Here is a 115343-nt window from a genome sequence, read left to right on the forward strand (position 1 = left end):
CGTCACGCCACTGCTACGCAGTGACCAGAACGCCATCCGAACCTGATGAGAGAAACCCGGGTGAACCATCGCAAACATCCCTAATGATCAGGCACGTTGCAACCACCGCTCGAATCCGCCCGTAGCCCACTACGAACTTCCGCTCACATGCGCGTAGCGCTCTCGCACCGCCGGGGTGGGGTCGGCCTCGTATGTTTGCGACGGTGCCTGCGCCCAGGTCGGCGGCTCGCTGGTCCCGGTCAGTGTCCACGCCGCCTGGCGCGCTGCGCCGTCGGCCACATACTCCCCCGGCTCGGGCACGATCACGGGAACTCCGAGAATGGCCGGGGCAAGCTCGCGCACCGCAGCAGACTTCGCACCGCCACCGATCAGCAGCACCCGCTTCGTCTCCACACCCTGCGCTCGCAGGTGGTCGATACCGTCGGCCAAGCCGCACAGCAAACCCTCGATTGCCGCGCGGGCCAGGTGGCCCGGCGTCGAATTGTGCAGTCGCAGGCCATGAATTGCACCTGACGCATCGGGACGGTTGGGGGTGCGCTCGCCTTCGAAGTACGGCACCAACACCAGGCCCTCGCTTGCCGTCGACAGCGCCAACCGGGACAGTTCGTCATGGTCGACGCCCAGCAGACGCGCCGTGGCATCGAGCACGCGAGCAGCGTTGAGCGTGCACACCAGCGGCAGTTGACGGCCGGTGGCGTCGGCGAATCCGGCGACCAGGCCCGAACCGTCCGCTGCGGCAACCGAGGTCACGGCCGAGACGACACCGGATGTACCGATCGAGACGACCACATCACCGGGCTGAGCATCGAGGGCGAGCGCCGCCGCGGCATTGTCCCCGGTTCCCGGCCCGATCAGCGCACCGCCCGATGTGCGGCCGATCGCCTCGCTCGGCGCAGCAACTCGGGGCAGCTGCGGGTTGCGCCCCCGAAAGCCCAACTGCAACAAGTCGGTTCGGTACTCGTTCGAGGCGGCGGAGAAGTACCCGGTGCCGCTGGCGTCGCCTCGATCGGTGGCCAGGGCGTCCAGTCCGGCTGCGCCGCCGAGCTGCCAGCTCAGCCAATCATGCGGAAGACACACGGCCGCAGTGCGATCGGCGTTGTCGGGCTCGTGGTCGGCAAGCCACCGCAATTTGGCGACGGTGATCGACGCCAACGGAACCACACCGACGGCGTCGGCCCAGGCCTGTCCGCCGTCGACGCCGGTCTGCTCACCCAACTCGGCAACCAGATCCGTTGCGGCCTGCGCCGATCGAGTGTCGTTCCACAGCAACGCCTTGCGCACCACGGCGCCGGCGTCGTCGAGGCAGACCATGCCGTGCTGCTGCGCACCGACCGACACCGCGTCCACGTCGTCGAGTCCGCCTGCTGCCGACACCGCCTCGTCGAGCGCATCCTTCCAGCGCTGCGGATCGATCTCGGTGCCGTCGGGATGAGCAGCTCGCCCCTGGCGCACCAGCTCTCCCGATTCGGCGTCACGAACGAAGACTTTGCACGATTGAGTGGAAGAGTCGATTCCGGCAACGAGAGCCACGATGAGCTGGTCCTTTCCTACGCAAGTGTGACCTACGACCCTACCCGCGGTGTGTGGTCGCCTCGGTCACCAGCGTGCGTGCGTAAGCAATGGCCTGCGGCGTCGTGTCGAAGACGCGTCGCGCATCGTCGTCCTTGGTGGTGAACACGCCCAGAGCCTCGAGCGGACGCAGGTGTTCAGGTTTCGCTGCGGAGATGAGGACGGTGATGCGGCGGTGTTCGAGTTCGGTGATCGTGTCCTTGAGCACGCTCGCCCCGGTCGCATCGATCGTGGTGACTCGGGACATGCGCAGAATCACCACTTTCACGTCCGAGACGTCGGCGAGTTCGAGGAGAAAGCTGTGCGCAGCTCCGAAGAACAATGCCCCGTCGATTCGGTAGGCGACGATGTGTTCGCGCAGCAAGCTTTCTTCTTCCGTCGACACCGCGTCGAGTGCGTCCAGAGGAACCTGCTCGACCCTGGCCGATCGCGCAACAGCCCGCAGTGCCAGCACCGCAGCGAACCCGACGCCGACCGCCACCGCCGTCACCAGATCGAAGACGACCGTGACGAGGAAGGTCGCCACCATCACCACGGCGTCGCCGCGGCCTGCACGAGTGATCGCTCGAATCGACGCGGTTTCGACCATGCGCACCGTGGTCGCCAATAGGACTCCGGCGAGGGCGGCGAGTGGGATGTCGGCCACCAGCCCGGCGGCCGAGTACATGATCGCCGCGAGGATCACGGCATGGGTGAGCGCCGCGAGCCTGGTCCGCGCCCCTGATCGAACGTTGACGGCAGTGCGGGCGATGGCACCGGTGGCGGGGATCCCGCCGAACAAGGGAGCTGCGATGTTCGCCAGTCCCTGCCCGAACAGCTCCCGATCGGGGTTGTGCCGCGCGCCGACGCCCATCGAGTCCGCCGCGGTCGCGGACAGCAACGATTCCAGGGCGGCCAGCGCAGCGACGGCGAACGCCGGTGCCACCAGCGCGGTCACGTCGCCGAGGTGGAAGAAGCTCAGGCTCGGGGCGGACAGCGACGACGGAATCGTGCCGATGCGGGCGATGTCGAAATCGAACAGTTGGGCAGCCACCGTCGCTGCAACAACAGCGACCAGGGAGAACGGAACCTTCGGTGCCAGGCGGCCGCCGACGAGCATGAGAACCGCGACTGCGACTGCGACAGCGGGAGTCAGGACACTGGCCTGCGAGACGAACGAGCGCACCGCGTCGAACGCGGATTGCCACACTTTCTCCCCCTCGGCGTCGGTGATGCCCAAAGCTGCCGGAAACTGTTGCAGCGCAATGACGACGGCGATGCCTGCCGTGAATCCTTCGATGACGGGTGCCGGCATGTATCGCACGGCCCTACCGATGCCTGCTACGGCGAGCGCCAGCAGGATGACCCCGGCCATCAACCCGACCGCGAGCACTCCCGTCGGCCCGTATTCGGCAACGATCGGGACCAGCACCACCGTCATGGCACCGGTGGGACCCGACACCTGGAACCGTGATCCACCGAATATCGCGGCGACGACTCCCGCGATGATGGCGGTGGTCAGTCCCGCCGCTGCACCCAGCCCGGTGCTGACGCCGAAGCCGAGCGCCAGAGGCAACGCGACCAGGGCCACGATCAGGCCGGACAACAGATCCGCACCGGGCGCGCGGAAGGCGGGCTTCCACTCGCTCCACCTGGGCAGGAGTGCGGACAGTGCCGTGAGTGTCTCGCTGGTACGTGTCGGGTTCGCAGGTTCGGCCATGCGCTGCTCTTTCGGACTGCTCGATTGCTGATTCAACTGATTGCTAAGTTTAGCAATCAGTGAATCAGGGGAGCAATGGACCAAAGTCCTCTGTATCGGACGATCAGCTGCGCGCTCCGGATTCGCCTTCCAACAGCTCGGCCTGATTGGCCACCACTCCCGTGAGAATTTCCCGCGCGACGAGCAACAGGTCGGCCACCTTCGGCGACGTCAATGTGTAGGAGACCGACAAACCGTCGCGAGTTCCCTCGATGAGGCCCGCGCGTCGCAGGATGGACAACTGCTGCGACAGATTCGCCGGCTCGATACCGATCTCGGGGAGCATCTCGGAGACGGCATGCTCGCGCTCGCTCAACAACTCCAGCACGCGAATACGAGCGGGGTGAGCCAATGTCTTGAAGAAGTCGGCCTTCATTCTGTAGAGCGGCCGACTCGAATCCGTGGCCATGACGTCCTTCCGTGGCACCCACCACCGCTCAGCAGGCTACTTGCGAACACTAGCAATCAATCGCCGGAAGGGACGACCTCCCTGTCCTTCCCGAAACTCGGCTACCTTCACTCTCATGCGCGGAGACCCCGAAGAATCGACCGACTTCAGGCTCACCGTGGCCACGGCCGCACTCGACCTGTTCTCCGTCAAGGGCTACGAGGCGACGACGGTGGACGACATCGCAGTCGCCGCCGGAATCTCGCGTCGGACATTCTTTCGGCAGTTCCGCGCCAAGGAAGACGTCATCTTCGCCGATCACGAAATACTGCTCGAGCAAGCCGGCGCGTTCCTCGATTCCAACGAGGGCGACCCGTGGCAGGCAGTGTGCGACGCTGCGCAGTTGGTCTACGAGCGCTTCTCGGACTGGATCGAGATGTCACGCCTGCGCTACCAGGTGGTGCACCGAATCCCGGCCCTGCGCGACCGAGAAATCGTCACCGTATTCCGGTACGACCGACTGTTCGTCGAGTACTTGCAAAACGCACTGCCCGACCATTCGCACCTGGAAATACTGCAGTTCTCCGCATCGGTGACCGCGACGCACAACTACATCCTTCGACGCATGATTCGCGACGGCATGCCGACGTCCGTCGCCGATCTGCGATCGGCCCTCTCCCAGGTCCGAGCCCAGTTCCTCGGTGAGATCGTCGTTGCGTCGTTCCCGCGCGGCACGTCCGTCAGCAAGGTCGTCGACGCATTGGCCGAGCACACACACGACTGAGACCTTGGCACTGAGTGCCGCCTGCACGAGACCCGGTCTTGAATCGGTCCGAATACGGACGTACACTGGGGCAATCCTTGGCACTGAGTGCCCTACGTGGGCAGTGCTACCCCGACATACCGAGGAGCGTGGCCGACATGGCCGGAAATCCCGACTTCGATCTGTATCAATCACCCGAAGAGCACGACGAACTGCGCGCGGCCATTCGGGCGCTCTCGGAGAAGGAGATCGCTCCGTACGCCAAAGAGGTGGACGAGGACTCCCGCTTCCCGGAAGAGGCATTGAAGGCACTCAACGCCTCCGGCTTCAACGCCATCCACGTTCCCGAGGAATACGACGGACAGGGTGCCGATTCGGTTGCAGCCTGCATCGTCATCGAAGAGGTCGCCCGGGTGTGCGGCTCGTCCTCGCTGATCCCCGCCGTCAACAAGCTCGGCACGATGGGCCTGATCCTCAAGGGCTCCGAGGAGCTCAAGAAGCAGGTTCTGCCCTCCCTCGCCGGCGGTGCAATGGCCTCGTACGCCCTGTCCGAGCGCGAAGCAGGGTCCGACGCCGCCGCCATGCGAACCCGCGCCAAGGCGGACGGTGACGACTGGATCCTCAACGGTGCCAAGTGTTGGATCACCAACGGCGGCAAGTCCGAGTGGTACACCGTCATGGCCGTGACCGATCCCGACAAGGGCGCCAACGGCATCAGCTCGTTCATCGTGCACATCGACGACGAGGGCTTCAGCATCGGCCCGAAGGAGAAGAAGCTCGGCATCAAGGGCTCGCCCACCACCGAGCTGTACTTCGAGAACTGCAAGATCCCCGGCGATCGCATCATCGGCGATCCCGGCACCGGCTTCAAGACTGCGCTGGAAACGCTCGACCACACCCGCCCCACCATCGGCGCACAGGCCGTCGGTCTGGCACAGGGTGCCCTCGACGCGGCCATCGCATACACCAAGGACCGCAAGCAGTTCGGCAACGCGATCTCGAGCTTCCAGGCAGTGCAGTTCATGCTCGCCGACATGGCGATGAAGGTCGAAGCCGCACGTCTGATGGTCTACAGCTCCGCAGCCCGCGCCGAGCGCGGCGAGAAGAACCTCGGGTTCATCTCCGCGGCAGCGAAGTGCTTCGCCTCCGACGTGGCCATGGAGGTCACCACCGACGCCGTGCAGCTCTTCGGCGGTGCCGGCTACACCACCGACTTCCCGGTCGAGCGCATGATGCGCGACGCCAAGATCACCCAGATCTACGAGGGCACCAACCAGATCCAGCGTGTCGTCATGTCGCGGGCGCTGCTCAAATGAGCGACATCAACCTCGTAGGCGTCATCGGCGGCGGCACCATGGGAGCAGGCATCGCCGAGATGTGTGCTCGCTCCGGCAGTTCGGTGCTGATCCTCGAAACCAGCCAGGCCACAGCCGATGCTGCAGAGGCACGCCTCGACAAGTCGTTCGCCCGCGCCGTCAAGTCCGGCCGCATCGAAGCCGACGCGGCCGAGAAGTCCAGGGCGGCAATCACGTTGACGCTCGACATCAACGACTTCGCGGACCGCGACCTGGTCGTGGAGGCGGCGCCGGAGATCGAATCCCTGAAGCTGGATCTGTTCGGCAAGCTCGATTCCATCGTCAAGCCCGAGGGAATTCTGGCGACCAACACCTCGTCGATCCCCGTCATCAAAATGGCCAACGCGACGAAGCGTCCCGACAAGGTAGTCGGAGTGCACTTCTTCAACCCGGTGCCGGTGCTGCCGTTGGTGGAGATCGTCGTCAGCCTGCTCACCAGCGAAGAAACCGTTGCAGCGGTGACGGACTACGCCGGAAACACGCTGGGCAAGAAGACGATCCGCGCCGGCGATCGCGCCGGATTCATCGTCAACGCCTTGCTCATCCCGTACATGGTCTCGGCTATCCGCATGCTCGAGTCCGGCTTCGCCAGCGCGGAGGACATCGACGAGGGCATGGTCAACGGCTGCGCACACCCCATGGGACCGCTGCGTCTGACCGACACCGTCGGCCTCGACGTCACCCTCGCGGTGGCGGAGTCCCTCTACGCCGAGTTCCGCGAGCCGCACTACGCCCCGCCGCCGCTGCTGCAGCGCATGGTGGACGCCGGAATGCTGGGTCGCAAAACTGGTAAGGGCTTCTACTCGTATTCGTAGTAGTCCCCCCGGAGTCCGCGTGAATGGTCCATTCACCCCCGTCAGGGCCGGTGAATGGACCATTCACGTCTTCGAAAGGCGCACACTGGAGTCGTTCCACAACACTGGGAGGCTTCATGAACATCGATCTCGACGGCCGAACTGCATTGATCTCCGGCTCCAGTCAGGGCATCGGATTGGCCATCGCCACCGAATTGGCCCGTGCCGGTGCGCGCGTCGTACTCAACGGTCGGAGCGCATCCGCGCTGGATTCGGCCGAGGAACAACTGCTCACCGAAGTACCCGGCGCACGAGTGATCGTCGTGGCGGCGGATCTCGCGACGGCCGAAGGGGTCGAGACGCTGCTCGCCACGGTCCCGGTGGTCGACATTCTGGTCAACAATCTCGGCATCTTCGGAGCCAAAGCCGCCCTCGACATCGACGACGACGAATGGCGACGCTATTTCGAGGTGAACGTCCTGTCCGCAATCCGGCTGATCCGCACGTATCTGCCGGCGATGACCGAAGCGGGTTGGGGCCGAATCCAGAATATCTGCAGCGATTCCGCAGTCGTGATTCCCGAAGAGATGATCCACTACGGAATGACGAAGACCGCACTGCTCGCGGTGACCCGTGGATTCGCGAAAGCTGCTGCAGGAACCGGTGTTACGGTCAATTCTGTGATCGTCGGCCCCACCCACACAGAGGGCGTCGAGAAGTTCGTCGCCGAGCTCGTCGGCGACGAACTGCCCTGGGACGAGGCTCAGGCGAAGTTCATGAAGGAACACCGGCCACAATCGCTCATCGGGCGCCTGATCGAGCCGAAGGAAATCGGCAACATGATCGTGTACCTGAGCTCGGAGCAGGCCTCGGCGACAACCGGCGGCGCACTACGCGTCGACGGCGGTTACGTCGACGCGATTCTGCCCTGACTGTGCACTTCTCTGCGGTGGCAGTAGCCCGTCCGGTCGATCACAGTTTGTGGCCGCCCGGATCGGGGCATGCGCTGAACACACGGAATCAAGCAGAGGTTCTTCACGCATTTCACCGCATTCGGAGACGATTCGACAGTGAGCGATCAGTACACCTTCACCAACCCCGTCACGCAGTACCGCCAGGACGGCTTCCCGGAGCAGCACCAGGATCCGCCCGGTCTGGCAGCAGACCTGCAGCCGCTCGCCGATCACGGTGAGAACACCTATCGCGGATCCGGTCGCCTGACCGGCCGCAAGGCGCTCGTCACCGGAGCGGACTCCGGAATCGGTCGCGCAGCAGCGATTGCCATCGCCCGCGAGGGTGCCGACGTAGTACTCAACTACCTTCCGTCGGAGGAAAAAGACGCTCAGGAAGTTGCTCAGCTGGTACGCGACGCCGGACGCACCGCAGTCCTGGCACCGGCAGATCTCACCGACGAGCAGGCCGCGCGCGGCATCGTGCGCACCGCCGTCGACGAACTCGGTGGCTTGGACCTGCTGATCAACGTGGCCGGCAAACAGCAATTCGTCGAAGACCTGTCCGATCTGACATCCGAGCAATTCGACCAGACGTTCAAAACCAACGTCTACGCACTGTTCTGGATCATTCAGGAAGCGGTGCCGCACATGCCCGCCGGTTCGACGATCGTGAACACCAGCTCCATCCAGGCATACACACCCTCGCCCGGTCTGGTGGACTACGCGACGACGAAGATGGCCATCAACACCATCAGCAAGGCCCTCGCGCAGCAGCTGGCACCCAAGGGTATTCGCGTCAATGTCGTTGCACCGGGACCGTTCTGGACGCCACTGCAGGCAGCAGGCGGACAGCCGACATCGGCACTGCCGGAATTCGGCAAGGAAACACCGCTCGGACGCGCCGGGCAGCCCGCCGAGATCGCCGGCGCTTACGTCTACCTGTCGTCGGCCGAATCGGGTTACGTCACCGGCGACACATTGAACGTCAACGGCGGCATGCCGACGCCGTAGGCGTCACCCGCGTTGAGTGAATGGACCATTCACACCCGTCTGGGCTCGTGAATGGTCCATTCACGCATTCGCGAGAGGTCAGTCCTTCGGCCCACCAGCGGCGTAGACGACCTGACCCGAGATGAAGCCGGCACCCTCGCTGACGAAGAACGACGCCAGGTGCGCGATGTCATCCGGGTGTCCGACGCGATTGACCGGAATCTGCGATGCCGCAGCGGCTTTGAAGTCCTCGAACGGCATGCCGACACGTTCGGCGGTGGCCGCCGTCATCTCCGTCTCGATGAACCCGGGGGCAATGGCGTTCGCGGTGACGCCGAACTTGCCTAGCTCGATGGCGAGGGTCTTGGTGAATCCCTGCATACCGGCCTTGGCGGCGGAGTAGTTGGCCTGGCCGCGGTTGCCCAGGGCCGAGGTGCTCGACAGGTTGACGATGCGACCCCACTTGGCGTCGATCATGTGCTTCTGGACCGCGCGGGTCATCAGGAACGATCCGCGCAGGTGCACGCCGAGAACGGAATCCCAGTCCTGCACCGTCATCTTGAACAGCAGGTTGTCGCGAGTGATGCCGGCGTTGTTGATCAGTACGGTGGGCGCACCGAACTCGCTCGCGATGCGATCGACCGCAGTCTGGACCGATTCCTCGTCGGCGACGTTGGCTCCGATGGCCACTGCCTGCCCACCTGCGGCCTGAATGGCGCCGACGGTGTCGCTGCACGCGGCCTCGTCGAGGTCAACCACAGCGACGCCGAAACCGTCCTTGGCCAGCCGCTTCGCTACCGCAGCGCCGATTCCACGCGCACTGCCGGTGACAATGGCCGTCTTGATCTGATCACTCACGAATATCTCCTGACAAACTCCGAATCGAATTACCTGTCATCTGTTTGTATCAGGCCGAGCCCACGGCCGACGAGCAACTGCCCGGCCGCGGTCACTCTGCGGTACTTTCGCCTCACAACTACCCTGCGCACCCGCAGGTCGTGCGAACGCCTCGACACGGAGAGCAGTAGATGACAATCGCCGCGGGCATCGTCACGTTCAATCCCGACGTGACCAAGCTCCAGGAGAACCTCGACGCGATAGTCGATCAAGTCGATATCGTCCGAGTCGTCGACAACAATTCCAGCAATATCGATGAGATCCGTCGATTGACGGACCGCTATCGGACCGTCGTTGTGATGGAATGCTCCGAGAATCGCGGCATACAGCGGCCCTGAACATCATCGTCGAGAACGCCGACGCCGATGAGGCACAGTGGGTTCTGCTACTCGATCAGGATTCGGTGTGCAGCACGAACATGATCGACGTACTGATGAGCCGAACCGGCGACCGAGTCGGGATCGTGTGCTCGAACATTCTCGATCCCAATGTCCGGTCCGGCTCGGACCCCACGGGTCCCACTGTCTAGGAGGTGGACGCCTGCATCACCTCTGGGTCCCTGTGCAACGTGAAGGCGTGGTCCGTTGTCGACGGTTACGACGAACGCATGTTTGTCGACTACGTCGACTTCGACTTCTGCCTACGCCTGAGAATGGCCGGGTATACGATCGTGCGCGATACCGCCGCGAGCATCCAGCACGAATTCGGTGCGGGCCGAGTGCACTGGCGGTTCACAACCTACAACTACTCGAGCCGTCGGCTGTACACCATGGCTCGCGACATCGTGTACTACGCGATCAAACACCGCCGCTCGCCGAAATCGCTCAAAGCCTACGGCCACGGGCTATTCGGGCACCTGCTCGCTCTCGCCGAACGAGCCGCGACGATCACCGTGTTCGAGCAACAGAAGGGCCGCAAGGGCACAGCCATCATCTCTGGAGTCTTCGACGCGCTGACCCACCGCCCCGCCAGGCGGTCACGCTAGCCGCGTCAGTACGCCGCCACCGCTCCGTCGAGTGCCTTCTGCATTCCCTCTGCCACCACTCGGGTGATGTCGATCGGCTTATCGGGCAGTTCGGTGATGGGAGTGTCGATGTACACGCTCGCCTGTCTCACTTTCGGCGTGCCGGGACCGTAGCTCAGACCGATACAGATCAGCACCGGTTCCACCCCCAGCTTGCGCGCCCGCATCGCGATGTGGCCGATACCGCTGCCGACGTGCTGCACCGTCGTCGGATCTTCGAGGTTGCAGGTGCCCTCGGGAAACACCGCGAGGTCGTCGCCCCGCTTCATGCGCTCGGCGCTGACATCCATCATCCGGTTGCCCGCAGCGCTGACCGCACGCATTCCATGATTCTTGCCACGGAAGACAGGAATGCCACCCATCATGTCGATTCGCCTGCGCTGCTTGGGTTCCTGGAACAGCTCGTCCTTGGCCAGTACCCGGGTGCGGCCGATGACCGGACGCAGCGGCGACGACCATGCCGCCGCTGCGAGCGTGTACGGATCGTTCTCGGTCAGATGATTGACCGCGATGAGCAGACGCGTGTTGTCGTAGACGAGACGACGCAACTCCTCACGGGCTCCGTCGGGGTACGACACCCGCGGGCGGAAACGTCGGGCGAGGGCGGCATACGCCAGCCTCGCGACCTGACGATTCTGCTGGTGACGCAGGTAGAAGTCGTACACGGTCACATCGTTTTCGAGAATTACCGCAGGCCGATCCATGACGCGAGCTTAGCCTCACACTCGCGCGGAACCCATAGCCCGGATCCCGACGGCAAGTCCGACCGCTGCGGTGGCCACCGCTGCAACGACACCTGCCGTCACCGTCGAACTCGCGAAGTCACCGGTGAACAGTGCACGTTCGGCGTCGACGAGATATCCGAGAGGGTTGATGTTCACCAGGAACTGCATCCAACCCGGGGCGGTGGTCAGCGGCAGCATCGTGCCCGAGAGAATCAGCAACGGAAACATCAGCGTCTGCTGGATGGACCAGAACACCCAATCCTGTCCGCGCACAGACAAAGCCAATGCATAGGACAAGGCACCGAGCCCGACTCCGAACACCCCGAGCAGCACGATTCCTATGGCTGCACCGATCGGATTCACGGACAGGCCGAGCGGCAATGCCACCAGGATGATCAGCACGCCCTGGGCGGCCAGCGGCACCATTTCCTTGAACGCGCGCCCGACGAGCAGCGCCGCTCGCGGCAACGGTGTCACCGACATTCGTTCGTGCGAACCCTGCTGCAACTCGGCCAACAGATTCGAGCCCGTCATCGACGTTCCGAAGATGGTGATCATCGCGAGTACCCCGGGAACGAACCAGTCCCACACACTTCCGCTGCCCAGACCGGGGACCTCGGTGAGCAGGGGGCCGAACAGCGCCAGGAGAATCAGCGGTTGGATGAGACTGAAGATGACGGTGAACGGATCGCGGACCATCGGCCGCAGCTCCCGACCCATCACCAATGTGCTGCCCGAGAGAACGTTCATCGGAGTTTTCCTGCCGTGCCCGCGGTTTCGAGGGACACGTTGGCGCTCTCACGAAGACTTCGCCCGGTGAGGCCGAGGAACACATCGTCGAGGGTCGGTCGCGTCATATCGGCAGTCAGCACGTCGATTCCGTGGGATTGACTGAGGCGCAGCAATTCCGGAAGGACCACCTCGGCACGCTCGACCCGAATGTTCAGCCGCGAACCCGCGACCGTCACGTCTCTGATCCCAGCAACACCGTCGAGCAACGGCAGGAGCGCCGACGCGTCGGAGACGGCGAGGACCACGAGGTCGCCTGCCAGTTCCGACTTGAGCGCCGCGGCGGTGTCATCGGCGATGACGGTGCCGCGATCGACGACGATCACTCGCTCGGCCATCGAATCGGCCTCGTCGAGATAGTGCGTGGTGAGCACGATGGTGGTGCCCATTTCGCGCCTGAGCCGCAGAATGTGGTCCCACAGGTTCGCTCGGCTCTGCGGATCCATTCCGGTGGTCGGCTCGTCGAGAAACAACAGGGGCGGACGGTGTACCAGCCCCAGCGCGATGTCGAGTCGTCGCCGCTGCCCACCGGAGAGAGTCGAGACGGTGCGCTCGGCAAGCTCGCCGAGTTCGAGAGCGGCGATCAATTCGTCTGCGCGACTGCGTGATCGCCGACGCGTCGTGCCGTAGCACTGGCCTTGCACAACAAGCTCGTCACGGACGCGTTGATTGTGGCCCGCGCCGTTGCCCTGCCCCACGTAGCCGAGGCTCCGACGAACCCCGTCCCGATCTTTCGCTACGTCGAATCCGGCGATCCGAGCCGAGCCGGACGTCGGTGCCAGCAGGGTGGTCAGCATCCTCAAGGTGGTCGACTTACCGGCCCCGTTGGGGCCGAGCAAAGCCACGAGCTCACCCTCACCGATCGTCAGATCGATGTCCCGCACCGCCTCCACGGTCTTCTTGCCCTGTCGGAAAGTCTTGGTCAATCCGGATGTTTCGATCATCTGTTCACGCCCCTCGTCGCACTGAGTGAATCCGTACGACGAGGACGCTAGAAATGATCGCGGTCAGCTTCGGTCCGCGTTGTCAGGACAGCTGCGAATCAGCCGAAGACGGGGAACTTTCGCTTACTGGCGAGAGCGTCCATTCCGGACTGGATGCTGGCACGCACCTCGTCGTACTTGGCGTCGACGTACACCTCGTCCTCGCACCGAGCCGGGTCGTGGTCCAGTTCGACCGGCGGCATGAAACGGGTACGGATCTTGGCAGGCAACGGAATCTGAGGCAACGCGGCGGGCGCGATGATCCAGGGAAGCGAGATCGCGATCGGAAACACCTTCAACCGTGCAATCTTGTCCAGCTTCAGCGCTTTCGACAGCTTGTCACCGCGAATGAGCACCGGCATCGCGTCGGCCCCACCCACTGTCGCCACCGGCACGATGGGGACACCCATGCGGATGGCGAGCTTGATGAAGCCGGTTCGACCACCGAGGGTGGCCTCGTCTCGCTTGCTCCAGGGCCGCAACGAATCGACCTCACCGCCCGGCCACACGATCACGTCGCGCCCCTCGGCCAGCGCCGTCGACATCGAGTCCGGTGCCGCGGGAAGTACACCCATGGATCGAAAGACTTTGCCGATCAACGGGAACGCCATCAATGCGTCGTGTGCTGTTCCGTGCAGAATTCGCTTCTCGCCGAAGTGTCGCCACCATTGTGCACCGACGGTCCACGCGTCCCACACGAACGGCGCACCCGAGTGCACCCCCACGACCAGCACCGGCGACTCGGGGATGGTCTCCCAACCGTCGATCTCCATCCGGAAGTACCGGTCCATCACCCCGTTCCACAGCCGCTGCTGACGATCCATCGCCACGGTGTTCTGGTCGTCGAGGTCCCAGCCGCCCGCGCGTTCGGCGACAACCGCTCCGAGACCACCGGACGCGTTTGCGCGGCGCTCCTTCATCTTCAGGCGCGCAGCCGCAGCGTAGCGCTGAGCCTGCTCGCGCAATTGCTCCTTCGCCTGAACTTTGGAGCCGTCCCCACCCATTACGTGATCCCCATCACTCATACCCGCACCGTACTCCACCCGACCGAAGTCGACCGACAACCGGCGCTCGTTACCCCGCGCGACGTCCGGCCTGTCCGTTATGGTCAAAATTCGAGCCGAGCGAACGAGGTACACCGATGGATCCGATCGAACCGGCATACGGAACGACAGCACTGCTGCTGATCGCCGCCGCAGCCGTCGCAATTCTGCTGTTCCTCATCATGAAGGTGAAACTGCACGCCTTCGTCTCACTGGTCCTGGTCAGCGCGGTTACCGCCGTCGCGGCCGGAATCCCCCTGGCAGACGTGCCGTCGGCCCTGCTCTCGGGCTTCAGTTCCACACTCGGATCTGTCGCCCTACTCGTCGCCCTGGGCGTGATGGTGGGCAGACTGCTTGAGATCACCGGCGGGGCACAAGTGTTGGCCGACACCCTGATCAACCGATTCGGTGCCAAACGCGCACCGCTCGCCCTGGGTGTCGCCGCACTCATCTTCGGCTTCCCCATCTTCTTCGACGCCGGACTCGTCGTGTTCCTGCCGATCATCTTCACCGTCGCCAAGCGCTTCGGTGGTTCGGTGCTGCTGTACGCACTCCCCACTGCGGGCGCGTTCGCAGCGATGCACGCGATCGTTCCCCCGCACCCCGGCCCGGTTGCCGCCACCGACCTCCTCGGCGGAGACATCGGATCGGTACTGCTGGTCGGAGTTCCCGTCGCAGTCGTCTCCTGGTTCGTCGGCTCGTATCTCGTTGGTACGCAGCTCGGCAAGCGGTTCCACACACTGCCCGCCGACCTCTTCTCCGACGGCGCAGCCAACTCCGAAGCACACGACAAGGAGATGGCCGGCCTCCGCGACCCTGCGCCGAAGTTCGGTGCGGTGCTGTTCATCCTGCTGACGCCGCTCGTACTGATCTCCCTCAACACCGTCGTCAACACTCTGACCACGTCGGGTGTGCTGACCGGAGACGAGACCTGGGCAGCAGCGCTGACACTCATCGGTCAAACTCCCATTGCACTGCTCATCACCCTGCTCCTGGCTCTGTTCATCCTCGCGCCGGGGCGCTTCCCTGTGGCCGACGGTGCCAAGTACATGGATCAGGCGCTCGGGCCCATCTGCTCGATCATCCTGATCACCGGTGCAGGCGGCATGTTCGGTGGAGTGCTGCGGGCCAGCGGCATCGGGCAGTCGCTCACCTCCTCGTTGTCCGATATCGGGCTGCCGATTCTGCTGCAGGCCTTCCTGATCGCCACCGCGCTACGCGTCGCGCAGGGTTCGGCCACCGTCGCTCTCACCACCACCGCCGGGCTGATCTCGGTGCAGGTGGCGGAGCTGGATCTGAGCAACTTCAAGATCGCGCTGCTGGTGTTCGCACTGGCTGCCGGAGCCACCGTGCTGTCGCACGTCAACGATTCCGGCTTCTGGCTCGTCAGCCGCTTCTTCGGCATGGACGAGAAGACCACCCTCAAGACCTGGACCGTCATGGAAACCACACTGGGACTGGCGATCTTCGCCGTCGCATCACTGCTGTGGGTGGTGTTCTAGCGCAGTTCTCACTGGTCGACCTCGAAGACGCGTGAGTCTGGATCGGCAAGGGGTTCGACGCGAGTCTTCGTTCCGCAGTCAATCGCTCAATTATGCTGCGATTATGGGCGAAATTCCCTTCTCTCGTATCGATTATGCGAGGCACTCGTGAGTGACCGCTTTCGATTCGACGCAGTGCTGGAACCGTTGACGTGGGGCAAGAACACGTACACGATCATCCGTGTTCCGGCTCGTTTGGTCGAGGCAGCGGAGCGCTGGCCGACTCGCCGGATCGACGGTTCGATCGAGGGGCTGAGTCTCAATCTCGGTCTCAACAAAGCAGATTCGAGTGTGATGCCCGGGTCGTTCGTCTACATCGGCGCAGGACTTCAGCGCCGGTTGGGCGTCCGTCCCGGTGATCTGGTGTCGTGCGAATTCGAACCGGCCGACCCCGATCTGGTACCTGTCCCGCAGGATGTCGCCGAGGCGATGGAGGCGGCGCACTGCACATCCGCGTGGGAACGGAAGCGGCCGAGCGAGCGCCGTCAATTGTTGATGCCCATCGACAACGCTGCGCGAGAGCAGACCCGAGCAGAGCGCATCACGCGACTGGTGAGGTCGTTGACGGACAGTGGGCAGACGGACGGCTGACACCGAGGCCGGTCGTCACTGCACCGGAACGAGAATGCGCCACGCCCCCAACGCCAATGAGCCGACGGTGACGAGCAGGAACAGGCCGACCCAGACGATGCCCGGCAGGAAGGTCAATCGGGCCAGCTGATCGGCGTCGGAGTCCCGAGCCCGTCCTGCGCTGCGGGATTTCTGCAGTTCGAGAACGGGGCGCGGACCGGCGATCAGCAGGAAGAACGTGATGAAGTACGCCGCAGCGACCTGCTGCTCTCCGGTGCCCCACCAGGACACGACGAACAGGGCAGCGCCGACAGTTACGAGAGACAGCAAGCCGTAGATGTTGCGAATCATCAACAGCATCAACGCAATCGAGATGACGCCGATCCACAGCACCGCGACCGCATGCTGCGTCCCGAGCACCAGGGCAGCACCGAGCCCCAACAGCGACGGCCCCACGTAGCCGGCGAACGTCATCGCGATGACGCCGAGGCCGGTGGGCTTTCCCTTGGAGATCGCGACGCCGGAGGTGTCGGAGTGCAGTCGCAGCCCCATCAGTTGTCGGCCGGTGATCAGTGCGACGAACAGATGCGCGCCCTCGTGCGCGATGGTTACGACATTGCGGGCGATGCGCCAGGTCTGCGGCAGTACCACGATGACAAGAGCGGCCAGCGCGGCAACTTGGACGATCCACACCGGTGGATCAGGACTCACCGCGGAAATGCGGTCCCAGAATTCGTTCACACCCCAGTATGCGGCTTCGCCGCAGTGGCGCAGGACCACAAAGAACTTTGTGATCATTGGTTACCTATGGGTGACGGCGGTCACGACCGTGGGTCAAGATGAAAGCACGATGACGAATCCACCGAGCTCGATGACACGACGGCGCGCGCTGGCGTGCCTGGCGACCTTGCCGATGGCCTTCTCGGCCGGGTGTACCGGTCTCGGTCGGTCCACGACTCCGTCGGATCTACGGATGCTCATTCCCAACACTCCGGGTGGCGGTTACGACGTGACGGCCAGAACCGCGTCGCGCATTCTCGAGAAGCACGGCTTGACCGGGCCCATCGAGAAGTTCAACGTCATCGGCGGTGGCGGTTCTGTCGCGTTGGCCAGGCTCGTTCGTGAGGCCGGCAACAGCGCTTTGATCGGCATGGTCGGTGTCGGGGTTGTCGGAGTCGCGCAGGTCGCGAAGGCGCCCTGGGGACTGTCGGACGCCACCGCACTTGCCCGGCTGGTGGACGAACCGGAAGCTCTCGTCGTTCGATCGGGCTCACCGACACCATCGTTGGATGGCTTCCTCGACGCCTGGCGTCGAGCACCGCAGCAGGTGGTCGTCGGCGTGGGCTCTGCGTTGGGCGGGCCCGATCACCTGTTCACCGTGGAGTTGGCCCGTGCAATCGACATCGACACCGAGGTCCTGAACGTCGTGACGTTCGACGGTGCCGGTGACCTTCTCGCAGCAGTACTCAACGGCACTGTAGACGTGGGCGTGGCAGGCGCGGGTGAGTACATCGATCAAGTCGACAGTGGTTCGCTTCGCATCCTCGCAGTATCGAAGCCGCCCGACGCGCAGTCCCGCGGTGCCACCGCCGCCTACGATGCCCCGACACTCAACGACTCCGGGATCCCGCTCGAATTCACCAATTGGCGCGGATTCGTAGCTCCACCGGGCATTTCGGACTCGGCCCGGAACGACTTCGTCGACGCGCTGACCCATATGCGCAACACGGACGAATGGCAGGCCGCGATGCCTCTGCGCGGTTGGACCGACTCATTCCTCGCCGGGGATGACTTCTCGGATTTCATTGCGACAGAAGATATTCGAGTACGAACAACCTTGGCCGAATTCGGCATCACCCGGTAACAACCACCCCGAACTGCCGACCGAGGTCGGCGTCCAACAGTGCACTGCGAGGCTTCGCCGTGCGCTGATCGAATCACGGAAGGACATCTCGTGGACGAATGGGTCCAAACCCTTTCCACAACGGCGCTGCTGTCGATCGCCGGCATTGCCATCGCGGTACTACTGCTGATGATCATCAAGCTGAAGGTACATCCACTTCTGGCACTCGTGATCGTTTCTCTCGGAACGGCTTTCGCTGCGCGCATTCCGATCTCGGAGATCCAGGACGTACTGATCGACGGATTCGGCACCACCCTCGGTGAAGTTGCACTTCTCGTGGGATTGGGTGCCATGTTCGGCCGGCTCGCCGAGATCAGCGGTGGAGCACAGGCGCTGTCCAGTGCGCTCGTGCGGAAGTTCGGCGACAAGCGCGCCCCGTTCGCGCTGGGGGTCGCGTCGCTCCTGTTCGGGTTCCCGATCTTCTTCGACGCCGCGTTCATGGTGATGCTCCCCATCATCTTCGGCGTGGCTCGGCGGCTCGGCGGAAGCGTCCTGCTGTACGCCCTGCCCGCTGCAGCGGCACTGTCGACCATGCACGTCTTTCTGCCGCCGCACCCAGGTGCCGTCGCATCGACCATCCTGTTGGGCGGCGACGTCGGACTGACGATCCTGATCGGCATCGTCGTGGCTGTGCCCACCTGGTTCATCGCCGGGCATCTGTACGGCACCTTCATCGGCAAGCGGATCCATCTCCCGGTACCGGATCTGCTGAGCGGTGGCCCGCAGGTGGAGACGGTGGAGAACCCTCCCAAGCCGGGTGTGATCATCGCGCTGCTCATGCTTCCGCTGCTGCTCATCTTCGCCAACACGGCGCTCACAACGGCGGCCAGGACCGGCAGCCTCGACGAGAATTCGCCGCTGGTCACCGTCCCGCAGGTCATCGGATCCACACCCGTCGCCCTGCTCATCACGGTCATGGTCTCGATCTATGTGCTCGCACTTCGTCGCGGCCGCACGGCCACGTTCGTGGAAGATCTACTCGACAACGCACTCAAGCCGATTGCTCCCGTCGTGCTCATCACCGGGGCCGGCGGCATGTTCGGCGCGGTGTTGCTCGCCAGCGGCATCGGTGACGCCCTCGCCGAGACACTTCGCGACCTGGGCCTTCCGCTCATCGTCTCCACCTTCGCCGTCGCTGCCATCCTGCGCATCGCCCTCGGCACTGCCACCGTGGCCATCACCACGTCGGCCGGGCTCCTCGGTGCTTCGATCATGGCAGCGGGGCTGAACCCGGTACAGACGGTCGCAATGATCCTCGCCCTCGCTGCAGGGTCGTCGATTTTCCCCCACGTCAACGACGCCAGCTTCTGGCTCATCGGCAAGCTCCTGGGTATGGACGTCCCGACGACATTCAAGACCTGGAGCGTTATCAAGACGTTGATCTCGGTCGTCGGCTTCGCCTTGTCGTCGGTCGTGTACGTCCTGGCGTCGATCTGACTCCGTACTCGACACGGTCGGACGGGGTTGCAGGCATCATGAGGCACATGCGACGACGACCGGCACCGCGCAGTCTGGCAGGCCAGGTTCTGCTGTTGCAGTTGGTCGTCGTCGCCGTGGTCCTGGTCGCGGTGGCAGGAGTCTCGGTGCACCAGGCCGGTGTCGAATTCCGCGACACCCAAGGCGGACGCCTCCTCGCCGTTGCCGAGAACCTCGCCTCGACTCCCGTCGTCCGCGAACAGGTTGCATCCGTCGAAGCGGACAAGGTCTTGGCACCGGAGGTGGACCGGGCCGTCGACCTGTCCGGGGCATCCGTCGCCGACGTCGTCGTGTTGGACGCGACCGACGTGGGCAGATCCGTGATCGTCGCTTCCTCCGTTCCGGATCGCGTCGGGCTCGCCGGGGAACTCGGTGCGGGTGATGCCGAGGATGGACGGGCCTGGACCGGCGATGTCCTGGTCGACGGGCAAGAATCGATCTCCGGTCACGTCCCGGTTCTCTCGCCGACAGGCGAGGTTCTGGCCGTGGTTGCCGCCAGCTCGACGTACCCGTCCACCTGGCGTCTGGTCGCCGATGCCGGCGCACCGCTGCTGTTGTATCTCGGACTCGGAGCAATCCTCGGGCTCATCGGTTCCTTGCTGCTCTCTCGGCGTATCAAGACCCACACACGCGGGTTGGAGGTCGAGGAAATCGCCAGTCTCGCCGATCACCGAGAAGCGTTGCTGCACAGCATCGGTGAGGGGGTGATTGCAGTCAACACTGAGGGTGTGATCACGGTCCTCAACGACAGCGCCGCCGAACTCCTCGGCCTGACCGTGCATGATTCCAGTGCAGCCACGGTGATCGGCCACAGTATTCACGAGGTTCCTTTGGATCCAGTGGTCTGCCGGTACCTGATCGATGCTCGAGACAGCGGCGATGTGGTACTCCCGACGGCGACGAGAGTGCTGGTCCTCAGTCGGCGGTCGGCCTCGAGCAGGGGCCGACGTATCGGTACGGTCACCACCATGCGTGACAGCACCGAGCTGGCTCGGCTGCAGAGTCAGCTGTCCTCCCACAAGTCGGTCACCGACACTTTGCGTGCGCAGACTCACGAATTCGCCAACCAGCTGCACACCATTTCGGGACTGACTCAACTCGGCGACCACGACGCGGTGACGGACTTCGTCGGTGCGCTGACCCGCCGTCGAGCGGAAATCAGTGACGCCGTCACCCGAAGGATCTCCGACCCGGCCGTCGCGGCTTTGTTGATCGCAAAGACATCGCTGGCTGCCGAGACCGGTGTTGCGCTGGAACTGAATCCGACCTCTCGGCTGCAGACCTTGGATCCCATGCTCGCCACCGACATCATCACCGTGCTCGGCAACCTGATCGACAACGCAGTGGATGCGTCGACCGGTAGCACGAGTGCCCGAGTCGTGGTCGACATCGATGATTCCGACGGCATCGAGATGCAGGTCGCCGATTCCGGACCAGGTGTTCCCGACAGCATGCGCACCGAAATCTTCTCTCGCGGCGTCACATCGAAGACGGAGACACCGGGAGGGCGAGGCATCGGACTCGCACTCGTCCGGATCGTCAGCACCCAACATGGTGGCACCGCCGAGGTCGACGATGCTCCGGGAACCGGCGGTGCACGATTCACCGTGCGCATTCCGTACGACCACGAACTACCGCGACACTGGAACGCGCCCGTGGCAGGCGTCGGAGGTGACGGGACAGATGGGTGAATCGGAGCGCCCCTACGACGTTCTCGTCGTCGACGACGATTTCATGGTTGCAGACATACACCGACGATTCGTCGATGCCACCCCTGGTTTTCGCACGGTCGGTGTTGTTCACACCGCGGCAGATGCGGTCGCTGCAGTCCACACGCTTGCACCCGATCTGGTGCTGCTCGACGTCCATCTCCCGGATCGCTCGGGGCTCGACGCGCTGCAACACCTGCGCAGCGAAGGTAATGGCGTGGCAGTCGTCGTCGTGACCGCGGCCCGAGAACTGGACACCGTGCGCCGTGCCCTCCACGGTGGAGCCGCCGACTATCTGGTGAAGCCGTTCGAGTACCCACAACTACTGGACAAACTCGGAAACTTCCGTCGACGAGCTCTCGCGCTGTCGAGCTCGAAAGGCATCGACCAGTCGGGGATCGACTCGTTGTTCGGGGCACCGAGTTCGGCCGCGGGCCCGAGCCTGCCGAAGGGGCTGAGCCAGGAAACCGGGTCGTTGGTTCTACGGACAGTCGATGAGGGCGGCGAGGTATCGGCCAGTGAATGCGCCGACCTGGCGGGTCTGTCGCGGGTGAGCGCACGGCGATACCTGGAGCACTATGCCTCGACGGGAGTCCTCACGGTCCGACTCGAATACGGCCGTGCCGGAAGGCCGGTACACCGATACCGCACAACCGACTGAACCTGACCAGCGGCTTCGCTGCAGTGGCGTGCTCGAGTGCCGTTGGGGGCACCTGGGGAGTGGAGCCTGCGGAACGACCCGCAGGCTCCAGCCGCACCACTGCCGCAGGCACTAGGACGCGCGCGACTCGGCCTTCGCACGTTCGCGGGCGAGGGAGCGATCACGCATCTCCTCGAACTTGGTGGCCTGACGCTCGAGGTCTTCGAGGAACGCGGCGAGTTCTTCACGCTTGTTCTCACCGCGGGCGGTGAAGTCGTTGCGCTCGAACACGCTCCACTTGCGCAGCACCGGCCAGACGACGTCCTCTAGATGCTGACGCAGGTCGTAGATGCCGTGCTTGGCCATCAGCACACCGTTGCGGCGGAAGTTCGGCATCCCCGCACCTGGCATGACGAAGTTCATCACGATGTCGGAGACCGCGTCGAGGGTCTGGTCGGGAGCGATGTCCATCGCCGCACCGGTGATGTTGCGGTAGAAGATCATGTGCAGGTTCTCGTCGGCGGCGATGCGCTGGAGCATGCGGTCGGCGATCGGATCGTCGCAGACCTTGCCGGTGTTGCGGTGCGAGACGCGGGTGGCGAGTTCCTGGAAGGTCACGTAGGCGACCGAGTGCAGCAGACCGACCCCCGCACCGGCGGGCGAGACGTACCCGTTGGTCATGTGGATCATGCGGGCTTCTTCGAGGGCGACGGGATCGACGCCGCGGGTGACGACGAGGTAGTCGCGCATGACGATGCCGTGGCGGTTCTCCTCGGCGGTCCAGCGGCCGACCCAGGTTCCCCAGGCACCGTCCTGGGAGAAGTTCTCGGCGATCTCACGGTGGTAGGACGGCAGGTTGTCCTCGGTGAGCAGGTTGGTGATCATCGCGGCCTGTGCGACGTCGGAGAGCTTGGACTGCTCCGGGTCGTAGTCCTTGCCGCCGAGTGCGGCGAAGTTACGGCCCTCGTCCCACGGAACGTAATCGTGAGGGTGCCACTCCCGCGCCATCGAAATGTGCCGGTTCACATTGTCCTCGGCAGTGGGCACCAGCTCTTGCAGAAGCTCGAGCTGTGTCAGATCCCTGGCCATCGAGATGCCTCCTCGCGTTGACGTCAGCTCGCAAGCCTAGGGCGATACATGCGTGACGTGTGGAGCCTTGCCCGGATTCTGTTAGAGGTAGCAATCGACGTCCGCACCGAATGGTGCGACGTCACAGCTCAGCGAGCATCGAGAGCGGAATCCGAGGACGCGAGCGTCGCCGGACGGAAGACCCAGCCACGGAGAGCGAGGAACCGAGCGGCTCCGAAGATGCCACCCACAGCGATGACGACCAGAACCTGGACGTATGTCGGCGCTGCCGGATACAGGACGTGCACTGCGGCCAGTGAGGCGGTACTCAGACCAAGCCCGATCAGGGCCAGCCCCCCGGCTTCCCACTGCGTCTGGAACCAGCCCACATGACCTGCCGCATGAAAGGTGTGGCGGCGGTGCAGCTCGTTGGCAAGGACGGTACTCGAGGCCACACCTGCGAGGTTGGCCGTGAACGATCCGAGGGAAGCGAGGGCGACGAACAACAGGGCGTACACACCGTTGCTCCACACCCCGACGATCACGAAACGTGTGAACTGAGCGAGCACCGACTCCCCGAGCACCCGCGACCTGATGCGAGGCGCACAGCCCACCGGCCCGGACGCGGCCGGGACTTTGAGGGAAGTGCTCACGAGGTCTCCAGTTGTTGAACCGGAAGCGTCGGTCGGCGCTTCGACTCGATACAACTCTGCCCGCGACCGAATCGGTCTCGGGCGTGACGGAGATCTCAGGCCTTGGTGGAACTTTCTTCCCGAGCGCGCTTCTTGCGATCCAGGTCGATGTTGAGACTGTCGGGCTTGATCGATGCGACGAACAACACCGCGACGAGCACGACCACTACGACGATGGTGATGACGACCACCGCGATGCCGAAAATTGCCAAGATACCGTTCATGTCCTGCCTCCCGTGTCAGGCAATACGGTACTTGTCGTAGACGCGCCGGTCGACCACGACCCCTGGGTCGTTACTGCAGGCTCCACTCCCGCCCCCCAAGGTCGTTACTGCAGGCTCCACTCCCGCCCCCCAGCTCACCGCTCAGCTCACCAGGCGCGCCACGGCGCGCATCGGCAACGACAGCCAGGTAGGCCGGTTGCGCGCCTCGTACAGAACCTCGTACACGGCCTTGTCCAGCTCGTATGCGCGCAACAGGTCGGCCTCCTCGCGGGGATCGTGCCCGGCCACCGAGGCGTATCCGTCGAAGAATGCTGCAATGCTGCGGGCCGCCCACTTCTCGGCTCGTTCTCGTGCCGACGAGTCCTCGGGAAGGTCGACCAGCAGGTGATTGGCTGCATAGTCGAACGAGCGCAGCATTCCCGCCACGTCACGCAGAGCGCTGTCCATCTGTCTACGCTCGGCCAAGGTCTTCGCCGGCTCACCCTCGAAATCGATGAGCAGCCACCGCTCGGGAGTACCCAACACCTGTCCCAGATGCAGATCGCCGTGGATGCGCTGCACCGTGGTGCTGTTCGACGCCTCCGCCCGCGAGATCAGAGCGGTCGCCGCCGGGATGTACTCCGCAATCTCCGGCACCACCCGCGCCACGCCCGAGATGCGGGCAAGAATCTCCTCGACGGCGGTCGATTCCACCGACCGTTCGGCGGTGCCCAGCACCGACGCCAGGTCGTGGTGCACCTGCGCCACGGCCGCTCCGATTCGACGCGCGTCCGGGGCGAAGTCGGCCGGCAGGTCTTCGATCGGTGTCTGCGGGGAATCGAACACCTCTTGCACGCTGGCCAGCGCCGCAGTCCAGCCCTCGGCGGAGTTCGCGGCGAAATCCTGAGCCATGCCGAGCGTCGTGGGCTCACCACCGACCTCGGCTTCGAGCCAGCCGCGAAGCGGCGCGACGTTGACACTGCCGGCCTCCGCCAGCGCGCGATGCAGCTCCACATCCGGACTGATCCCCGGCGGTACCTGGCGAAACAGCTTGAGCAGCAGCAGATCACCGAGTATCACCGAAGTGTTGGACTGCTCCGCCCCCAGAACCCGACCGCGCAGACCGCTCGGCACACTCGAACCGTCCACGATCTTGAATTCGATGCTACCCGTGGCATTTCCGACAGCGAGCGCGTCACCGTACAGGCCGATGATCTCGGGGTCCCGCAAACCGTCGAACACGGCCACCTCGCCCGTCACGGGCAGTACCCACGGCCGAAGGTCGTCGGTCAGTTCGGTCCTGAAGCCCAGGGGCACCTGGTAGGTCTGCGTCACCGCCGCGCCGTCCTGCGTCAGCTGCACCTCCACCAGCAGATGCTCGGCCGCGAAATGCGGCTCGTCCGCCAGCACGTCACGCGCGACGATCCGCACCGCACTCACCGTCGAACCCTTTGCGCCGAACCACCGTTGACCTGGCAACCAGGTTGCCAGAGCATCCTCGAGCTGGGGTTCGACCGTGCGTGCCACACTCGAGCTGGAACCGACCATGAGAATCTCTCGCCGCCTTCGTGGGAGTTTGCGGAGCTTGTGACCGTACGCAGCGAAACCTACCCACTCGCGGCGGCACCCACACACCGACAGCAAAGACACCCGAACGTTATGCAGGTCGTACGCCGATGCACAGACATGCTCGTAGAGTGGAAACATGTCCGCTCCACTGACCGCCCACATCGACGTGCACCGCGCCGGTGATCGATCGAAAACCCGTGTGTCCTGGCTGGACTCGAAACATTCGTTCTCGTTCGGTCAGCACTACGACCCGGACAACACCCATCACGGACTGTTGCTGGTCAACAACGACGACATCGTCACTGCCGGTCAAGGTTTCGAGACGCATCCGCATCGCGACATGGAGATCGTCACGTGGGTGGTGCAGGGTTCGCTGGTGCATCAGGATTCCATCGGACACTCCGGAATCATCTATCCCGGCCTGGCGCAACGGATGACCGCAGGCAAGGGCATCATGCACTCCGAGAAGAACGATTCCTGGAGCATCGACGGCAACAGACACACCGAACCCGTTCGCTTCGTACAGATGTGGGTGCTGCCGGACAGCCCCGGTACACAACCCGGTTACGAACAGCTCGAGATCGGTGACGAACTACTGCGGGGCGGGCTGGTCACCGTCGCGTCGGGAATGGACAAGCACCGTGGCCGGGCAGCAATCACCATCGGCCAGAAGTCGGCAGCGCTACACGCGGCAAGGCTGCTGCCCGGTACCTCGGTGACAGTTCCCGATGCCCCGTTCGTGCACCTGTTCGTCGCGCGCGGCACCGTCACGCTCGAGGGTGTGGGCGAGCTCTGGGAGGGCGACGCCGTCCGCATGAGTTCGACTGGCGGACAACGTATCACCGCCGCAGAGCCGGCCGAGGTACTGATCTGGGAGATGCATTCGCGACTCGGCGGTTGACATGCGTGTTCGATGACAAGTTGATCACGGCAACATGTGGGGCCTGGGCCCACAGCAGACACCCGCATACACTCCCAGCGTTCACGATCGCCGATTTCGGAGGTACTCAACGTGTCGAATCAGAATCCGCCGCCCGGAAACTATCCCCCTCCCGGAAACTACCCTTCACCTGGTGAGTACCCCCAGCAGGGCGGGTATCAACAACAGCCGGTAGCGCCGAAGAACACCATGGGCACGGTGGCTCTGGTCCTGGCGATTCTGGGTGTGTTGTTCTCGTGGACCATCGTCGGCGGAATTGTTCTCGGCCTGATCGCCATCGTCCTCGGCTTCATCGGACGGTCCAGGTACAAGAAACGCACCGCCACCAACGGCACCGTGTCGCTCATCGCGATCATTCTCGGTTTCGTGGCCGCAGCGCTGTCCATCGTTCTCGTCGTCGTCGGCGTCGGCCTGTTCAACGCAGGCGGTGGCCAGGACTTCACCGAGTGCCTGAACAACGCAGGCAGCGACACGACAGCGCAACAGCAATGCGCCGACGAATTTCAGCAGAACCTCGAGAACAGGTTCGACGAGTCCACGCCCAATTGAGTCGCGACCGAGGCGACTCGGCCGCCTCAGGCGGTCCGGTCGCCTCGGGGTGACGTGCCCGCTACGACCACCTGGTTACCGCCCTGACGCTTGGCTTCGTACATCGCCGCGTCGGCTCGACGCAGCAGTAGCCTGGTGAGTTCGACGACGTCGGCACCGGCCTCCGAGCTCACGGCGCTGCAGTGCGCGACGCCGATGCTCACCGTCAGGGGCGCGGGGTCCCCTGCGGAATGCGCGGCACAGCGATATTTCTCGGCCAGTGCGAGGGCCTCGTCCTCGGCCGATTTGGTCACCACCGCGAATTCCTCACCGCCCACCCGCGCAACGAGCACCCCGTCCGTCGTCAACCGACGTGCGACGAGTTGCAGGGCCGCATCCCCCTGGTGGTGACCGAATCTGTCGTTGATCGACTTGAACCTGTCCACGTCGACCACCATCACCGACACATCGGTCGCACCGAGGGAATACACCGGTATGGCCTCGTCGAGTCCTCGACGGTTACGCACCTGCGTGAGTGGGTCGAAGTTGGCGGCCTGTGCCTGGACCTGCAGTTTGAGCAGCAGGTACTGGAAGAACGTCGGGCCCATGAATGTGATGGGTATCAGCACCACGAGTTGCGCGACGGCCAGTCCGTGATCGGTTTCCGGCGACAGCAGGATGAGCACGAAGAACAGCACCACGGTTGCCCCGGCCCACAACAGATGCAGAGCCATCACTCTCGCACTGTGGAAGAGCTGTACGTAGACACTGTTGGCCGCGAGCAGCGCGAGCGCCAAGAAGAGGGTCTGAGGCGATCCGTACGACAACAGAACCAGCGTTACTCCGATGTCCGAGTACGCGGCGAACGACAGGGACACACGCTTCGACGGCCACGGAGCCTTCAGCCAGGCGACACCGACCACGAGTGTCGAGACGATCGCAACGACGAAGATCGACCTACCGATCGCAGAGCTCGGCGGAGAATCGGTGAGCAGCAGCAGTGCGCCGGCACCGAGCCCGTACGAGAACGTGCTCAGTGCTGCGGCGAGGCGATACGGTGCGAGCGCACCGTGCAAACCGAGGTAGCTCACCACCGACTCGTAGCTGTGCGGCTGATTCCACCACACGCGGAGGAATGTCGAGTTCACACAACCTCCATGCGGATTCCGGCCGAGCATCACCGGACCTGACGCTCACCGCCGGGCCGGACATATCGGCCATCGACAATGCTATTCGACCAGCATCACCCTCGGATGTCTCTTCGCCGGAATGCTGCCGACCCGATGATGCCGACACCGACGGCAGTGACGACGAGCCACCCGATCGGCGCGAGGGACAGTGCTGCTCCCGGCAATCGCGGAACATGCGTGAAGGGCGAGAGGTCGAGCCACGGCTGCGGTAGGCCCACCACCGCACCGATCTGGCCGAGGGCGACGAATCCGCCCAGGATCGCCCACAGGACGGTCGCGAATCGAGGGACAGCGCCGAACAGGGCCACGCCGATGGCCGTCACCACCCACACGGCCGGGAGCTGAATCAATGCGCCGCCCACCACGGACCGCAGTTCGCCTGCGATATCCCCGGTGGCCGACCCGTACGGCAGCCCGATGGTGACGCCGACGACCAGGAGCAGCCACGCTGGGCCCAGGACGGCCAGGAGTAGATGCCCTGTCAGCCATCGGATCCGCGAGACGCCGGTGGCGAGGGCGATCTCGGCCAGTCCTGCCTCTTCCTCTCCGTGCAGCCGCAGCAGTGCCGCCACCGAGTAGGCCGCCACCATGATGCCGACCATGCTCAGCACGGCGGCGACGAAAGACTGTTCGAGTGTGGTGCCCCCGAACTTCCCGAGCGCGTCGCTGATGGCGGTGCTGCTGCCGAGCTGTCCGCCTATACCGCGGGCGGACAACCCGATGGCGATGCCGAACAGGGCAATTCCGACGGTCCAGCCGAAGGAGGCCCCGCGGGTCAGTCGCCAGGCGAGCGCAACGGGCCCGGCCAGTGTGGACGCGGCCGATGCTCGGCCACGGCGTTCGGCCAGCAGTCCGCTCCCGAGATCGCGACGCTCGGCCGCCCTGACGGCGGCAGCGAGAAGCAGTGCTGCGGTGGCCAGTGACATCAGCATCGGCCACCACCTCTCGCCTGCGAACGGTCGCACCTGCGCCGACCACCCGATCGGCGAGAGCCACGACAGGGTGCCCGAGCCCGCATCGCCGATCGCCCGCAGTACGAATGCCGCCGCGAGCACGCCGAGGGCATAGCCGCGAGCCGCCCGCGCCCCCGACGCCGCCTGCGCCGCCACGGCCGCACAGCCGACGAAGACGAGACCGACGACGACGACCGACGCCCCGTACGCGACGCTCCCGGCCACCGGGAGCCCGAATGCCCACAGCGTGATCGACGACAACGCGCCCGTCGCCGCCACCCCGGTGCCCGCCAGCGAGATCGCCGCGGCCAGTCCGGCGTATCGACCCACCGCCGTCGATCCGATCAGCTCGGTCCGACCCGCGTCCTCCTCACCTCGGGTGTGCCGCACCACGGTGAGGATTGCCGCCAGCGGAACCAGCGCCAGCACCAGTCCCGAGCGCCACGACACCAGAGCGCCCAGATCGCTTCCGAAGATCGGGCCGACGAGCGCCGCTTGTGCCGGCATAGCCACAGTGCCCAGGTAGAAGGCCTGACGGTCGGACGCCGTCGGATACAGACCCTCGAAGCTGACCGCGTACAACAGCGGCAGCGCTCCGAGCAGGACGATCCACACCGGTGCCACGAGACGATCTCGGCGCAGATACAGCCGGAACAGCGCGCCCGTCCCCTCGAGGGAGTTCATTCGTAGTACCTCAGGAACAGTTCCTCGAGAGTCGGCGGCGAACTGACCAGGCTCCGCACTCCGGCGTCGGCAAGGACGCGCATTAGCGCCGGAAGGGCCTCGTTCTCCACCGTGCAGGTGACGGTGGAACGGTCCACGCTCACGGCACCGACCCCGGGGAGTGACTCCAGATCGACGGGCACTCGATCGACAGTGGCAGTGATCGTCGTGCGCGTGAGGTGTCGCATCGAGGCCAGGGTCCCGGAATCGACCGTCCGCCCGTCTCGGATGATCGTCACCGAACTGCACAGCGCATCCACCTCGGACAGGATGTGCGACGACAGCAGTACCGTGACTCCGCGTCGGGCAGCATCTTTCACGCAGTCCCCGAAGTGCTGTTCCATCAGCGGATCGAGTCCCGATGTGGGTTCGTCGAGGATCAACAACTCGACATCGGAGGCCAGGGCCGAGATCAGCGCGACTTTCTGCCGATTGCCCTTGGAGTAGGTGCGGGTGCGCTTGCTCGGATCGAGGGAGAACCGGTCGAGCAGTTCGGCGCGGCGGGCGGTGTCGACGCCACCGCGCATTCGGCCGAGCAGATCGATCACTTCACCGCCGGTCAGCGACGGCCACAGCGTCACGTCGCCCGGGACGTAGGCCAGGCGTCGATGCAGTGCAACAGGGTCGGCCCACGGGTCGCCGCCGAGCAAGCGCACCTGACCCGCCGTCGCGCGGACGAGACCGAGCAGCACGCGGATGGTCGTGGATTTACCGGCCCCGTTGGGTCCGAGGAAGCCGTGCACCTCACCGGTCGGCACGTGCAGGTCCAGTCCGTCGAGGGCCCGGACCGAACCGAACGTCTTGACCAGTCCGTCGACTGCGATCGCGTCGGTCATGTCCGGGCCTCCAGATACGTGTTCAAAGCCTGTGAGTCGGTGAACAATCCGTCGGTGTAGAGCTCGAGTGCAGGAAGCGTGATCTCGTCACCGAGCGCGCTCAGGGCCTCACGGAAATCGACGTCGGGGCCGGCCATCTGCACGTACAACAGCAAGCCTCCGACGTTCTGACGCGTCAGGAATCGGGCCCGCGCCGCGGGGTCTCGGCTGGGAGTGAACCGGCCGTCGCGGACGCCGTCGTCGATGTAGCGCACGGCGTCGTCGACCATGTGCTCGAACAACTCCCGCGCCAACGTGCCGCCTGCGGAGAAGCTCCGCACGATGTATGCGACGAGCGGCGCGTACTCGTCGATACGGGCGAGCTGCTCCATCATTCCGGTGGGCGCGGACGACGCTGCCTTGGACTCGCGGATCACCCGCAGAACGTGCTCGTCGCACGCAGTGCGCAGGCCGTCCTTGGACCCGAAGTGGTGATTGAGCAGCCCAGGAGAGACACCTGCGGCCGTGGCGATGGACCGCACGCCTGCGGTGAAGCCCTGGGAGCCGAAGACGCCGATCGCGGTGTCGCGGATTCGAGCCCTGGTGGTGAGATCCTCCGATGCTGTACGCATGTACAGCACATTAAACACCCGTTCAATCAAGCGCAAGAGTGTAAAGATGGACGGATGACTTCAGTAGTGAACTCGGGCATCGATCTCAGCTACCAGGACGAGAACACACGCGCGCAGGACGACCTCTTCGTGCACGTCAACGGCAAATGGCTGGAGGATTACAGCATCCCCGCCGACCGCGCCGTCGACGGTGCGTTCCGCACGTTGTACGACCGCGCCGAGGTCGACGTACAGACGATCATCGAAGAATCCGCGGCCGCGAACCCGCCCGCGGGTAGCGACGCACAGAAGATCGGCGACCTGTTCTCGAGCTTCATGGACGCCGATCGCGCGGAGCAACTCGGCGTCACCCCGATCGCCGACGAACTCACTGCCATCGCCGACGCCACCGACCTCGTCACCCTCGCAACCGTTCTCGGCTCCGTGCAGCGCACCGGCGTGGGCGGTGCCATCGGCCATTACGTCGACACCGACGCCAAGCAGTCCGATCGCTACCTCGTGCACTTCAGCCAGTCCGGCATCGGCCTGCCCGACGAGTCGTACTACCGGCAGGACGAGTACGCCGACATTCGGGCGAGCTACCTCGCGCACATCTCGAAGATGTTCGCGCTCAGCGGTATCGAGTACGACGCACAGACGGTGTTCGACCTCGAGCAGAAGATCGCCGCCGGTCACTGGGACGTCGTCGCCAGGCGGGACGCCGAGAAGAGCTACAACCTGGTCGACTACGACACGTTGGTCAAGAACGGTGCCGGATTCAACTGGGCTGCATGGATTTCCGGACTCGGCAGCACCACCGAGCAGTTCGCCGAGATCGTGGTTCGGCAGCCTCCGTTCCTGAGTACCTTCGTTTCCCTGTGGAATTCCGAGGACATCGAAGCATGGAAGGCGTGGCTGGCCTGGCGCGTCGTGCATTCGCGGGCACCGTTCCTGACGAGCGCGATCGTCGACGAGAACTTCGCGTTCTACGGAACGACGCTGACCGGAACGGAGGAGAACCGCGAGCGCTGGAAGCGCGGTGTCTCCCTGGTGCAGGACGTGCTCGGCGAGGCCGTCGGCAAGCTGTACGTCGAACGCCACTTCCCGGCCGACTCCAAGGCTCGAATGAAGGTGCTGGTCGACAACCTCACCGAGGCGTACCGCCGGAACATCTCCGAGCTCGAATGGATGAGCCCGAAAACGCGCGAGAAGGCGTTGGACAAGCTGGGCAAGTTCACCCCCAAGATCGGCTACCCCGATCGCTGGCGCGACTACTCCAGCGTCGAGATCAGCGCCGACGACCTGCTCGGTAACTACCGACGCGGCTACACCGCGGACTACCAGCGCGACCTGGACAAGCTCGGCGGACCCGTCGACCGTGACGAGTGGTTCATGACGCCCCAGACCGTCAACGCCTACTACAACCCCGGCATGAACGAGATCGTCTTTCCCGCAGCCATTCTCCAGCCACCGTTCTTCGACCCCGAGGCCGACGACGCGGCCAACTACGGCGGTATCGGAGCCGTCATCGGCCACGAGATCGGCCACGGATTCGACGATCAGGGAGCCAAGTACGACGGCGACGGCAACATGGTCGACTGGTGGACCGACAGCGACCGCACCGAATTCGGCAAGCGCACCACGGCCCTCATCGAGCAGTACAACGAGTTCGAGCCCAAGGCGCTACCCGGCCACAAGGTCAACGGTGAGTTCACCATCGGCGAGAACATCGGCGACCTGGGTGGTCTGTCGATCGCCGTCGCCGCCTACGAGATCTCACTCGAAGGCAAGGACGCACCGGTGCTCGACGGCCTGAGCGGGCTGCAGCGCGTGTTCTTCGGGTGGTCACAGGTGTGGCGTACCAAGGCACGAGACGCCGAGGCGATTCGTCGACTCGCCGTCGATCCGCACTCGCCTCCGGAGTTCCGTTGCAATGGCGTCGTGCGAAATCTGGACAGTTTTCACGAAGCGTTCGACGTACAGCCCGGAGATGCGCTGTACTTGGAGCCGGGGAAGCGCGTCAGGATCTGGTAGCAGCAGGTGAGCGGAACTTCGTAGCGTGCTACGAAGTTCCGCTCACCTGGGGGACACAACGGGGAGGACTGTTCGGATGAGGGAATTCGTACGATGGCTCGCAGCGCACGGGGTCATCAGGTTCGCGGCCAAACGAGCAGCGGCCGCGGGCGATCCGCAGGCGATGCTGGTGGCCGATCCGGCGACGCGAGCCAATCCGACGCCGGTCTACGAGAAGCTGCGCGCCACCGCACCGCTGGTGAAGACTCGGATCTCGAACATCACCGTGCATCACCGGGTGGCATTCGACCTGCTGCGCTCGGACGACTTCCGGGTCACTCAGCTCGGTGCGACCCTTCCCGGTCCGATGCGGTGGGTCGAGGAGCACACCAGATCCGGCGCACTGCACCCGATCCTGCCGCCGTCACTGCTGTCGGTCGAACCGCCGAACCACACCAGGTACCGCAAGCTGGTGTCCTCGGTCTTCACTGCCCGCGCGGTGAAGAAGATGCGCGATCAGGTGCAGGAAACGGCCGATGCTCTGCTCGACGAGCTGTCCGACGGCTCGCCGGTCGTCGACATCGTCGATCGCTATTGCGCGCGACTGCCGGTCGCGGTCATCGGGCGCATCCTCGGCGTTCCTGAGGAGGACAATCAACGAGTTCTCGAGTTCGGCGAGATGGCCGCACCCAGTCTCGACATCGGATTGTCGTGGTCTCAGTTCAAGCAGGTCGAGCGTGGGCTGATCGGGTTCGACGCCTGGCTGTCGCAACACATCGCGGAGTTGCGCCGCAATCCCGGCGACGATCTGATGAGTCAGTTGATCGCCGCGAAGGACGAGGGCATCGGCCTCAACGACGAAGAGCTCAGGGCCACTGCCGGTTTGGTGCTGGCGGCGGGATTCGAGACGACGGTCAACCTCCTCGGCAGCGGAATCCGGTTGCTGCTCGACCATCCCGATCAATTGGCGGTGCTGCAACAGGATCCATCGCACTGGCCCACTGCGATCGACGAGATGTTGCGGATGGAGTCTCCCGTACAGCTCACGGCCCGCATGGCAAAGCACGACGTCGAGGTCGAGGGCGTGACGGTGCACGAGGGCAAGCTCGTCGTACTGGTGCTGGCCGGTGCCAATCGGGATCCGCTGGTGTTCGAGGACCCCAATCGCTTCGACGTCACCCGCGCCAACGCCGGCAAGCACCTGTCGTTCTCGGGCGGACGCCACTACTGCCTCGGCGCGGCACTGGCCAAAGCCGAATCCGAAGTGGGACTCAAGACCCTGTTCGATCGGTTCCCTCACCTGCGGTCGGCAGGCGAGGGAACCCGACGCAACACCCGCGTCTTGCACGGATGGGCTACTCTCCCAGTCGATCTGGGTGAGCCCGTCAGGACAACCGCAGGCCGGTAACGGAGTCGAAGAAGAACAACTCGTCGAACCGCGGAACCAGTCGAATGGTTTCGGCCAGTGCGATCGACAGCTTGCGATCGACTCGGACCGAGATCCTCCCGGAAGTGGTGGTCCACCCGCCGTTCGTACTGGGTGCGGAAGCGTAGACGAACGACTCCGCACCCAGTTCCTCGATCAGCTCGACCGTCAGTTGCAGGCCGGCCCCATCGCCCACCAGGTCCCACGATTCCGGTCGCACACCGACGACGACGCGCTCGCCCGCCGAGGCCGGGAAGGGAATCCGCAACTCACCGAGTACGGCCGCGCCGTCGCGCACGGGGGCGTCGACCAGATTCATTCCTGGTGATCCGATGAATCCGGCGACGAACGTGTTGACGGGATCGTCGTACAACTCCCGCGGCGCGGCGATCTGCTGCAGCTTTCCGTCCAGCAGGACGGCAACACGATCACCCATGGTCATGGCCTCGACCTGATCGTGGGTGACGTACACCGTCGTGGTGCCCAGTCGTCGCTGCAGCCCGGCGATCTGGGCTCTGGTCGACACCCGCAGCTTGGCGTCGAGGTTGGACAACGGCTCGTCCATGCAGAACACCTTGGGCTGACGCACGATGGCGCGCCCCATCGCCACTCGCTGACGCTGCCCACCGGAGAGCTTGCCGGGCCTGCGACCGAGCAGCGGCTCCAGCTCGAGCATCTTCGCCGCATCGAGGACTCGGGCGGCGGTGTCGGACTTGCTCATTCCAGCGTTGCGCAGCGCGAAGCCCATGTTGTCACCGACGGTCATGTTGGGGTACAGCGCGTAGTTCTGGAACACCATCGCCACGTCCCTGGCCCGCGGTGCCAGCGAGGTGACGTCCACTCCGCCGATGTCGATGTGACCGCTTTCGACGGATTCGAGACCGGCGAGCATCCGCAGACTCGTCGACTTCCCGCAGCCCGAAGGTCCGACGAGAACGATGAATTCACCGTCCGCGATGTCGAGTTCGAGGTTGTCGACAGCGAGCGCATCGGCTCCCGGGTACCGATGCGAGACACCGGCGTAGTGAACGGCCGCCATTACTTCGGCAGCTTCGGGGTGATCTGGCGGTCGATGATCTGCTGCAGCTGATCCGAGACGGACGCGAATGTGGTTGCCACATCGGCATTCTGCAGCGCGATCTGCTCGAGACCACTACCGATGATCTTGTCGCCTCCTGGGACGAACACGCGGGCGTAATCCTGTGATCGGGTCAGCGCCAACTGGTCCACGGCCGTCTTCGCGTTGGGGTTCGCCTCGAGGAACGCGATCTCCGACGGATCCTGCTGCGCAGACTTGCGGACCGGCATGTAGCCGGTGTTCTGGGAGAAGTACGCGGTGTTGGCACCGTTGGTGACGAAGTCGATGAACTTGAGTGCGTTCACCTTTCGCTCGTCCGAGATCTTGGCCGGAATGGCAAGGCCCGCGCCACCCGTCGGGCAGCCGGGGGTGCCGTCGGTGGCCGGCAGGAAGGCAGTGCCGAACTCGAACGCGGCACCGGCCTTGATGGTGGACAGGTCGCCGGTGGAGGCGATGGTGGACGCGAGGATACCCGCGGCGAAGTCGTTGGCGATGTCGTTGGAGACCGCGGCGTACTTCTTCGTGTGAATCATGTCCTGCAGGAACTTGCCTGCCGCAATGGTGTTGGGGTCGTCGAACTTCAGCTCGAACTGATCGGAGTACGATCCGCCGAACGTCCAGATCGGTCCCTCGAACGTCCACCCGAGATAGTCGACGGCGTTGCCCCAACCGTGCGCGAGCTTGCCGTCTCCGACGACGGCCTGGATGCGCGGGCCCCACTCGTCGAATTCCTGCCAGGTGGCCGGTCCGCGATCGGGGAGCCCGGCCTGCTGCCAGACGGCCTTGTTGTAGTAGAACAGCGGCGTCGAGCGCGCGTACGGCAATGCCCAGTGGCTACCGTTCCAGTTGTAGTCGGCCAGCAGCGAATCCACGTAATCGGACTGGTCGACGCCTGCTGCGGAGAAATGCTTGTCCAGCGGCTCGATCGCACCGGTGAGCGCGTAGTTGAACCACCAGACGTCCGAGAGCACGACCACGTCGGGTACATCGTTACCGGAGAGCGCCGCGTTGAACTTCTGCGACACCTCCTCGTAGTTCTTGCCACCGTCGATGAGATTGACCGTCAGGGCGGGGTTCTCGGCCTGGAAACGCGAGATCAGTTCCTTCTCGAACTCCTGGGACTTGCCCGGGTGGTTCGACCAGAAGTTGATGGTGTTCGCATCGCCTTCGACAGCCTCGCCGCCCGACCCGCCCGATCCGGGACCGCTGCACGCCGCGAGGGCTGCGGCGGCCGCAGCTGCGCCGGTGAGCGTGAGGAAGCCACGCCGATTGATGATGTGTGCCATGGTGTTCGACTCCTGATAGTGAGGTGAATCAGCCCTTGACCGCACCGGAGGTGAGGCCCTTGATCATGTGGCGTTGCAGGACGAGAAAGACGAGAAGGATGGGCAGAATGGTCAGTACCGTCGCGGCCATCACTGCGCCCCAGTTGGTGTAGCCCTCGCTGTTCTGGAGCAGCGTCAACCCGACCGGCAGCGGGGCGACGGACGAGTCGTCGGACATCAGGAACGGCCAGAGGTATTCGTTCCATTCGTTGACGATGGTGATGATCGCGAACGCCACCATGGTCGGGCCCGACAGCGGCAGGATCACCCGGAACATCAGCCGTACCGGTCCGGCACCGTCCATCCGCGCGGCTTCGATGATCTCCGGCGGCAGCGACAGAAAGTGATTACGCATCAGGAAGGTACCGAAGGCGACGCCTGCCAGCGGAATGATGATGCCCTGGAACGAATTCCGCCAGCCCAACTCGGAGATGAGCGAGTAGTTGGAGATGACGGTGATCTGATTGGGCACCATCAGCGCGGCGATGATGACAAGAAAGACGATGTTCTTGCCCGGGAAGCGCAGGAACACCAGACCGTAGGCGCTCAGAACCCCGAGAACGAACTTGATGGACGACACGGCCGTGGTGATGATGATGGAGTTGCGCAGGTAGGTGAAGAACGGCACCTCCGTCGTCGCCTCGTCGTAGTTCTGCGGGTGAAACACGCTGGGCCACCAGGTGACCGGCTGGACGTAGATGTCCGGTCGATCCTTGAAGGAGGTGATCAGGATCCAGAACAGTGGCAGCCCGATCATCAGCAGGACGGCGACCATGGCCGCGTATCCGAGGATGTTCGCGCTACGACGGGCACGGTGCTGGTCGCGCGGCCCGGGCACCTTCTCCGGCGTGGCCGTCGGACGCTTGTCGGTCACAGTCATCGCTGATCGTCTCGATCCATGATTCGTACCTGCACGAGGGTGACGATCAACAGCACGAGGAACAGGATCGTCGCGACGGTGGCGCCGTAGCCGGCTCGGAAGTTGCGGAACGTCTCCTCGTAGACCTGGTAGACCATCGTGGTGGTGCCGGTGCCCAGCGGACCTCCGCGCGTCATCACGTTGATGATGTCGAAGACCTGGAGCGAATTGAGCAGCACTGTGATCGACAGGAAGAACGTCGTCGGACGTAGTTGCGGCAGAAGCACTTTGCGGAACGTGGTCCAGCGGCTCGCCTGATCGATCTCGGCCGCTTCCATCAGCTCCTTACGCACACCCTGCAGGGCCGCGAGGTAGATGACGAAGGTGTAGCCCAGGTTCTTCCACAGGTACGTCACGGTGATCATGACCATGGCCCATTTCGGGTCCTGATAGAAATCCGGGACCGCACCGAGGCCGAGGCGTCGCATCAAGTCCTGAACGAGTCCGAAGTTGGGGTCGAAGACGAACTGGAACGCGATGCCGATTGCGGCCCCCGAGATGACGTACGGGGCGAAGACTGCGGAGCGAACGAAGTTGCGGCCCCTGAGCTTTCGATCCAGCAACAGCGCGAGCACCAGGCCGAGAACCAGTGAGCCCACCACAGCGGCGACCGTGAACACGACGGTGTTGCCGACGATCTGCCAGGTGTCCTCGCGAGACGCCCACTCGCGGTAGTTGTCGAAGCCGACGAACGTGGAAGTGGGCGAGGACAGGTTCCAGTCGAAGAAGGAGAACTGGAAGTTCTCGACCAGCGGCCGATACGTGAACACACCCAGCAGAACCAGGTTGGGGCCCACCAGAATCAGGAACAGTGCGTAATCGGTCCACGGCCGCGAGAAGAAACTCTTCTTCCTGGCCGTGGGCAGCACTCGTTCGGTTGTTGCACTCACCGCGAGGACTGTGCTCAGTCGCGGCTAACGATTGGTGAACTGAGCCCCAACGTTCACCGTCGGGCAGACCAAATGCTGCGCAGTGGTGCAGTAACGTGCGCGGCGGGTGTCGTTGATTCTGAACATGACAGGAGACGATGGTGGGCACGTTCGACGTAGGACTTGCCGATGAGCGGACGCAGCTCGATGCGTTCGTCGAGGAGTACCGCAGCGATCTCGAGGTCGTTCTCGATGGTCTGACCGAAGAGCAGGCCTGCCGCCGTCTGGTGCCGTCCTCAACGACGTTGCTCGGGCTGGTTAAGCACGTCACGTGGATGCAGCGGGTGTGGTTCGAGGAATGCATCGGCGGGACGTCGCGTCTGGAACTCGGTTTGGTACAGAGCCCGGAGGAGTCCTTTCGCCTCGACGCCGCAGACACCGTGTCCACTGTGATGGACAGCTACCGGGTTGCGTGCGGGCGTGCCCGGACCGCAGTAGAGAACTTCACTCTCGATGCGGTCGTGACCGGCCACCGTGCTGGTCCGCGTACGGTCCGGTGGGTCTATCTACAAGTTCTTCGCGAGCTCGCTCACCATTGCGGCCACGCGGACATCCTTCGGGAGCAAGTGTTGGCCAATTGATGTGCGGAGCGGTGGAGACGCAATCCTTGTGAGCGGAACTTCGTAGCAGGGGTCGAAGTTCCGCTCACGTGCGGCGAAGCCGCTCTAACGGTTCCAGTCTCCCAGGCCGTCGGATCCGCTGAGGGTGCCGCCGTCGGTGTTGACGATGACGACGGGATCGCCCTTCTGGGCGTTCTCGAAGAACCACTTGCCGTCTTCGGTGCTGACGTTGAGGCAGCCGTGCGAGGCGTTGGAGTAGCCCTGCTGCGATTCCGACCACGGGGCCGCGTGTACGAAGATGCCGCTGTAGGAGATGCGCGTCGCGTACTCGACGTACGTGCGGTAACCCTCCTCGGAGTCCACGGGCACGCCGTAGGTGGACGAGTCCATGTACATGTCGCGGAATCGCTCGCCGACGATGTAGGTGCCGTTGGGGGTCTCGTGGCCGACCTTGCCCATCGAGGTGGGCATGGTGCGGACGACCTCGCCGTTGCGGGTGACGGTGATCTGCTTGGTGTTGTCGTCGGCCGTGGTGATGATCGAGTCGCCGGTGGAGAACTCGGCCTTCGCGCCACCTGCCTCGACGGTCACCTGGGTGTGCGCCGGGTAGAACTCGTTGGGCAGCCACCGGACCTGGCTGTCGTTGATCCAGTAGAAGTGGCCGTCGACGGACGGGTTCGTCGTGACGCGGATGGCGCGGAGCGCGGCATCGCGATCGCCGATGGCCTCGTCGAAGCGAATGGCGATGGGCTGCGCAACTCCGACGACCTCGCCGCCGGACGGGCTGATGCTCGGATCGGCGAAGTTCGCCGGCGCGAGCTGCGGAACGAGAGGCTGCGCGGGTGCAGGCACCGCGGGAGCCGAAGATCCCGGCAAGCCGGGGATGGAAATGTCGGGCCCGCCCGGCCACAGCGGGGCGGCCTGTGCCGAACCGAATGCGGCGGACGCCGCGAGGGCTGTACCTGCAACGATCGCGCCGATACGGGCGAATCTGCGTGTGCGGACCGGTGATGCCATGTAACCCGACCATCCTTCGTACTGTGTCGCGATGCCCACGAACAGTGCTATCCAGGGCAACGCCCATTAACACATACCGTCCCGACATTTGCTAATCGGATATCGACGAAACGGGCGAAAGAAACCTGGAGTACGAGTATGTTCCCGCAACCGGTCCCGGGCGCGGTCGGACCAGGCCGCGGCGCATGTGTCGGCAGCCGGGGAACGGGTATGTGCAGGGGAAGCACATCCCGTCCAGACACCGGCGGATTCCGAAACGGACCTCTCCTGTCCGGTGTCCGAAAAGGGTGGACCGTGATCTCCGATGCTTTCCCCCGTACCCCCATCAGCCACATCGTCGTCGTCGTACCTGCGCACAACGAGCAGGATCTGCTCGACGCGTGCCTGACCGCCCTGTCTCGAGCGCAGCGTCGCGTCGTCGAGGTGGCCTCGGTCCCCGTTTCCACGATCGTGGTGCTCGACGCGTGCACCGACGATTCTGCGAGCATCACCGCACGTCACCCGTTCGTGTCGACGATGGAAGTAGCTCACCGCAACGTCGGAGCGGCCCGGGCAGCAGGCTTCTCGGCATCCGGCCCCGAGCACGGAGCAACCACCTGGTTCGCCACAACCGATGCCGACACCCGGGTGGGTGAGGACTGGTTGCTCGGTCATCTCCGGCATGCCGCCGAGGGCGCTCGGGCAGTGGCAGGAACGGTGGTCGTCGACTTCGAGGATCGCTTCCGGGAGGATGTTGCCCTTCGGTCGTCGTACGACGCGCAGTATCGACACGAGGTCGGCCACCCACACGTCCACGGGGCCAACCTCGGGGTCCGAGCGACGGACTATCTCTCCGTCGGCGGATTCACGCCTTTGACCACCGGCGAGGACCACGATCTGGTCCGACGCCTCGAGCTCGGCGGCATCGTGTGCCGTCGGGTGTGCGACATTCCGGTCACGACGTCGGGGCGCCTGCGCGGCAGAGCGCCCGACGGCATGGCCGGATTCCTACGTTCCCTGGAGCCCACCGCATGAGCGAGACCGGTTTTCTCGAATCCACCGACCGAGCAAACCTCGATACGGGGCTGCGCGCCGCGTTCTTGGCGTTCGAGGCGGACGGGCGTCTCGACCTGGCGCTGCCCGGCTCGGGATACACCGATCTGCGTTGGCAATCGCTCGCCGCGCTGAGCCGGCACAACACGGTGCTGGGCCGGTGGTCCGAGGCGCACACCGACGCGATCGCGATCCTGCACGAACTCGACGGCCCGACGCCACAGCGTGGGCAGATCTGGGGAGTGTGGGCCGCGGAACCGCCTGCGCCGATTCTCGAAGCGGTACTGGACGATTCGGGCTGGGTTCTCACCGGGACCAAACCGTGGTGCTCGGGTGCGTCACTGTGCACGCATGCGTTGGTGACGGCCCGGGTGGAGGGAAGTCCGCGGCTGTTCGCCGTCGATCTGACCCATCCGGGTGCAACTCCGGTTCCCGACACGTGGCATGCGGTGGGGATGAGCAAGAGCGATTCCGGTTCGGTCGCATTCGACAGTGTCCCCGCCGTCGCGGTCGGCGGACCGACCGACTACCTCACCCGGCCGGGCTTCTGGCACGGGGCAATCGGTGTGTCGGCAGCCTGGTTCGGTAGCGCGTGCGCGGTGGCGGACACGCTGCATGCCGCCGTCCGCGACCGGCCGGACCCGCACCGCGCTGCTCATCTGGGCGCCATCGCGGCGGCCCTCGGGGCAGCATCGAGCGCACTGACCACTGCTGCAGCCGAGGTGGACGCGGATCCGTTCGACCGCTCCGGGCGAGCCCGAACCCGAGCCCGCGTCGTGCGCGCGGTGGTCGAGGACGCGGCGACACAATGCATCGACCGCGTCGGCCGCGCCCTCGGAGCCGGCCCACTGTGCGGCGACGCCGAACACGCCCAGCGCGTCGCAGATCTCACCGTCTATCTGAGGCAGAGCCACGCCGAACGCGATCTCGAAGCTCTCGGGCACGACATCGCCGAAGAGGACAACCCATGGTAGAGAACGCATTCGACGCCGAGGTCGACGTCGGCACCGCCGAGTCGGACTGGATGTCGGCCGACTGGTCCATCCCGGGCTTGGACTGGAAGGACGTCGTCACCATGGTTGTGGTCGCCCCGCACCCGGACGACGAGGTACTCGGTGTCGGCGGCCTGCTGTCCCTGGCTGCGGCAGCAGGGGTGGACGTTCGGGTGGTCGCAGTCACCGACGGCGACGGCTCCCACCCCGGATCCCCGTCCGTGACGGCGCAGGACCTTCGCGCACGACGCCCCGTGGAGTCCGAGCGTGCGTTGGCCGAGTTGGGAATCGACCACTCTCCGACGCGTTTGCAGATCGCCGACGGTGCGGTCGAGGACCACGAGGCTGCGGTGGCCGATGCACTGATACCGCTGCTCGACGCCACTCCCGGTACCTGGTGCCTGACGCCCTGGCGCGGGGACGGCCATCCCGACCACGAAGCCACCGCACGTGCCTGCCTCACCGCGGCGAGCGCCGTCGGGATACCGGTGGTGGAGTATCCGATCTGGATGTGGCACTGGGCAACTCCCGATCATCCTGCCGTGCCGTGGACCCGCAGTCGCCGGATCGATCTCCCCGCCCACACACTCGAGGCCAAGCGAGCGTCGATAGAGCAGTTCGATTCTCAGATTCGCCCCCTGTCCGATCACCCCGCGGATCGAGCGGTGTTGCCGCCGCACGTTCTCGCTCGATACCGTCGACCGTTCGAGGTGGTGTTCGCGTGAGCCAGGGTTCTCGTAGCAGTCTCGGACCCGAGTACTTCCGCACCGTGTATGCGGTGAAGGACGATCCGTTCATGCTGGACAGCAAGTGGTACGAGCGTCGTAAATACGCCCTGACCCTGGCATCGCTGCCGAAGCCGCACTATCGGCGCGCACTCGAACCCGGCTGCTCCATCGGTGTGCTCACCGAGCAGCTGGCGGCCCGGTGCGACCACGTGGTGTCCACCGATGTGGTGGACAGCGCCCTCGATTCCGCGCGTAGGCGCGTCGGCGACACTGCCGCAGTCGAATTCGCGCGGTGGTCTCTTTCGGACGACTGGTCGACCTTGCCCGCACCCGCGGAGATGTTCGATCTGATCGTCGTCAGCGAGGTCGGGTACTACCTCGATGCCGACGACCTGACGTCCGCGATGGCCCGAGCCGTCAAGCACCTGGAGGTCGGCGGCACCCTGGTGGCGGCACATTGGCGCCACGAGGTGGACGACTATCCGATCCCGGGGGATCGAGTCCACGAGATCATTGCTGCCACACCAGGATTGGCGTTGCTCAGCCGCTACCTGGACGAGGACGTTCGGATCGAGGTGTTCGTCGCCTCGGACGGTCCGGCGGTGTCGGTCGCGAGCACCGACGGCCTCGACGTGCGCTGACCGGGCTCGATCCTGTCGACGGGTCTCAGTCGGTCGACTTCGCTGCGTCGATGACCAGCCTTTCGGCGAGGTCGGCGAGTTTGACGTTGGTGTCCTGAGACAGCTTGGCCAGCAAAGCAAATGCCGCTTGCGAGTTCAGGTTGTACCGCTCCATCAGCATGCCCTTGGCCTGACCGATCAGATCTCGGCTCGTCAACGCGGCCCGGATCTGCTGCTCCTCGCGTGCGGCGGAGAACGCGATGGCCGCGTGCGCAGCGAACAGCGAGCCGATCGACTCGGCCTCGGCAGTGAACGCGTTGGTACGGGTGGAATGCAGGTTCAGTGCGCCGAAGTTGACTCCCTCGACGTAGAGCTGGAAGCAGATCATGCTCTTGACCCCGAGCGCGGACGCCGCGTCGGCGAACAGTGGCCAGCGGGTGTCGCTGTCCATGTCGTCGATCCTGATGGTCGTCTGTTCGATCGCCGATTCGAGGCACGGTCCCTCGCCCAGCTGCTCCTGGATCTTGTCGCAGTGGCCGGCAGGTTCTCCTGACAGCGCCGCGCTGTGTACGAACTTGCCCTGCAGCACGGTGGTGATCGACGCGAACTCTGCATACGGCACATTGGCCACCGCGGTTTCGGTGATCGTGGCCAGAACTCGCTCGGGATCGGAATGCTGGCGCCGCAGCTTCTCCGCGACCTCGGCCAACCGTCGACTCAGCTCGTAATCGGTGACCGGCAGGCGAGTGCCCGTCGAATCCATTGTCTGCTCGCTGATGGTCGTCACCTCGTCCTGCTCCTGCACAGGGGGCGTACCCCGGCATCGGCGGTGTGCCGACAACACAGGATACGCCCCTGATGGCAAAGCTCAACGACCGTTAGCGGGCGTCAGAGGGTGCTGGGTGCAATCAGCGAGTGCACGTACCCGATCTTCTTCACGACGGTCGCCGGCAGCACGAACGGATAGAGGTCCTGGTGGCCCATCGAGCGGTTGATCTGGTTCAACGCCCACGACAACGGCAGCCACCAGTCGATGATCTGATCGAAGCCGACATCACCCGGCAGCGGGCTCTCCAGCGTCGAACCGGCCGGGGCCATGCCGAACGCAGCGGCCGTGTCGAGGGTGTCGCGAATGTGCAGGTAGTGCGCGAAGGTCTCGGCCCAGTCCTCGGCGGGGTGCATGGTGGCGTAGGACGAGACGTAGTTGTCTTCCCAGCCGTCGGGCGCACCTTCGCTGTAGTGGCGATCGAGAGCGTCCTGGTAGCTCGAATCGGGATCTCCGAACAGTTCCTCGAACGCCGCGCGATGTTCGCCGTTTCCGACCAACACCATCTGGTAGTAGTGGCCGATCTCGTGCCGGAAGTGTCCGACGAGCGTGCGGTACGGCTCCGACATCGCCACTCGTAGCTGCTCACGGTGCACGTCGTCGCCCTCGGCCAGATCCAGAGTGATCAGTCCGTTGTCGTGGCCGGTCATCACCTGCTGGTCGGCGCTGGAGAGTAGGTCGAACACCAGACCGGTCGTCTCGTCCTCGTCCCGACCGACGATGGGCAGTCCCAGTTCGGTGAGTTCGAGGACGACGCGACGCTTGTTGGTCTCGGCGTCGGCGTAGGCGGCCATCGCGTCCACGTCGTCGTCGGCGGGGCGAGTGCGGGTGAGCCGGCAGGAGACGCAGAGATCGTCGGTGTCGGTGGTGTCCACGAGCCAGTTGCACCGCGCAGTGTTGAGGTTGGCGCACATCTTCCACGTGGTGCCGTCCACCTCGGCCTCGGCGACACCGTCGTCCGCCTTGTCAGGGAGCACCAGCAGGGCTCTGCTCGGCAGATGGAAGCCGAGTGCACTCGAGCAGCTCAGACACAGTGAGTTCTCGAACGACAGCTTCTGTCCGCATTTGCGGCAGATGAAATCACGCATGGATGTTCCTTCGTGGCAGGGGTGAGTCGGACCGGTATTCCCGTTTTTGGCTGGACTAATGCCGTTCGTCGAATATGTCGTGCACATCTCTCTCGCCGTGCGGTGGGTTCGACAGCGCAATAACGTTACTCTGCGGGCCTGTCACCTGCGAGGAAGCAAACCGTCGACGCTCGCGTTGGTACAGACTGCTTCACAACCACTCTCCGAGAGGATCCGGGCCGGAAGATGGCAGATCAGATCACGCCGACGACTCGGCCGATGGCACGGTTCGTCGAACGGATCTCGCGGGCTCGCGGCGAGAAGAACAGCGAGACCCTGGCGGCAGGCTTTCTGCTCGCGGCGACACTGATCGCGCTGATCTGGGCCAACTCGCCCTTCGGCGAGACCTACCAATCGTTCTGGCACACCGAGCTGTCGGTCACCATCGGCGAGCACGGCATCTCCCTCGACCTCGCGCACTGGGTCAACGACGGACTCATGGCGTTGTTCTTCTTCGTCGTCGGTCTCGAGGTCAAGCGCGAGTTCGCGATGGGTGAGCTCACCGACCGATCCCGTGCCGCGATACCGATCGTCGCCGCCGTTGCCGGCCTGGCAGCACCGGCGTTGCTGTTCCTCGCCTTCAATCCGTCCGGCCCGGCCGCGCAGGCGTGGGGCGTCGTCATCTCCACCGACACCGCGTTCCTGCTCGGGGCACTCGCCGTCCTCGGACCGAAGAAGGCTGCGCGGCTGCGCATCTTCCTGCTCACCCTCGCGGTTGCGGACGATGTGGGTGCACTGGCGATCATCGCGTTCTTCTACACCGACAACCTCGACGTGGTGCCGTTGATGCTGGCGTTCGTCGGGCTCGGGCTGATCTTCCTGCTGCGCCGGCTCGAGGTGTGGCGCGGCGTCGGATACTTCGTGGTCGCCCTGTTCACGTGGGTTGCGATGTACGAGTCCGGAGTTCACCCCACCCTTGCCGGAGTGATGATCGCGCTGATCCTTCCGGTCTACCCGCCGCGCCGCACCGAGGTGGAACGCGCGTCGGACCTGACGCGCGCGTTTCGGCAGTCACCCAATCCCGAGTACGCCCGAGCGGCCCGCCTCGGACTCGATCGCGCGGTGTCGGTCAACGAACGTCTCATGCGGCTCTACCAGCCGTACACGGCGTTCATCATCGTGCCGATCTTCGCGCTCGCCAACGCCGGAGTGGTGCTGAGCTCGGACACTCTGAAAGCCGCATCGACCTCGACGCTCACCTGGGGCATCATCGCGGGCCTCGTCCTCGGCAAGCTCGTCGGAATCACCGCTGCCTCGGCCATATTCGCGAAACTGCGGCCGTCGTCCCTCGCCCCCGGACTGACGCTCTCGCATATCGCCGGTGGTGCGGCGATGTCCGGAATCGGGTTCACCATCTCGCTGTTCATCATCGACCTCGCCCTCGACGACGAGTTGCTCGCCGACGAGGCGCGCGTCGGCGTGCTGGCGGCATCGGTGATCGCCGCAGCGCTCGGTTGGATCCTGTTCCGCGTCGACGCGAAGATCCATCCCCCGAAAGCCGAAGCGTCCCTGCGTATTCTGCGTCCGGTCAGCGCGAAGCGCGATCACATCCGCGGTCCGGTGGACGCACCATTGACCATCGTGGAGTACGCGGATTTCGAATGCCCGTTCTGCAGCAAGGCCACCGGCAGCGTCGCCGAGGTACGCAAGCACTTCGGAGACGACCTGCGCTACGTCTACCGGCACCTGCCGCTCGACGACTACCACCCCCATGCTCGGTACGCCGCCTACGCCAGTGAAGCCGCGGCAGCGCAGGGCAAGTTCTGGGAGATGGCCGACGTGCTGTTCCGCAACAGTGACGCACTCGAACCCGACGACATCGACGGCTATGCACGCGAACTCGGCCTCGACATGAACAAATTCGAAGACGACATCCGCACCGGCGACCACGTCGTTCGCGTCGAGGACGACGAACTCGATGCATCGTCCTCGGATGTCGACGGCACGCCCACGTTCTACCTGGGACGCGGCGACAAGGACCTCATCCGACACGTCGGACCATACGATGCGGCCACGTTGATCAGGGAACTCGAATCCATGTGAGCGCGGGCAAGGCTGCACTGAACACGGCTGAATCGACGGGATCCCGTCGATGCGGCTCAGTAGTGTGCACTCCTGCCCGGGCCGAGCGAGCTAGCTTTCGGTGCGATTACCCTCCGCATCCCAGTGCTCGGCAACTTTTTTCGACGGCTGCACTCGTGGCGGTTCGCCCGGCATCTTGGGGTAGTCGGGCGGGAAGTTGAGTTCTCCGCCGGGCAGTGTTTCCCACAGGTGCAGAAGGGGTTCGAGAGCGTAGGCCTGTGAATCCATGTCGGCCCACGGATCGCCGTCCTGAATCAGCTCCGGCACTGTGACGAGGTTGAATTCACGTGGATCGGTGACGTCGGCCAACTGCGACCACGTCAGCGGAGTACTGACCGGCGCGCCCGGCCGAGCCCGCAGACTCCACGCGCTGGCGATGGTTCGGTCCCGGTTGTTCTGGTTGTAGTCGATGAAAATGCGTTCTCCGCGTTCCTCTTTCCACCAGTTGGTGGTCACCCCGTCGTCGCGGCGTTCGAGTTCACGGCCCAGACCGATGGCCGCGTGGCGCACCTGCTCGAAGGTGTATTTCGGCTCGATGCGAACGTAAATGTGGATCCCTCGATTACCGCTCGTCTTCGGGTAGCCGCGTAAGCCCAACTCTTCCAAGAGCTCTCGGGTCACGTCGGCCACTCGCAGGGCGTCCGCGAACGTGGTGCCCGGCTGTGGATCGAGGTCGAGACGCAACTCGTCGGGATGGTCCACCTCCGGTCGACGTACCGGCCACGGGTGAAACGTCAGCGTGCCCATCTGCGCCGCCCACACCAGCGCAGCCGATTCCGAGGGACACAGCTCCTCGGCGGTGCGCTTGCTGGGGAACGCGATCTTCACCGTCTCGATCCACTCGGGCGCACCCTTGGGCAACCGCTTCTGATAGAAGCCGTCACCCTCCTTGTCCTGGGGGCCGAGCGCCAATCTCATGCCCTCGCGATAGCCGTCGGGCCATCGTTCCATCGCGGTCGGGCGGTCTCCGATCGCCCGCATCAGTGGCTCCCCGACGGCCGCGAAGTACTCGCACACCTGCAGTTTGGTGATCTCCGGAGTGCGTTCCGTCGCCTCGTAGATCACGCGATCGGGACTCGACACTCGCACGTCGCGCTCGCCGGCCTGCACGAACGCCGGTGGTGTTTTCGCGGCCACGGCTATCGTCCCCCGGCAATGACGTCGGCGACGTCGTAGCGCACCGGAACCTCGAGCTGGTCGTAAGCACACGAGCGCGGATCACGATCGGGTCGCCACCGCAGGAAGCGCGCCACGTGCCGCAGCCGTGCCCCTTCCATCTGGTCGTAGGCCACCTCGATGACCCGCTCGATGCGCACCGGGATCCAGTTGCGGTCGTTCGACGAATTCCAGCGGGTCGCTTCGCCGTCGTACGTGACGTCGTCGCCGAGTCGGAGCGGTTCGAGTTCTTCGAGCAATTCCAACCGGCGCTTGTCGGTGAATGCCGACGCACCGCCGATCATGCGCAGATCGTCACCGTCGTAGAGGCCGAGCAGCAGCGATCCGATCCCGTTACCGGACTTGTGAATTCGATAGCCGATCAATACGCAGTCGGCGGTACGCGCATGCTTGATCTTGATCATCTCGCGCTTGTTGGGCAGATAGACCCCGTCGAGTCTCTTGGCCACCACACCGTCGAGTCCGGCACCCTCGAACCGCTCGAACCAATCCTCGGCCACCGCAGCGTCGTCGGTGGCGGAGGTGACGAAACAGCTCGGCCCGCCCGCGCCGACCGCGTCGAGCAATCTCGCCCGCCGCGTCGAGAACGGCTCGCTCGTCAGGTCCTCGTCGCCGACGGCCAACAGGTCGAAGCCGATGAACTGCGCCGGAGTCTTCTCCGCAAGCATCGTCACCCGACTCGCCGCGGGGTGAATTCTTTCCGACAGCGATTCCCAATCGAGACGAGTGGAACCGTCCTTCTCGCGCGGCACGACGATTTCACCGTCGACGACGATCTTCTCGGGCAGCTCGGATTTGATCGCCTCCACCAACTCCGGGAAATAGCGGGCCAGGTCCTTGCCGCCGCGGGACCCTAGCACCACCTCGTCTCCGTCACGGAAGACGATGGCCCTGAATCCGTCCCATTTCGGCTCGTACGACCACACAGCCGGCCCGTCCTCGGGCTGCGCGGGCACCACTTTCGCGGCTTTGGCGAGCATCGGTGCGACCGGCACGGCAAGAGGAAGATCCACGCAGTTCATCCTGCCTCATGCGGCCGACAAGCGAGTCGGATATTTTCTAGACGAACACGGTCGAACCTACGAGGGCAGGACTCACCATGGCGTCATCCAGTCGTTCGGTCCGCGCTCTCGTTCTCGCGCTGTTCGGGTGCGCAACCCTGATGCTCGGCGGGTGCGCGTCGGAGGTGTCCGGCACCGCGGTCGCGATCTCCGGCGCGACCATTCCGGCCACCAGCCCTCCCACCACCGCACCGCCCACCGACATCGACGACGGCGGCAGTGTCGACATCGACGTGGAGGTAGGTGAGTGCGTCACCCTGGGCGGCACCGTCGACGAGGCGGCCATCGCCAATGCGACCTGCGGATCTGCGCAGTCCAACTACGTTGTCTTCGCCAAGACGCCGACCTCGGCCGAGTGCCCCGAGGACGCCGATCAGTACTACTACGAGACCTACTTCGACATCGAACAGGGAGCCCTGTGTCTGGACATCGACTGGCAGGTCGGCGGATGCATGGACCTCGTCGGTGAATTCGCTCAGCGGGTCGACTGCGCCACTCCCGGTGCCGACACCCGCCGCGTCGTGACCATCCTCGAGGGCACCTCGTCCGTCGACGACTGCCCCGATCCGGCGCTCTACGGATTCGAGAAGGACTCGCGCAACTTCGTCGTCTGCGTCGAACAGTTGTGACCACTACCGACATCTCGCTGTCCAGCGCGCGGGGACGGTGGATCGTCGCAGCCACGGTGCTCGGCTCGGCTCTGGCGATGCTCGACGCCACCGTGGTCAACATCGCGCTCCCCGCGATCGGTCGCGATCTCGGTTCCGGCGTCACCGGCCTGCAGTGGACGGTGAGCGGCTACACCTTGACGCTGGCGTCGCTGATTCTGCTGGGCGGATCCCTCGGCGACCGGCTGGGGCGCAGACGGGTGTTCGTCTGGGGCACGGTCTGGTTCGCGGCCGCCTCGGTGCTGTGCGGACTGGCTCCGAGTATCGAGGTGCTGATCGCGGCGAGACTTCTTCAGGGCGTCGGCGCGGCGTTGCTGACACCAGGGTCTCTCGCGTTGATCTCGGCGTCGATCAAGGCCGAGGATCGAGGGGCTGCAATCGGTCTGTGGTCGGGGCTGGGCGGCGTCGCGTCGGCGATCGGTCCGCTGCTCGGGGGATGGCTGGTCGACGCCGTCGGGTGGCGATCGGTGTTTCTGATCAACGTCCCGCTCGCAGTCGTGGTCGTGTGGGTGGCGGCGAAACATGTTCCGGAGAGCCGGGATCCGCACGCATCCGGCCGACTCGACGTATCGGGCGCGGTGACGGTGGCCGCCGCACTCGGTCTGCTCACGTACGGCCTCATCGAGTCCCACGTTCTGCCGCTGGTTCTCGGTATCGCGGCCGTCGCACTGTTCGTCGTGATCGAGCGGCGCTCGCACGATCCTCTGGTACCACCATCGCTGTTCGCGTCGCGAGTGTTCCTGGCGGCAAACCTCGTGACGTTCGCCGTGTACGCGGCCCTGGGCGGAGTGTTCTTCCTGCTGGTGTTGCAGTTGCAGTTCGCCGTGGGCTACTCACCCATCGCGGCCGGGGTGGCCACGCTGCCGATCACCGCTCTCATGCTCGTCCTGTCCGCCCGTGCGGGGCGAATCGCAGGACGCATCGGACCTCGTGTTCCGATGACCGTCGGACCACTGCTGTCGGCGCTTGGCCTGTTGCTGATGTTGCGCATCGGGCCCGGATCCACCTATGTCACAGACGTTCTGCCTGCGGTTCTCGTCTTCGGGCTCGGCCTGTCCGCTCTGGTGGCCCCGCTGACCGGAGCGGTACTGGGTGCGGTGTCCACCGATCGCGCCGGAATCGCGTCGGGCGTCAACAACGCGGTGGCCCGCACCAGTCAGCTGCTCGCCGTGGCTGCCCTACCGGCGCTCGCCGGTATCGCAGGCTCCGATTACTCTGCGCCGGAGGTGTTCTCGGACGGATTTCACACCGCGATGCTGCTGTGTGCCGGACTGCTGGTGATCGGTTCCGTCATTGCCGCAGTACTGATTCGCGGAACCGGCCAGGACGCGTCGAACTGCCCACCGCACTGCGATATCGGCTCACCGCCGATGGCACCGCGGAGCAAGGACCAGGACTGAGCGCTCATCGCACTGGGTCATCGCACGATGAGTACCGAGCAGTCGGCGTGGTGGACGAGGTTCTGACTGACCGATCCCAGAATCGTTCCGAGGAATGCACCCCGGCCTCGGCAGCCGACCACGATCATCGATGCCGACGCGGACATCGCACGCAGGCCTCGCGTCGGGCTCGACTGCGAGCTCACAGTACTCAGTGCCACATCCGGGTACTTCTCGTGCACGGTCTCCACATGCCTGTCGAGCCAATGCTGTTCGTGAGCCCGAATACTCACCCAATCGACATCCTCGAATCCTGTTCCCAGACCTGCCTGAGCGGCGAATCCCCAGTAGTTCACGGCGACCACCGGCGCGCCGAGGGTGTGCGCGATCTCGAGTGCGGCCCCGAGTGCCCGATCCGACTGCTCACTTCCGTCGACCCCCACCACGATCGGGCGTGCAGGGTCGGCACTGTCGACGGCGGTACGCATGAGCAGCACCGGGCACTGGGCATGCGTCACGACTCGGAGCGTGTTGCTGCCGAGAGTCAGGTCTCGCAGTGCGCTCGACTTCCTCGATCCCAGCACCACCAGTTCCGCGCCGGCATTCGACACGTACGAGGCGATGGTTCCATCGGCGGTCACGGTCTCGACGGGCACCTCGGGCGCTGCGTCGTGAATCGCCGCCTCGGCGCGAGCGAGATGCTTGCGACCGATCGCGCGCAGGTCCCTTTCCAGCGCACCGCCGTCGACGAACGCCGCCGATCCGTACCAATCCCCCTCGGGGACTGCATGAACCAGACGCACGGGTGCGCGCACCTTCGCCGCATAGGCCGCCGCCCATTGCGCCGCGGCATCGGCCTCGCTGGAGCCGTCGATGCCCACCAGGATGGGAAGTATGCGGTCGGTGGAATTGCTCATGATTCTTCCTCGTCTCGTGGTCGACTGTCCGTGCAGTCGAATCGAATCGACCGTAGATCTGCAGCCGCGTCCACCTTCAGAGCACTTGGTCCATCATCGAGATGGCCGAGGTCCCTCATGTCGAGTCTCCCTTGGTTCGACCACGTTCGGTCTCGAACTTCAGCCAGTCGCGGTCCCACTGACGCATTCGCGCACGCCAACCGAAATACCTCGTCGCCTGGAGCGCGACGACAACAACGACTGTGCAGGCCACCCAGAACCCAACGGCTGCACTGATTCCCAAGACAGCGTTCGAGGTGGAGGACGGCGGCTCTGCAACCCGCCTGCCCTCGGAATCGACTCGCACCGGAACTGTTGCCCCCTGTTCGGCTTCGTCCGGAACTCGAACCTCGTCGCTGTGCCGCTGTCCCGGTGGCCACTCCCAGGCGACCGTTGCGTAGTGCTCGGTCGGATCGAAGACTGCACTCTCTTCCGATCGCAGCGTCGGTTCACTCGTCACCAGGGCATCGATCTGCTGGGTGGTGGCCCGCGTTCGGGCCGACGCGGCATCGAGATCGGCGTACGTGAGCGATCCGAGCAGCGCGGAGAACGGGACGAGTCCCAGAATCACCGCCAGCCCACACGCAAGAACGAGGGCGGAGGTTCGATCACGGCCTCGCATCAGGGGATTGGTACTCCACGGTGCCAGGTGCCACCAGCGAGCGACATCGAATCCGAACACCGCAACCACCCACTCTCGGAGAATCGTGCGTCCTTCGAGTGTGTCGCAGCGGACGAGGGGCGCACCAGGGCACAAGGTAATGAACAGCAGGTCATGAAACAGCAGGTCATGAACGGCAAGCTCAGCGAAAGAGGGCCGATACCTCGTCGAGATCGGCGTCGGTGCGACGACCACTCGCATCCAGTTCGACGTAGAAAGTGTCGTAGCCTCGGGGATCTGCCCCGTGCTCACCGGTGCTGCGCCGCTCGAACACTCGCGCATTCGGCCATCGAGAGCGCACTGCCGTTCCGAGGATGTGCCCGTCCGGTGAGACCCCGCCGATCGGTCCGTACTCCGCGATCATCACGGCATGAACCACTGCCCCGATCGAGGCGGTGGTCACCGGAAAGACTCTCGGCCCCCGAGCCGTCGGGATGTCGACCGTGATGGAATCGGACGCCAACACTGTCGCCACCGGTGCCTGCGCTGTCTCGTTGTCGGTCATCGTCATGGCCCTCCGTTGTGCGGCGTTCGATTCCGGGTGAGTGTTGCGGCGAGGGCATGTCAGTTCGACGCCCGAGACCGACGTCGGGGTCACCTCGACCAGTCGGTGCATCGGTGGTTCGTCCGAATGCGGCTGCGGCAGAGCCTGTTCGATAATCTCGCTTCGCCCGCCCGGGGCGGCACGCGCGATACCGTGGACGACGACGGTGGAGACTGTTCCGCGAACGGAATCCTCGGCGTCGAATTCCAGCACGACCGACGAGTCGAGCATGCTGCGCCCCAACTGCGACCGTCCCGCTGCGTAGAAGTACACCCGACTCCCGATCCAGATGCAGGGCACGACGTCGACGGTCGGGCCGAAGTGGTCGTGGCCGATCGACCGAGCCATCGGCGCGTTTCGTGCGAGTCGGCCGGCGGTGCTCGCGTCGAGGATGCGTCGACGTTCTTCGCTGTGGTGCACACGATTCGGAACCGTCCGGTTGGTCATCGGTCCCTGCAGATCATCACGGGGCAGTGCGCGCGCCGGGTGAGGTTGCTACTGGTCGACCCGAACAGTGCACTGGCCACCACACCTCGCCCGTGGCTGCCGACCACCACGATGCCGGCCCGTGTGGATTGCTCTATCAGTAGGTGTGCCGGGTTGCCCAGCTGCACAACGTGTTCAACGGTGACGTCTGGATATTTTTCGCTCCACCCGGCGAGGCACTCGGACAGCAACAACTGCTGCTCGCGCTCTATCTCGGCATCGTCCGGCGATCCGGGCAGGGACAGAGCGGCACCCTGGGACAACGAGCTCCAGGCATGTGCGGCGATCATCGGCACCGCGAGGAGCGAGGCCAGCTCGAACGCGTGCTCGACCGCCGCCTCACTCGTCGCACTGCCGTCGATACCGACGAGAATCGGTGCGTCGACGGTGTCGATTCCTTCCCGCCACACGATCACCGGACACCACGCCGAGGTCGCGGTCTTCTGTGCCGTGCTCCCGAACAACGCAGACACGATGGGCCCTGAACCGGCATTACCGACGACCAGCATGCGCGCGGTGCGAGAGAGCTCGACCATCATGTCGCATGCAGGCACCTCCGCGACCGAGGTGGTCACCGCGATGTGCGGATGCCGCGCCAGCACTGCCGTAGCGACGTCGGTGACGATGCGTTCGGCCGCCCGACGCTGCTCGTCCCAGATGTCGGCGGGAACGACCGATGCGGACTCGCCCAAGTAGAACGTTGGATGCTGTACCGCCCCGGCGATGTGCAGCGGAGAAGTCAACCGCTCGGCCAGGGTTGCCGCCCAGAGTGCGGCACCGACGCTGCTCGGCGAACCGTCAACGCCCACAACGATGTTCTGATGATGTGCGAGAACCACGGTCATCTCCTGTCCTCGGTCTGAGACGAGCCACACGGTCGGGCCCGTCGACGGTCATCCGTTGTCGGATGCTCACTTCCCATTGGACAACTCGACTACAGCCGCGCCACAGAGCCTTTGGTCCCCAGTTCCGGTTCCTGGTCCCCGATCAGCGCAGGGTCGTTCTGCGCGATCCCCGTGCCGTACTTCGGGCGGCCACCGACAGCACCGACGACACCGCTCTACGCGGAGTCGGGGCGAGAGGCGAGCCGATGGCAGGCGCACCGATCCGAATCAGCACCTGCGGCACACCCTGTCCCGGGGCCAACGACTCGACCAGGCGGCGACTACCGGACTGCTCGGTCATGTGAGTCAGTGGGCAGGTCGCCAGCCCGTCGGCGGTTGCGGCCAGCAGGAAGGCGGACATTGCGCGCCCGCACTGCAACCAGTCCAGACGCTCGTCCGACGCGGTACCGAGCAGCACCACCGTGGACTCGTCGGTCGTCGGCTCTCGTGTTTCCGTCCTGCCCGCTCGGTGCGGTTCGGGGAATTCACGGCCCACCTGCACCCTCGAGGACTCCGCGCGATCGGTGAGGGCCTCGGGCGGAATTCCTCCCGATCGGAACGAGTGTCCGGCCCACCACCTGATCTCGGCCTGATACGTCGCGTCGTACTTGCGAACGCTCGCGCTCAACTTCGATGCCGCGGCCAGCGTCTCCTTGGATTCGTCCGACAGGAACGTGACTCGAATGTCGTCGCCTGCGTCGATCCGCCCGACGTACCGGGCCGGAATCCGGTTGTCGGGCACCGGGCCGAACGCCCGACGATCCGAGTGGCGGCGGTTGATCGCAGCCAGCAGGTCGAACTCGTGTGATCGAGGGTGCGCGTCGTGGGACAGTCGGACGCGCGCGAGATGGTCCGGCGCACCGGGCGTCGGCATCAGGTCGACGTCGGTGGTCCATCGAAAGGCCGCGGCTGCCGTACACAGATGGTCCAGCGCTGCCCCACAGCTGAGCACCATCTGCCGCTCGGTGGGATCTATCGCGCCGAGCAGTCGGGATCGGTCGGTGTACAGATCGAGTCCGTGTTCGGAGTGAACCCACCGCCACGGCTGACTGTTGTGCACCGACGGAGCGCGGCAGGCGAGCTCCACCAACATCTCCGTCACGGCCGAATCCGGCTGATCGTTCATCGTCTCTCCTCGACCTCCCACCGCGGGGCGGTGACTGTGCCATCCACTGTCGGCCCGCGTCGGCGCTGTGGGACAGGGCCGATGGTCACTGCAAGGAGGGCACTTGTGGTGTAGAAACCCGGCCGAGGGTCAACCGCAGTGGCGATGCGCCGAATCCACGGGTTTAGTGTTGACGGTGAATGCGACCTCAGGAGCGGAACCTCCAGGACGCGACCGAGGATCCACATCCGCCGACCGCTCAGGAGCGTCATGACGACCCCGCAGAATCCCCCAGAAGAGCAGATCACCGCAGACGTCGACGTCAAGCCACGCAGTCGCGACGTCACAGACGGGCTGGAGAAGACCGCCGCCCGCGGCATGCTGCGCGCCGTCGGAATGGGCGACGACGACTGGGGCAAGTCCCAGATCGGCGTTGCGTCGTCGTGGAACGAGATCACCCCGTGCAATCTCTCGCTCGAACGGCTGGCGAAAGCCGTCAAGAAGGGCGTCCACGCTGCCGGCGGTTACCCGCTGGAATTCGGCACCATTTCGGTGTCCGACGGCATCTCGATGGGGCACGAGGGCATGCACTTCTCGTTGGTCTCACGTGAGGTGATCGCCGACAGCGTCGAGACCGTCGTCAGCGCAGAACGTCTCGACGGTTCCGTCCTGCTCGCCGGTTGCGACAAGTCGCTGCCCGGAATGCTCATGGCCGCAGCGCGTCTGGATCTGGCGAGCGTCTTCCTCTACGCCGGCTCCACCCTGCCCGGCTTCGCGACCCTGTCCGACGGCAGCGAGCATCAGGTGACGATCATCGACGCCTTCGAGGCCGTCGGTGCGTGTTCGCGCGGATTGATGTCCCGGGCCGACGTCGACACCATCGAACGCGCCATCTGCCCAGGCGAGGGTGCCTGCGGCGGAATGTACACCGCCAACACGATGGCCAGCGCAGCAGAGGCCATGGGAATGTCGTTGCCCGGCAGCGCATCTCCTCCCGCTCCCGATCGCCGCCGCGATGGATTCGCACACGCCAGTGGCGAGGCCGTCGTCGATCTCTTGCGACGCGGCATCCGCACCAGCGACATCCTCACCAAGGAAGCGTTCGAGAACGCCATCGCCGTCGTCATGGCCTTCGGTGGTTCGACCAACGCCGTGCTGCACCTGCTCGCCATCGCCCACGAGGCACAGGTGGACCTGACCCTCGCCGACTTCACCCGCGTCGGCGCGAAGGTGCCGCACCTGGCCGACGTCAAGCCCTTCGGCAAGCACGTCATGACCGACGTCGACGCGATCGGCGGAGTGCCGGTGGTCATGAAGGCCCTGCTCGACGCCGGCCTCATGCACGGCGACTGCATGACGGTGACCGGAAAGACCGTCGCGCAGAACCTCGCTCACATCGCACCGCCGGACCCCGACGGCAAGGTGCTGCGCGCACTCGACAAGCCGATCCACCCGACAGGCGGCATCACCATCCTCGAAGGCTCACTCGCCCCGGGCGGAGCGGTCGTCAAGTCCGCAGGCTTCGACTCCGATGTGTTCGTCGGCACGGCACGGGTTTTCGAGCGTGAACGCGCAGCCATGGATGCTCTCGAAGACGGCACCATCGCAGCCGGAGACGTCGTGGTCATCCGCTACGAAGGTCCCAAGGGCGGGCCGGGAATGCGCGAGATGCTCGCGATCACCGGTGCCATCAAGGGCGCGGGACTCGGCAAGGACGTCCTGCTGCTCACCGACGGCCGATTCTCCGGCGGCACCACCGGCCTGTGCGTCGGGCACGTGGCACCCGAGGCAGTCGACGGCGGACCGATCGCCTTCGTCCGCGATGGTGACCAGATCCGACTCGACGTCGGCAAGGGCACCCTCGACCTGCTCGTCGACGCAGCCGAACTGGACTCCCGCGCACAGGGCTGGGCCCCACTGCCGCCGCGCTACACCCGCGGAGTGTTGGCCAAGTACTCCAAGCTGGTCGGTTCGGCATCGAACGGTGCGGTGCTGATCTAGCACCACCCCCTGCTCCCCACCCCACCCCCTGCCGCGTCAATGGACCATTGCATACGTCTCGGCGGTGCAGCGGTCCATTCACGCAAGAACACCGTGCGCGTGAATGTCACCCTGCAGACGTCTCGGCGGTGCAATGGTCCATTCACGCGAGCGGGGTGGGCGAACGGGCAGGGGTTGGCGGGCAGGGTTGGTGAGCCGGGTCAGGGCGGAGCTACAGCGGCATTGCCCACATGGAGCTCGAACGCTCCTTGAATGCCGTGCAGTTCGCGTGTTGCGTGCTGGCCCGCTGGTAGAAAGTCTGCAGCGGCGCGGTGGGTTCGGCAGGCTTCGGTGCTGGCGCAACCGGAAGATCGCTGAGTTCGAGCGCAGCATCGAGAGCTTCCTCGGCCTCGACGCGCCTGGTCCGCGCCAGATTCGACAGCGCAAGCTGATGGATCGTCACCCGATCGCCGGACTTGCCGGCCACCGTGGCCGCAGCGGTGACCGACGCATCGAGCTCGTACACCTTCGAGGCCAGCTGATAGATGCTGGGGCGCTCGAGTTCGACGTCCACCAGAGCGGGCTCGGCCACGGTCCGCAATGTGTGCTTCGGACCGGCCGTGTCGGGCTTTGCTGCCGACGGCCGCTCCAACAGCTGCTCGAGCTCGGCGACCTCACGATCTGCTGCAGCATCCTTCGCCTGCGGTGCGACGAAGGGCACGATCGGCTCGAACGCGATCTTCTCCGACGACGTCGAAGCCACCGTTTTCGACGGGATCAGCAGCGCCACGATCACGGTGCCGACGCCGAACACCACGGCAGCAACCACACTCGTGTGCACCACCGCGTCCCCGAACGCCGCGACAGCATTCGCTTCGAGATTGTCGGCGAACCCGCCGAGGAAGGAGTTCTGGTCGCGGATGATGTCGGAGACGATCACCGCACCTGCGAGCGAATCCTGAGACGCAGCAAGCCCTTCCGCCGCCTGCCCGGTGTACTGGCCGTTCGGCTGCTTACCGGGGAAGGTCTGCAGAAAGCTCTCGATTCCCTGACGGTAGGACGCGGCGAGCACCGACCCCAGCACGGCGATACCGAGCGATCCGCCGAGTTCGAGTGCGGTGTCGTTGAGACCGCCGCCCACCCCGAGTTTGCTGTCCGGAAACTCGCCCATGATGGCGTCGGTGCAGGGCGAGACGGAAAGACCGATCGCGAGACCGAGCAGCGTCAGCACCGGCAGAAAGTCAAAGTACGTTGCTGCCGAGTCGATTCCGATGAGCGAGACGACCGACAGCGTTCCCACGATCATGCCTGCGGTCACGGTGATACGCGGTCCCAGTTTCGGCGTGAGCCACATCGTGATTCCCGATCCGACGAAGACCGCCCCTGCCAGAGGCAACAGGTGCACACCGGTGGACACCGGGCCGTAGCCGAGAGCGAACTGAAGGTACTGGGCGACGAAGTAGATCGCGCCGAACGTGACGAGGAAGAAGACGAGCACCGCAAGGGTGGCGCCGCTGAGGATGCGGGAGGAGAACATTCGGACGTCGAGCAGCGGATTGGGATGGCGCAGTTCCCATCCCACGAAACCCAGGACCGACAGCAGCCCGACCAGCGCGAAGTACAGCGGCCCGACCGTCCAGCCGAAGTGCATCCCCTCGATGATGGCGTACACGATCGTCGACACGGCCAGCACCGACAGCAGTCCACCGATCCAGTCGATCGCCCCCGGCGCGACGGCTCGAGACGGCGGGACCAGCACGACGGCTCCGACGATGGCGGCCAACGCAATCGGAACGTTGATCAGGAACGTGGAATGCCAGGTGAAGCTCTCGAGGAGCCAGCCGGCCAGCAAGGGACCGGCCGCGATCGCGAGCCCGGAGGTGGCCGCCCACACGGTGACGGCAGTGGCGCGCTCACGCTTGGGGAACGTCGCGACCAGCAGCGACAGTGTCGCGGGCATGACGATCGCAGCCGCGACACCCATGACGATGCGGGCGAGGATGACTCCGAGGGTTGCGTCGGTGAGCGCCCCGGCCACCGATCCGGCAACGAAGATGATCAGGCCGAGAATCAGGGCCCCGCGACGGCTGTAGCGATCACCGATCACGCCGCACAGCAGCATCAACGATGCGTAGGGGACGGTGTAACCGTCGATCACCCACTGCAGGTCGCTGCTCGTCAGACTCAGATCGAGTGTCATCGACGGTGCGGCGACCAACAGCGACGTGTTGGCCATGACCACGATCAGCAGGCTCAGGCACAACACCACCAACGCCGACCAGCGTCGCGGGTACGGTTTGTGCATATCTTGGACAGGCGTCATCGCAAGCAGTGTCATCGTGTGTTCCCCCCCGTTGGCAAAGTGCGAGACACACCTTGCACAGTGCTGTGCAGCTTAGGAAGCTTCGGCTAGGATCGGCAATCTTTTGTGGCGGCAACCACACTCTGCGCCCGCGATCGTGCTAGATCTTGTCCTGTGCATAAGACGACGGAGTCGGGATCGACCGCACGGGACGCGGCAGCGCCGCCCGTGCAACGGCGTGACGCCCGGTCCAACCGAGCACGAATTCTGCATGTCGCACAAGGGGTCCTGGCAGACAATCCTGATGCAACCATCAACGACGTCGCCGCCGCTGCCGGAGTGGTCCGGCGAACCGTCTACGCCCACTTCGCCTCCCGCGAAGCTCTGATCGACGGTATCGCTCTGGAGGCAGCCGAGCGAATTTCGGCTGCGCTCACTCGAATTCCTGCCGCAGACGAATCGGCGGTGACGGTGTTCGTTCGACAGACGCTGGCTCTGGCGCGCGTCGGAGATCAGTACCGGCTACTGCTCGCGGTCGCACGATCCGATCTGGGACACAACAGCATTCACGATCTACTGACTCCGATGCGCGACGCGGCCGCCGCGGTCATCCGTCGAGGACAGCGCGAGGGTGTGTTCTCGTCCTACCTCGCCGCAGAGGTTCTGATCCTCAATATCGAGGCCATTGCGCTGTCGATCCTCGACGCCACCAACGCCGGGTTGCTCGGTGACCCGGCGGGAGCGGCAACGACGTCGAGCTTGGTGTTGCTGGGAATCGCGCCGGACGACGCGGAACGCATCGTCGCGGACGTTCGCTCGGCCGATTCGTCCGCTCGCGTCCGCTGAGAGCAGCACGGCCCCCGCGAACGACGAAGGCCCCGTTCGCGCAGTGTGATTGCGCGAACGGGGCCTGCGGCCGATAACCGAGAGAGCTAGGGCGCCGGAACGAATCCTGCGCCGAGTCCGTTGCCCTGGTCGACATTGCGAAGGATCGCGTCGAAGTTGGTGCCGACCTCGGGGCCGAAGCACGCCACGCCGAGGTAGGCGTTGACCATGCCGACGAGGGTGTTGCCGACGACGACCGGGCTGCCCGAGTCACCTTCGACGACGCACAGCTGAGCCCAGGTCTCCTGCGACTGCAGGATGTCTCCGTACGCGAGGCCGCAGGTGTTGCCGGTGGTACGGCCTTCCTTGCAGACGATGTTCGGGAACGCCGTCGGCGGGCCGACCTGAGAGATGGTCACGTTGCCGACGCGGTTGATCGGTGCGACCTTGTCACGCTGGAATTGAATGAGGGCGTAGTCGTACTCCGGGTTGGAGAATACGATGCGCCCGACCTCACCGAGGGAGGTGTCGTACTCGGGGACGATGGAGGCACCTGCTTGGCCACAGTGACCGGCGGTGAAGCCGACCAGGTTTCCGTTGCGGTCGTTTCCGATCGTCGTCAGCGTGCACTCGGCCTGGCCTCCGACGATGATTCCCGAGCCGCCGCCGAGAGCAGCTGGAGTGGCCGCGGATGCGGTCCCCACGCCGACGCTGGCTACGATTGCAGCCGCCCCCACGACGACGAGCATGAATTTCTTGAACATGTACTCCCTCTCAGCGGTGTCGGCAGAACCCTAGCAACAAGAGGTGTACGAACACGAGCGAGTCGCTCATACGTCCTGCTCGAGGGCGGCAAGCGTCGTGCGTGCCTCCTCCAATTGGCGGCTCAGTTCTGCAACGCGACGAGCAGCCTCCTCGCGCGCGTGGGAGATGACGGCCTCGACCGCGTCGCGTGCGATGGGATCGCCCAACTCTCGAACAGCGCGGCTCACCGATTCCGGGCTCACCGATTGCGCCTTGGTGGGCCGCTTCGCGCCCTGAGTGACCGTGACCGACCAATCGTTGTCGGCCCCGGCATGAATGGTGACGCTGATTCCGCCCGGTGCTTTCTTCTGTCGACGCGGGGTCGGACCGGGCGTAGGCACCTCCGATCCCGTCGACGCGGTAGGAGTGGATGCAGTCGAAGCCACCGGTGCAGTGGCTGCAGCCGGTCGCTTCGGGGTGGGGGCCGATGCGGGTTCTCGAGCCGGTGCCGATGCCGGGATTCGCTTGGCGGCCGGTCGTTTCGCCGGTGCCGGAGGGGTCGCGGGATTGCGGGTGATCCGCAGTTCCTCTGCCTCGTAGGGCAATTCGTCGTTGACACCCTTCGGGCTGATCGTCACCGTGTTGCCGTCGATCGACACGACCTTCGCCGACGTCCCGTCGGGCAGGCCGAGGCTCGGGTTCGGTTCACGGAGATAGACGGTGGCCCGACGGCCCTCGGCGAGCGCCGCAGCCAGCGTCGTCAGATTCTCGGGAGTCAACGAATCGTTCACGGCGCGCCCACGGGGTGGCATCGACTACCGGCCTTTCTCGAAAGTGTTTGCGAATACTGTCGCACAGATGCACGCACGATGTCGCCGTGCAGCGCAGGGCGCGTCGGATCGATGCACGAAGTATTGTCTGTTAATCCAAGTAACTGTAACCGCAAGTAACTGTTACTTGGATTAACACTTAGATTGGGGTGGCCGAGAAGGCCGATGTCGACAACTCTATACGACAGTCCTCGTGCGCGCCCCTTCGGTCCCACCGAGTCCGCTCGCGTACCAACGAGTAGCCGCGCGACCGGCCGCGACATCGGTGTCCGGAGCCACCTCGCCGAACCGCCCTCGCGCACGGTTTCTGCCGCGTAGCCTGGCGGCGTGCCTTCTTGCGCAGGTACGGAACAGGAGTCTCGATGTACCACCTCGACGCGGACGAGCAGTCGCTCAGCGACGGTCCGCACGTGTATTTGCTCGACGCCAAATCCACCCTCGAGGTTCAGGCTCTGAATCAGTGGATCGACGCCACCACTCCCGACGGCGAGCCCCGTCCACCCTCGGTTGTGCTCTCCGGTGAGGCGAGAACGTCACTGTCGGACAGTGTTCGCGGATACGCCGAGGATCCGCTGCTGATCCCGCTTCGGGTGACGCTGTCCGATCGCAAGAACGGCATCCTGCACCGAATCTTCGCTCCTCGCGGGCGCTCCAAGCCAACGCAGGTGTGGCAGCGATGGGTGGCGGGAGACGATCCCGACCACTCCGCAGTTCTCGTCGGCGAGCCCGCGACGCTCAGTGATCTACAGGATCGGTTCGAGCGCGGTGGCGGCACGTCGCTGTCGTCGTTCATTCTGCGGCAGGCCAGTCTGGCTCTGGACAAAGCCGAGCGCGGCGTCATCGGGTCGGAATACAAGATCCCGCGCTTCGTCGTCGAGGACATGACCGAGCAGAAGAAGTTCCGAGACGGCATCACCGAACTGGCGGAGGAAGTCGGCCAGGATCGCGACGCCGTCGACACACGCGTCCACGACATCCTCGACGAGATGGTCGCGACCGAGACGCGCCGCGCAGTCGAGATGTGGGGAACGCTCGGGGCGTACTTCTCGCGGGCGTACAAGGTCGATGTGGACCGCGATCAACTCCAGAAGGTGCGCGAGCTCAACAAGAACTATCCGTTGGTGTTCCTGCCCAATCACCGTTCCTATCTCGATCCGCTCGTGTTGCGTCCGGCGCTGTTGGCCGAAGGGTTGCCACTCAACCACGTCATGGGCGGAATCAACGTCGGCTTCTGGCCGCTGGGTCCGATCGCCAAACGCAGTGGCGTCGTGCTGATTCAGCGCAAGTTCTCCGACGCGATCTACAAGTGGACTCTGCGTCAGTACATGAGCTTCCTGCTGAGCAAGCGGTTCAACCTGGAGTGGTACATCGAGGGCGGCCGTAGCCGCACCGGCAAGCTTCGCCCGCCGAGGTTCGGCCTGTTGACCTATCTGGTCGACGCACTCGAGACCAGCGATGCGGAGGACGTCTACCTGGTTCCCACGTCCATCACCTACGACCGTCTGCACGAGGTCGGCGCGATGGCCGAGGAATCGCACGGAGCGAAGAAGCAGGCCGAGGGCATCCGGATGGCCATCGGTTACATCCGCGCACAGGGCACATTGCGCGGCAACGTGTACCTCAACTTCGGCGAGCCGATATCGGTCGCGTCGATCGTCGCCGAGAACACCGACAAGCGGGTGGCGGTGCAGAAGATCGCACTCGGTGTCTCCCACGCGATCAACGACGCGACACCGGTGACGCCGGCGGCCTTGGTCACCATGGCTCTACTCGGCATCGAGGATCGCGCCCTCAACGTCAACGAGATGTGGGCCATCATCGCCCCACTGGCCCGCTACATCAAACGCCGCAACCTGCCCACTGCGGGCGGAGTGGACATCGCCGACGTCGACGTCGTCCGATCGGCCGTCATCGCACAGGTGAACGCGAACGTCGTCAAACGGTTCGACGACGGCCCCGAGCCGCTGTTCTATCTGGCTCAGGACAAGCATCTCGTCGCAGCGTTCTTCCGCAACAACGCCATTCACTTCTTCGTCATGCGGGCCATCGGCGAGTTGGTCGTTCTGCCGACCAGCGGTGATTCGACGCCACTGACTCAGGAGTCCCTGTGGCAGTCGGCACTGCAGCTGCGCGATCTGCTCAAGTTCGAGTTCTTCTTCGGCGACAAGAAGGACTTCGGCGAGCGACTCGAGTCCGAGGTCGATCTCATCGACCCGGACTGGCGCACCCACATCAGCGACCCCGATTACGCTGCGCGACAACTTCAGTCACAGGATCTGCATCTCGCGCACCGCGTGCTGCAGCCGATCTTCGAGGCATACCAGGTGGTAGCCGATCAGCTGATGCTGCTGCCGCAGAGCGGGGAATTCGACAAGTCGAAGTTCATCGCGGAATGCCTCGGTGCCGCTCAGGCCAGACGGCTTCGTCAGCAGCTCGATCACAGCGAGTCGATCTCCGGCGAATTGTTCGATACGGCACTGCAATTGGCGGAGAACCGCGATCTCGTCGATTCCGGCTCCGACGGTATCGCGCGTCGACGCCGAGACTTCGCACTCGAGATCGACGAGTGGGCACGCAAGGTGCGCACGATCCGCGACATGGCCCACCGCATGCTGCGCCAGGTAGAACCGATCTCGGCCCCCGAGGAGAACAATTCATGACCGAGTTCGACGATCGGCTGATCGCGATCGCCGCCGCTCCACCCGGCCGAGACACTGTCGCATTCTTCGATCTCGACGGCACCCTGATCAACGGGTTCTCCGCCCGCGCAGTGTTTCTCGAACGTCTCAAGACCCTCGACGTGACGGTCAAGGAACTGTGGGAGATATCGAGCGCCGTCGTCGAGATGCGGATGCGCAACTCCCCGGTCGACAATCTGATGGGCAAGGCCGTCCGCGGCCTCGAAGGACGTCGGGAAGAAGATCTGATGGAGCAGGCCTACACGCTGTTCCGCAACGAGATCGCGCCGATGATCTATCCGCAGGCACGCGCCCTCGTCGAGGCGCACCGCCATGCCGGCCATCGATTGGTGATGGCCACCTCGGCCACGCCCTACCAGGCGCTGCCCGTTCAGCAGGACATGATGTTCGAGACGCTGCTGTGTACCACCCCTGTGGTCACCGACGGGATACTGACCGGGGAGCTGGTGGGCGACTCGTTGTGGGGGCCGCGCAAGGCACAGGCCGCGATCGACTACGCCGAACGTGAGGGCATCGCCCTCGCGGGCTGCTTCGCCTACTCCAACGGCGGAGAGGACGTGCCACTGCTCGAGGCCGTCGGACGTCCCGTCGCGCTGAACCCCGATCCGGATCTTAAGCGGTACGCCGCGAAGAAGAAGTGGCCGTCGCTGACGTTGGAGAGCCCCAAGCGTGGCACCGACCTCACCTCCGCAGTGCGAAGCACCGCCGCCCTCGGATCGGTACTGGCCAGCGCATCGATCGGATTGGGGCTGGGGCTGCTGACGCGCAGTCGCCGCAACGGAGCGAACATCACCAGCACCATCGCACCGGACATCGCGCTGACCATCGCCGGGGTGAAGCTCGACGTGACCGGCACCGAGAATGCATGGTCGGCGCGGCCGGCGGTGTTCATGTTCAACCACCAGAGCACAGCCGACTCGATCATCGTCACCTCCATCCTGCGCCGCGACATCACCGCCGTCGCCAAGCGAGAGCTCGAGCGCGACCCACGGTTCGCGCTGCTGGGCAGGATCTTCGACGTCGCCTACGTCGATCGTGGTGATCCTTCACAGGCCCGCGAGGCGATGCGTCCGGCCATCGAGAAGTTGCACAGTGGTATTTCCGTCGCCATCGCGCCCGAGGGCACACGGATGCCGACGTCCCGTCTCGGCCGGTTCAAGAAGGGCGGCTTCCACCTGGCCATGCAGGCCGGAGTGCCCATCGTCCCGATCGTCATCCACAATGCCGGTGACGTGATGTGGAAAAAGGATTTCACCGTCCACTCCGGTACCGTCAAGGTCACCGTCGGCGAGCCCATTCCCACCACGGACTGGGAGCCGGACAAGATCGACGCGTACGTGGACGATGTTCGTTCCTATTTCGACAGAACGTTGGGATATGCCTGAGAACCAGATCAACTCGGTGGTGCAAGCGGAGATCGAACGCAATCTCCTGGGGGGCACGCCGAAGTACACCCGTTCCGACATCGTCGACAAGTCGGGGCTGCCGCTCGAACGGGTCATCGCGCTGTGGATCGGTATGGGCTTCCCCATCCACACCGATACCGAGGCGGTCGTCTACACCGACGCGGACCTCGAGGCACTGAAGTTGATCACCGGACTCACCGAGCAGAAGGTCATCAAGCCCGAGATGGAGGTCGCGATCGCGCGCACTCTCGGGCAGTCGATGTCCAGGCTCGCGGAATGGCAAGTGGGCGTGGTGAACTCTCACATCCTCGAGCGCATCACCAGCAGCGAGGAAGACCAGAACGACATCGACGTCATCCGGCGCAACGCCAGGGACATCGCGGCCGAGACCGTCCCCACCCTCGAAGCGCTTCAGGGCTACACCTGGCGTCGCCACTTGGCCGCGGCGGCCGGACGGTCCATCGCCGCTCCCGACGACGCCACCGACAGCCCCATCATGGCCGTCGGGTTCGCCGACATGGTCGGATACACCAGTCTGACGCGTCGCCTCGACATCGGCGAATTGACGACACTCCTCGAGGAGTTCGAGTCCCTGGCCACCAATATCATTGCGCGCGGGCGTGGTTCGGTGATCAAGAACGTCGGCGACGAGGTGATGTTCAGTGCACAGACTCCCGAGGATGCCGCTCACATCGCCCTCGACCTGCAAGACGCCTTCGCCGAGCAGGAGGACATGCCGGATCTGCGGGTCGGGCTGGCCTGGGGACCGGTTCTGGCCCGATACGGCGACCTGTACGGGTCGGTGGTCAACATCGCTGCGCGCCTGACCAGTTCGTCCAATCCGGGAACGATCCTGGTCGACACCGTCATGACCGAGGAACTGCGTCACGATTCCGAGTTCTACCTCAAATCGGTCCGCTCGCTACGGGTCAAAGGGTTCCACAAGCTCAAGCCCCATCGACTCAAACGCAACAAGCGTAGCGGTCAGCGCAGCGAGGAGTAGAACTCCAGGTGTCGACGCGCAGCCTCGTCCCAGGTGAGGCTCTGCGCGAGCGTCAGCCCCGGTAGTGGATTCCGCGGTTCTCGCACGGCACGTTCGAGCTCGGCTGCCATGCTCTCCATCGAAGACGCATAGGTAACGCTGTCTCCGAACACTTCCCGAAGTACCGGTAGATCTCGCGCGACGACGGGAGTCGATGCGGCGAGTGCCTCCATGGCGGCCAGTCCGAAGCCCTCCTTGGTGGAGAAGAACGGCAGCACGGCAGCCTGTGCCACGAGGTACGGCAGCTCGTCGTCGTCGACGGTACCGAGAATCACCGGCTCGATTCCGAGTTCCACTGCGCGACGGTCGAACTCCGTGCGATAGTCGCGATAATCGAACAGCGTCTCGCCACCGGCGAACACCAGTCGAAGGTCGTGCGAACGCAACCGGGCGAACGCGTCGAGCAGATCGAGACTGCCCTTGCGTGGTTCGATGCCGCCAACAGCGAGCACGTACCTGCCGAACTTCTCCTGCCAGTGCGATCGGCCCGATTCTTCGGCTGCGGTGAACCTGCCTGCATCCACACCGTTCGGAATGACGGTGGGGTCGAATCCCCATCCACGCTGGACGTCGCTCGCGACCGCTGCCGACACGCAGATCCGTGCGTAGGGGGCGTTGATCGCGCGTTCGTGGCACGCGGCCAGCTCGGGCGTGGTGAACTCGTCCAGGTGATGGATGGTCCTGATGCAGCGGCCGACGGCATTGGCGGAGATGCAGTCCTGGGCATGGACGATGTCGTACTCGTCCGGCGTGAAGGCCTGTCGCAGAACATCTATCGACCGCAGAATTCGTTCTCCGACGTTCTCCCCGTCCCGGTGCACGAACGGGACCATTCTGATGTCGACGGCGGGGTCGACGGCACGAAAGAACGTGCTGTCGCCGCCGCGCCCGAGAGACCACACCGACACGTCCTGCCCGGCGCGCGCCAGTGCCTCGGCCAGCGCAAGCGTGTGCACCACTCCGCCGCGCGGCTTGGACGAATAGGTCAGTAGGCTGATCTTCACTGACCTGACTTCTCCTGCAACAGATTCGGGTACGCGTCCACCCGACGCTCCGCCAGGTGATGCAACCCCCGGCGGGCTCGGTCGACCTCGGCGTCGACGTCGATCTCGTGCACCGCAAGGCCCCCTTTGGACCACGTCCGCGCCAGCACGTCGCCACCGGGGCCGACGATCTTCGCCTGCCCGAGAAAGCGGAGGGACCCCATCACTCCGGTTTGGTTGGAGGAGACCAGCACCACCTGATTCTCGGCCGCCCGGGCTGCGTCGTACAGATCGAACAGACGGGACTGTCGATCGTTCGGCAGCGAGGATGCACGGTCGGTGACGCTGGCAGGCCATGCAGACAGCGCCGCAATGATTCTCGCGCCGTCGAGTGCCAGCGTCCGCGCCGACTCCGGGAACGTCTTGTCGTAGTCGATCAGCATGCCCATGCGCCCCACCGGGGTATCGAAGGCCTCGAAGTGGTCGCCGGCCGCGTAGGCGAGCGACTCCCCGAGCGGCTGGTGCACCTTGCGGTGGCTACCCAGAATGCCGTCTCCCGTGAGGCATGCTGCAGCGTTGTACCGCAGCCCTTTCGAGAGCTCGGTGTATCCGATGCAGATCGTCATGTTCCCGGCCGCGGCGATGATCGCCGCCAGTTCCGGACCGTCGGGATCGAGGGTAGGCGGTAGTTCCGCGGGATCCGGATTGCTCAGGCTGTTGATGTAGCCCCCGAGGGACGCGTCGGGCAGCACCAGGAGATCGATGCCTTCTCGCGCCGCACTGGAGATGATCGTGGTGATCTTCAGTACGGCCCGGTCGACATCACGCCCGAAATGCGCTGCCAGTGCGCCGATCTTGATGGGGGCCACGTCGAACTCAGACCATCTGACTCTGCGGCTGCGGTGAGTTCCGAGACTGCGCAGCACTGATCTCCAGCCCGATCTGGTCGGCGAGGAAAGCAGCGTCGCGGGCCACCGAGGCGAAGCGTCCCGAACCCCAGGTGTGCTGCCACGGCAGACCCAGGAAGTACAGGCCCGGTACCGAGGTGACACCACGGTTGTGCGTCGGGTGCCCTTCACCGTCGAAGGCACCGACCTTCAGCCAGCGGTAGTCGGTGCGGAAGCCGACCGACCAGACGACGGCCGTGATATCTGCTGTGGCGAGGTCGAGTTCGGTGGTCTCGGACTCCGGACGCCACACCGGCACATAGCGATCCTCGGTGGGGGCAGTGATGCCCTCGCGCTCGATGTAGGCGTCGATGCTGTCCTTGATGCTTTCGGCCACCCGATCCGCAGCATCGAGCGACGCCTCGAGAGTGGGTGCGAACTGCAGAACGCCGTCCTCGACGCCGAGCAGTCGGCCGTAGAGCTGCATTCCCTCGGTGGCGAATGCGCGCAGGTCGATGTCTCGACCACCGTCACGGCCGGTGACGTAGTGGTTCGTGTTCTCGCGTTTGCCGACGCCACCGGGTTGATCTTCGATGGAGACATCGTAGACGCCCATGTCGTGCAACCAGGCGACACAGTCGCGGCCGCGATAGAAGCGTGCGACGCGGGGAGCGGTGCCGGCCACCAGGTGGACGCGTCGGCCGTCGAGGTGCAGATCCTCGGCGATCTGCGCGCCGGACTGGCCGGTGCCGACGACCAGTACGTCTCCATCCGGGAACTGATGCGAGCCGCGGTATTCGGACGAGTGCAGCTGGACGATGTTGCGCGGGAGCTTCTCGGCGAACCGCGGGATGGTGGGGATGTGGTAGCCACCGACAGCGACGACGATCTGGTCGGCATGCATGGGGCCGGCGGAGGTCTGCAGGTCGAAACCACCATCCCCGCTCTGTAGTGCGGTTGTGACCGAAACACGTTCTCGCACGGGTGCATCGAAGCTCTCGGCGTAGCGACGCACGAAGGCATGGACCTCGTCGCGCGGCATGAATCCGTCGGGATCGTCACCGTCGTAGGAATATCCGGGAAGTGCGCACTGCCAATTCGGGGTGACGAGAGTGAAGTTGTCCCAGCGCGAGTCCTTCCACTCGTGCGCGATCGTGTCGCGCTCGAGAACGACATGTTCGATGCCGCGCTGCGTCAGATGCCAACTGATGGACAGACCCGCCTGCCCACCGCCGATGACTATCACGGAGTGGTTCTCTGTCATAGCAATTCAGCTCCCGACATGCTCAGTACGCGAACGGTACCGGCCTCGTACGAGGTACTGGCACCGTGAATCTCCTCCATCTGCTGTGCGGCCGAGGTGCACCGCATTCCGAACTTGGCGAGAACTCGATCGCTGGCGACCGTCAATGCCTCCGACGTCCGCTGCACGAACTCCGCCACCGGGTACTCCTGGCCGGGTGTCAGGTAATCGTGCATCACCAGCGAGGGTGAATAGCAGGACTGTTCGCGGCCGTCGGGCCATCGCACGAGGAACGACATCTCAGGCATGGATCGGCTCCTTCGTGATGGTCCGATAGACCGACGGCCGGCGATCACGCAGGTTGTACATACCGCCGCCACGTGCTGCGCCGATGAGGGCAGCGACGTCGACGGTGGCCGTCGCCAAGCCTGGTTCGACGCCCGTGCCGGCGAGGATCTCCCCGCCGGGTCCGACGATCTTCGCGCTGCAGACGAATCGAAGAGATCCGAAGGTACCCGCCTGATTGGCTGCGACCCAGATGATCTGGTTCTCGAGAGCGCGGGCTCGATCGTAGATGTCGAACCGCTGCTTCCAGCGGTCCTCCTCCATGTTCTCCACCGTCGCGGTACGTGCCGTCGGCCAGGCGGAGATGGACGCGACGATCTCGGCACCGTCGAGCGCCAGTTCCCGTGCAGCCTCGGGGAATCCCTTGTCGTAGCAGATCTGCATGCCCATGCGGCCGATCGGAGTATCGAAGGCGGAGTAGCTGTCGCCCGCGTCGTAACAGAGGTTTTCACCGAGCGGCTGGTGCACCTTGCGGTACGAACCCAGAATGCCGCTGCCGTCGACCGTCACGGCGGCGTTGTAGCGGGTGTCGCCGTCCTTCTCGCAGAAACCGAAGGTGATGACGGTATCGCCCGCCATGTCGATGACCCGCTTGATCTCGGGGCCGTCGAGCTCCAGAGCGGGCGGCAGCGCCTTCAGTCGACGCTGTCGCGATTCCTCGGTCTCGTCACCGCCGCCGAGACTGGGCAGGTAGCCGCCGAGGCAGGCCTCGGGCAGGACGAGTAGTTGGCTGCCGCGATTGCGTGACTCCTCGAGCAACGCGGCGATGGTGGCGTAACCCTGTTCCATGTCGCGGCCGAATTCGGCTGCGGCGACGGAGATGGTGACGGGCTGCGGGTGGGTGGTCATGCTTCTCCCAATCCGGTCACGGTGGATGTGACCGCGCGAGTGGTGATTCCATCGGGCCAACGCAGCGCGACGCCCGGAATGTCGGTGAGCTCTCCGCATTCTGCGGACAGTGCAGGTCCGGACGGTGCAGTAGGTGCACCTGGACGGTCCGCGGTTATCATCGCGAACCCTGGAAAACACGTGATCCATTCGCCCATCGACGCTGCGCCCGGCTTCGGTATCGACGCGACATCGAGCACGGCACCGGTTCCGCTCGCTTCGGCGAGCATTCCGGTGGTGCCTGCCAGGCCTGCCATCGAGACGTCCTTGGCGGCCTTGGGTGCGGTGCGGGCGACGAACGACGCCATGGTCGTCAGCTCTTCGGAGTTCCGACGAGAGGACGAATCCCATTGCTGACCATGGTATCCGCGTCGCCACTCGCCTTCGATGTCCGCGGTGAGCGTCAGTCGATCGCCGACGCTTCCCCCGCCGGCCCGCACCGGGTTCGCTGTACGCCCCAGAGCGGTGACCGACAGCGACGACGGCACCCCGGCCTGGGTGTGGCCGCCGAGTACCGGAACCTGCCATGCCGCAGAGGCATTGGCGAGACCACGGATGATGCGGGTCAGGCGACTCTGCGTGGGTGCTCCGACGGAATCGAGCATTCCGACAGCGTGCGCACCCATCGCCGAGAGGTCGTTCAGGTTGACCAGCGCCGCACACCAGCCGGCCCACTCCGGGTCGCGATCGACCATGGACGGGATGATGGCATCGCACGCGGCGATCATGTCGCTACCCGGTACCGGAACGCCGTCGTCGCCGCGAAAGCCTCTGGCACCGAGCCCGAGCGGCTGCGCTCGGAGAGGTGCGAGTACCCCGGCCAGCATGGCCTTGGTGGAGGAGACGAGCCGTTCGATGCGGTCGATTGGCCAGTACATGGCCACGTGTGGCGTGTCGGCCACCTCGACGTCACCGCGGCGAATCCACCCGAGCCGAGTGAACAGTTGCTCGTTGCTCTTCTGCACCGTCGCGTCGAAGCGAAGCACGCCTCGACTCTCGGCATGGGCACAGGCTGCCCGAACAAGGGCGGGCCCGACGCCGGAAGTGCGTGCCGAGGCAGCGACCACGAGGCGACTGCCGGCCCACCACCCCAGATCCGTTGCTGTGCAGGGTGCCAGCCGCACTCCGCCGAGCACGGTGCCGTCTCGGTCGGTAGCGACCAGAACGACTGCTCGCAGATCGTCGTCGACGTCGTCGTGATCGGTGCCGGCGAACAAACCTTGCTCGGCGACGAACGTCTCTGTACGCAGTGCCCGGTACGCATTAAGTTCTGCTGCGCCGCTGCACGGCTGGACGATGAACTCCGGCTGCGCGACAGTGATTGCAGCACCGGACAATCCGGCTAGATCGTTGCCCTCTACGACGCCGTACATGTCAGCCTCCCGCGTTCTGCAGGACGCTGCACGCACCACATGCCGCACAGCCTGCCTTCTGATCGGATCCGAGCATCGCCGCGGCCTGCAGTTCCTTGGCGACGCGTCGAGTGATGTCTTCGAGCACGTCGCGATCGGGAGCCGTGGCCCGGTCGACGTCCACCGCCAACGTTCCGGCGAGAGGACGGAACGGGACGACGAAGGGGTAGACGCCCATCTCGATGAGTTCTGCTGCCCCGGCGACCAATTCGTCGGGATCCTCGCCGAGCCCCACCAGGATGTACGTCGAGACCTGGTTGCGTCCGAACACACGAACCGCTTCTTTCCACGCAGCGCGGTACTCGTCCATCGAGACCGAGGCCTTGCCCGGCATCCACTTGTGCCGAACGTCGTCGTCGAGGGATTCGACGTGGATACCGATGGATTCGGCTCCGGCGTCGTACAGATCTTGAATCGTCTGCAGGTCGCCGGGAGGTTCGCACTGCACCTGGATAGGCAGCTGCGGAACCACCGCCTTGATGGCTCGCACACATCGGGCCAGATGACGGGCGCCGCGATCCTTCGCGGCCGAGGTGCCCGTCGTCATGACCATCTGCGTGACGCCGTCGAGCCGCACCGCGGCCTCGGCTACCTCGGCGAGCTGCGCCGGAGTCTTGACGGCGATGGTGTCGCCGGCCTCCAGCGACGCCTCGATGGAGCAGAAGCGGCACCGTTGATCGGCGTCGTAGCGGATGCAGGTCTGCACCACGGTGGTCGCGAGAACGCTGGAGCCGTGGAGCTTGGCGATCTTCTCGTAGGCGATCCCGTCGGCGGTGGTGAGGTCGTAGAACTTCGGCCGGTCGACGGCCTGAACATCGAGACCGATGTCGTTGCCGTCGAACAGGACTCGGCCTTCTTCGAGTACGTACGGACTGAGCGGATTGCGCGGGATGGCTGCGCCGAGGCCGTCGATGCGGACATGTCCGTCGTCACTCGGCCCTGCACCGGCAGTTCTGGACACCGGCGTCGCTCCTCGAATGCCGAGCAGCGCCAGATCCACGCGCGTAGAGACGGACATAGGTGCCCCTAGACCATGTATGTCGAGTTGATGATGGCACCCTTGCGCGCGTAGTGGATCAGCGCGTCCTGCACGTCCAGGGGGTGTGCCGGGATGACGCCCTCGATGAGGTCTTCTTCGCGGCCACCGTGCAACGCGAGCCCGAAGCGGCAACAGAACACGGTGCCACCCTCGGCGATGAATGTCGCGAGAGAATCGTTGATGTTCTGCTCACCGGGGAACCCGGAGTCACCGGTCGTCGGAAAGCCACGGGTGGCAAGGCAATTGATAGCGCCGGGGCCGTAGAAGTACATGGCCGACTCGAAACCCTTGCGCAGAGCTCGCGTCGCTTGAAGTACTGCGACGAACGACACCGAGGACTCGTGGGCAATGCCGTGCACCAGTGTGAAGTAGCTTTCGCCGTTCTCCGCCTTGTAGTCGGGGAAGATCTTGGTGGACCCGTAGATGTTGCTGCCCTTGGGAAGTGACGGGTGCGGGATCTCTTCGAGAGACTTCTTGATGTTCTCGGCGATGGCCTGGTCGATATCTGACATGTGCTTCTCCTAGAGTTCACAGAGCTGACTGAATCGGGTGGACGCCTGTGGCCACCTGGGGAAAAGAGGTCATGTCCGGCGGGAGAGCAGATCCTCCGCGGCCATAGGACAAGTACAAGCCTCATCCATTTCCTGTTGGTCACACCCGGAACAACGCCGTGTTTCGAGGGCCTCACAGTGTTGACGTGGTGTTACGCGGATACCCTGGAGGCCGCTCCATCCATCCACCCGAACTTGACGAGGAACTCGATGATCGGCGCCGTCACCGGCTTGTTGTACGCGTTGTCCCTGGTCGTGGGCATCTGGGTACTCGTAAAGCTCGCAATGAACCGACCCGTCCTGCTGAAGAACAGGTCCGATCGCGCACTGTTCTGGACCATCGCTGCCACCGAGGCAGTCGTCGCACTTCAAGCCGTCATCGGGTTCGTCATGATGTTCACCTCGGACCGCGAGATTCATCGGTTGACCTTCGGGTCCTACCTCGTCGGACTGCTGTTCCTACTCCCTCTCGGGACGTGGTGGTCCCTGGGCGACCGTTCCCGCGGCGGCACAGCGGTACTGCTCGTTGCCGTCCTCACCCTCGCAGCCATGGTGCTGCGCCTGAGCCAGATTTGGGCCGGATATGCCTGACAACCTCCAGCAAGCGACGCGCACCGGCTTCGGTCGCTTCCTCATCGCCGTCTACGCAGTGTTCGCAGTCGCCGCGACGTCACGCTCGATCGTGCAGCTGACCACACGATTCGACGACGCACCGGTCGCGTACCTGCTGTCCGCCTTCGCTGCGGTGGTCTACATCATCGCCACGGTGGGACTGGCCCGAGCTACAGAAGCGTCACGACGAGTGGTGACGGTCTCCTGCATCATCGAACTCGTCGGAGTGATCGGCATCGGCACCCTCAGCTACATCCAGCCCCAGGACTTCCCGGAGCCGACGGTGTGGTCGCACTTCGGATCCGGCTACGTCTTCATCCCGGTTGTACTCCCCATCGCGGGACTGTGGTGGTTGCGAAAGACGCGGCAGCAGTAGGGGTCGGACTGCGACGAAACAGAGGAGCGGTCGACACGGATCCGTCGTTCGTATCCGTCTCGGGAGAGAATAGGGCGGTCGTTGACGTTGTCATATCAACCGGCAGCGGGTTTCTGGGCGTCCGAGTCTGGACCCGAGATGGCGGTAAGCACTGAAATTCAGATGTGAGGGCTGCGGCCCCTATCACGGGCCACCGACAGGTTCTGAATCTCGAATACTTAAGCAGGGCAACAGTTTTCGATTCAACGATGGTTGCCAGTCGAACGCACGTTCGATACACTTGCGTCCATGACCACAGAGATCTGGCAACTGAGCGAGAGTGAACTCCTCGCCGACGCCGCCACGATCTCCCATGAAATTCAGTTGTTGGAGGCCCGACGGATCGCCCTCGTCGCCGAGATCGACATCCGCGTGAGCCGCGAGAAACTCGGCTTCCCCGGACCCGCAGGGTGGCTGACCTCCACCACCCTGCTCTCACCGTCCAAAGCCACCAAGATCGTCGCCCTCGCCCGCGGCATGAAGAACTTCCCCGACATCGCCGACGCCGTGAACACCGGCAGCATCTCCATCGACCACGCCGCCCTCATCCTCACCTTCGCCGAAACCCCACCGAAGGACCTCCCGGAAGAGGGTCGCGTCATGGCCCGCACCGCGCTGATCGCCGCCGCCACCGGACCCGAAGCACGCACCGGCCGCATCCGCGCAGCGATCACCAAACTCGAGGACGAGTTCGGCGGCAAGACACCACCACCCGAGAACACCGACCGCAACGAACTCTTCGCCTCGACAACCTTGAACGGACGTCTGGTGGCGAAGATGAATGTCGACGCCGTCACCGGAGAAAAACTCCTCACCGCACTCTCACCCCTGACCGAACCCCGACCCGCCGCCGACGGCACCCCAGACGACCGCAGCCCCGCCAAACGCAGAGCCGACGCCTTCGGACACATCCTCGACCAATACCTCGCCTCCAGCAGCCGGCCCATCGAAGGCGGCGAACGCCCCCACCTGAACCTGCACATCAACCTGCGCGACCTCACCGACCTCCGCGACAGCGCCGACACCGCCGACACCGCCGACACCGCCGACATTGCAGACAACGAGAACACCCGCACGGCAAACGAATCCGATACAGACGGAGCCGATCCCGTCGACATCAACACCGGCAACCCGATCCACCCCAACTCCGCTGACGAGCCGGATACTGGAACCGCCGACCCGTACAGTGACGGCACCAGTCGCAGCGGCAGTGACACCGCCACTGGCGGTGAAGGTGACCGCTGTGCGACCGATCGTGGCACCTATCGAGATCTGTTCGGCGACGGCACTTCGGTCGGATGGCTACCGTGGATGGGACCGCTCTCCCGCAACACTTCCCGGCAGTTGGCGTGTGATTGCGTTCTCACCGCCATCGTCATGGACGCGAACGGCAACCCACTCAACCTCGCCCGCACCGCCCGCACCGTCACCGCCAAACAACGCAAAGCCCTCACCGCCCGCGATCACGGCTGCGCCTTCCCCGGCTGCGGAAAACCCGCCGCCTGGACCGAAGGACATCACATCTGGCACTGGGCCGACGGCGGCCCCACCGACATGAACAACCTGGTCCTACTGTGCGGATTCCACCACCGCCTCATGCACCACAGTGACTGGGAAGTGTTCATCGGCAACGACAACCACCCCTGGTTCATCCCACCCGCAACCGTCGACCCCTACCGACAACCCAGACAATCCCACGCCCGCGCAGGCCCCCACATCGCCTGACCCCCAAGAAAGACTCCAGCCCCGCACCGAAACACCGGTGCGGGGCTGGAAGAGCTTGTCGTGCAGCTACTTCAGCAAGGATCCGTCAACTCAATGCCGCCAGATTGGCCACCGACTGCTTCACATCGGTGTCCAGCGCCCGCGCCACCACCGATCCCACCGGACCGAAGAGCACACCCCCACCGAATTTCGCATCGAGCGTCAGCTCCGATCCGCCCTCGGCCTCACGCACGTGTACGGTCAGCGAGATTCGCACCCCGCCCTTGCCGCGGCCCGACATTTCGATCAGCTTCGGCTCGTCGTACTCGGTGAACTCCCACTTGATCGTGTTCTTGAAACCCTTCACCTTCACCAAGGATTCGACCTCCGTGCCCTTGCCGACCTTCTCCGGCGGCGGAGTGCACCAACCACCGTGGATGGTCATCCACTCGTCGAACCGGTCGAGCGCGGAAGCCTTGTCCCACGCGCCCTGAGGGTTCTCGGGCATCTGTACCGAGACACTGATCGTTGCCATGCTTTCGAGCCTGTCACAACTTGCTCGCAGGTTCAGACGGCGACCACTAACCTGAGACGATGGCCACGCTCGAGATCGAAGGTCGCAAGGTCTCCGTCACCAACCTCGACAAAGTGCTGTTCCCCGAAACCGGCACCACCAAGAGCCAGATCATCGAGTACTACACCACCATCGCGCCAGCGATGCTTCCCCACCTGGTGGGCCGCGCAGTGACCCGTAAGCGGTGGCCGAACGGCGTCGACCAATCGTCGTTCTTCGAGAAGAACCTTGCCGCATCTGCACCCGACTGGCTCGATCGCCGTTCGATGCAGCACTCGGATCGCATCGTCACCTACCCCCTGTTCTCCACGGCAGCCGATCTGGCCTGGCTCGGTCAACAAGCGGCCATCGAAGCGCATGTGCCGCAGTGGCGATTCGACGGCACCGAACCCGGCCGCGCCACCCGCATGGTGTTCGACCTCGACCCCGGTGACGATGTGGATCTGGCTCGGTGCGCCGACGTGGCCTGCGAAATCAGGGACCTGATCAGCGATATCGGTATGACCGCGTATCCGGTCACCAGCGGCAGCAAGGGAATTCACCTGTACGTGCCGCTGGAGAAGCCGCTGTCGACCTCCGGCGCATCCACCGTCGCCAAACGTGTTGCCACCCTTCTCGAGGAGCGTTCTCCGGATCGGGTGACGGCAACGATGGCGAAAGCGAAGCGAACCGGGCGGGTATTCGTGGACTGGAGCCAGAACAACGGCAAGAAGACGACGGTCGCACCGTACTCACTGCGCGGACGATCACGCCCCACCGTCGCGGCACCGCGCACCTGGGCCGAGCTCGAAGCATCCGGCCTACAGCAGCTTCGGTTCGAGGAGGTCCTCGAGCGCTACGCAGAATCGGGCGACCTGCTCGCAAATCTCGACCCCGCCATGGACTCGGTCCACGAAAGCGACACCACCACAGACAAACTCGACAAGTACCGCAGCATGCGCAGCGCCGACAAGACACCCGAACCGATACCGACCACCACCGAGCCGCAGGGCAACAACGACACATTCGTGATTCAAGAACATCATGCCCGACGCCTGCACTACGACTTCCGACTCGAACACGACGGCGTCCTGGTCTCGTGGGCCGTCCCCAAGAACATCCCGGTCGATCCGAAACAGAACCGACTGGCCGTTCACACCGAGGACCACCCACTCGAATACGCGACGTTCTCGGGTCGGATTCCGAAGGGCGAGCACGGCGGCGGCGACGTCTCCATCTGGGACAGCGGAACCTACGAACTCGAGAAGTGGCGCGACGACGAGGTCATCGTCGTCCTGCACGGATCGAAGGCGACCGGCCGATTCGCCCTGATCCGCACCAAGGGCAATCAATGGCTCATGCATCTGATGAAGGACGCACCGAGCGACAATCCCCCACCGAAGAACATCTCACCGATGCTCGCCACCGCAGGCGACATCCTCGATCTGCCGGACGACGAGTGGTCGTTCGAGGGCAAATGGGACGGGTTCCGCATCGTCGCCGAACTCACGCACGGTGAGATGACACTGCGTACACGCAGCGGCAACGACTACACCGAGAAATTCGGCGCGCTCCAATCGCTGGCGGACGAACTGTCCGACCACGATGCGGTCGTCGACGGCGAAGTGGTCGTGTTCGACGACAGCGGCATCAGCAGCTTCGAGAAATTGCAGAACGCGACTCGCGACCAGATCCGATTCATCGCCTTCGATCTGCTCTACCTCGACGGCACGTCACTGCTGCGCAAGAAGTACTCGGATCGACGACGACTCCTCGAACTACTCACCACCGGACTGGACTCGGTCCTGGTTCCGCCGCGGCTGACGGGCACCGCTGCGGACGCCATCGCCGAAAGCAGAGAACGGGGCTGGGAAGGCGTCGTCGCGAAACGAACCGACTCCGTCTATCAACCCGGCAAGCGCGCCCACACGTGGATCAAGTTCAAGAACTGGCGGACCCAGGAGATCGTGATCGGCGGATGGCGTCGGGGGCAGGGTCGTCGTTCCGGCGGGTTCGGCTCCTTGCTCATGGGCATCCCCGACGGTGACCGACTGCGTTACGTGGGACGCGTCGGAACCGGGTTCGACGACCGTGCGCTCGATACGCTCGCAGCACTCCTGGCCCCACTCGAGGCGTCGGACAGTCCCTTCTCGTCGATGCTGCCCGCGACCGATCGGAAGGGGGCAGTGTGGGTCGAGCCTGCCCTTGTCGGCGAGGTGCGGTTCTACGAGGCGACGGAATCGGGCCATCTACGGCACCCGAGTTGGCGCGGCCTACGCCCGGACAAGGAACCGAAAGACGTCGCTCTCGAGTAGCGCTACGTCCGCGGGACAGAGTATTTCGCTTCTTTCCAAGAAACCGGCAAGTGAACCGTTCTTCTGTTGCCTTAGAATCGACGAGTGCGTACCGTTCGTCCTATCGTTTCCGGGGGAGCGTAACGGGTCACGCTTTGACAGCTATATCGGTTTGCGGGCCGGCTCTACGGGGGCTTGCCAGATCGCCGCAGCGTTCGTCGCTTCGGTTCAGGCACGGAGGGGATTACTTACATGCGGGTTCTCAAATTGGCAGGCGCTGCCACATTCACGGCAGCGGCCGTGTTGTGTTCATCGCTCGTCGGCGCAGGTCAGGCGGCGGCGGAGCCGCTGATGCCGACCCCCATCGCAGACGGGTTCGGTGCACCGCCTGCGGATCTGGACGCCCTGCAACCGGGCGACGTGATCTCCAGCCGACCGATGCCCCCGCCGCCCGGATTCTTCGATGTCGACGTATGACAGCTGAAATTCCGCTCGACCGATTCGACGGGTGATCCCATTGCGGCGATCAATACCATCATGGTCCCGCGCAACAAAGCTCCCAATGGCCCGTTGCTTTCCTACCAACACATCATCAATGCACTGGGTCTCGAATGTGCACCTTCACAGGCCCTTTGGACCAACGACCCCAATTTGGCCATTCGTGAGGCTCCGGCGCTGAACGCCGTGCTGCAGCGCGGCTGGACTGTCGCCATCGCCGATCATCTCGGACCGAGAAGCGCCTACGGTGCCGCCAAGCTCGGCGGGCAGATCGTGCTGGACAGCATTCGCGCCACTCAGCGCTTCGATCCCATCCAGGTTCAGCAGAGCCCGGTTGCGTTGGCCGGCTACTCCGGTGGCGGAATGGCCACGGCATGGGCAGCTGCGCTGCAGAACGACTACGCACCCGAGCTGAACATCGTCGGCAGCGCAAACGGTGGTGCTCCGATGAACCTCGAGCGCATGGCCCGCGATCTCGGTTTCGCCCCGCACCCCATGTTCGGTCTGGCATTCGCTGCCGCGCTCGGTATCGAACGCGAGTACCCCACCCGCATCCCGATCAGTTCTCAGCTCAACCCGGTGGGTAAGGAGATCGAGAGAAAGATGCAGAACGGGTGCACCAACGACATCATCGCCGCGGGTGCAGGCAAGAGTGCCATGGAGGTCGCGGGCACGTTGGATCTGATCAACAGTCCGGAAGCGATCGCCGCCGTCAACGAGAACAGCGTCGAGCTGTATCCCGGCGTACCGAAGGCACCGTACTTCGAGTGGCACAGCCCGTCCGATGTCTTGATCCCGGTCAGCGCCATCGACAACACGATCGACCGATACTGCCGCGCCGGAGTCCTGGTGACCGAGGTGCAGGTACCCAGCAACGATCACCTGACCGCTGCAGTGCTCGGCCTACCTCAGGCGCTCGAGTGGATCGATCAGCGATTCGCCGGAGTACCGGCTACCTCCACCTGCTGATCGGCTCCTCCGACCCTGGCACATGATCAACGCTCCAATGGGTCGGTTAGGCTAACCTCGCTAAGTTCCGGTGCGAGGAGATCACATGAAGAAGACCGTCCAGCTCGTCGCCGCCGGTGCCTCCGTTCTGGCACTGGCGGTCGGCTGCTCGTCCGACAACACCACGGCCACGTCCGCTGGCTCAGACAGCGATTCAGGCGGCTTCCCCGTCACCATCGAGCACAAGTTCGGTGAGACGGTCGTCGACGCCGAGCCCACCCGCGTCGTGACGATCGGGTTCAACGAGCAGGACTTCGCGCTCGCGCTGGGCGTCAAGCCCGTCGCGACACGCGGCAACCTGAGCTACGACTACCGCCAGCGTCCGTGGGCGCAGGAAGCGTTGGGCGGCACCGAGATTCCCGAGGTCGGCAGCACCGATCTGAACCTCGAGCAGATCGCAGCGCAGTCACCCGATCTGATCCTCGGGCCGTACTCCTTCATCGACCAGGGCCAGTACGACACGCTCTCGGGAATGGCACCCACGATCGCCGACATCGGCGGCTACGACGACGTGCCCGCGGCAACCTGGCAGCAGGAGTTCGCCGTTGTCGGCGAAGCCCTCGGCAAGTCGCAGGAGGCACAGGACCAGACGGCCGAGTTGGAGCAGAAGTTCGCCACCACCGAGTCCGAGAATCCCCAGTTCGCCGGTAAGTCACTGTCTCTCGCGTTCGTCATGGACGACGGCAGCTACTTGCTGCTCGGCAAGGACGACATCCGCGCGCTGTTCTTCACCGACCTCGGCTTCGAGATTCCCGACGCCTCCGAGACCATCAGTCCCGAGAACCTCGATCGACTCGACACCGACGTCCTCGTCATCGCCGGCCAGAGTCGCGAACAGCTGCAGGCGAACCCGCTACTCGCTGCCCTCGACGTGGTGAACCAGGATCGAACCGTCTACATCGGCTCCTTCAGTACGGACCTGCCCTCGGCCCTGGGCTACTCGAGCCCACTGTCGCTGGACTACGCGATCGACGGTTTCACCCCGATGCTCGCCGCCGCCACCGACGACGACCCGTCCACGGTGGTCCCCGACCCGGCTTCGTAGGGTCACTCCACGGGAGCCACAGTCACGGTCTGCGCGAACTGCGTGCGGTGCAACTCCTCGTAGCGACCTCCCGCTGCGAGGAGTTGATCGTGCGTGCCGCGTTCGACGACTCGCCCGTCCTCGATTACCAGGATCATGTCCGCGGCCCTGATCGTCGACAGTCGATGCGCGATCACCACCGATGTCTTTCCCTCCAACGCCTCGGCCAACGCGGCCTGGACCGCGGCCTCGGACGTCGAATCCAACGAGGCCGTTGCCTCGTCGAGGATGACGACCCGTGGCTGTGCGATCAGCAACCGGGCGATCGTCAGGCGCTGACGCTCACCGCCGGAGAGCCGATATCCACGCTCGCCGACAACGGTGTCCAGGCCGTCGGGCAGGGATCGCACCAGACCTGCCAGCCTCGCCCGCGAGAGTGCATCCCACAGTTCGTCGTCGGTGGCGTCGGGCCGCGGTAGCAACAGATTCGACCGGATGCTCTCGTGGAACAGGTGCCCGTCCTGCGTCACCATTCCCACTGTGCCGCGGACGGATTCGGCAGTCAGATCTCGTACGTCCACGCCGCCGAGCCGTACCGCGCCGCCATCGACGTCGTACAACCGCGCGATCAACTGCGCGATCGTGGACTTGCCCGCACCGGAGGTACCGACGAGCGCGACCATCTGGCCGGGTTCGGCCCGGAACGACACTCCGTGCAGAACCTCCTCTCCCCCGCGCGAATCCAAGGTGGCGACCTCTTCGAGCGAGGCGAGCGAGACTTTGTCCGCGGACGGGTACGCGAACCTGACATCGTCGAGTTCGACGGCCACCGGGCCCGGCGGTAGCACAGCCGCGTCGGGCTTGTCGGCGATCAGCGGAACGAGATCGAGAACCTCGAAGACCCGCTCGAAGCTCACCAATGCGCTCATGACCTCCACGCGAGCACTCGCCAGCGCAGTCAACGGAGAGTACAACCGCGCCAGCAGAAGCGACAGGGCCACAACCGAACCCGGGTCCAGTGTCCCTCGAAGGGCATAGAATCCGCCCAAGCCGTACACCACGGCGAGCGCCAACGCCGAGACGAGTGTCAGCGCCGTCACGAACACCGTCTGCACCATCGCACTGCGCACACCGATATCGCGCACCCGCGCCGCCCGTACCGCGAACTCGACCGATTCCTGCTCGGGATGACCGAACAGTTTGACCAGTGTTGCTCCCGGTGCCGAGAAGCGCTCGGTCATCTGCGTGCTCATCGCCGAATTGTGTGCTGCCGCTTCACGTTGCAGACGTGCGAGGCGTCGGCCCATCCGGCGTGCGGGCAGCACGAACACCGGCAACAGGACGAGCGCGAGAAGCGTGATCTGCCAGGAGATCCCGATCATCACCACCAGCGTCAGCACCAACGTCACCAGGTTGCTGACAACACCGGACAGGGTGGTGCTGAATGCGCGCTGCGCTCCGATCACGTCGTTGTTGAGTCGGCTCACCAGCGCACCGGTGCGGGTTCGCGTGAAGAACGCGATCGGCATGCGCTGCACGTGGTCGAACACCGCGGTCCGCAGGTCCAGGATCAAGCTTTCGCCGATGTTCGACGAGAGCCACCGATTGATCAGACCGACCACGGCGTCCACCAGAGCGATGGCCGCGATGGCCAGGGCGAGCATCACCACCACGCGCAGCTCTCGACCGTCGACGATCGCGTTGACCACCCGACCGGCCAACACGGGCGTGGCCACCGCGAGAACGGCCAGAGCCACGCTGAGCGCCAGGAATCCCCCCAACGCCCGGCGATGCGGAGCCGCGAACGTCAGGATCCTGCGGGCCGTCGCCATCGAGAACGACGACTGGGTATCGGGCCTGTTCATGGTGCGATACATCTGATTCCAGGCGGTCATCTCCATGCTCATGTCAGCACCCTCATGTCATCACTCTCATGTCGTCGATCTCATGTCATCACGGTAGAACCTCGACATAGCTCGAGGTCAAGCGCGGCTCCTGTTGCCCACGATCACGCCGCCGCGGCGGCTGCCACCGGCTCCAGCGCGAGCGCCAGAATGTCGACGACATCGGTCATCGGACGGACGTCCAACGCCTCGAGCACTTCTGCGGGCACGTCGTCCAGATCCGGCTCGTTGCGAGCCGGAATGAACACCGTCTTCAGTCCCGCGCGCTGCGCAGCCAACAGTTTCTGCTTCACTCCACCGATGGGCAGCACCCGACCGTTCAACGTGACCTCGCCGGTCATGCCGACATCCGAGCGCACCGGCCGCCCTGTGGCCATCGATACCAGGGCCGTCACCATCGTCACACCGGCCGACGGACCGTCCTTCGGCACCGCGCCCGCCGGAACGTGGACGTGGATGCTGCGATCGAGAGATTCCGGCGTGACGCCGAATTGTGCTGCGTGCGAACGCACGTAGGACAGCGCGATCTGTGCGGACTCCTTCATCACATCGCCGAGTTGGCCGGTGAGCTCGAGCCGGGCGTCGCCGTCGGTCGCCGCTGCTTCGATGAACAACACGTCGCCGCCGAGGCCGGTGACCGCAAGACCGGTGGCGACACCCGGCACTTCGGTGCGCTCGTGCGCCTCGGGAGTGAAGCGTGGTCGACCCAGGTACGTCACCAGATCCGGCTCGTCGATCTCCAGGACATCGGTGGAGCCCACCAGCCTCGTAGCGACCTTGCGAAGTGCCTTGGCCAACAATCGCTCCAGTTGCCGCACTCCGGGCTCCCGGGTGTAGTCGGCCGCGATCGTGCGCAGCGCGGCGTCGGTGACCGTCACCTCCTCGGATGTGATTGCGGCCCTGTCCATCTGACGCGGCAGCAGGTAGTTCCGTGCGATGACGACCTTGTCGTCCTCGGTGTAGCCGTCGATGGTCACCAATTCCATGCGGTCGAGCAACGGACCGGGAATCTGGTCGATCACATTGGCGGTCGCGAGGAAGACCACGTCGGACAGGTCGAGATCCAGATCGAGGTAGTGATCACGGAACGTGTGGTTCTGCGCAGGGTCGAGCACCTCGAGCAGAGCGGCACTCGGGTCACCGCGATAGTCCGAGCCGACCTTGTCGATCTCGTCCAGCAGCACAACAGGATTCATCGATCCCGCCTCACCGATGGCCCGGACGATGCGGCCCGGCAACGCGCCGACGTAGGTGCGGCGGTGACCGCGGATCTCGGCCTCGTCGCGAACGCCGCCCAGAGCGACGCGCACGAACTGTCGGCCGAGCGCACGGGCCACCGACTCGCCGAGGGAGGTCTTGCCGACTCCGGGCGGACCTGCGAGCACCATGACGGCACCCGACCCACGCCCACCGACCGACTGCAGGCCACGTTCGGAGCGACGTGCACGGACGGCCAGGTACTCGACGATGCGATCCTTCACGTCATCGAGGCCATGATGATCGGCGTCGAGAACTGCACGTGCAGAATCGATGTCGTTGTTGTCGGTCGTGGTGTTGTTCCACGGTAGGTCGAGCACGGTGTCGAGCCAGGTTCGGATCCAACCCGATTCCGGACTCTGATCGCTTGCCCGCTCCAGTTTGCCGACCTCACGCAGCGCCTGTTCGCGCACCTTCTCGGGCAGGTCTGCGGCCTCGACGCGGCCGCGGTAGTCATCGGCACCGTCGGGCTCGTCCTCGCCGAGTTCCTTCCGGATGGCGGCCAACTGCTGTCGGAGCAGGAACTCCTTCTGAGTCTTCTCCATCCCCTCGCGGACGTCGCCCGAGATCTTGTCGTTGACCTCGACTTCGGCGAGATGGGCCTTGGTCCACTCGATGAGCGACGTCAGACGCGTTGCCACGTCCGGGGTTTCGAGTAGGTCACGCTTCTGCACGTCGGTGAGGTACGACGCGTAGCCGGCCGTGTCGGCGATCGCGCCCGGGTCGGTGAGCTTGTTGACCGAGTCGATCACCTGCCAGGCGTCCCGGCGCTGCAGCATGGCCACGACGAGTTGCTTGTATTCGGTAGCAAGGGCAGTGAGGTCGTCGTTCGGGGACACGTCGGCGACGGTCTCGACCTCGACCCAGAGAGCGGCACCGGGACCGCTGACACCGTGGCCGATGTGCGCGCGTCGGGTGGCCTTGACGACAGCGGCCGGGCGACCGTCCGCCAGGCGGCCCATCTGCACGATCGTGGCAAGGACACCGTAGGCGGCGTAGCGGTCTTCGAGACGCGGAGCGACGAGCAGCGTGCCGTCGTTGCTCGCCTTCGCTGCATCGACGGCGGCGCGCGCAGCCTCGTCGAGTTCGACGGGCACCACCATCCCGGGCAGGACGACCGGGTCGGTCAGGAACAGCACGGGGACACGAACGGTTTCGGTCACTTCTCCTCCAAAGGATTGAGCTATTGGGGCTCAACTTCGAAAGCAGTAGTGATGTTCCCACCGATGGCCGGTGTTCTCCGTGGGCAGAACACCGGCCGCTGGCGACGACTACTTCAACGAACTGACCAGCTTCTCCGCGAGCGGACGCGTCGAGGCCGGGTTCTGCCCGGTGTACAGATTTCGGTCCACGACGACGTTCGGCCCCCACGCATCGGTGGAGTCGAACTTCGCGCCGTTCTCGCGCAGGCGGGTCTCGAGCAACCACGGGGCCTTGTCGGCGAGACCGGCCTGGGTCTCCTCCTCGTCGGTGAATCCGGTGAGCTCGTAGCCGTCGAACGCCCAGGTTCCGTCGCTGCGGACGGCGGGGAGCAGGGCGGCAGGCGCATGGCACACCGCGGAGACGACCTTGTTCGCATCGAGGAAGTCGACCACCAGCGCGCCGAAGCTCTCCGACACGGCGAGATCCTCCATCGGCCCGTGACCGCCGGGGACGAACACCACGTCGAAGTCCGACGCCTTCTGGTCCTCCAACTTCGCGGGCGAGGACAGGATCGACTCGATCGAGGCGAGGTAGCGCTTCTGGTCGGCCACCTTCTCCTCGTCGCCGCCGTTGGCATCGACAGCCAGGCTCCCTTCGTCGACGACCGGGGCCTTACCGCCCGGCGTCGCGACCGTGACGTCCCAGCCTGCGTCGACGAACGTGCGATGCGACTCGACGAGCTCCTCGGCCCAGTACCCGGTGGGATGCTTCGTACCGTCGTTCAATGTCCAGTGGTCGGCAGCGGTAACAGCGAACAGCAATGTAGTCATGGCGGGTGGATGCCACGCACACGCCCGATCGAAACACTCATCGCCTCGGCAGTGAACCGACCACCACGACGGCGTCGAACGCCTCGGATTCGTGGATACGGCCGGAGAGGCCGGCGTCGACCACGGCCCGAAGCGTCGAATGCGCCAGGGCTGCACTGGTTTCGATGAGGAGATGACCGCCGGGAGCCAGCCATCGTGACGCCCCCGCAGCAACCCGGCGGTGAATTCGGGCACCGTCCGTACCGCCGTCGAGCGCGATGTGCGGCTCGTGGATGCGCGCCTCTCGTGGCATCAGCCCGATGTCGCTCGTCGGGACATAGGGCGCGTTGACGACGATCGCATCGAACCTGCCGAGCAAACCCGGCGGCACGGCGTCGTACAGGTCGCCGAGGTACACCGTGCCCCCGACGTCGGCGAGGTTTCTCGACGCACACTCCACCGCCACCGCGTCGACGTCGACGGCGTGCAACTCGAGGACGCCACCGACCGACAGGCCTATGGCTCCGGAACCGCAGCACAGGTCTAGCAGCACCGAAGGATGCAGCGCTGCAGTACATTCGACGAGAAACTCGGTTCTTCGGCGAGGTACGAACACACCCGGCTCGACGGCGATGCGTCGACCACAGAACGCGACCCAGCCGACGACGTGCTCGAGCGGCTCACCCGCAACGCGGCGTGCGAGCTTCTCTCTCAGCTCTGCCGGAGTCGCCGCGGATTCGACGAGGATGTCGGCTTCCTCCTCGGCGAACACGCACCCGGCATCGCGCAGCGAGAACACCACCTCGTCGTACTCGAGTTCCGACATCGACCGTGCCTCCCGGAGTGCTTGTCGCCCGCCCGCCTGCCCGCTCGCTCGCTCGCTCGCAGAAATACTGTAACGCGGTATGTCGCAGGAGAGCGGAGCCCGATGTGCTGGGAATTTCATCGCACTGATCGACAGACCGGAGTGACTGCGCCGAACAATCTCGTTTGACGCTGCCACTCCACGAAGGACAGAGTGAACACATGCGCGCGCCCGAGAACCTACTGGCCGATTGCGGCAGTTGTTTCGGACTCTGTTGCGTCGCTTTGCCCTTCGCGAGGTCCTCGGACTTTGCAGTCGACAAGGCCGCCGGGGAGCCGTGTCGCAATCTTCGGCAGGACTCGCGGTGCGGCATTCACTCGACGCTCCGCGAGAAGGGCTTTGCCGGGTGCACGGTGTACGACTGCTTCGGTGCGGGCCAGCAGGTGTCGCAGTCCACGTTCGCGGGACGGGACTGGCGGGAGCAGCCGTCGAACTCGTCGGAGATGTTCGCGGTGTTCCCGATCATGCGTGATCTGCACGAGTTGCTCTGGTACCTGGCGGATGCCCGTGACCGGGATGCGACGGCTTCATTGCACGATCGACTGTCCAGCGACAACGCAGAACTGCATGCACTGACCGAATCACCACCCGAAGTGCTGCTGTCGGTCGACGTCTCCGGTCTGCGCTCGCGGATCAACGAAGTGCTGCTCGACGCAAGCGATCTGGTTCGTGCCGAAGTGAAAGGCAAGAAGAAGAACTACCGCGGCCGCGACTTGATGGGTGCGCAACTGGCCGGTGCGAACCTGCGCGGTGCCAGCCTGCGCGGCACCTACCTCATCGGGGCGACGTTGCGCGGAGCCGACCTGCGCCTGACGGATCTGATCGGTGCAGACCTCCGCGGCACCGACCTTCGAGGTGCGGATCTGCGCGGCAGCCTCTATGCCACGCAGTTCCAGATCGATGCGGCACGGGGTGACCGAGCAACCCGGTTGCCTGAATCCTTGGCCCGTCCGAGTCACTGGACCTGACACTCGGGGCGTTCGGCCCGGCGAGACAGTCCGGACACATGCACCCGCCGCACGGAAAGCCCGACATGCAGGATTTCCGGTCCGCTTCGGAAAATCCGAATGTTCATCGGCTTCTGAGCTGCTCATGGGCAAAGTCCAAAACAGACCGGTAGCCTGACTCCGTGCCCGAAACCAAGCAGAGACGCGTTGTCATCACCGGAGCGAACACCGGCATCGGCTACTTCACCGCCTTGGAGTTCGCGACGCGCGGCGACCACGTGACGCTCGCATGCCGCAACCAGGACAAAGCCGAGGCAGCCGCGGCGAAAATCCGGTCGGAGGCCCCGAACGGAACGGTCGACACGGCCGCGCTGAACCTTGCCGATCTGGCATCGGTGCGTGACTACGCCGCGTCGGCTCCCGAGTCGATAGACGTATTGATCAACAACGCCGGCGTCATGATGCCTGCCTCGCGGACCGAAACCGAGGACGGATTCGAGCTTCAGCTCGGCACCAACCATCTCGGTCACTTCGCGCTGACCGGGCTGCTGTTCCCCAAGCTCGCCGACCACGCGAAGATCACCACCATCGCATCCGTCGCGCACCGTCAGCGCCCCAAGCTCGACTTCGACAATCTCCAGCTCGAGCGTGGCTACAACGCTCAGCGTGGGTACGCGAACTCCAAGCTGGCCAACATCCTGTTCGCGCTGGAACTCCAGCGTCGGATCGACAAGGCCGGCTCGACGGTGACCAGCAATGCTGCGCACCCCGGTATCTCGTCGACCGAGCTCTACTCCAGTCCGGACGGCTTGGGCAGCAACAAGATTCTGGCTGCGCTGGCACCCATCGGATTGAAGTTCATCTCTCAATCTGCCCGTGCCGGAGCGCTTCCCACGATCTATGCGGTCGACGTCGCTGGCGGCGGGACCTACAGTGGCCCCACGTCGCTGTTCGAGTCCCGCGGCAAGCCCGGCCCGGCGTCCATGACTCGCATGGCTCAGGATCCCGCGCTCGCGGCGAAGCTGTGGGACGCCAGCGAGAAGCTGACCGGGGTCGGCTACCCGCTCTGACCGCGGACCGTCACCGGGCGGGTTCGGGTAGAGGAAGCCCGCGCTCGCTCATGACGGCACGCAACCGGTCGGGGTAATCGGTGATCAGGCCGTCGACGCCCAGATCCATCAGGGCATGCATGGTGTCGGGATCGTCGACGGTCCACGGGATGACTCGTATCCCGCGTTCGTGCGCGGCGTCCACCACGTCCTGCGTGACGTAGAGCTCGAAGTCGGGGTCGCCGACCTTGCCGCTCTGTGGGGTGCCCTGCACGGGCGAGTACGCCGACGCCCCGAACGAATCGATCGCGGCGATCGCGTCCCCACCGACATCATCGATATCGATCCCACCCAGCCAGGGTGACGCCCCGTCCTGCCCGATCTGCAGGAAGTCACCGTTGGTCAGCGCGACCACCGGTACGTCCGGTTCGGTGTCGCGCACCAGCTTCAGTGCGCCCCAATCGAAGCTCTGCACGGTGACCCTGTCCAGCATCCCGGCATCGCGGATGGTCCCCAGCACTGTCTCGACGAACTGCTCACGCGGAGCGGTCTCGGTAGGGCTGCCCGCCTCGACCTTGGTTTCGACGTTCAGCGTCACTCCCGGTGCGTCGGCCGACTTCACCAGATCCAGCACCTCGGTAAGCGTCGGCATCCGGGCACCGGCCACGCGCCGCTGCTCCGGGTGGTCCGCGAGCGGTAAGGCTCCGCAATCGAGAGTGTGGATCTGCGCGAGTGTCAGCGTGTTCACGAACTTCCCGACGTAGGGAAATTCCGGATCTGCCGGCGTGATTGCACCGGTGTCGATGCACTTCTTGTCGGAAACCTTGCGGTCGTGGGTGACGATCGCGATGCCGTCCTCGGTGATCTGCGTATCCAGCTCGAGGGTGCTCACCCCGAGTTGCAATGCGTTGGTGAACGATTCGATCGTGCTCTCGGAGACCAAGCCAAGTCCGCCGCGATGGGCCTGCAGGTCGAACGAGCCGAGCGGGGCCGGGTCCGCTGCCGAGTCCGTGCCACACCCCGTCAACACCGCGAGGGGAACACACACCAGGGGCACGTACCGACCGAATCGCATGCTCGACGAGGCTACGGACGGTCGGTATCCACCGAGTTCCCTCGCAGTGAACTCCCCGCACCCGCGAGGTATACGGAGACTGGAAAACAAAGCGCTGCAACATCCTTCGCAGAGGAGCGTCCGAACACCACGTCGGCCACCAGCCCCTCACACAGCGAGACCAGGCCGTCTCCGTGCGCGGGCTCGGAGAACAATTCCCGCGCCCGTTCGATCGAGAAGAACGATCGAGCCAGCACGTCTCGAACATCCTGCGCAACAGCGGGATCCAGCATCAGCGCGTAGCGGGCTCGAAGCTCGACCAGGCGATGGGTGAGCGCATCGTGGAGATACCGCGCGACGACCGTGGCGACGTCGCTCTCGGTGGTCGCGATATCGACGAACGTCGCACGCGAGAGCTCGACCAGACGCGCGGCGACCGCCGCCAAAAGGTCGGACTTGGTGCGGAAGTAGTAGGACGTCGAACCCGCTGGATAGTCGAGCGCCGAGTCGAGTGACCGATGAGTCAGCGCGCGCAGGCCGTCGTGCGCGATGACCACGAGTGCCGCGTCGGCGATGGCGGTTCGGCGATCCATGGTGGTGACCCTACACACCTCCTCTACAAAAGTAGAGGAATCCGGCGTACGGTTCGATCCATGAGGCCGATCGCACCGCGCCACGCATTCGACACCGACTTCGCCCTCGACCACGCCCAGGCCGCAGCCGCGGAGGCACTGTCGACACCCGGCACGAAGGGCGTTTACCTGTGGGGCCCGGTCGGCCGTGGCAAGACGTGGCTGCTCGACGCCTACTTCTCCGGTGTCGCGACCACCGCCAAGAAGCGCGTCCACTTCCACAGCTTCTTCCGCGACCTGCACGCTGCGTACTTCCGTCACCGCTTCTCGATCGACGCGGCCATCGACGACATTCTCGCGACGGACGACACCGGCCTGCAGGCCGAGCTGCTGTGCTTCGACGAGTTCCACGTCCACGACATCGGCGACGCCCGGCTCATCACGCGCATGCTCGATACCCTCTTCGCCCGCGGCGTCGCTCTGGTCGTCACCTCCAACTACGCCCCCGACGATCTGCTACCGAATCCGATGTTCCATCCGACCTTCGTTCCGACGATCGACAAGCTGAAGAGGAACCTCGAGATCATCTGCGTCGACGGTCCCGTCGACTACCGTTCCGTCGGCACGAGTGGGTCGCGATTCGCCTCGGGGACGTGGACTCTCGAGCCCGGCTCGGTTGGTCGCACGTTCACGGAATTGTGCTGCGCCGCTCGTTCGACGGGGGACTACCTTCGGATGGCCGAGGCAGCAACGACTCTGACGATCACAGACATTCCCCCTCTTGCGAGTGTGGACGAATTCGCTGCTCAGCGGTTCGCCAACCTCGTTGACGTCCTGTACGACCACGATGTGCGAGTCGACTTCCACGCCCTCGTCCCGCTGCACGAATTCGGCGTCGGATGTATCGGTCTCGACACCGAACGATTGGTCAGCCGGCTCGGCGAGCTGAGCACACTGCCACTACAGCGCGCGGCAAACACCGCCGACGGGCCCGCACACACAAAGGGAGACACCCACTACTGACGGCGGTCGGGGGCGACAGCAGTAGCGGGTGTCTCAACTCCTATTCGCCGCCCCTCATCGGGTGGATGGGTCTGGATGGGAAATTCTTTCGAAGTTTTTTCGACCGCCCAGGAATAGCCTGTGACCATGGCATTCACAGCAGCAAACCACTACGACTTCAGCGGCGACGACCTCACCGGAACCGTCGACGCCCATCGATCCGCCGGAGTCTGGGCGGCGCAGCTCGTACTCAGTGGTGAGACGCTCGAATCCACCGACGTCACCCGATCCGATCTGGGCTTCGAGGTGCGAACCGTCGTGCAGAACCTCTCTGACGGCAACCGAACCCACCTGCTCCTCGTACTGCCGCGCGTCAACATCGACGCGGACGACAGTCAGCCGGTCACGTTCACCTCGTACGCCGTCCTGTACACCGTCCACGGCGGATCGACCGAAGCGCACGGTGCTGCCGAGTCCTACGACGTGCGGCTGCTCAGCGGAACCGCGTCACACGTCGGTTAGAGCCGGACCGGGAACAGCCCTCGTCGCTATCCGGTTGTTCTGCGTAGTCGATTCGAACGCCAACTTCGCGCCATCAGGAGCAGACGTGATCCAGATTCTCACACCACGCGAGGTGCCCCTCGGTGGTCCACGCGCGCTGAAGGTTCGGCGGACTCTTCCACAACGGCAGCGTTCCCTGATCGGAGCATGGTGCTTCGCAGATCACTACGGCCCCGATACCTCGTCGATGGACGTGCCCCCGCACCCACACACCGGATTGCAAACCGTCAGTTGGCTGTTCTCCGGCGAGATCGAGCACCGCGACAGCGTGGGATCGCATGCGATGGTGCGGCCTGGCGAGCTGAATCTGATGACGGCCGGCTACGGCATCAGTCACTCAGAAACCTCGACCCCAGGCACCGAGATCCTCCACGGCATGCAGCTGTGGGTTGCCCTTCCGGCTCGATCTCGATTCACCGCACCGACTTTCGAGCACTATGTGCCGCAGACCTACACGAGCCAAGGGCTGACCGCACGAGTATTCCTCGGCTCACTGCTCGGCGAGACCTCGCCGGTGCGGACGTTCACCCCACTCCTCGGAGCCGAGATCGTGCTCGACGCCGGAGCCCACGTCACCCTCGAGGTCGACCCGACGTTCGAGCACGGCGTCATCGTCGATCAGGGCACGGCAACGATGGACGACACCACGCTCGGTGCAGCCGAACTCGGGTACCGCGAACCGGGCAGCTCGACGCTCGATCTGCGTAATCCGGGCCGCGAGCCGGTGCGGCTGCTGCTGCTCGGAGGACCACCGTTCGGCGAGCAGATCGTCATGTGGTGGAACTTCGTGGGCCGAAGCCACGAGGACGTGGTCGAGTACCGAGCCGCGTACGAGAGCGGCAACGAGCAGTTCGGCACCGTCGAGGGCTACCCGGGAGCTCGCCTGCACGCACCGCCGCTGCCCAACAGCCGGATGCAGCCGCGCGGCTGAGCACCTCGGCTACGCGGCAGGGGCTGTGGGCAGCACCCGTTTGATGACGTCGGTGAGCGTGACGACGCCGAGGAACTGTCCGTCGGTCTCGACGACCGCGAGCTGAACACTCCGGTTCCGCATCTGCTCGAGCAACTCGTAGACGGGCGTCGATCCCTCGACCGTGAATGCCTCACGCGCGTAATCGGCGGCCGGCTCGCCGAGATCCGCGAGCAACGTGTCGCGGACGTGGACGACGCGAGGCGTCGCGCCGGAGTTCTCGGCCAGCAGCACCCGAAGGTGACCGGACCGCAGCGCCGCCGCCTGTACGTCGGACACCGAAGCACCGTGCGGCACCGAGGTCGTCTTGGAATCCGGCACCGTGATCTTTTCGACCGTCAGTGTCTCGAGTTCGATCACCCGGGTGATCTGGGTTTGCAGCTCCGGCTCGAGCACACCGACCTGGGAGGAGTACTCGACGAGGTTGCGGATGGTCTCGGCATCGCGGCCACCGACAGCGGCGCTCTCGACCGGTTCCACACCCGACCGTTCGACGAGCGTGTTGGCGATCTTGTTGACCCACACCAGGAACAGCCGGAAGGGGCGGATGAACGCCCGAGACGGCAGCCCGATGATGGTGGCGGCGAGTTCGGGATGCGCGATGGCCCAGGACTTCGGGGCCATCTCACCGATCACCAGGTGCAGGAACGTCACGAGCAGCAGCGACAGCGCGAACGCGGCGGTTCCGGCCAACCAACCCGGCACACCCCACGAGGTGAACACCGGACCCAGCCACGAATCGACGGCGGGCTTGGTGACGGCACCGAGTGCGAAGGTGCACGCTGTGATGCCGAGTTGGGCACCGGCGAGCATGATCGTGAGCTCGTTCATTCCGCGCAGCGCCGCCCGCACCGATCGGCTCGTGCCTGCCTTTTCCTCCAGTCGATGCCTGCGAGCACCGAGCAGCGCGAACTCGATGACGACGAAGAACGCACTCAGTGCGATGAGCAATACCGTCACCGCGACGACGACCCACGCGTTCATCGGTCCGTCTCCTCGTCCGACTCCTGCGAATCCTCGCTGCCATCCGGCGAATTCTCGTGCAGTCTGATTCTCAGCTCACTCGGTACGTGCCGGTCCACCTCGAGGACCTCGACTTCCAGCGACGGACGCGGCGGTACCTCTTCCATCAGGTCGGCCCCGAACACCGCGAGGTCGATACGCACCGTGTCTCCGACCTCGGGCAGATTCCCGCCCTCTGCGATGAGCAGGCCGGCGAGCGTCTCGTAATCGCCTCTCGGCAAGAGCATGTCGCGACCGATGGTGCGTTCGACCTCGTCGACGTGGACGTCGCCGTCCATGAGCCACACTCCGTCTTCCTGATCCTCGACGCCGGCAATGTCCTCGTCGTGTTCGTCGGTGATCTCACCGACCAGTTCCTCCGCGAGGTCCTCGATGGTGAGCACGCCCGCGAATCCGCCGTATTCGTCGATGACGCACGCCAACTCGTTCTTGGTGCTGGACAACAACTCCAGGGCATCCTCGAGCGGCATGAGTTCGGGTACGATCAGCGGTTCTCGCATGATCTCGGTGACCGAACGAGTGTCGTCGGGGGCGGCGGCCAACACCTCGGCGAGCTGCACCACACCGATCGGCTCCTCACGATCGCCGATCACCGGGTACCGCGTATGCGCACGCACCATCCGCGCCCGCATCTCGCCGATGGCAGTGGCGGGGGTGACCGCGTCCACCCGACTGCGCGGGATCATGGCGTGCTCGACGTCGCGCTCCGGGAAGTCCAGGATGCGGTCGAGCAGCAACGACAGATCCTCGGTGAGATCCCCGCTCGCCCTGGAGTCCTCGATGATGCTCTCGAGATCCTTGGCGGTGGCACTGCTGTCCACGTCGTGTACCGGTTCGACGCGCAGTAGCCGCAGCATCGCGTTGGAGGACTTGTCGAAGAAGGTGATCAGCCAACCGAAGGCGGCCAGATAGATCAGCGTCGACCGGGCAAGGCGTCGGGACAGCGGATCGGGGTTGGCGATGGCGAGGTTCTTCGGATACAGCTCGCCGAAGATCATCTGCACGACGGTCGCGAGCACCAGAGCGCCCACCGTGCCGATCGAAATACCCACCGCTATGGGAACTCCGGCGCTGCTCAACAGTTCGCCCAGCGACTCGCCGATGAACGGCTCGGCCACGTAACCGACCATCAGACCGGTGACCGTGATGCCCAGCTGCGCGCCCGACAGCATGAACGAGGTGCGCTTGGTGACCTTCAAGGCTCGCTCGGCAGACGCGTCGCCCTTCTCCGCTCCGGTTCGCAGCGTCGCCCGGTCGACGGACATGTACGCGAATTCCTGGGCGACGAAGTATCCGTTGGCCGCGATGATCGCGGCGGTGAGCACGAAGCCGAGGAGCAGGGAGAGAACTGCGGTGATCACCATGCGATCACTCGTAGGCGGACGGACCGATCAGTGTCCTCGGATGCAGCAGCGACCGCGGATGGCTGTGGGGGGTGGATGGAGTGCACAGCGCGCTCGACGCCTCCGATGCGAGAGAATGCGAATTGACTGAAATGTCGCAATACTACCGAGTGCCAATGCGCAATTCCGATGTCGAGCAGCAATGCGTGCTCAGAACAGAGTCGGAACCACGTCTTCCGACGTCTCCCGTGGCGCAGCGGCCGCCTTCCTGGTGGGCCCCGAATCCGCAGCTGTCGGTGCAGGTGCCGTGTCTGTGGGTGCAGATACGGCCGGTGACACCGCACCACCCGCGGCCACGGCTCGCGCGGCCTCTCCGGCCAACGCATCGGCCGCCTCGTTGAAGTGATTGCCCACGTGACCTCGGACCCACCGGAACCGGACCGGACCCTCGCGATCGGTGATAGCTCGCTCGATGCTCTGCACCAACTCCAAGTTGCGCACCGGAGTACCGCTCGCGGTTTTCCACCCCTTGCGCTTCCACCCTGCGAGCCATTCGGACGCGCATTTGATGGCGTACTGCGAATCGGACTCGATCAACAGCGGCTCTGGCCCGGGGTGCGCCGATACCGCCTCGAGCAGGGCTCTGAGCTCGGCGACCTGGTTCGTGCCCGAGGGCTCACCGCCGGAGTTGCTCGGCCCTGTGTGGTTGACCCACGCCCACCCGATTGCTCCGCCGGGGTTACGCAGACACGAGCCGTCCGTACTCACGATGATCACGGTCCCAGACCCTACGTCGGGGCACCGACAAACTCGGGGTGACTCGCGCACGAACAGCGAAGCGACTTGCCGGACGGTACCGAGGCCACCGGCGTCGGCCACGGAGGCTCGTCGAAGGTGTCGAATATCGGTCTGTCAGGCACACTCGGTCTACCGGCCCCGATCGTCAGGAGGTGGCACCGATGACCGGCACCACCGACCCCCGTGCCGCAGCTCCGGACGGGATCGCACGCCACGTCACGTCGCAGCAGCGAATGGACGTGCGGATGTCGGTATCGCCCCTGCGCCGAGGCCGCGGCGACCCCACCTACGAGTCGACCGCCGACGGCGCGGTCTGGCGCACGTCGAGAATGAGCTCGGGTCCGGTGACGTACCGCTTGATGCAGGCCTCGAGAACCAGCGTGCAGGCCCGAGCGTGGGGTCCCGGCGCACCCGAACTGCTGGACGCGGTGCCCGCCCTGCTCGGCCTGGACGACGACGCCTCGACGTTCGCGCCGGAGCACCCGATTCTCCAGGAAGCCCACCGGCAGTTGCCGCACCTGCGGCTGGGTAGAACGGGTCTGGTGCTCGAGGCCCTGATTCCGGCGATCATCGAGCAACGCGTGCACGGCATCTCGGCCTTCGGATCGTGGCGATACCTGGTGAGCAAGTTCGGCGAGAAGGCACCGGGACCGACGCCGAAGCCGATGTTCGTCTTTCCCACACCCGACGTGTGGCGTCGCATCCCGTCGTGGGAGTACCACCGCGCCAACGTCGACCCGGCCCGGTCCAAGACCATCGTCCGCGCCGCGCAGGCGGCCGGACGCCTCGAGGAGGCGTCGACGATGACGTCCGAGGATGCAGCGCGCAGGCTGCAGGCGATTCCAGGTGTGGGCGGCTGGACGGCGGCCGAGACCGCGCAGCGCGCTCTCGGCGATCCCGACGCCTTGTCGGTGGGCGACTATCACCTGGCGTCCGTCGTGGGGTGGTCGCTGCTGGGCCGACCCATCGACGACGCGGAGATGGTCGAGTACCTGCAGCCCTTGGCACCGCACAGACATCGCGCGATTCGTCTGCTCTACCTGAGCGGGAAAGCAACCAAACCCAAGTTCGGTCCTCGAACGGCACTGGTGGATCACACGTGGCATTGATCCCTCGCCGCTCGTACAATCGAGTTGTTCGCCAACGTAAGGGGTTTGTCCGTGGTTGCCATCGGTAGTTCCGATCTGAACATCTTTCCGCTCGCTCTCGGCGGGAACACTTTCGGCTGGACCAGCAACGAGGCTGCATCCTTCGAGATTCTCGACGCCTTCACCGCGGGCGGAGGCAACTTCGTCGACACCGCAGACTCGTACTCGGCCTTCGCCGACGGCAACTCGGGCGGCGAGTCCGAGACGATCATCGGCAACTGGACCCGAGCCCGTGGCAACCGGGACAACGTCGTCATCGCCACCAAGGTCAGCCAGCATCCCGAGTTCCGCGGACTGGCCCCGAGCAACATCCGAGCCGCCGCCGACGCGTCGCTCTCCCGGCTGCAGACCGACCACATCGACGTCTACTACGCGCACTACGACGACGAGAAGACTCCGCTGGTGGAGTCGCTCGCCGCGTTCGACGAGCTGGTCCGAGCAGGCAAGGTTCGGCACGTCGCCATCTCGAACTACACCCCGGCGCGGGTGCGTGAGTGGCTCGAGCTGGCGAAAGCGAACGGGTTCGCTGCTCCGATCGCGCTGCAGCCGCACTACAACCTGGTCGCGCGCCGCGATTACGAGGGCGAACTGCAGAATCTGGCCGTGGAGAACGGCCTCGGAGTGTTTCCGTACTTCTCCCTCGCCGCCGGGTTCCTGACGGGCAAGTACCGCACCCGCGAGGACTTGGCCGGCAAGCAACGGGAACGCCTGACCACGGGGTACTTCTCCGACGCCGGTCTCGAGGTGGTGCAGGGTCTGCGCGAGATCGCCGAATCGCGATCGGCGGAAGTGTCGAGCGTGGCCCTGGCCTGGCTGCTGGCGCGCCCCGGCGTCACAGCCCCGATTGCGAGCGCGAGTACGATCTCCCAGCTACCGGCCCTGCTCGACGCACCGGCATTGGCTTTGACCGGCCAGGAAGTGGAGAAGCTGACCGTACTGTCCGACGCCGTGGCGTAGAACACGAAAGTTGTAGACAGCAACTGGGAACAGAACGAGTGCCCCGGTTGCTGATCCTCGGGTGGCCCAAGCACCGAACACGTCAACAGCCGAGAACGCCGTAGCCGAAGCACCGGTACCGATCACGTCCCCCGAGCCGACGTCCAGGGAACGCCTGCGGGTGATTCTCGTGCTCGGCGCGCTGATCGCCCTCGGTCCGCTGACCATCGACATGTACCTGCCGGCGCTTCCCGCCATCGCCGACGACCTGAACACCCCGTCGTCGGCCGTGCAGCTCACCCTCGCGGGCACATTGATCGGGCTCGCCCTCGGCCAACTCGTGATCGGCCCCCTGTCCGACATCGTCGGTCGCCGCCTCCCCCTGATCGTCGGCACGGGAGTGCACATCCTGGCGTCCGTCGCCTGCATCGTGGCTCCCAACATCGCCGTTCTCGGAGGCCTACGCGTCGTGCAGGGTCTCGGTGCTGCCGCTGCTGCCGTGGTCGCGATGGCCATCGTGCGAGACCTGTTCAGCGGCCGCGCGGCGGCAACCGTCCTGTCCCGGCTCATGCTCGTCATGGGCGTCGCACCCGTGCTGGCTCCCTCGCTCGGCGGTGCCGTGCTGTTGGTCGGATCGTGGCGTCTCGTCTTCGCGGCGCTGGCGATCATGGGCGTCGCTCTGATGACACTGGCCATCGTGTCGCTGCGCGAGACTCTGCCGCCCGAGCGTCGCCGTGCACGCGGGGTCATGCCGGTGCTGCGCACCTACCGCTCGCTGCTGCGCGACGCTCAGTTCGTGGTGCTCGTTCTCGTCGCCGCACTGGCGATGTCCTCGTTGTTCGCGTACATCGCCGGGTCGTCGTTCGTCCTGCAGGAGGAGTTCGGCCTCGACGAGCAGCAGTTCGCGATCGTCTTCGCCGCCGGTGCGATCTCGCTCATCGGCGCATCGCAACTCAATGTCCTGCTGCTCGGGCGCTTCGCTCCCGTGCAGATCGTGTTGGCGGCGCTGTCGTTCGCCGTGCTGTCGGGTGGGGTCATGGCTGTGCTGGCGATCGCCGGGATCGGCGGCATGGCCGGCTTCGTGGTTCCGCTGTGGTTCGTGCTCGGTGCCGTCGGATTCGTGATGCCCAACGCCCCGGCGCTCGCGCTGTCCCGGCACGGTGAAGCGGCGGGCGGTGCCGCAGCACTGCTCGGAGCGGCCCAGTTCGGACTCGGTGCCATCGTCGCCCCGATCGTCGGCGCACTCGGGAACGACGCGGTAGCCGTGTCCACGACGATGGTCGTGACCTCCGCCGCCGCTTTGCTTGCTCTCGGCGTCATCACCACGCGCTCGTCGTCCCGTCGATGAGCTCGCCGCGGGGGCGGCACACACTAGGGTGACGGCCATGGCCGAACGCGAACGTGATGCGCAGGGTAAGCCCCTCAACGCACGGCCGCGAGACGGTCTCGGTCGTCCGCTTGCCCGAGGCGGTGCCGGAACCCCGCGGGTGCCCGACGACCTACGGCTCCCACCTGCCGCAGCTATCGTCGAGGCGCAGAAATTTCTGGACGCGAACATGCCGTTCCATGCGCACGAGGTACTCGAAGGCACGTGGAAGAGCTGCCCAACCGACGAGCGGCCGTTGTGGCAGGGCCTCGCCCAGCTCGCCGTCGGGTTGACCCATCTGATGCGCGGCAATCGCGTCGGTGCCGGTTCGCTCCTCCGGCAGGGACACGACCGTCTGATCGGTTTCGAGCCCGACCCTCCCCACGGTCTGGATGTGGCCGGTCTGTTGCGCTGGTCCGAGGGCCTGCTCGACGACCTGGAGACCGGAACGTTGCCGATCGCTCCAGGCATACCGGCATTACGCGCCACCGACTGAACCGATCCCGACAGGGGCGACCTGACATTCGACGCCCGGCTCGAGCTAGCCTGATGGAGATTAGGTAAGGCTAGGACAATCCGATTCGGAAGTGGGGTTCCTCGGCGTGACCGTGTTCGCACCGCTACGACTCGCGCACCGCGAGACGATCAGCCCGGCCCAGCTCGGACGCACTCTCTGCACCGAGGTGGCCGAGCAGGTTCCGTACTGGGTCGCCGTCCTGACACCGGCCGAGCGCCCGTTGCTCACCGAACGGCCCACGTCGTTCGAGCAGACCTCGGTGACATTCGCGGTGCCGACCGGCGTCCACCCGCCCCGCGTCCTGCTGCTTGCAGCTCTGGGATCGGCCGTGTGTACCTGGCAGAGAAACAACTGTCGCGGATCCTCGGCCGGTGTGCTGGTCGACCTCGATCTCGAGGGCACCGCGGCAGTTCACCCGGTCCGGCTCCCCGCGGTCCACGCCGACGCACTCACCGGCGCTACCCAGGGCAAGCACCTTCTCGACGACGTCTCGAGCCGACTCGCCTCGGTGCCAAACGGTGGCCGCGACTACGCACTGACGCGTAACTACCCAGCTCTGGCTTCGCGCGCGGGAGCGCAGATCATCGTCCGTGACGATGCCCTGGCAGAGCCCAGCCGCGATCACGCCATCGACATCGCCATCACCGCAGCAGGGTCCGGTGCCGCCCAAGCACACGTGACCTGGGCTGCGAATCTTCAAGGAATCGACGAGCTGATCCGGCTCTGGACGGAGGCCGTCCACCGGCTCGCGACGACGACCTCCGCCACTACAGGCTCTTCAGCAGCCTGACGTCGTCCTCGATCCCCTCGGGCGGAGTCTCGAGGATCACCGGCGCATCGGCAGCCAGAGCGACGGCGGTCAAAATTTCGGCGTCGATGGTTCCGGTGCCGAGATTCGCGTGCCGGTCCCTGGCCGAGTCGAACTCGTCGCGCGAGTTGTTCAGGTGCACCAGATCGATGCGTCCGGTGATGGCCTTGATGCGGTCGACCACGTCGACCAGATCCTCGCCCCCGGCCCACGCATGACAGGTGTCGAGGCAGAAACCGGCACCGAATTCACCGATCGCGTCCCACAACCGGGCGATGTCGTCGAAGTGGCGCGCCATCGCGGAATCTCCGCCCGCGGTGTTCTCGACGAAGATCGGCACCGCGAAGCCACCCTGCTCGGCCTGCCGCTCGAACAGCTTGCGCCAGTTGTCGATTCCCTTGGCAGTATCCTCGCCCTCGCGAACGTGGCCGCCGTGGACCACGAGTCCGATGGCCCCGATCTCGGCGGCAGCGGCAGCCTGCTCGACGACGGCCTTACGTGACGGAATCCGAATTCGATTGTTCAAGCTCGCCACATTGAGGACGTAGGACGAGTGCACCACCACGTCGACGTCACCGCTGAGCAGCGCCTCCCCTTGCGGATGCGGCTCGAGCTTGTTCCACTTCTGCGGATCCGTGAGGAACATCTGGACGAGGTCGACGCCGAGCGCCTCGGCCGTACCGAGAGGGTCGCTGCTGTCGCGGACATGTGCTCCGATACGCATGATGTCCATCATAGGGTGGTGTTCAGGGTCTCCCCTGATAGCGACCGGCGCAGAACGCTGGAACACTGGCACGCATGAGCGACATTGCCGCACGCGCGGTCGACGTATCGAAGGTCTACGGTTCAGGGGACACCCAGGTTCACGCACTGTCCGGGGTGAGCGTCGATTTCGCGCGCGGAGAATTCACCGCCATCATGGGCCCGTCGGGCTCGGGCAAGTCCACACTGATGCACTGCCTGGCCGGCCTGGACACTGCATCCTCGGGAACGGTGACCATCGGCGACACCGAGCTGACAGCGCTCTCCGACAAGGAGATGACCGGATTACGCAGGGACCGAATCGGATTCGTGTTCCAGGCCTTCAATCTGGTGCCGACTCTCACCGCTCTGGAGAACATCACGCTGCCCCTGGACATCGCCGGCCGCGCACCGGATCAGGCCTGGCTCGACACCGTGGTCGACAAACTCGGCCTGCGCGATCGCCTCGACCACCGCCCCAGCGAGCTCTCGGGCGGCCAGCAGCAGCGAGTGGCGTGCGCCCGAGCGCTGGCCGGCCGACCCGACATCGTGTTCGGCGACGAGCCGACCGGCAACCTGGACTCTCGCTCGTCCGGTGAGGTGCTGTCGATTCTGCGCACTGCCGCAGACGAATTCGACCAGACCGTCGTCATCGTCACCCACGATCCACGCGCGGCCAGCTACGCCGACCGCGTCGTGTTCCTCGCCGACGGTGCCGTCATCGATCAGCTGAACTCGCCCACGGCCGACGCCGTACTCGAGCGGATGAAGAAGCTGGAGACGGCCCGATAATGGCGCACTCGGTAGCCAAGAAGGCTCCACGACGGGTGGCGTCGGGCAATCCCATGCGCAAGGTCTCCCTGAGAAACCTTGCAGCACACAAGGTTCGGCTGGCACTGACCGTACTGTCCGTCGTGCTCGGCACCGCGTTCGTCGCGGGTTCGTTCGTCTTCACCGACACCCTCCAGCGCACCTTCTCCTCACTGTTCGCCGACACCGCGCAGGGCGCGGACGTTCGCGTGAGCCCCGAGGACGCGCGCTCCTCCGGCGTGCCGAACGAGGACATCGCGGCGATCTCGGCGTTGCCGAACGTGCGCGCCGTGTCCCCGTACGTGGGCGGTCAATTGGTGCTGCTGGGGTCGGACGGTGCCGCGGTGCAGTCCGGCGGCGCACCGACCATCGGTGAGTCGTACCTCCCGGACGACCAACGACTCGGTGATCCGACGACCTTCGTCGACGGCTCTGCTCCCACCGCTCCCGGGCAGGTCGCGATCAACGCCGGCGGTGCCGAGCGTGCCGGGCTGAAGGTGGGCGACGCGAGCCAGGTCCTCGTCCCCTCCAAAGGCATCACCGACATCACGATCGCCGGAATCTACTCCACGCCAACCGAATCCGGCGGCTACATCGGAATCCAGTTCGTCCAGAGTCAGGCGAACGAGTTGTTCACCGACGGTGCCCACGTGCAGTACATCGACGTCGCGGGCAACGATCTGGCCGCGCAAGGGCTGACTCAGAGCGATCTGCGCGACGAGGTCGCCGCGGCGTTTCCCGATCTGAAGGTCCAGACGGCCGCGGACGTGCAGGCCGAGACTCAGGCCGAGGTCGAATCGGCCCTGTCGTTCATCAACTACTTCCTGCTCGCGTTCGGTGGAATCGCCCTGCTCGTGGGCACCTTCATCATCTACAACACGTTCTCCATGATCGTCGCCCAGCGAGTACGCGAATTGGCCCTGCTGCGTGCCGTCGGAGCCAGCCGCGGGCAGGTCAGCCGATCGGTCGTCCTCGAAGCGCTCGTCGTCGGCATCATCGGAAGCGTGCTCGGCTTCGCAGGCGGAGTCGGTCTGGCGTACGGCCTCCGGGCACTGCTCAACGCGTTCGACCTCGGCCTACCGTCCGGATCGCTGGCGCTCGAGCCCCGCACGGTGGTCGTTGCCTTCGCGGTGGGCATCGTCGTCACCGTCCTCAGCGCATACGCACCGGCCCGGCGAGCGGCCAAGATTCCGCCGGTCGCCGCGATGCGCGAGGAGTTCGCCTCTGCCGGCGACACCCTGCGCACCCGAACGTTCGTGGGCATCGCACTGGGAATCGCCGGCGCAGCCGCGCTGGTCGTCGGCGCGCAGTCGACCGGCGGAGCGGCCGCGGCCACCGTCGGCGCGGGTGCCGTTGCGCTGATCGTCGCCACCGCACTGGCCGCACCGTCGCTGTCACGGCCGATCGTCGGGGCGCTCGGTGCCGTCATCACCCGCCCGTTCGGAGCCATCGGGCGCTTGGCCAGGACGAATTCGGTGCGCAATCCGCGGCGCACCGCAGCCACCGCGTTCGCTCTCATGCTCGGCCTCATGCTCGTGACCGTGATCGGCGTGCTCGGATCCACCGCCAAGGCCAGCGTCGACTCACTCGTCGACACCGGCGTCGAGGCGGACTACATCCTCTCCGGCCCCCAGTCGATCGGCGTTCCGACCGGTGCGACGACGGCCGCGCAACAGGTGACAGGCGTGGATCGCACTGCGGTGCTGCACCCGGTGTTCGTCACGATCGCAGGCGAGGAGGAGTACGGCGCCGCCATCGACGGCTCGCCGGAAGGACTGCTCGAGCTGTCGATGGTCCAGGGCACTGCAGATCTGGACAGCAACGGGTTCTCGGTCTCGGAGACCGAGGCCGCGGCGCGCGGATGGACCGTCGGGACCGAGGTCACGTTCGACACCGTGGACGGAGCCTCCGTCCCGGTGACGGTCACCGGAGTGTTCACCGACAATCCGCTGATCGGGAACTGGATCGTCTCCGGCGACATCTATCAGGAAGTGACGCCGTCCATCACCAGGTCCGACCTCCTGGTCCTGGTCAAGGCCCAGCCCGGTACGGACCTGAGCACACTGCGCACCGACCTCGAAGCCGCCACCAAGCCCTTCGTCGTGGTGCAGGTTCAGGACGTGGAACAGTTCAAGGGCAGTCAGGGACAGCAGATCGACACGCTGCTCGCCGTCCTCTACGGCCTCCTGGCTCTGGCCGTCGTCATCGCAGTACTCGGCATCGTCAACACCCTGGCTCTGTCGGTCGTGGAGCGGCGTCGGGAGATCGGCATGCTGCGTGCGATCGGAATGCAGCGACCCCAGGTCCGACGCATCATCTACCTCGAATCGCTGCTCATCGCGCTGTTCGGCGCGATCGTGGGCGTCGCCCTCGGCATCGCGTTCGGGTGGGGATTTGTGCAGACCCTTCGTGACGAGGGCCTGGGCAGCATGACCGTGCCGTGGGGTCAGGTGGTGTCGATGCTGCTCGGATCCGCCGTCGTCGGAGTACTGGCGGCCCTGTGGCCGGCCGTGCGGGCCGCCCGCACGAAGCCGTTGGAAGCAATAGCCGACCTCTAGGACGAGGTCCGAATCGGACCGGGCATTCCGCAACGACACCCGATTGTTGTGGAATGTCCGGTTTTCGGCTTGCACAAAAAGGTCGTACACGTCTACCTTCGAGGAGGTAAAACAGTCTTCAAGTAGGTTTGCGGCTCGTAAACCTACTTCGCCACCGCGGTTCGGGCTCGTACAAGGAGAATCATGTCGATTCAGGACATCGATGCGCCGACCCGATTGGCTCTGGCCCCATTGTGCCGACCCGAACGCCGCGACACGTTGATGGCCCGCTACCGCGAGGTGGCGCACGCCCTTCCGGACGCCGTCGCACTCACCGCGGACGACGCCTCGCTCACCTTCGACGAACTCCTCCATCGCGCGTACTCGCTGGCCCGCAAGATCGCCACACTGTTTCCCGCCGATTCTCGGCCGCTCGCGGTCGACGCCGACGCCACGACGGATTCGATCGTGCTGATGCTGGCCGTCGTCGCCGCAGGCCATCCACTCGTGCCCCTCGACCCCATGCTGCCCGCCGAACGGCGCGTCACGATCATCGACCAAGCCGCCGCGACCGCGATCGACTTCGCCACCGTCACCGCCACCATGGACTCCTGCGTTCCGTTGCCGACCCTGTCGGGCGACCACACCGCGGTGATCAACTACACCTCGGGCTCCACCGGCACCGCCAAAGGTGTGATCCTCAGCCACCGGATGTGCCTGACCAAGGCGTACGAGGTCGCGAACGCGTTGGCTCTCGGCCCACACGACCGCGTCGGAAACTCGCTGCCGGTCAGTTTCGGTGCCGGCCTGAACACACTGTTCGCAGGACTGCTCGCCGGTGCAGCGGTGTATTGCCGCGACCCTCGATCAGGCGTCCCCAGCAGCACCGTCGAGTGGATCGCCGCGAATTCACTGACCACGCTGCACTGCTCGTCGTCGCTGCTGCGCGCGGTGTCCGCTTCCGACCACCGACCACCCGACCACACAGACGGCGGGCGCGCAGCCGTACCGACTCTGCGCATCGTCACCACGTACGGCGAGTCACTGCACTCCGACGACGCCGACGGTTTCAGACGGAAATACGGCAGCCGGACCACGGTGGTCAACTGGTACGCGACCACCGAGGCCGGTGCCGTCGCCTACGACGAGTACCCGTTCGATCGAGTTCTGCCCTCGGGCTTCTTGCCTGCCGGTAGGCCCATCGCAGGCAAGCTCGTCGAAGTCGTCACCTCCGACGGGTCGACCTGTGCACCCGACGTGATCGGCGAAGTGCGGGTCACGTCGAATTGCCTGGCCGACGGTTACCTCGGCGGCGCCGGTCCTGACTCCCAACGATTCGCGGCACTCGACGACGGCCTGTTCCGATACCGCACCGGTGATCTGGGAAGACTCGACGAACACGGGACGCTGCATCTGGCCGGACGCATCGACGACGCGGTCAAGGTACGGGGATATCTGGTCGAGCCGGCCGAGGTCGAGGCAGCCCTACGCGCCATGCCGGAGATCGGCGACGCCGCGGTGATCGGTAGGAACTCCGGCAACGGCACCGACCTCGTCGCCTACGTCTGCGCAGCCCGATCCGGTCGACGACCCCCGGTCGCCGAGATCAGGGCTTCGCTGCGCCGGACGTTGCCGGAATGGATGGTGCCCGCTCACATCGTGGCGCTCGACGTGATGCCGCGCAACGAACGCGGCAAGGTGGACCGACGGGCACTGCCCGAGCCGGCCGATCGGCGTGACCTGAGCCCAGCTGTCGGACCGACCGAATACATGGTCGCAGCCGCCGCACGCGAGGCAATCAAGCTCGACACGATTGGGCGCGACGAGGACTTTCTCGAACTCGGTGGCACTTCGTTGACTATGACTGCACTACTGACCAGGCTCCGCGAGGAGTTGGAGGTGGATCTCAGCCCGGAGGACATGTTCGTGTCCACCACGGTCCGCACTCTCGCCAGAGCTGTCGATACGCGACTCCGCGAAACGGCGAGCACCCGCCGCCGCGCCGCAGGCGAGCACGGCGTATTGGTACCGCTGCGAGTAGGCGGCTCTCGGCCACCCATCTTCTTGATAGGTGGCGCGGGCACAGGAGCGATGGGGCTTCTCGTGCTGGCCAAGCACATCGATGCAGAGTTTCCCGTGTTCGCGCTACAGGCTCATGGCCGGAGCAAGCGCGGACGTCCGGACCGGACGATCCCACAGATGGCGGCGCGATACGTCGAGGCTGTGCAAACGGTGCTGCCCGAGGGGCCTTTTTACCTCGCAGGCCACTCCCTCGGCGGATGGATTGCCATCGCCATGGCACAGCAGATCCGCGATGCCGGTCTCGGCGAGCCCCATCTGCTGATTCTCGATACGCGCCTGTTCCGTCCCATCTTGGACAGGCTTCCTGGCGGTGGGGACGTACCGGCTGCGCCGGTTCAGACCGCGGTCGACCCAGGCTTCCGGATCGGAATTCGCGGGGTCATCGCGCACTGGTTCCGCGTCCGATTCGCCGGTTTGTTTCGTTTCTCGACGACCAACGAATGGTTCGTCTTCGCCAGCATCGGGTACAAGGCACTAGCAAAGCATGCGATCACTCCGTGGTCGGGTTCGATGACCGTCGTTCGTACGGCGGAGAATACGAAAGATCTTCGCTCGTGGCGGACACTGGTTCGAGGTGAACTGAAGTTCATCGATATAGAAGGAGCGCACATAGACATGTTGCGCGAACCCATGGCACGGAGAGTCGGCAAGATTGTCGGCGACACTTTCGGCGGTACCCACTGACGTACGCGGACACCCAGGATGGGCTGTCGTGGCGTCTGCGATGTGCTTGTACGTTGGTGGGCACGACCGCACTACTCGACAGGGAGGTCGACCATGAGTTCATCGTACGAATTGCAGTCGGTAGAACTACACAAGGACGTCCTGCGATACGTGGACATGGGCGATGGCCCGCCCGTGATCCTGGTGCACGGTCTGCTCGGATCGCATCAGTCCTGGGGCCCGCAGCTCGAACGTCTGTCGCTGAAGTATCGGGTCATCGCACCCGATCTGTTCGGTCACGGTGACTCCGACAAGCCGACCGGCGACTACTCGCTGAGTTCGCATTCGGCCACTATTCGCGACCTGATGGACCACCTGGGCATCGACTCCGCTCCGATGGTGGGTCACTCTCTCGGCGGCGGCATCATCATGCAGCTGACGTACCTCTTTCCCGAGCGAGTGGATCGCCTGGCGCTGGTCAGCAGTGGCGGCCTCGGCACCGAGGTGAGCCTGCTCCTCAAGGCTGCGACGCTGCCCGGTAGTGAGCTGGTGCTGCCGCTGCTCGCATCGGATTGGTTCCGCAAGCGCACCGAGGGCGCGCTCGCGCAGCTGGGCAAGTGGGGTCTGCCGGTCGAGCCGGGGCCGAGCATGGCCGAGACCTGGAGGTCGTTCCGGTCGGTCGCAGACCGATCCACCCGCGGGGCGTTCCTGGCGTCGACGCGAGCAGTGGTGGGTCCGCGCGGTCAAACCGTCAGCGCCAAGCAGCATTTCGAGAAGTTCGAGTCGATTCCTTCGCTGCTCGTCTGGGGCGGCAAGGACCGGATGATTCCTGCCAAGCACGCAGACAACATTCGACGCGAGGTTCCGAACAGCCGCGTCGAGATATTTCCCGATGCCGGTCACTTCCCCCAACTCGACGAGCCGGACTTCTTCTTCCGTCTGCTGGACGAGTTCTTGAATGCGAACGGAGCGGAGAAGAACGCAACCGCCGAGATCAGCCCGGCAGTCATGCCGTTGCAACGCCCGTGAGCGTCGTTCCCATGTTTCCGCTCGGCAGCGTGCTGCTCCCCGGCGAACGCTTGCCACTGCACATCTTCGAGCCGCGGTACCGAGCTCTGGTGCACGATTGCCTGAAGCAGGACGATCCGAGTTTCGGCGTGGTACTCATCGCGCGCGGGCACGAGGCCGGTGGCGGCGACGTGCGGCACGACGTGGCGACGACCGCTCACATCATCGCCCACGAGGCCATCGGTGACGGCCGATATCTGCTCGAATGCGTCGGTGGTGAACGGATCAGGATCGACGCCTGGCTGCCCGACGATCCGTACCCCCTGGCCGATGTTCGACCGTGGCCCGACGAGGACGCCGACGCCGTGATCGCCGACTCCGAGTTCGACGCCACCTGGGCGCGAGTCGAGGACCTCTACGAGCTGATCGGCCGCCTCGAGTCGACGGAGAATATTTCCACTCCCGGCGTTCCGGACTTTCTGAGCCTGCCGATCTCGGCTGCCGAGAAGATCTGGTCGCTGGCCGCACTGATACCGATGGGGCAGTCCGATCGACTCGACATCCTGTCTGCGCCGGACGCCAGAGCACGTATGACCGCCCTCGACGACGCCATCGAGAATGTCACCGCCGTCGTGCAATTCAGACTGCAACCCTGAGGCAGAAACACGTCAGGCCCGACATCATCGATGCCGGGCCTGACGTGCGTAGTAGCGGGGACAGGATTTGAACCTGCGACCTCTGGGTTATGAGCCCAGCGAGCTACCGAGCTGCTCCACCCCGCGTCGGGTGTTCACCACGCTACATGCCATCTCGGCAGTCTCCCAATCGCCAGGTCAGCCGCACGCTCTACGGTTCTCTCCATGCCCACCGCACTGTCTCCCGTCCTGACTTTCCCGCACGACGCCGTCGCGCAGATCACGCTGAGCAACCCGCCGGTCAATGCTCTGACCCGTCCGGCGACGAGGCGACTGCGCGCCGTCCTTCTCGAGTTGATCGACGACGCTGCGGTTCGGGCCGTGGTTCTCACCGGCGACCGGGTGTTCAGTGCCGGCTCGGATATCTCCGAGATGCCGGAGATGCAGGACCGCGGTGACGTGCTCGCCCGCAAGAGCATTCTCGAGAACGCCACCCTCGAGATGCTGGACGATCTGCCGCTGCCCACGGTCGCCGCGATCGACGGATTCGCGTTGGGCGGCGGCCTGGAACTGGCACTGTGCTGCGACCTCGTCGTCGCCGACGCGGGGGCTCGACTGGGACTCCCGGAGATCGACCTCGGTGTGATCCCCAGCAGCGGCGGGTCCATGCGCGCGCTACGGCGGGTCGGTCAGGCGCGCGCCGCCGAACTGGTCTTGCTCGGTGAGCCGGTCTCGGCCGAGACTGCTCTGGAGTGGGGTCTGATCAATCGCGTGGCTCCACGTGGACAGTCGTTGCCGGTGGCACTGAATGTGGCGCAGACGCTGGCGCGCAAATCCCGCTCTGCCGTTCGGGCGAACAAGCGTGCCCTCGCGCTCACGTTCGGTGAGTCCCCTGGACTACCTGCACGACGAGCATTGCCGGTGTTCGAGGAGGCGTTCGAGTCGGCCGATGGCAAGGAGGGCGTGCGCGCGTTTCTCGCCAAGGAGTCACCCGACTTCGGATAGACGGCGCTTGACCAGAATCGTTGCGCCGGTGACGATCTCCCATCCGATGATCGTGTAGACCGAGATGCGCTCGAATGTTCCGCCGCCGAGGACTCCGGTGTCGGCGAGAAACAGAGCGAGCCCCACCAGGCCGGCCACTCCTGCGGTCGCACTGCCGACGGTGTACCACCGCGGCGCGCCGACGCTGCCGCCGTATCGGCCTGCGGCCAGCAGCACCAGATTGCCGCCGATGATCGCCATGCCTGCGCCCACCGCATGGGGCGTCGACGCTCCGTCGACCGAGGCGTGGGCGAGCCCGACGACGATGCTGCCGACACCGTGAACGACGGAGGTGCCGGCCACGATCCACCGCGCACGGCCCTCGAAGAGCACCGACAGTCCCAGCCCCGCCAGGACGAACAACGTGCCGTCGACGGCGAAGCCGGTGTTCATCACCGCGTGCAGCGGCGAGAGGTCGGGGATTCCGAGGTCGCTGATGTTGTTGCGGGCGTAGCTGTACGGCCGGTCCGTCCAACCGAGCGCGGCGACGGCTTCGGCGGCCAGATAGGTCACCCCGCCGACGAGGAAGGCTCCGGCTGCCAAGACGGTGGTTCTCTTCACAGCTGCAGTATCCACTGCGCTCACCTCGATGGGTCATTCCGCGGGCTCCGCTCCCGCGACCCCCATGGGTCATTCCGCAGGCTCCACTCCCGCGACCCCGATACACCCGCCGTGTACCGATTGGTACAGTACCGGCTCATGAGCGATCGCCACGACGTGGTGCCGATACTCGCAGGGGTGTTCCGCGACCACGGATTCGACGGGTCGTCCCTCTCGGTCATCAGCAAACAGACCGGCCTGGGGAAAGGCAGTCTCTATCACTACTTTCCGCGAGGAAAGCAGGAGATGGCGGAGGCCGTCCTCGACGACGTGGAGCAGTGGTTCCAGCACCACGTGTTCGAGCCGTTGCGACTCGGCACCGACGCTGCGTCGACCACCCACGAGATGTTCGAGCAGACCGCGCGATATTTCCGGTCGAACCGCCTGGTGTGCCTGTTCGGGGCGTTCACTCTCGGACTCGAACGCGCGGTCTTCTCGGGCCGTGTCGCTGCCCATTTCACTCACTGGATCGAGGCACTCACCCCGGTGCTGCGACGGATGGGCCACGGAGACTCCGCAGTCGAACTGGCCGAGGAGATCGTGGCCGGCATTCAGGGCGCGCTGGTGCTCTCGCGCGCATCGGGCGATGTGGAGAGGTTCGATCGACTGTTGGCGCGTCTGGAAGCCTCGGCCGCACGCATTCCCGCAGGAGTGCTCCAGTGACCCCGACGCCGGCACCGGAGCTGAGGAAATTCGGGATACGAGAACTGTTGCGGCTGATCGTCATCGGCTCGGTACTGACGTTCTTCCAGTTCGTCGCGATCGGGCGCTGGATTCGTGCCCCTCGGCGCGGCTGGCCGCTGCAAGCCTCGGAAGCCGTCGTCGACGCGTTCTTCGTTCTCGGTCCCACCTTCGTCAAGGTCGGACAGTTGATGGGGTCCTCGCCCGGGTTGTTTCCCAAGGTCCTCGCCGATACCTGCCTCCGCTGCCTCGACGAGGTGCCACCGTTCCCCGGGTCGCAGGCGCGTGCGGTGATCGAGGCCGATCTGGGCCGCGGAATCGACGACCTGTTCTCCTCGTTCGACGACGTGCCGCTCTCGTCCGCCTCGGTCGCTCAGGTGCACCTGTGCGTGCGCCGCGACAACGGGCGTGAAGTGGTCATGAAGGTGCAGCGGCGGGGCATCTACCACC

Annotated in this window: 108 protein-coding genes, 1 tRNA gene and 1 pseudogene (1 of these 110 running past the window's edge); 55 read left to right on the top strand and 55 right to left on the bottom strand. The window is 65.0% G+C overall.

The genetic code is table 11. The features are described 5' to 3' along the window. Positions 1-129: 129 nt before the first annotated feature. The 3 genes from MTX34_RS09390 to MTX34_RS09400 form a co-directional block, all read right to left on the bottom strand. Positions 130-1530 carry a xylulokinase gene (locus tag MTX34_RS09390; RefSeq protein WP_243609229.1) on the bottom strand — a complete coding sequence of 467 codons (1401 nt, stop codon included), beginning with the start codon at positions 1528-1530 and terminating at the stop codon, positions 130-132. 40 nt (positions 1531-1570) lie between these two features. Then, on the bottom strand, positions 1571-3268 hold the full coding sequence (locus tag MTX34_RS09395) for a SulP family inorganic anion transporter (protein WP_243609230.1): 1698 nt from the start codon (positions 3266-3268) through the stop codon (positions 1571-1573). A gap of 103 nt (positions 3269-3371) precedes the next feature. Then, entirely contained in the window at positions 3372-3716 is a 345-nt protein-coding gene (locus MTX34_RS09400) for a helix-turn-helix transcriptional regulator (protein ID WP_243595280.1), read from the bottom strand. A 115-nt stretch (positions 3717-3831) separates the two neighbouring features. On the opposite strand from MTX34_RS09400, the gene MTX34_RS09405 reads away from it, so the two are divergent. From MTX34_RS09405 to MTX34_RS09425, 5 genes are all read left to right on the top strand, one after another. After that, complete coding sequence (locus tag MTX34_RS09405) at positions 3832-4479, top strand: TetR family transcriptional regulator (protein ID WP_243609231.1); 648 nt, start codon at positions 3832-3834, stop codon at positions 4477-4479. Positions 4480-4607: 128 nt separating this feature from the next. Beyond that, complete coding sequence (locus tag MTX34_RS09410) at positions 4608-5774, top strand: acyl-CoA dehydrogenase (protein WP_121871344.1); 1167 nt, start codon at positions 4608-4610, stop codon at positions 5772-5774. A 5-nt stretch (positions 5775-5779) separates the two neighbouring features. Further along, positions 5780-6628: a 3-hydroxybutyryl-CoA dehydrogenase gene (locus MTX34_RS09415; protein ID WP_308198515.1), complete on the top strand. Its 849-nt coding sequence runs from the start codon at positions 5780-5782 to the stop codon at positions 6626-6628. A gap of 116 nt (positions 6629-6744) precedes the next feature. After that, a complete protein-coding gene (locus MTX34_RS09420; RefSeq protein WP_243595283.1) occupies positions 6745-7539 on the top strand; it encodes an SDR family NAD(P)-dependent oxidoreductase in 795 nt (264 codons plus the stop codon). Positions 7540-7677: 138 nt separating this feature from the next. Further along, positions 7678-8571 (top strand): SDR family oxidoreductase, encoded by an 894-nt coding sequence (locus tag MTX34_RS09425; protein WP_243609233.1) that lies wholly within the window; start codon positions 7678-7680, stop codon positions 8569-8571. Positions 8572-8649: 78 nt separating this feature from the next. Here MTX34_RS09425 and MTX34_RS09430 read toward each other — a convergent pair whose 3' ends face one another. After that, positions 8650-9408 (bottom strand): SDR family oxidoreductase, encoded by a 759-nt coding sequence (locus MTX34_RS09430; RefSeq protein ID WP_032396725.1) that lies wholly within the window; start codon positions 9406-9408, stop codon positions 8650-8652. Between the two features lie 170 nt (positions 9409-9578). On the opposite strand from MTX34_RS09430, the gene MTX34_RS09435 reads away from it, so the two are divergent. Genes MTX34_RS09435 through MTX34_RS09445 form a run of 3 tightly spaced genes read left to right on the top strand, consistent with a single transcriptional unit; the run spans position 9579 to position 10432 of the window. After that, entirely contained in the window at positions 9579-9785 is a 207-nt protein-coding gene (locus tag MTX34_RS09435; protein ID WP_243609234.1) for a hypothetical protein, read from the top strand. Further along, a complete protein-coding gene (locus tag MTX34_RS09440) occupies positions 9752-9976 on the top strand; it encodes a hypothetical protein (RefSeq protein WP_243609235.1) in 225 nt (74 codons plus the stop codon). Before MTX34_RS09435 ends, MTX34_RS09440 begins: the two co-directional genes overlap by 34 nt. Positions 9977-10015: 39 nt before the next feature. Continuing rightward, positions 10016-10432 carry a hypothetical protein gene (locus MTX34_RS09445; RefSeq protein WP_243609236.1) on the top strand — a complete coding sequence of 139 codons (417 nt, stop codon included), beginning with the start codon at positions 10016-10018 and terminating at the stop codon, positions 10430-10432. Between the two features lie 5 nt (positions 10433-10437). Here the strand turns inward: MTX34_RS09445 and MTX34_RS09450 are convergent, their stop codons facing one another. From MTX34_RS09450 to MTX34_RS09465, 4 genes are all read right to left on the bottom strand, one after another. Continuing rightward, positions 10438-11175, bottom strand: coding sequence for a 1-acyl-sn-glycerol-3-phosphate acyltransferase (locus MTX34_RS09450; protein ID WP_243609237.1), 738 nt, complete (start codon positions 11173-11175; stop codon positions 10438-10440). 15 nt (positions 11176-11190) lie between these two features. Beyond that, positions 11191-11946, bottom strand: a complete 756-nt coding sequence (locus MTX34_RS09455; protein ID WP_243609238.1) for an ABC transporter permease — start codon at positions 11944-11946, stop codon at positions 11191-11193. After that, entirely contained in the window at positions 11943-12929 is a 987-nt protein-coding gene (locus MTX34_RS09460) for an ABC transporter ATP-binding protein (RefSeq protein WP_243609239.1), read from the bottom strand. The genes MTX34_RS09455 and MTX34_RS09460 overlap by 4 nt, the downstream gene beginning before the upstream one ends. A 98-nt stretch (positions 12930-13027) precedes the next feature. Next, a complete protein-coding gene (locus tag MTX34_RS09465; RefSeq protein WP_243609240.1) occupies positions 13028-13993 on the bottom strand; it encodes a lysophospholipid acyltransferase family protein in 966 nt (321 codons plus the stop codon). A gap of 116 nt (positions 13994-14109) precedes the next feature. Between MTX34_RS09465 and MTX34_RS09470 the strand changes: the two genes are divergently transcribed. Together MTX34_RS09470 and MTX34_RS25975 are read left to right on the top strand one after the other, a co-directional pair. After that, complete coding sequence (locus MTX34_RS09470) at positions 14110-15513, top strand: GntP family permease (protein ID WP_243595291.1); 1404 nt, start codon at positions 14110-14112, stop codon at positions 15511-15513. A 147-nt stretch (positions 15514-15660) separates the two neighbouring features. Beyond that, positions 15661-16143, top strand: coding sequence for a YdeI/OmpD-associated family protein (locus MTX34_RS25975; RefSeq protein WP_243595292.1), 483 nt, complete (start codon positions 15661-15663; stop codon positions 16141-16143). 15 nt (positions 16144-16158) lie between these two features. On the opposite strand, the gene MTX34_RS09480 is transcribed toward MTX34_RS25975, so the two are convergent. Then, entirely contained in the window at positions 16159-16863 is a 705-nt protein-coding gene (locus MTX34_RS09480; protein WP_243595293.1) for a M50 family metallopeptidase, read from the bottom strand. Positions 16864-16972: 109 nt separating this feature from the next. Between MTX34_RS09480 and MTX34_RS09485 the strand changes: the two genes are divergently transcribed. The 4 genes from MTX34_RS09485 (at position 16973) to MTX34_RS09500 (ending at position 21871) form a co-directional block, all read left to right on the top strand. Beyond that, positions 16973-17986 carry a tripartite tricarboxylate transporter substrate binding protein gene (locus tag MTX34_RS09485; RefSeq protein ID WP_243609241.1) on the top strand — a complete coding sequence of 338 codons (1014 nt, stop codon included), beginning with the start codon at positions 16973-16975 and terminating at the stop codon, positions 17984-17986. Positions 17987-18076: 90 nt separating this feature from the next. Beyond that, a complete protein-coding gene (locus MTX34_RS09490; protein ID WP_243609242.1) occupies positions 18077-19462 on the top strand; it encodes a GntP family permease in 1386 nt (461 codons plus the stop codon). 47 nt (positions 19463-19509) lie between these two features. After that, positions 19510-21192, top strand: coding sequence for an ATP-binding protein (locus MTX34_RS09495; RefSeq protein WP_374639233.1), 1683 nt, complete (start codon positions 19510-19512; stop codon positions 21190-21192). After that, the gene (locus MTX34_RS09500) at positions 21185-21871 is read left to right on the top strand and encodes a response regulator (protein WP_243609244.1); all 687 of its coding nucleotides are present in this window, start codon (positions 21185-21187) and stop codon (positions 21869-21871) included. The genes MTX34_RS09495 and MTX34_RS09500 overlap by 8 nt, the downstream gene beginning before the upstream one ends. A gap of 111 nt (positions 21872-21982) precedes the next feature. Here MTX34_RS09500 and MTX34_RS09505 read toward each other — a convergent pair whose 3' ends face one another. The 4 genes from MTX34_RS09505 to MTX34_RS09520 all read right to left on the bottom strand — a co-directional run bounded on the left by MTX34_RS09505 (position 21983) and on the right by MTX34_RS09520 (position 25361). Continuing rightward, complete coding sequence (locus MTX34_RS09505) at positions 21983-22939, bottom strand: acyl-ACP desaturase (RefSeq protein ID WP_243609245.1); 957 nt, start codon at positions 22937-22939, stop codon at positions 21983-21985. Between the two features lie 128 nt (positions 22940-23067). Beyond that, positions 23068-23571 (bottom strand): GtrA family protein, encoded by a 504-nt coding sequence (locus MTX34_RS09510; RefSeq protein ID WP_243609246.1) that lies wholly within the window; start codon positions 23569-23571, stop codon positions 23068-23070. Positions 23572-23666: 95 nt separating this feature from the next. Then, positions 23667-23834 carry a hypothetical protein gene (locus MTX34_RS09515; protein WP_170945796.1) on the bottom strand — a complete coding sequence of 56 codons (168 nt, stop codon included), beginning with the start codon at positions 23832-23834 and terminating at the stop codon, positions 23667-23669. A gap of 141 nt (positions 23835-23975) precedes the next feature. Then, entirely contained in the window at positions 23976-25361 is a 1386-nt protein-coding gene (locus tag MTX34_RS09520; protein WP_243609247.1) for a hypothetical protein, read from the bottom strand. A gap of 157 nt (positions 25362-25518) precedes the next feature. Between MTX34_RS09520 and MTX34_RS09525 the strand changes: the two genes are divergently transcribed. Further along, complete coding sequence (locus tag MTX34_RS09525; RefSeq protein ID WP_243609248.1) at positions 25519-26283, top strand: pirin-like bicupin family protein; 765 nt, start codon at positions 25519-25521, stop codon at positions 26281-26283. A gap of 111 nt (positions 26284-26394) precedes the next feature. Further along, positions 26395-26871, top strand: coding sequence for a DUF4190 domain-containing protein (locus tag MTX34_RS09530; protein ID WP_243609249.1), 477 nt, complete (start codon positions 26395-26397; stop codon positions 26869-26871). 26 nt (positions 26872-26897) lie between these two features. Here MTX34_RS09530 and MTX34_RS25980 read toward each other — a convergent pair whose 3' ends face one another. From MTX34_RS25980 to MTX34_RS09550, 4 genes are all read right to left on the bottom strand, one after another. After that, entirely contained in the window at positions 26898-27998 is a 1101-nt protein-coding gene (locus tag MTX34_RS25980; RefSeq protein WP_243609250.1) for a GGDEF domain-containing protein, read from the bottom strand. Positions 27999-28093: 95 nt separating this feature from the next. Then, on the bottom strand, positions 28094-29677 hold the full coding sequence (locus tag MTX34_RS09540) for an ABC transporter permease (protein ID WP_243609251.1): 1584 nt from the start codon (positions 29675-29677) through the stop codon (positions 28094-28096). Continuing rightward, the gene (locus tag MTX34_RS09545; protein ID WP_243595301.1) at positions 29674-30552 is read right to left on the bottom strand and encodes an ABC transporter ATP-binding protein; all 879 of its coding nucleotides are present in this window, start codon (positions 30550-30552) and stop codon (positions 29674-29676) included. Before MTX34_RS09545 ends, MTX34_RS09540 begins: the two co-directional genes overlap by 4 nt. After that, positions 30549-31163, bottom strand: a complete 615-nt coding sequence (locus MTX34_RS09550) for a TetR/AcrR family transcriptional regulator (RefSeq protein ID WP_243595302.1) — start codon at positions 31161-31163, stop codon at positions 30549-30551. Before MTX34_RS09550 ends, MTX34_RS09545 begins: the two co-directional genes overlap by 4 nt. A 54-nt stretch (positions 31164-31217) precedes the next feature. Between MTX34_RS09550 and MTX34_RS09555 the strand changes: the two genes are divergently transcribed. Both MTX34_RS09555 and MTX34_RS09560 read left to right on the top strand, forming a co-directional pair. Next, positions 31218-33176, top strand: coding sequence for a M13 family metallopeptidase (locus MTX34_RS09555; RefSeq protein WP_243609252.1), 1959 nt, complete (start codon positions 31218-31220; stop codon positions 33174-33176). 76 nt (positions 33177-33252) lie between these two features. Further along, the gene (locus tag MTX34_RS09560; RefSeq protein ID WP_243609253.1) at positions 33253-34563 is read left to right on the top strand and encodes a cytochrome P450; all 1311 of its coding nucleotides are present in this window, start codon (positions 33253-33255) and stop codon (positions 34561-34563) included. Here the strand turns inward: MTX34_RS09560 and MTX34_RS09565 are convergent. Genes MTX34_RS09565 through MTX34_RS09580 form a run of 4 tightly spaced genes read right to left on the bottom strand, consistent with a single transcriptional unit; the run spans position 34541 to position 38793 of the window. Further along, the gene (locus tag MTX34_RS09565; RefSeq protein ID WP_243609254.1) at positions 34541-35620 is read right to left on the bottom strand and encodes an ABC transporter ATP-binding protein; all 1080 of its coding nucleotides are present in this window, start codon (positions 35618-35620) and stop codon (positions 34541-34543) included. The two genes, MTX34_RS09560 and MTX34_RS09565, sit on opposite strands and share 23 nt — an antisense overlap. Then, a complete protein-coding gene (locus MTX34_RS09570; RefSeq protein WP_243609255.1) occupies positions 35620-36945 on the bottom strand; it encodes an ABC transporter substrate-binding protein in 1326 nt (441 codons plus the stop codon). The genes MTX34_RS09565 and MTX34_RS09570 overlap by 1 nt, the downstream gene beginning before the upstream one ends. A 28-nt stretch (positions 36946-36973) precedes the next feature. Next, positions 36974-37864 (bottom strand): carbohydrate ABC transporter permease, encoded by an 891-nt coding sequence (locus tag MTX34_RS09575; protein ID WP_243609256.1) that lies wholly within the window; start codon positions 37862-37864, stop codon positions 36974-36976. Further along, complete coding sequence (locus MTX34_RS09580) at positions 37861-38793, bottom strand: carbohydrate ABC transporter permease (RefSeq protein ID WP_179273473.1); 933 nt, start codon at positions 38791-38793, stop codon at positions 37861-37863. Before MTX34_RS09580 ends, MTX34_RS09575 begins: the two co-directional genes overlap by 4 nt. A gap of 137 nt (positions 38794-38930) precedes the next feature. Between MTX34_RS09580 and MTX34_RS09585 the strand changes: the two genes are divergently transcribed. After that, positions 38931-39413 (top strand): DinB family protein, encoded by a 483-nt coding sequence (locus MTX34_RS09585; RefSeq protein WP_243609257.1) that lies wholly within the window; start codon positions 38931-38933, stop codon positions 39411-39413. Between the two features lie 84 nt (positions 39414-39497). Here the strand turns inward: MTX34_RS09585 and MTX34_RS09590 are convergent, their stop codons facing one another. Then, entirely contained in the window at positions 39498-40409 is a 912-nt protein-coding gene (locus MTX34_RS09590; protein ID WP_243609258.1) for a L,D-transpeptidase, read from the bottom strand. A gap of 294 nt (positions 40410-40703) precedes the next feature. On the opposite strand from MTX34_RS09590, the gene MTX34_RS09595 reads away from it, so the two are divergent. From MTX34_RS09595 to MTX34_RS09610, 4 genes are read left to right on the top strand one after another with little or no spacing between them, the layout of a single operon-like run. Next, positions 40704-41423, top strand: coding sequence for a glycosyltransferase family 2 protein (locus MTX34_RS09595; RefSeq protein WP_243609259.1), 720 nt, complete (start codon positions 40704-40706; stop codon positions 41421-41423). Then, complete coding sequence (locus tag MTX34_RS09600) at positions 41420-42415, top strand: acyl-CoA dehydrogenase family protein (RefSeq protein ID WP_243609260.1); 996 nt, start codon at positions 41420-41422, stop codon at positions 42413-42415. Before MTX34_RS09595 ends, MTX34_RS09600 begins: the two co-directional genes overlap by 4 nt. Beyond that, positions 42409-43158: a PIG-L deacetylase family protein gene (locus MTX34_RS09605; RefSeq protein WP_243609261.1), complete on the top strand. Its 750-nt coding sequence runs from the start codon at positions 42409-42411 to the stop codon at positions 43156-43158. The genes MTX34_RS09600 and MTX34_RS09605 overlap by 7 nt, the downstream gene beginning before the upstream one ends. Beyond that, positions 43155-43802 (top strand): SAM-dependent methyltransferase, encoded by a 648-nt coding sequence (locus MTX34_RS09610; protein ID WP_243609262.1) that lies wholly within the window; start codon positions 43155-43157, stop codon positions 43800-43802. Before MTX34_RS09605 ends, MTX34_RS09610 begins: the two co-directional genes overlap by 4 nt. 25 nt (positions 43803-43827) lie before the next feature. Here MTX34_RS09610 and MTX34_RS09615 read toward each other — a convergent pair whose 3' ends face one another. Both MTX34_RS09615 and MTX34_RS09620 read right to left on the bottom strand, forming a co-directional pair. Next, positions 43828-44568, bottom strand: coding sequence for a GAF and ANTAR domain-containing protein (locus MTX34_RS09615; RefSeq protein WP_243609263.1), 741 nt, complete (start codon positions 44566-44568; stop codon positions 43828-43830). Positions 44569-44669: 101 nt separating this feature from the next. Further along, complete coding sequence (locus tag MTX34_RS09620) at positions 44670-45695, bottom strand: putative zinc-binding metallopeptidase (RefSeq protein WP_243609264.1); 1026 nt, start codon at positions 45693-45695, stop codon at positions 44670-44672. Between the two features lie 225 nt (positions 45696-45920). Here MTX34_RS09620 and nhaA point away from each other — a divergent pair, with 225 nt between their 5' ends. Next, positions 45921-47777 carry a Na+/H+ antiporter NhaA gene (gene nhaA, locus MTX34_RS09625; protein ID WP_243609265.1) on the top strand — a complete coding sequence of 619 codons (1857 nt, stop codon included), beginning with the start codon at positions 45921-45923 and terminating at the stop codon, positions 47775-47777. Positions 47778-47867: 90 nt separating this feature from the next. Here nhaA and MTX34_RS09630 read toward each other — a convergent pair whose 3' ends face one another. Further along, a complete protein-coding gene (locus tag MTX34_RS09630) occupies positions 47868-48953 on the bottom strand; it encodes a DNA polymerase domain-containing protein (RefSeq protein WP_243609266.1) in 1086 nt (361 codons plus the stop codon). Between the two features lie 2 nt (positions 48954-48955). Further along, positions 48956-50005: an ATP-dependent DNA ligase gene (locus MTX34_RS09635; protein WP_243609267.1), complete on the bottom strand. Its 1050-nt coding sequence runs from the start codon at positions 50003-50005 to the stop codon at positions 48956-48958. Positions 50006-50091: 86 nt separating this feature from the next. Here MTX34_RS09635 and MTX34_RS09640 point away from each other — a divergent pair, with 86 nt between their 5' ends. Next, complete coding sequence (locus MTX34_RS09640; protein ID WP_243609268.1) at positions 50092-50682, top strand: hypothetical protein; 591 nt, start codon at positions 50092-50094, stop codon at positions 50680-50682. Then, entirely contained in the window at positions 50679-52121 is a 1443-nt protein-coding gene (locus MTX34_RS09645; protein ID WP_243609269.1) for an MFS transporter, read from the top strand. The genes MTX34_RS09640 and MTX34_RS09645 overlap by 4 nt, the downstream gene beginning before the upstream one ends. 17 nt (positions 52122-52138) lie before the next feature. Here MTX34_RS09645 and MTX34_RS09650 read toward each other — a convergent pair whose 3' ends face one another. The 5 genes from MTX34_RS09650 to MTX34_RS09670 all read right to left on the bottom strand — a co-directional run bounded on the left by MTX34_RS09650 (position 52139) and on the right by MTX34_RS09670 (position 56757). Further along, on the bottom strand, positions 52139-53017 hold the full coding sequence (locus tag MTX34_RS09650; RefSeq protein WP_243609270.1) for a universal stress protein: 879 nt from the start codon (positions 53015-53017) through the stop codon (positions 52139-52141). 115 nt (positions 53018-53132) lie between these two features. Continuing rightward, a complete protein-coding gene (locus MTX34_RS09655) occupies positions 53133-53738 on the bottom strand; it encodes a hypothetical protein (RefSeq protein ID WP_243609271.1) in 606 nt (201 codons plus the stop codon). A gap of 121 nt (positions 53739-53859) precedes the next feature. Next, positions 53860-54708 (bottom strand): hypothetical protein, encoded by an 849-nt coding sequence (locus MTX34_RS09660; protein ID WP_243609272.1) that lies wholly within the window; start codon positions 54706-54708, stop codon positions 53860-53862. Next, entirely contained in the window at positions 54705-55592 is an 888-nt protein-coding gene (locus MTX34_RS09665; RefSeq protein ID WP_243596544.1) for a universal stress protein, read from the bottom strand. Before MTX34_RS09665 ends, MTX34_RS09660 begins: the two co-directional genes overlap by 4 nt. A 142-nt stretch (positions 55593-55734) precedes the next feature. After that, positions 55735-56757: a nitroreductase family protein gene (locus tag MTX34_RS09670; RefSeq protein WP_243609273.1), complete on the bottom strand. Its 1023-nt coding sequence runs from the start codon at positions 56755-56757 to the stop codon at positions 55735-55737. 249 nt (positions 56758-57006) lie between these two features. Here MTX34_RS09670 and ilvD point away from each other — a divergent pair, with 249 nt between their 5' ends. Further along, entirely contained in the window at positions 57007-58737 is a 1731-nt protein-coding gene (gene ilvD, locus MTX34_RS09675) for a dihydroxy-acid dehydratase (RefSeq protein ID WP_243609274.1), read from the top strand. A gap of 211 nt (positions 58738-58948) precedes the next feature. Here the strand turns inward: ilvD and MTX34_RS09680 are convergent, their stop codons facing one another. After that, positions 58949-61054 carry an MFS transporter gene (locus MTX34_RS09680; protein ID WP_374639247.1) on the bottom strand — a complete coding sequence of 702 codons (2106 nt, stop codon included), beginning with the start codon at positions 61052-61054 and terminating at the stop codon, positions 58949-58951. Between the two features lie 138 nt (positions 61055-61192). On the opposite strand from MTX34_RS09680, the gene MTX34_RS09685 reads away from it, so the two are divergent. Then, the gene (locus MTX34_RS09685; RefSeq protein WP_243609276.1) at positions 61193-61864 is read left to right on the top strand and encodes a TetR/AcrR family transcriptional regulator; all 672 of its coding nucleotides are present in this window, start codon (positions 61193-61195) and stop codon (positions 61862-61864) included. A gap of 86 nt (positions 61865-61950) precedes the next feature. On the opposite strand, the gene MTX34_RS09690 is transcribed toward MTX34_RS09685, so the two are convergent. Both MTX34_RS09690 and MTX34_RS09695 read right to left on the bottom strand, forming a co-directional pair. Then, entirely contained in the window at positions 61951-62607 is a 657-nt protein-coding gene (locus MTX34_RS09690; protein WP_243609277.1) for a S1 family peptidase, read from the bottom strand. Positions 62608-62673: 66 nt separating this feature from the next. Continuing rightward, positions 62674-63399, bottom strand: coding sequence for a DUF6319 family protein (locus MTX34_RS09695; protein ID WP_243609278.1), 726 nt, complete (start codon positions 63397-63399; stop codon positions 62674-62676). A gap of 380 nt (positions 63400-63779) precedes the next feature. On the opposite strand from MTX34_RS09695, the gene MTX34_RS09700 reads away from it, so the two are divergent. Genes MTX34_RS09700 through MTX34_RS09710 form a run of 3 tightly spaced genes read left to right on the top strand, consistent with a single transcriptional unit; the run spans position 63780 to position 68525 of the window. Further along, on the top strand, positions 63780-66077 hold the full coding sequence (locus MTX34_RS09700; RefSeq protein WP_243596550.1) for a glycerol-3-phosphate 1-O-acyltransferase: 2298 nt from the start codon (positions 63780-63782) through the stop codon (positions 66075-66077). After that, on the top strand, positions 66074-67501 hold the full coding sequence (locus tag MTX34_RS09705) for an HAD-IB family hydrolase (RefSeq protein ID WP_243609279.1): 1428 nt from the start codon (positions 66074-66076) through the stop codon (positions 67499-67501). The genes MTX34_RS09700 and MTX34_RS09705 overlap by 4 nt, the downstream gene beginning before the upstream one ends. After that, a complete protein-coding gene (locus MTX34_RS09710; protein WP_243596552.1) occupies positions 67494-68525 on the top strand; it encodes an adenylate/guanylate cyclase domain-containing protein in 1032 nt (343 codons plus the stop codon). Before MTX34_RS09705 ends, MTX34_RS09710 begins: the two co-directional genes overlap by 8 nt. Here MTX34_RS09710 and MTX34_RS09715 read toward each other — a convergent pair. Genes MTX34_RS09715 through MTX34_RS09750 form a run of 8 tightly spaced genes read right to left on the bottom strand, consistent with a single transcriptional unit; the run spans position 68507 to position 75873 of the window. After that, positions 68507-69568, bottom strand: a complete 1062-nt coding sequence (locus MTX34_RS09715) for an MSMEG_0565 family glycosyltransferase (protein WP_243609280.1) — start codon at positions 69566-69568, stop codon at positions 68507-68509. The two genes, MTX34_RS09710 and MTX34_RS09715, sit on opposite strands and share 19 nt — an antisense overlap. After that, entirely contained in the window at positions 69565-70416 is an 852-nt protein-coding gene (locus tag MTX34_RS09720) for a carbon-nitrogen hydrolase family protein (protein ID WP_243609281.1), read from the bottom strand. Before MTX34_RS09720 ends, MTX34_RS09715 begins: the two co-directional genes overlap by 4 nt. A gap of 7 nt (positions 70417-70423) precedes the next feature. Then, a complete protein-coding gene (locus tag MTX34_RS09725; protein WP_243609282.1) occupies positions 70424-71698 on the bottom strand; it encodes an MSMEG_0569 family flavin-dependent oxidoreductase in 1275 nt (424 codons plus the stop codon). Then, positions 71695-71985: an MSMEG_0570 family nitrogen starvation response protein gene (locus tag MTX34_RS09730; RefSeq protein WP_243596555.1), complete on the bottom strand. Its 291-nt coding sequence runs from the start codon at positions 71983-71985 to the stop codon at positions 71695-71697. Before MTX34_RS09730 ends, MTX34_RS09725 begins: the two co-directional genes overlap by 4 nt. Continuing rightward, complete coding sequence (locus MTX34_RS09735; RefSeq protein WP_243596556.1) at positions 71978-72871, bottom strand: carbon-nitrogen hydrolase family protein; 894 nt, start codon at positions 72869-72871, stop codon at positions 71978-71980. The genes MTX34_RS09730 and MTX34_RS09735 overlap by 8 nt, the downstream gene beginning before the upstream one ends. Further along, the gene (locus MTX34_RS09740; protein ID WP_243609283.1) at positions 72868-74283 is read right to left on the bottom strand and encodes an MSMEG_0567/sll0787 family protein; all 1416 of its coding nucleotides are present in this window, start codon (positions 74281-74283) and stop codon (positions 72868-72870) included. Before MTX34_RS09740 ends, MTX34_RS09735 begins: the two co-directional genes overlap by 4 nt. A 1-nt stretch (position 74284) precedes the next feature. After that, the gene (locus MTX34_RS09745; protein ID WP_243609284.1) at positions 74285-75340 is read right to left on the bottom strand and encodes an MSMEG_0568 family radical SAM protein; all 1056 of its coding nucleotides are present in this window, start codon (positions 75338-75340) and stop codon (positions 74285-74287) included. Positions 75341-75348: 8 nt separating this feature from the next. Then, the gene (locus tag MTX34_RS09750) at positions 75349-75873 is read right to left on the bottom strand and encodes an MSMEG_0572/Sll0783 family nitrogen starvation response protein (RefSeq protein ID WP_068048684.1); all 525 of its coding nucleotides are present in this window, start codon (positions 75871-75873) and stop codon (positions 75349-75351) included. 249 nt (positions 75874-76122) lie between these two features. Between MTX34_RS09750 and MTX34_RS09755 the strand changes: the two genes are divergently transcribed. From MTX34_RS09755 to MTX34_RS09765, 3 genes are all read left to right on the top strand, one after another. Next, entirely contained in the window at positions 76123-76503 is a 381-nt protein-coding gene (locus tag MTX34_RS09755; protein WP_243596559.1) for a hypothetical protein, read from the top strand. Continuing rightward, the gene (locus MTX34_RS09760; protein WP_243596560.1) at positions 76496-76900 is read left to right on the top strand and encodes a hypothetical protein; all 405 of its coding nucleotides are present in this window, start codon (positions 76496-76498) and stop codon (positions 76898-76900) included. The genes MTX34_RS09755 and MTX34_RS09760 overlap by 8 nt, the downstream gene beginning before the upstream one ends. 288 nt (positions 76901-77188) lie before the next feature. Beyond that, positions 77189-78664 carry an HNH endonuclease signature motif containing protein gene (locus MTX34_RS09765; protein ID WP_243609285.1) on the top strand — a complete coding sequence of 492 codons (1476 nt, stop codon included), beginning with the start codon at positions 77189-77191 and terminating at the stop codon, positions 78662-78664. 85 nt (positions 78665-78749) lie between these two features. Here the strand turns inward: MTX34_RS09765 and MTX34_RS09770 are convergent, their stop codons facing one another. Beyond that, on the bottom strand, positions 78750-79178 hold the full coding sequence (locus tag MTX34_RS09770) for an SRPBCC family protein (protein WP_243596562.1): 429 nt from the start codon (positions 79176-79178) through the stop codon (positions 78750-78752). 59 nt (positions 79179-79237) lie between these two features. On the opposite strand from MTX34_RS09770, the gene MTX34_RS09775 reads away from it, so the two are divergent. The 3 genes and pseudogenes from MTX34_RS09775 to MTX34_RS09785 all read left to right on the top strand — a co-directional run bounded on the left by MTX34_RS09775 (position 79238) and on the right by MTX34_RS09785 (position 84041). Further along, the gene (locus tag MTX34_RS09775) at positions 79238-81511 is read left to right on the top strand and encodes an ATP-dependent DNA ligase (RefSeq protein WP_243609286.1); all 2274 of its coding nucleotides are present in this window, start codon (positions 79238-79240) and stop codon (positions 81509-81511) included. Positions 81512-81742: 231 nt separating this feature from the next. After that, positions 81743-82957 (top strand): annotated as a pseudogene (locus MTX34_RS09780) (lipase family protein). Between the two features lie 85 nt (positions 82958-83042). Continuing rightward, positions 83043-84041 (top strand): iron-siderophore ABC transporter substrate-binding protein, encoded by a 999-nt coding sequence (locus tag MTX34_RS09785; protein ID WP_243609287.1) that lies wholly within the window; start codon positions 83043-83045, stop codon positions 84039-84041. 2 nt (positions 84042-84043) lie between these two features. On the opposite strand, the gene MTX34_RS09790 is transcribed toward MTX34_RS09785, so the two are convergent. From MTX34_RS09790 to MTX34_RS09805, 4 genes are all read right to left on the bottom strand, one after another. Beyond that, a complete protein-coding gene (locus MTX34_RS09790; protein ID WP_243609288.1) occupies positions 84044-85927 on the bottom strand; it encodes an ABC transporter ATP-binding protein in 1884 nt (627 codons plus the stop codon). A gap of 101 nt (positions 85928-86028) precedes the next feature. Continuing rightward, entirely contained in the window at positions 86029-88284 is a 2256-nt protein-coding gene (lon, locus tag MTX34_RS09795; RefSeq protein ID WP_243609492.1) for an endopeptidase La, read from the bottom strand. Positions 88285-88452: 168 nt separating this feature from the next. Then, the gene (locus tag MTX34_RS09800; RefSeq protein ID WP_243609289.1) at positions 88453-89154 is read right to left on the bottom strand and encodes a type 1 glutamine amidotransferase domain-containing protein; all 702 of its coding nucleotides are present in this window, start codon (positions 89152-89154) and stop codon (positions 88453-88455) included. 37 nt (positions 89155-89191) lie between these two features. Beyond that, the gene (locus MTX34_RS09805) at positions 89192-89959 is read right to left on the bottom strand and encodes a putative protein N(5)-glutamine methyltransferase (protein WP_243609290.1); all 768 of its coding nucleotides are present in this window, start codon (positions 89957-89959) and stop codon (positions 89192-89194) included. A gap of 200 nt (positions 89960-90159) precedes the next feature. On the opposite strand from MTX34_RS09805, the gene MTX34_RS09810 reads away from it, so the two are divergent. Together MTX34_RS09810 and MTX34_RS09815 are read left to right on the top strand one after the other, a co-directional pair. After that, positions 90160-90966: a pentapeptide repeat-containing protein gene (locus MTX34_RS09810; protein WP_243609291.1), complete on the top strand. Its 807-nt coding sequence runs from the start codon at positions 90160-90162 to the stop codon at positions 90964-90966. 161 nt (positions 90967-91127) lie between these two features. After that, positions 91128-92015, top strand: a complete 888-nt coding sequence (locus tag MTX34_RS09815) for an oxidoreductase (RefSeq protein ID WP_243596570.1) — start codon at positions 91128-91130, stop codon at positions 92013-92015. Positions 92016-92025: 10 nt separating this feature from the next. On the opposite strand, the gene MTX34_RS09820 is transcribed toward MTX34_RS09815, so the two are convergent. Together MTX34_RS09820 and MTX34_RS09825 are read right to left on the bottom strand one after the other, a co-directional pair. Then, a complete protein-coding gene (locus MTX34_RS09820) occupies positions 92026-93069 on the bottom strand; it encodes a glycerophosphodiester phosphodiesterase family protein (RefSeq protein WP_243596571.1) in 1044 nt (347 codons plus the stop codon). An 11-nt stretch (positions 93070-93080) separates the two neighbouring features. Continuing rightward, positions 93081-93641 carry a TetR/AcrR family transcriptional regulator gene (locus MTX34_RS09825; RefSeq protein ID WP_243609292.1) on the bottom strand — a complete coding sequence of 187 codons (561 nt, stop codon included), beginning with the start codon at positions 93639-93641 and terminating at the stop codon, positions 93081-93083. Between the two features lie 60 nt (positions 93642-93701). On the opposite strand from MTX34_RS09825, the gene zapE reads away from it, so the two are divergent. The 3 genes from zapE (at position 93702) to MTX34_RS09840 (ending at position 96114) form a co-directional block, all read left to right on the top strand. Further along, the gene (gene zapE / locus MTX34_RS09830) at positions 93702-94643 is read left to right on the top strand and encodes a cell division protein ZapE (RefSeq protein ID WP_243609293.1); all 942 of its coding nucleotides are present in this window, start codon (positions 93702-93704) and stop codon (positions 94641-94643) included. Positions 94644-94769: 126 nt separating this feature from the next. Beyond that, positions 94770-95144, top strand: coding sequence for a hypothetical protein (locus MTX34_RS09835; protein WP_243596574.1), 375 nt, complete (start codon positions 94770-94772; stop codon positions 95142-95144). A 28-nt stretch (positions 95145-95172) separates the two neighbouring features. Further along, positions 95173-96114: a pirin family protein gene (locus MTX34_RS09840; RefSeq protein ID WP_374639369.1), complete on the top strand. Its 942-nt coding sequence runs from the start codon at positions 95173-95175 to the stop codon at positions 96112-96114. A 9-nt stretch (positions 96115-96123) separates the two neighbouring features. On the opposite strand, the gene MTX34_RS09845 is transcribed toward MTX34_RS09840, so the two are convergent. From MTX34_RS09845 to MTX34_RS09855, 3 genes are all read right to left on the bottom strand, one after another. Further along, positions 96124-97137 (bottom strand): hemolysin family protein, encoded by a 1014-nt coding sequence (locus tag MTX34_RS09845; RefSeq protein ID WP_243609295.1) that lies wholly within the window; start codon positions 97135-97137, stop codon positions 96124-96126. Continuing rightward, positions 97134-98537, bottom strand: coding sequence for a hemolysin family protein (locus MTX34_RS09850; RefSeq protein WP_374639371.1), 1404 nt, complete (start codon positions 98535-98537; stop codon positions 97134-97136). The genes MTX34_RS09845 and MTX34_RS09850 overlap by 4 nt, the downstream gene beginning before the upstream one ends. A gap of 192 nt (positions 98538-98729) precedes the next feature. Then, positions 98730-99296 (bottom strand): ribonuclease H, encoded by a 567-nt coding sequence (locus MTX34_RS09855; protein ID WP_243609297.1) that lies wholly within the window; start codon positions 99294-99296, stop codon positions 98730-98732. A gap of 182 nt (positions 99297-99478) precedes the next feature. On the opposite strand from MTX34_RS09855, the gene MTX34_RS09860 reads away from it, so the two are divergent. The 5 genes from MTX34_RS09860 to MTX34_RS09880 all read left to right on the top strand — a co-directional run bounded on the left by MTX34_RS09860 (position 99479) and on the right by MTX34_RS09880 (position 104074). Further along, complete coding sequence (locus MTX34_RS09860) at positions 99479-100426, top strand: DNA-3-methyladenine glycosylase (RefSeq protein WP_243609298.1); 948 nt, start codon at positions 99479-99481, stop codon at positions 100424-100426. A 51-nt stretch (positions 100427-100477) separates the two neighbouring features. Beyond that, positions 100478-101422 (top strand): aldo/keto reductase, encoded by a 945-nt coding sequence (locus MTX34_RS09865; RefSeq protein ID WP_243609299.1) that lies wholly within the window; start codon positions 100478-100480, stop codon positions 101420-101422. A gap of 61 nt (positions 101423-101483) precedes the next feature. Continuing rightward, positions 101484-102749 carry a multidrug effflux MFS transporter gene (locus MTX34_RS09870; protein ID WP_374639260.1) on the top strand — a complete coding sequence of 422 codons (1266 nt, stop codon included), beginning with the start codon at positions 101484-101486 and terminating at the stop codon, positions 102747-102749. Between the two features lie 37 nt (positions 102750-102786). Then, positions 102787-103263: a DUF309 domain-containing protein gene (locus tag MTX34_RS09875; RefSeq protein ID WP_243596578.1), complete on the top strand. Its 477-nt coding sequence runs from the start codon at positions 102787-102789 to the stop codon at positions 103261-103263. Between the two features lie 106 nt (positions 103264-103369). Beyond that, positions 103370-104074 (top strand): hypothetical protein, encoded by a 705-nt coding sequence (locus MTX34_RS09880; protein WP_243609300.1) that lies wholly within the window; start codon positions 103370-103372, stop codon positions 104072-104074. On the opposite strand, the gene MTX34_RS09885 is transcribed toward MTX34_RS09880, so the two are convergent. Next, on the bottom strand, positions 104052-104816 hold the full coding sequence (locus MTX34_RS09885) for a deoxyribonuclease IV (RefSeq protein ID WP_243596580.1): 765 nt from the start codon (positions 104814-104816) through the stop codon (positions 104052-104054). The two genes, MTX34_RS09880 and MTX34_RS09885, sit on opposite strands and share 23 nt — an antisense overlap. 74 nt (positions 104817-104890) lie before the next feature. Here MTX34_RS09885 and MTX34_RS09890 point away from each other — a divergent pair, with 74 nt between their 5' ends. The 5 genes from MTX34_RS09890 (at position 104891) to MTX34_RS09910 (ending at position 112589) form a co-directional block, all read left to right on the top strand. Beyond that, positions 104891-105625: an ABC transporter ATP-binding protein gene (locus MTX34_RS09890; protein ID WP_243609301.1), complete on the top strand. Its 735-nt coding sequence runs from the start codon at positions 104891-104893 to the stop codon at positions 105623-105625. Positions 105626-105678: 53 nt separating this feature from the next. Next, complete coding sequence (locus MTX34_RS09895) at positions 105679-108201, top strand: ABC transporter permease (RefSeq protein ID WP_243609494.1); 2523 nt, start codon at positions 105679-105681, stop codon at positions 108199-108201. A gap of 183 nt (positions 108202-108384) precedes the next feature. Then, positions 108385-110946, top strand: a complete 2562-nt coding sequence (locus MTX34_RS09900) for an alpha/beta fold hydrolase (RefSeq protein WP_243609302.1) — start codon at positions 108385-108387, stop codon at positions 110944-110946. A gap of 93 nt (positions 110947-111039) precedes the next feature. Beyond that, complete coding sequence (locus MTX34_RS09905; RefSeq protein WP_243596583.1) at positions 111040-111954, top strand: alpha/beta fold hydrolase; 915 nt, start codon at positions 111040-111042, stop codon at positions 111952-111954. Then, positions 111951-112589: an LON peptidase substrate-binding domain-containing protein gene (locus tag MTX34_RS09910; protein WP_243596584.1), complete on the top strand. Its 639-nt coding sequence runs from the start codon at positions 111951-111953 to the stop codon at positions 112587-112589. The genes MTX34_RS09905 and MTX34_RS09910 overlap by 4 nt, the downstream gene beginning before the upstream one ends. Before the next feature lie 52 nt (positions 112590-112641). Here MTX34_RS09910 and MTX34_RS09915 read toward each other — a convergent pair. Further along, positions 112642-112715, bottom strand: a tRNA-Met gene (locus MTX34_RS09915). A gap of 78 nt (positions 112716-112793) precedes the next feature. Between MTX34_RS09915 and MTX34_RS09920 the strand changes: the two genes are divergently transcribed. Continuing rightward, on the top strand, positions 112794-113573 hold the full coding sequence (locus MTX34_RS09920) for an enoyl-CoA hydratase/isomerase family protein (RefSeq protein WP_243609303.1): 780 nt from the start codon (positions 112794-112796) through the stop codon (positions 113571-113573). Here MTX34_RS09920 and MTX34_RS09925 read toward each other — a convergent pair. Then, a complete protein-coding gene (locus MTX34_RS09925; protein ID WP_243609304.1) occupies positions 113556-114173 on the bottom strand; it encodes a DUF998 domain-containing protein in 618 nt (205 codons plus the stop codon). The genes MTX34_RS09920 and MTX34_RS09925 overlap by 18 nt on opposite strands. 138 nt (positions 114174-114311) lie before the next feature. On the opposite strand from MTX34_RS09925, the gene MTX34_RS09930 reads away from it, so the two are divergent. After that, positions 114312-114875, top strand: coding sequence for a TetR/AcrR family transcriptional regulator (locus MTX34_RS09930; RefSeq protein ID WP_243596587.1), 564 nt, complete (start codon positions 114312-114314; stop codon positions 114873-114875). Continuing rightward, positions 114872-115343: the 5' end (the start) of an AarF/ABC1/UbiB kinase family protein gene (locus MTX34_RS09935; protein WP_243609305.1), read on the top strand. Its footprint extends 869 nt past the window's final position; only the first 472 of its 1341 coding nucleotides appear in the window; the start codon lies at positions 114872-114874; the stop codon falls past the right edge of the window. Before MTX34_RS09930 ends, MTX34_RS09935 begins: the two co-directional genes overlap by 4 nt.

Source organism: Rhodococcus sp. ARC_M5 (assembly GCF_022810405.1).
Taxonomy (GTDB): Bacteria; Actinomycetota; Actinomycetes; order Mycobacteriales; family Mycobacteriaceae; genus Rhodococcoides; species Rhodococcoides navarretei.

Excerpts from the sequence above, each read along its gene's own strand:
- MTX34_RS09395 (WP_243609230.1), bottom strand. The coding sequence starts at position 3,268 with ATGGCCGAACCTGCGAACCCGACACGTACCAGCGAGACACTCACGGCA.
- MTX34_RS09400 (WP_243595280.1), bottom strand. The coding sequence starts at position 3,716 with ATGGCCACGGATTCGAGTCGGCCGCTCTACAGAATGAAGGCCGACTTC.
- MTX34_RS09405 (WP_243609231.1), top strand. The coding sequence starts at position 3,832 with ATGCGCGGAGACCCCGAAGAATCGACCGACTTCAGGCTCACCGTGGCC.
- MTX34_RS09420 (WP_243595283.1), top strand. The coding sequence starts at position 6,745 with ATGAACATCGATCTCGACGGCCGAACTGCATTGATCTCCGGCTCCAGT.
- MTX34_RS09435 (WP_243609234.1), top strand. The coding sequence starts at position 9,579 with ATGACAATCGCCGCGGGCATCGTCACGTTCAATCCCGACGTGACCAAG.
- MTX34_RS09440 (WP_243609235.1), top strand. The coding sequence starts at position 9,752 with ATGCTCCGAGAATCGCGGCATACAGCGGCCCTGAACATCATCGTCGAG.
- MTX34_RS09450 (WP_243609237.1), bottom strand. The coding sequence starts at position 11,175 with ATGGATCGGCCTGCGGTAATTCTCGAAAACGATGTGACCGTGTACGAC.
- MTX34_RS09455 (WP_243609238.1), bottom strand. The coding sequence starts at position 11,946 with ATGAACGTTCTCTCGGGCAGCACATTGGTGATGGGTCGGGAGCTGCGG.
- MTX34_RS09460 (WP_243609239.1), bottom strand. The coding sequence starts at position 12,929 with ATGATCGAAACATCCGGATTGACCAAGACTTTCCGACAGGGCAAGAAG.
- MTX34_RS09465 (WP_243609240.1), bottom strand. The coding sequence starts at position 13,993 with ATGAGTGATGGGGATCACGTAATGGGTGGGGACGGCTCCAAAGTTCAG.
- MTX34_RS09470 (WP_243595291.1), top strand. The coding sequence starts at position 14,110 with ATGGATCCGATCGAACCGGCATACGGAACGACAGCACTGCTGCTGATC.
- MTX34_RS09485 (WP_243609241.1), top strand. The coding sequence starts at position 16,973 with ATGACGAATCCACCGAGCTCGATGACACGACGGCGCGCGCTGGCGTGC.
- MTX34_RS09495 (WP_374639233.1), top strand. The coding sequence starts at position 19,510 with ATGCGACGACGACCGGCACCGCGCAGTCTGGCAGGCCAGGTTCTGCTG.
- MTX34_RS09500 (WP_243609244.1), top strand. The coding sequence starts at position 21,185 with ATGGGTGAATCGGAGCGCCCCTACGACGTTCTCGTCGTCGACGACGAT.
- MTX34_RS09505 (WP_243609245.1), bottom strand. The coding sequence starts at position 22,939 with ATGGCCAGGGATCTGACACAGCTCGAGCTTCTGCAAGAGCTGGTGCCC.
- MTX34_RS09515 (WP_170945796.1), bottom strand. The coding sequence starts at position 23,834 with ATGAACGGTATCTTGGCAATTTTCGGCATCGCGGTGGTCGTCATCACC.
- MTX34_RS09520 (WP_243609247.1), bottom strand. The coding sequence starts at position 25,361 with ATGGTCGGTTCCAGCTCGAGTGTGGCACGCACGGTCGAACCCCAGCTC.
- MTX34_RS09525 (WP_243609248.1), top strand. The coding sequence starts at position 25,519 with ATGTCCGCTCCACTGACCGCCCACATCGACGTGCACCGCGCCGGTGAT.
- MTX34_RS09540 (WP_243609251.1), bottom strand. The coding sequence starts at position 29,677 with ATGAACTCCCTCGAGGGGACGGGCGCGCTGTTCCGGCTGTATCTGCGC.
- MTX34_RS09545 (WP_243595301.1), bottom strand. The coding sequence starts at position 30,552 with ATGACCGACGCGATCGCAGTCGACGGACTGGTCAAGACGTTCGGTTCG.
- MTX34_RS09550 (WP_243595302.1), bottom strand. The coding sequence starts at position 31,163 with ATGCGTACAGCATCGGAGGATCTCACCACCAGGGCTCGAATCCGCGAC.
- MTX34_RS09555 (WP_243609252.1), top strand. The coding sequence starts at position 31,218 with ATGACTTCAGTAGTGAACTCGGGCATCGATCTCAGCTACCAGGACGAG.
- MTX34_RS09560 (WP_243609253.1), top strand. The coding sequence starts at position 33,253 with ATGAGGGAATTCGTACGATGGCTCGCAGCGCACGGGGTCATCAGGTTC.
- MTX34_RS09565 (WP_243609254.1), bottom strand. The coding sequence starts at position 35,620 with ATGGCGGCCGTTCACTACGCCGGTGTCTCGCATCGGTACCCGGGAGCC.
- MTX34_RS09570 (WP_243609255.1), bottom strand. The coding sequence starts at position 36,945 with ATGGCACACATCATCAATCGGCGTGGCTTCCTCACGCTCACCGGCGCA.
- MTX34_RS09575 (WP_243609256.1), bottom strand. The coding sequence starts at position 37,864 with ATGACTGTGACCGACAAGCGTCCGACGGCCACGCCGGAGAAGGTGCCC.
- MTX34_RS09585 (WP_243609257.1), top strand. The coding sequence starts at position 38,931 with ATGGTGGGCACGTTCGACGTAGGACTTGCCGATGAGCGGACGCAGCTC.
- MTX34_RS09590 (WP_243609258.1), bottom strand. The coding sequence starts at position 40,409 with ATGGCATCACCGGTCCGCACACGCAGATTCGCCCGTATCGGCGCGATC.
- MTX34_RS09600 (WP_243609260.1), top strand. The coding sequence starts at position 41,420 with ATGAGCGAGACCGGTTTTCTCGAATCCACCGACCGAGCAAACCTCGAT.
- MTX34_RS09605 (WP_243609261.1), top strand. The coding sequence starts at position 42,409 with ATGGTAGAGAACGCATTCGACGCCGAGGTCGACGTCGGCACCGCCGAG.
- MTX34_RS09620 (WP_243609264.1), bottom strand. The coding sequence starts at position 45,695 with ATGCGTGATTTCATCTGCCGCAAATGCGGACAGAAGCTGTCGTTCGAG.
- nhaA (WP_243609265.1), top strand. The coding sequence starts at position 45,921 with ATGGCAGATCAGATCACGCCGACGACTCGGCCGATGGCACGGTTCGTC.
- MTX34_RS09640 (WP_243609268.1), top strand. The coding sequence starts at position 50,092 with ATGGCGTCATCCAGTCGTTCGGTCCGCGCTCTCGTTCTCGCGCTGTTC.
- MTX34_RS09650 (WP_243609270.1), bottom strand. The coding sequence starts at position 53,017 with ATGAGCAATTCCACCGACCGCATACTTCCCATCCTGGTGGGCATCGAC.
- MTX34_RS09660 (WP_243609272.1), bottom strand. The coding sequence starts at position 54,708 with ATGACCAACCGGACGGTTCCGAATCGTGTGCACCACAGCGAAGAACGT.
- MTX34_RS09665 (WP_243596544.1), bottom strand. The coding sequence starts at position 55,592 with ATGACCGTGGTTCTCGCACATCATCAGAACATCGTTGTGGGCGTTGAC.
- MTX34_RS09670 (WP_243609273.1), bottom strand. The coding sequence starts at position 56,757 with ATGAACGATCAGCCGGATTCGGCCGTGACGGAGATGTTGGTGGAGCTC.
- ilvD (WP_243609274.1), top strand. The coding sequence starts at position 57,007 with ATGACGACCCCGCAGAATCCCCCAGAAGAGCAGATCACCGCAGACGTC.
- MTX34_RS09680 (WP_374639247.1), bottom strand. The coding sequence starts at position 61,054 with ATGACACTGCTTGCGATGACGCCTGTCCAAGATATGCACAAACCGTAC.
- MTX34_RS09690 (WP_243609277.1), bottom strand. The coding sequence starts at position 62,607 with ATGTTCAAGAAATTCATGCTCGTCGTCGTGGGGGCGGCTGCAATCGTA.
- MTX34_RS09695 (WP_243609278.1), bottom strand. The coding sequence starts at position 63,399 with ATGCCACCCCGTGGGCGCGCCGTGAACGATTCGTTGACTCCCGAGAAT.
- MTX34_RS09700 (WP_243596550.1), top strand. The coding sequence starts at position 63,780 with ATGTACCACCTCGACGCGGACGAGCAGTCGCTCAGCGACGGTCCGCAC.
- MTX34_RS09705 (WP_243609279.1), top strand. The coding sequence starts at position 66,074 with ATGACCGAGTTCGACGATCGGCTGATCGCGATCGCCGCCGCTCCACCC.
- MTX34_RS09710 (WP_243596552.1), top strand. The coding sequence starts at position 67,494 with ATGCCTGAGAACCAGATCAACTCGGTGGTGCAAGCGGAGATCGAACGC.
- MTX34_RS09725 (WP_243609282.1), bottom strand. The coding sequence starts at position 71,698 with ATGACAGAGAACCACTCCGTGATAGTCATCGGCGGTGGGCAGGCGGGT.
- MTX34_RS09730 (WP_243596555.1), bottom strand. The coding sequence starts at position 71,985 with ATGCCTGAGATGTCGTTCCTCGTGCGATGGCCCGACGGCCGCGAACAG.
- MTX34_RS09735 (WP_243596556.1), bottom strand. The coding sequence starts at position 72,871 with ATGACCACCCACCCGCAGCCCGTCACCATCTCCGTCGCCGCAGCCGAA.
- MTX34_RS09740 (WP_243609283.1), bottom strand. The coding sequence starts at position 74,283 with ATGTACGGCGTCGTAGAGGGCAACGATCTAGCCGGATTGTCCGGTGCT.
- MTX34_RS09745 (WP_243609284.1), bottom strand. The coding sequence starts at position 75,340 with ATGTCCGTCTCTACGCGCGTGGATCTGGCGCTGCTCGGCATTCGAGGA.
- MTX34_RS09750 (WP_068048684.1), bottom strand. The coding sequence starts at position 75,873 with ATGTCAGATATCGACCAGGCCATCGCCGAGAACATCAAGAAGTCTCTC.
- MTX34_RS09755 (WP_243596559.1), top strand. The coding sequence starts at position 76,123 with ATGATCGGCGCCGTCACCGGCTTGTTGTACGCGTTGTCCCTGGTCGTG.
- MTX34_RS09760 (WP_243596560.1), top strand. The coding sequence starts at position 76,496 with ATGCCTGACAACCTCCAGCAAGCGACGCGCACCGGCTTCGGTCGCTTC.
- MTX34_RS09765 (WP_243609285.1), top strand. The coding sequence starts at position 77,189 with ATGACCACAGAGATCTGGCAACTGAGCGAGAGTGAACTCCTCGCCGAC.
- MTX34_RS09770 (WP_243596562.1), bottom strand. The coding sequence starts at position 79,178 with ATGGCAACGATCAGTGTCTCGGTACAGATGCCCGAGAACCCTCAGGGC.
- MTX34_RS09775 (WP_243609286.1), top strand. The coding sequence starts at position 79,238 with ATGGCCACGCTCGAGATCGAAGGTCGCAAGGTCTCCGTCACCAACCTC.
- MTX34_RS09785 (WP_243609287.1), top strand. The coding sequence starts at position 83,043 with ATGAAGAAGACCGTCCAGCTCGTCGCCGCCGGTGCCTCCGTTCTGGCA.
- MTX34_RS09790 (WP_243609288.1), bottom strand. The coding sequence starts at position 85,927 with ATGAGCATGGAGATGACCGCCTGGAATCAGATGTATCGCACCATGAAC.
- lon (WP_243609492.1), bottom strand. The coding sequence starts at position 88,284 with ATGGTGGTGCCCGTCGAACTCGACGAGGCTGCGCGCGCCGCCGTCGAT.
- MTX34_RS09800 (WP_243609289.1), bottom strand. The coding sequence starts at position 89,154 with ATGACTACATTGCTGTTCGCTGTTACCGCTGCCGACCACTGGACATTG.
- MTX34_RS09805 (WP_243609290.1), bottom strand. The coding sequence starts at position 89,959 with ATGTCGGAACTCGAGTACGACGAGGTGGTGTTCTCGCTGCGCGATGCC.
- MTX34_RS09810 (WP_243609291.1), top strand. The coding sequence starts at position 90,160 with ATGCGCGCGCCCGAGAACCTACTGGCCGATTGCGGCAGTTGTTTCGGA.
- MTX34_RS09820 (WP_243596571.1), bottom strand. The coding sequence starts at position 93,069 with ATGCGATTCGGTCGGTACGTGCCCCTGGTGTGTGTTCCCCTCGCGGTG.
- MTX34_RS09825 (WP_243609292.1), bottom strand. The coding sequence starts at position 93,641 with ATGGATCGCCGAACCGCCATCGCCGACGCGGCACTCGTGGTCATCGCG.
- zapE (WP_243609293.1), top strand. The coding sequence starts at position 93,702 with ATGAGGCCGATCGCACCGCGCCACGCATTCGACACCGACTTCGCCCTC.
- MTX34_RS09835 (WP_243596574.1), top strand. The coding sequence starts at position 94,770 with ATGGCATTCACAGCAGCAAACCACTACGACTTCAGCGGCGACGACCTC.
- MTX34_RS09845 (WP_243609295.1), bottom strand. The coding sequence starts at position 97,137 with ATGAACGCGTGGGTCGTCGTCGCGGTGACGGTATTGCTCATCGCACTG.
- MTX34_RS09860 (WP_243609298.1), top strand. The coding sequence starts at position 99,479 with ATGACCGGCACCACCGACCCCCGTGCCGCAGCTCCGGACGGGATCGCA.
- MTX34_RS09875 (WP_243596578.1), top strand. The coding sequence starts at position 102,787 with ATGGCCGAACGCGAACGTGATGCGCAGGGTAAGCCCCTCAACGCACGG.
- MTX34_RS09885 (WP_243596580.1), bottom strand. The coding sequence starts at position 104,816 with ATGCGTATCGGAGCACATGTCCGCGACAGCAGCGACCCTCTCGGTACG.
- MTX34_RS09890 (WP_243609301.1), top strand. The coding sequence starts at position 104,891 with ATGAGCGACATTGCCGCACGCGCGGTCGACGTATCGAAGGTCTACGGT.
- MTX34_RS09895 (WP_243609494.1), top strand. The coding sequence starts at position 105,679 with ATGCGCAAGGTCTCCCTGAGAAACCTTGCAGCACACAAGGTTCGGCTG.
- MTX34_RS09900 (WP_243609302.1), top strand. The coding sequence starts at position 108,385 with ATGTCGATTCAGGACATCGATGCGCCGACCCGATTGGCTCTGGCCCCA.
- MTX34_RS09905 (WP_243596583.1), top strand. The coding sequence starts at position 111,040 with ATGAGTTCATCGTACGAATTGCAGTCGGTAGAACTACACAAGGACGTC.
- MTX34_RS09920 (WP_243609303.1), top strand. The coding sequence starts at position 112,794 with ATGCCCACCGCACTGTCTCCCGTCCTGACTTTCCCGCACGACGCCGTC.
- MTX34_RS09930 (WP_243596587.1), top strand. The coding sequence starts at position 114,312 with ATGAGCGATCGCCACGACGTGGTGCCGATACTCGCAGGGGTGTTCCGC.